We start from the raw sequence: 114296 nt of genomic DNA, 5'->3' as shown, positions 1-114296 counted from the left end.
CAATCGCCAACGCGCCGTTGTAAAGGCCCAGTGACAGGACCGCGCAGGTGAAGCCCGAAAAGATCGGGATGCTCTGGCCGGTTGCGGGATCGGTCAGCGTCAGCCCCATTTCCGACAGCATGAAATAAAGAAAGAACAGCTGAACGAGCGGCGGCGTGTTACGGAACATCTCCACGAAGAGGGTCGTCCATGTCGCGAGCACGGGCACGCGCAGATGTATGATGAGAGCACCCACGATGCCGATGACCATCATCAGCACAAGGCCGAGCACGCTCATGAGGATCGTGGTGCCCAGCCCCCGCAGCAGCCAGTACTGGTAGTACGGGTCGGCAAGCCAACTGAAATCGAGATTCATATTTGCAATCGTCGTGGTTGAAGCCGGAAACGTGCCGGATCAGGAGGCGAATGCCCTGATCCGGCATATCGACCTATGCTGTCAGTTCGCCTTGGCTTTCGCCCCTTCGGCGCGCTTGGCGACGTAGTCCGACTGACCCATCTTGAAGGTCTTCTCGGATTCGACGAGCACACCTTGGGCTTCCGCATCGGTGATTGCCTTGTTCACGGCTTCCAGGAAAGCGGGTTCGCCCTTGCGGACGCCGCCCGCGATCGGATTGAAGGCAAAGGCGCCGACGGCGATCTTGTATTTGTCCTTCCAGTCGTCTTCCGCCACTTTCATGGTGAGGATCGGTCCGTCGAAGGCAATAGCCTCGCAACGGTTGTCCTGGAACGCCTTGAACATTTCGGCCGTTCCGGCGAACAGGACAGTCTCGGCGCCGAACTTCTCCGTGAGGGTGCGATTGTAGAGATTGCCCTGTATGCCGCAGAGCTTCTTTCCCTTGACCTCTTCCCAGGTCTTCACGGGATTATCCTTGCCCGTCAGCAAAACCATGCCTTCCATCTGATAGTATTCGTGCGTGAAATCGATGATCTTGGCACGGTCAGGGTTGGTGCCGAGCGTTGCAAAGATGACATCGATACGTCCGGCATTCAGAAGCTCGATGCGGTTCGAAGCGACAACGGGCACAAGCTCGATGGCATCCGCCGAGCCGAGCAACTCCTTGGCGACCGACTTGGCGATATCGATTTCAAAGCCCTTCACCTGACCATCGGCATCGAGATAGCCGAAGGGTGGATAGTCCGTCTTGATGCCGACAACGAGCTTTCCACGCTCTTTCACCTTCTCCAACTGGTCGGCTCTGGCGGGCGTCGCCGTCACGCCGACCGCACAGGCGAGTGAGAGCAGAGAGGCAAGCTGCCATGTCCGCCACGAGGTGGAATGCGACGCCTTGATCTTGGTGACTGCGGTGGCCATTGGAACCCCTTAATTTGTTGATGTTCTATTCGGGCTCTCCCCGCCCGCTTGCCTTTGCGATGATCAGGATCGTCCCGATTGCCTACGTTTTCAAATAGATTATTGTGCCTCCAGCATAACTAAAACTTATGAAAACCATCGAGGGATCATGAACGCAAGACAGATCGAAGCCTTTCAGGCTGTGATGACGACCGGCAGTCTCACCCGGGCTGGCGAGCGCATGCTTATTTCCCAGCCGGCCGTGAGCCAGCTCGTCGCGCAGTTCGAGCGAAGCTGCGGGTTCAAGCTGTTCGAGCGCACGGGCAACAAGATCGCACCGACCCGCGAGGCAGAGGCGCTCTTCATCGAAGTGCAACGAATGTTTACAGGCGTCGGGCAGATCGCTCGCGTAGCCACCGCACTGCGTGATCGGACCTGGGGCTCCCTCAGTGTCGCCGCGTTTCCAGCGATTGCCCGGCGCGTTGTTCCGGAGATCATGTGGGCTTTCTGCAGCGACCGGCCGGAAACGCGCATACGGGTGGAGAGCATGCGCTCGCGCGGTATGATCGATGCGGCGGCGGCACAGCAAATCGATATCGGTTTAAGCGCGCTGCCAAGCGACCGGCCAGAGGTCGAATGCACTTTGCTGCACAGTCTGCGCGGGGTATGCGTCCTGCCGATGAATCATCCGCTTGCCGCACAGGGTACCGTGCGTGCAAGGGACATGGCCGACCAGGACTTTGTTTCCCTTGGCCCGCAAGATCAGACGCGGTTCATGGTGGACCGCGTCTTCGATCAGCAAGGCCTGTCGCGCCGCATTCGTGTCGAAGTCGGACAAGCGGAAACCGCGTTCACCTTTGTCGCCGCCGGCGCCGGTGTTGCGGTCATTGACCCCGTGAGCGCCTATAACAACCGCGGGGCCGGAATCGTTATTCGTCGTTTCGAACCCGCCGTCTATTTCGACATTTGGCTTTTAAGACCGAAGGTCGTCCGGCCGTTCAATCTCATCGACGCCGCACTCGATTTCATCGTCGGGCGCCTGAAGCAATTCGCAGCACTTTGCGAGGCGCTCCCAGACCTTCCCGTACCGGATCGCCCGCCGCTCTTGAGCGAAACCTTTCTTGACCTTCTCAGAAACCACAATCCGGGCCTGTGAGGGGATCCAGCTTCCCCCAATCGTCACCGGCGCTTCAAAATTCGGCCTCGCTCAGCCAGCATTTTTGACGAGACGGAATACGATCTTGGTCTGGGTGTAGTAGTCCAGCGCATCCGCGAAGTCGGGGGTCCAGCCGTCGGCGTAGAAGGGAATGAAGCCGTCATATTCCAGCTTCCGGGCGGAGACCTCAAAGCCAGCCTTGGCGAAACTCGCTGCGTAGTGGGTGATTGACCTGTCCTGAACGATAGTGTTGGTGCGCTTGGCGACAAGATCAAGCCACTTTGGCCACAGCGGATTATCGGTATGACATCCGGTTACGGCATAATAGACGCCGCCGGGCTTGAGCGCCTTGAAGATGTCGGCGGCATGCGCATCGATGTCTTCGACAAGGTAAATCACCTCATGACTGATCGCGAGATCGAACTCGTCGACCCAATTCTCCAGTGTTCCACCAACCGCGTGCTGCACCGGAATGTTGCCCTTAAACGCCTCGGCCTTGGCAACAGACTGCTCGGCAATGTCGATACCGAGCGCTTTGCGGAACGGGCGCAGCGCATAGAGATGTCGAAGCAGGCCACCCTGGTTGCAGCCGAAATCAAGCACGCTTTTCCGGGAAAGATCACGCTCGACGATCAGGTCGATCAGGTGCCGCCAGATCGGGGCATGGCCATCCGCCATGCGGTCCTCGGCGTCAGGATCGATGTACCAGGTGGTGATGGTGTTGGCGGTCCGGCTCATTGCGGTCTCCGATGCGATTCATGGATGGTGGCGACGTAAGTTCGGTGGTGAGATGAAGGGGCGCGTGCGACAACGGTTTAAATTTCCCTGCCGGGGATTTGTGCGCCCGTGTCCAGCAGCTTCAAAAGATCGACGTCGAAATGGGGCGGTTTGCCGGGGCCGACTTCAACGAAACTGCCTTTCACCCGGAAGGTCTTTTCGATAAGCCCGCTCTCGGCCAGTTCTCTGGGATCACCATCAAACCGCAGTTCACCTTTTTCCAGAAGCGATATGCGATCGCTGATGGCTATGGCCTGATTGATGTCGTGGATCGCCATGACGATCGTGACCCCACGCTCCCGGCTGAGGCGGTGTACAAGATCGAGGACTTCCACCTGGTAGCCGATGTCGAGAAACGAGGTCGGCTCATCGAGTAAAAGGATGCCGGCCTCTTGCGCCAGCGCCGCTGATATCCACGCGCGCTGTCGTTCGCCACCGGAGAGCTCTTGAAGCGTCCTGTCGGCAAGATGTTCCAGCCCGGTACTTTCGAGCGCCCACTCGATAGCTTGCTCGTCCCGGCTATTATAGGAGCGAAACAGCCCGACATGTGGAAAGCGGCCCTGCCGGACGAGCTGAGCAATGGTCATCTCATCCGGGGCGGCAGGCTGTTGCGGCAGTAGCGCGAGTTTCTTCGCGATGGCCTTTCTTGACATCGACGCGACCGCCACGCCTTCGATATCCGCCCTTCCTTCCGATGGCCTGATCAACCCCGCAAGGGCCTGGAGCGCAGTACTCTTCCCCGATCCGTTCGGGCCGATGAGTGCGCGGATCTCTCCTTTCGTCATGGCAAGGGAGAAGTTGTGCAATGCTTTTCTGCGACCGTAATTTACCGACAATTGCGAGCAAGATAGTGGCATTGGTAAATCTCAAGGAACTTTGCGCAAAAGCGCAAGCAGGACGGGTACGCCCATGAGGGCGGTGACAACGCCGATCGGGACCTCTTCGGCCCCTCCGGCAAGACGGCCGATCAAATCGCCGAGCGTAACAATAATCGCGCCGAGGACGACGGTGAGTGGAAGAACCAGGGGAAAATGCCGGCCCGCGAGAAAACGCGCCAGATGCGGCACGACAAGGCCGACGAACACGATCGGTCCGACCGCGCCAACCGCGCTTGCGGCGAGTGCGCAGGATACCAGCAGAACCAGAGAAAACTGCCATCGATAGGATAGCCCGAAGGACCGTGCCACTGTCGCATCAAACCGCAGGAGAACAAGTGGACGATAGATCAAGGGAAGCACAGCGAGACCAGCGACCGTGAACGGCAGCAGGAATAAAGCGTGATTCCATGTTCGGGCGTAAAGGCTACCCGACATCCACTCAAGGATGATCTCGATCCGCGCCGAGCCCCAGCCAGCGATAAGGCCAATGGCAACGGCATGCATGACGGCTCCCACAGCGATCCCGCAGAGCGTTATCCGCAGCGGGCTGAGTTCGAGGCGAAAGGCCAGAAGATAGATGATGCCGCCAGCGATCATGCCGCCCACCATCCCGGCCGCCGGCAGCCACGCGATCGGCAGTTCGTTCACGGAATAGGAGTCTGGATTTACGAGATAGACCGTGAACAGCAGAAACATCGTCACCGTCAGGGTGGCCCCTTGAGAGACGCCCATGAGCGAAGGGTCGGCGAGCGGGTTGCGCGTGATCGTCTGGAGAAGCAGGCCCGCCAGCGCGAATTGAACGCCCGCGAGAATGCCCGTTACGATTCTCGGCAACCTGATGTCGAGGATGATCGAACGCGCTTCTTGCGAGCCGTTCCCGGTCAAGGCGGACAGGACGTCGCGCGCCGGAATATCGACGATCCCCATAAATACAGCGCACAGGAACGAAATCAGCACGAGCATCACCGCGGCCGGAAGGACCCAGGGGCTTGGCTGGCCGATGGCGGAAGCTTTCGGGATCATGGCCTCTCGCTCCTGAAATCCAGCCGGCCGCGCTGGATGAGGTAGACGAAGATCGGTCCACCGAGAAGCACTGTGATGATGCCGACCGGGAGCTCCTTGGGAATGGCAATGGTGCGGGCGATCAAGTCGGCTGAGGTCACGATCAGCGATCCAATGGCGGCGGCCAGTCCGATTTCCCAGCCCGTGCCGCGTGGTCGTAGAAGACGGGCGATATGCGGCGCGGCCAATCCGACGAAGGCGACGGGCCCCGCGACCGGAGCGACACCCGCAACCGGGCAGATGGCAAGAACGAGCAGAACGGGCTTCCAAAATCCCAACTGCACGCCCATCCCGGCGGCAGACCGATCATCGAGAGAAAACATCCCGATCACACGATAAAGGATCAAGGCTCCTAGTACACCTGACAACACCCAAGGCAGCATCTGGAGCAGATTGGCCCAGGACCTGCCCGAGAAACCGCCGACCAGCCAGAACAACAGAGCCGTGGATTGCGGACCGGCAAACAGCAGGACATAGATCGTAATCGCGCCCAGGAAGAGCGAGACGCTCACACCTCCCAGTGCCAAATGCAGCGGATGACCTGTACCTCCGCGTGCGACCCAGAAGGTTACCGCTGCCGCTGCAAGTCCTCCAACAAGCCCGATAAACGGATAGAGGTGTCCGGAAACCGACGGAAAGAAAACGAAGGAGGTGACGATTGGGGCGACCGCGCCGGCGGTAACGCCCGTGATGCCGGGGTCGGCGAGCGGGTTTCGCGTCAGAGACTGGAGGATATAGCCAGAGACGGCAAGACCTGCGCCGGCAGTTGCGGCGGCGAGACTTCTCGGCAGACGGAGCGTCCAAACCAAGATCGATTCAATTTTCCCGTCGGGGGCTACGAGGGCTTGCAGAACGGCCCCGATCGACAGCATTTTCGCGCCGGGCAAAAGCCCGGCGACGATGATCAAGACTGTCGCGACGACGACGAGGCCGACGGTTATCGAGGATTTCCGGGCGTCCATCGTCGCGATCTACCCGTCAGTTCTGGACCTCGGCCGGAATGAGCTTTGCGGCTTCGGCGCGAACGTCCACTTTTGGGAAAACATCGGGATAAAGATAGTGAGCGGCTTCGCGCAACATGATTTCGCGGGCGATCGGACCATTGGTCTCGACCCAGTGGTCGCCGACATAGAACACCCTGTTGTTCTTGACCGCGGTGAGCTGGCTCCAGATCGGGTTATTCTCGTGCGGACGATCCGGGCCGTAATCGTAGATGAAGAGGACTTCCGGGTCCTTCTCGAGCATTGTCTCCAGGCTGAGATCGATGCCGAACTCGCCGCCCGGTGTCATGGCGCCTGCTATATTCTCGCCGCCAATGGCATTGGCTATGGACGCGGACGTGTTCTCGTCATGGAATGCGAACGGCACTTCGCCGCCCCACATGATCGCGTAGCGGGGATGAACATCCTTCGGAGCCTTGGCTGCGATCTCGGCCAGATGCGCACGGAACTCCTTGTTCAATTCGACACCGCGCTCGGGCTTGCCGAGGATTTTCGCCAGCGCTTCGATTTCCTTATCGCTGCCGTCGAGCAGTTCCATGTTCCAGGCGACATAGGGCGCAATCTTCTCAAGCTGCGGTGCATTACCCACCGTGTAGCGACGGATCGCGACGATCAGGTCGGGCTTCGCTTCGGAGAGCAGTTCAAGATTCGGCTTGGCGCGCTGGCCGATCTGGACCATGTCTTTGGTGAGACCAAGCAGGAACTCGGGCGGGCGGCCGTCTACCATGTAGGTGCTGGCGACCGGCTTGATGCCGAGCGCAAGCGCGACATCATCTGCGAAATACGAAATCGAGGCGATCCGCTTTGGCTGCGCCGGCACCTGGACCTCAACGCCGCGATCGTCGGTCACCTTGACCATGGCATCGTCGGCGAGCGCCGGAATGGTCATCAGCGTGGTGCAGGCGGCAAGCATTGCCGATAACACGATGCGGCGGCTCGACAGCGCAAAGTCAAATGACATGATTCTCTCCCTTTAATTGATCAGCAAGGACAGTGACGCGCGCCCAGCTCATGTCGTTGCGAGAAACGCACGCAGCATTCCCGCTCGACATGTTCAAGCCAGCTTCTGATTTCGTTCCTCAACCTGTCACTTCCTCGATCATTCTTGCCAGCCTGGAGGATTGTGGATAGATACAGTCAAGTTAATTGCAAGCGAAAGATTTTCACGCCGGCATGAGGAATTCTCAAACCGATCCCAGGCTGCCTCCGTTAGGCACATTGCCCGCGTTCTCGATTGCGGCACGCACGGGCAGCCTGACGCTCGCCGCACGGGAATTGAACCTCACGCCAGGGGCGATCAGCCGACAAATCAAATCCCTTGAGGACGCGCTCGGCATCCAGCTCTTCAATCGCAAGCATAACGCCATCGTGCTCACCGATGCCGGCCGGCAATATCTGACGCATATCAATGCCGCTCTCTCGACGATCGATACCGGCACCCGCGCACTTCTGCCCGACCGCGTGCGCATGGTGGTACAGGCCCCGATCACCATCGCCCGGCGATGGCTTATTCCCAGGCTTGGCTCATATATGATGGAGAACCGGAGTGTCGACCTTAGCATCCAGTCGCTCGCGCTTGGTGCAAGCGACGTTCCCGATATCACCATTGCCTATCGACGGGGCTGCGATGAAGCCCGGTTTCCGTCCGCTTTTCTCTTGGACAGGACGGTTGCCGTATGCTCTCCGCTCATGATCGGCCGGGCTGCGGCCTCGACGAATCCCGAGGCGTTGTTTGATCTTCCGATCCTGCTGGATACTGCGGACGCATGGTCGTGGCGGTGCTGGTGCGATACGGCAGGTATCGCGTTTCGGCCTCGTGGCGGAAGCGTCACTTTCGATACGGACGAGGCCTCCATCGACGCCTGTTTGACCGGCCTTGGAATCGGCCAGGCGAGCCCCTCACTCATTGAGCGCGAGTTGAGAGAGGGGCAACTTGTCGTGCTGTGCCCGCATCTCACCCCGATCGTCGGTGCGTACGAGATCGCTGGCCCAACGCCCAACGGGCCGGCAAGCGGGTTCACTCAATGGCTCCTGAAGTGGCGGGAAGCCTGATTCGCGTCAGTGGCATCCGTCTTGTCGAGGGTTTCGTTCAGACCTTTTGCGCATGACGATCTTCAATGCAAATCGCGGGAGGAGGCGTGTTGGCGGCCGCGGTGCGGGCGGCGATGACGATGGATGTCAAAGCCGTAATCTCCTCACGTTCAAGCCAAATGGATTTCGGCCTCGGTCTCTGTCCAGGCGTTCATTGCCAGCTCCATTTTCGCAAGCGCCTTATCAAGCCGGCGGAGGAGTTCCTGCACTTCATCTCTCGTAATGATGAGTGGAGGAGAGACAATAATCGCATTGTTCAACGGTGCGATACCGGCCGGATAAACGATAAGGCCCTCGTTAAAACATTCTTGAACGAACACCGCCGACGCGCTTCGTTGAGAAGGAGGCGCCTTCTTCGTTGATCGGTCGAGGACAAATTCAAAGCCCCAAAGCAGTCCGCGCCCACGGACATCGACCATATGACGATAGCGCTGGGAAAGTGCTTCCAAGCCCTGTCGCAGTTCTTCACCACGAACTCTGGTATTTTCGAGAAGATTTTCCCGCTCGACATAATCGAGGACAGCGAGGCAAACGGCAGCACTTAAGGGGTTTGCCGAGAATGTATGTCCAAGGGTCGCGTAGCCGCTTCCAGCGCGCATAGCATCAACGATTTTCTCACGTATGATTACGGCTGCCATCGGGGTGTAGCCCGCGCTCGTTCCTTTGCCGGTGAGGATAATGTCAGGAACAATACCTTCGTCACTCGCGGCAAACCAAGCGCCGGTTCGACCAAGGCCTGTGATTACTTCGTCAAGAATCAGGAGGATATCAAGCCGGTTACAAATTTCGCGAAGACGCTTGAAGTAACCCGGAGGTGGAACGAGAACGCCACCCGCAGCGCCCACGATTGGTTCGGCAATAACCGCAGCCACCGACTCTACGCCTTGTTCGATAATCGCGTCCTCGAATGCCTGGGCGGCGGCGGCGGCATAGGCTTCGGTGTTATTTCCATCAATCGAAAAACGGTAGGCATAAGCAGGTGGAGCGACTGGAAACGGGTGCAGTAGCGGCCCGTAGTCGACACGTCGTCCCGTATGTCCAGACAGCGATAGTGCGCCCATCGTCATACCATGATAGCTGATTTTGCGCCCCAGAACTTTTACTTTCTCCGGCCTACCCTGCTCTTTCCAGTACTGCAAAGCGACACGGATCGCGCATTCGGACGCCTCCGAACCACTATTGACAAAAAATACTGAATTGAGATCACCCGGAGCGAGGTTCGCGATACGAGCAGCGAGTTCTTCCGCTGGGCCATTGGTAAATTGCATCCTGAAAGCGAAGGCGACCCGTTCGGCCTGCTCTTTCATAACCGCCGCAATTTCGGTAACGCCGTGGCCGATGTTCGCTGTCATCGCACCGCTCGAACCATCGATATAGTCACGCCCCTGATCATCGTAGAGAAAGATCCCCTTGCCGTGCGTGACCATCGCCAACGGTTTGTCGATCGAATGCTTGAGAAGCGCACTTTTCATTCTGGGACCCCAATCCTGTGTCACGGCGTCGAAACATGATTACGTATTCATATTTTACTCTTTTGCCGTTTGTCAATGCGTTCGAAAGAGTGGCATGGGGAGTTGGTCGTGCGATTATGCGGCCCCCGTCGAATTTTGAAGATGCTTGGCGGTATCGTAGAGCGAACCCTCCCGGCTCTCGGCCTGGATCATGTTCATGATCCAGGTTCCGTCGTGCGCGGGGACCTGGCAGTCCGCTCGCAAACACGAGGTGTGCCGATCACTGGCGACGAGTGCTGTGGAGCATGAACCCAGTTGATTGCATATCCGGATCTGGGTCGTGACAGCGTTTTAGCGTGCAACGCACCACCTGGCAGCACATCGCTCGTCAGCCTAAGAGCAGTTTCTTCGTCCGACGAGGATCATGCGGGCATCCAGTTCACGACACCTGTTGAGCCTCCCGTTGGGCTGCGTGTTTTGGAACGAGCAGGCAGACCGGAACGATCAACACGGCGATCAGCAACATCACGACGAATGTGGAATGCAAGGCATGCTGAAGGGCAAGCCGGATTGCTTCTCCGCCAGCCATCATTTCGCCGGCTCCATTGAGGAGACCGCGCAGTTGCTCCGGCGTTATCGGCTGGCCGTTGGTAGAGTTTGCCAGGCCGTATGTCAGCACCGCGCCGAGCACTGCCGCGCCGAGCGTGCTGCCGAGGTTGCGCGAGAAAACGTTTGACGCAGTGGCGCTGCCGCGCTCGGCCCAGCTCACGCTATCCTGGGTGAGGATCAGCGCACTGATGTTGAGCAACCCCATGCCGAAACCCATGACAAGCGAACCGGCGCCAGCCAATACGGCCGAACTAGTGGATGTGAGCAGGACGAGCAAACAGGTGCCGGCCGGTATGCAAACGCTGCCGACGATCATGATGGGACGCAAGCCGAAACGCGCAAATGTGCGGGACGCGATCGTCGCGCCGCACGGCCAACCCAAGAGCAGCATGGTCAATGCGAAACCGGCCACGAGCGGCGAGCGGTTGAGAACCGTCTGCACGTACATCGGCAAGAAGGTCGTCAATCCCATGATCGACATGCTCGCGAAAAACACGGCCAGGTTCGCAAATGCTATCGGCCGCTTCAGCCACAGGTCGGGCGCGACCATGGGCGCTTCGGCGCGGCGCTCCTGCCAGATGAAGGTGGCAAGGGTGACAACAAAGACCGCGAGAGCGGCGATCGCATAACCGGATACTGTCGTCTCCATCTCGGTCAAGGCAATCATCAGGGCGGATATTGAGATGGCGAAGAGCGTGGCTCCGAGAATGTCGATGGACACGACCCGGGTCCGTTTCTCCTCATGCAGGAAGAGGAAGAATGCCAATGCCGCAAAAATCCCGACCGGTACGTTGATCCAGAAAATCCACGCCCATGGGAGATTGTGAATGATGATGCTTCCGAGAAGAGGTCCAACAACGGCGGACAGCGCCCAGACACTTGCCAGGTAGCCTTGGACCTTGCCGCGCTGATTGCCGGGAAAGAGATCGGCAACCACCGTCATTGCAACGGGTTGTATTGCCCCGGCACCGATACCCTGTAGCAAACGGAAAGCGATCATCGACGGCATGGACCACGCAAAACCCGCGAGCACGGAGGCAACCAGAAACAGCGCGATGCCGACAAGGATCATCGGCTTGCGGCCATAGACATCCGCGAGCTTGCCGAAGATCACGGTCGTCGCCGTTTGAGTGAGCAGGAATGACGAAAACACCCAGGAATAGAGATTGATCTGTCCGAGTTGGGCAGCGATCTGCGGCATCGCGGTCGAAACGATCGTCGCCTCGATGGCGATCATAGCCATGCTTGCCATGATCGCGACAACGACAAGCCCGCGATGGGAACTTTTTTCTGACATGGAGGATCTTTCAGATTTGGTGGAGCGCGCCTTGTGGGCGTTTGGCACCGATGGCGGGTGGCCGGACGGAGGAATACCTACTCCTCAGGCGCGGTGCGTCAAGCGACGGTTCGGTTTTTTTCGAACTGCTCGCCGACCGCGATTCCGCAGGTGCGCCGACCCACGCCATGCAGTTGACTCTCAGCACGTACATCGCCGGTCTTGCCAATCGCACTGGTATTCGCGGAGCTTGACAGCCCGGTCCATCTGACTGGCGCTTTCGACAGAGCTGCGGCACTGGTCGAGAACCAGCCGAAGGTGCAAGGCCTTCAAGACCGGGCGCGACGTTGCCTGGAGTGAACAGGCCGGCTCGGCGGTGGCGATCACAAGCGACGCGGACGCTCCGTAGTTTTGTCATTCACTCGAGCGGCGCTGCGCATATGCCGCACGCGCTGCATCCATGCGCGCAGAGTTTGCGACCACCCACTCGGCGAGACCTCGAACGGGATCCAAGAACTCCCGGCCGAGATCCGTGAGCGCATATTCCACTTGGGGCGGGTTGACGGGCGTCACAGTGCGGGAAACGAAGCCGTTCTCTTCAAGTTCCCTCAGCGTCGATGCAAGTACTTTCTGGCTGATTTCGCCGACTTCACGGCGCAGGGCGTTGAAGCGCAGCGGCCCGTGACCAAGCACGCGCACGACGAGCAAGGTCCACTTGTCGCTGATCCGCGCGAGCATGCGGCTGATGTGATCACAGGCAGTGGTATCCTCGTGGTTATCTGGTTTCAACAAAGTGCCTCCTTGTGCGGTTGCGCAAACCATTCGTAATCTGGTTACCCAAGGAAACCGAGCATACAGGAGATTGCTTTGACTTCTAACCCCCGGATCGCCGTTATCATCGGCTCCACTCGACCGACCAGATTTGCAGACACGCCGGCGCAATGGATACTAAAGCAGGCCCGGGCGCGCACGGATATGGACGTGGAACTGATCGACCTGCGCGATCATCCGCTCCCCTTCTTCGACGAGATGGCATCGAATATGTGGATGCCGAGCCGGAACCCCGAGGCGATCCGCTGGCAGGAAACCGTCGGTCGCTTCGACGGCTACATCTTCGTCGTGGCAGAATACAACCACTCCATAACAGGCGTTCTCAAGAACGCACTCGATCAGGCCTACAAGGAATGGAGCCGCAAGCCATTCACCGCGATCGGCTATGGTGGAACGGGCGCGACGCGTGCGGTCGAACATCTTCGGGGGATCGGGGTGGAACTGCAGATGGTATCCACCCATGCTGCCGTCCATATCGGCGGTGGTGATTTCATGGCCATACATCCGGCCTTCGGAAACAAGCCGATAACGGAGATCGAGGCGAACCTCATGCCGACGGCGAAAACTGCGCTGGACGAACTGGTCTGGTGGGCCAGAGCGACGATGGCGGCAAAGGCCGCCGAGGCCTGATCCGAGGCAAGCGGGCCTGCCGGATCCGACGGAGGCGGCAGGCTTGCATACCCTTGCGATTGACTGCACCTTTCGTTCAACAGATCAAGCTCAGCAGCCCGCACAGGGCTACTGGTCCGGTTCCCGTCAAAATCTTTAGGTGACCTCTCAGCAGAATCCGTTCAGTTTGAGGATCTTATGTGCTTCGATCGATGCGCGAAGCTCATCCTCGGAGAGGCGGTCTCCCTGGTTGGTGTCGGGATGGTGCATTTTGAGCCGCTCCTTATAGCGGCTCTTGATTTCCTGCGGCGTCGCATCGGGTGAAAGTCCCAGGGTCTCGAAAGCCTTTGCTTCGAGGACCTTGAGCTTGCGCTTCTGGAGATCGGCCTTTTGCGCCTGGCGTTGCGCAGCCGTCTTGCGGGCGTTCAACGCCTTTGCCGAACCGGAACGGGTGGTGGATGGGATCGGGATTTCGGTCGCCTCGTTGACGACGGTCCCCACGGTCGGGCGAGCGCCGGTCGTCGCTTCTCTCTGGTAGCGGGCGATGTCTGCGTGGGAAAGACCCGTGAAGTTGTATCCCTTGTTGTACTCCTTGACGTGCTCAAGGCAGAACAACAGATACAGGCCCTCGGCATCCCGCCCCACGGGCGCGCGGTGCGCGCCAATCTTCTGGCAACAGTCCCATTGGCATTTCGGGCCGACAGGATTGTTGTGCGGAGAGGTCTTTTTGCGAGTGGGTCGAAGGCCAACGAATATTTTCGAATCGAGCGTCATCGTACCCATATGGATGCAGGGCGCGATCTTGGCAAGAAATAGCGCGTTTGCCGTTAAGGCCGTTTCGGGTGCCGTGCCCTCTGCAAGGGAGGCTGGAGCATGCGGATGCCCCTCGCCAGCACTCGCCGTTCGGCGGGCGATGCCCGCCGACTGTGACCTCGGTGCGGCCTGTTACCAGGGCAAGGAGAACGTTTTGACGTTCGTAAAGGACTTCATGGCCTCGATGACGCCTTCCTTGTAGCCGTTGCCGGAATCCTTGATGCCGCCGAAGGGGCTCATCTCGATGCGGTAGCCGGGCACTTCCCAGATGTTGACGGTGCCCACTTCGAGGCCGGCGATGTATTTCTGCATGCGGCGGAAATCGTTGGTGCAGACACCGGAGGAAAGGCCGAAGGCGGTGGAATTGGAAAGCGCGATCAGCGCGTCGTCGTCGTCCGGCGCGCGGATGATCGGGATGATCGGGCCGAAGGTTTCCTCCATGACGAGTTCCGAGCCGTGCGGCACGCGGTCGACGACGATCGGCGGGAGCAGGGCGCCCCTGCGGCCGGGATCGTAGAGCACCTCGGCGCCCTGTTCTGCGGCCATGTAGACCCGCTTTTCGAAGAGGGCGGCGGCCTTTTCGTGCACGACGGTGCCGAGCTGCGTGGCTTGGTCCATCGGATCGCCGAAGGTGATCGCCTTCGCCCGCTCCAGCACCATCGGCACGAAGCGATCGGCGACGCGCTCCTGGCAGAGGATGCGCTTGACGGCCGTACAGCGCTGGCCGGAATTCTTCGTGGCGCCTGCCACCGCGAGGTCGGCGGCTCTGGCGAGATCGTCGTCCGACAGGTCGTAGAGGATGATCAGCGGGTCGTTGCCGCCGAGTTCCAGCACCTGGCGCTTGTAGCCGGCCTTCGAGGCGATCAGCTTGCCGACCGGCACGCCGCCGGTGAAGGTGATCAGGTCGATATTCGGGTTGGTGATCATCTCGTCGCCGATCGCCTGCGGCCAGCCGGTGACGACGGAGAGCATTTCGGGCGGCAGGCCGGCCTCGTAGAGGATATCGGCCAGCACCAGTGCGGTCATCGGCGTCAGTTCCGTCGGCTTGACGACGATGCAGTTGTTGGTGGCGATCGCCGGCGCGATCTTGTGCGACACCATGTTGAGCGGATGGTTGAACGGCGTGATCGCCGAGATCGCCTTCAGCGGTTCGCGCGTGGTGAAAATCTTGCGCTGCTTGCCGTGGGGCGTGAGATCGCAGGAGAAGATCTGGCCGTCGTCCTGGATGCACATCTGTCCCGACAGCGTAAAGACATCGAAGGCGCGGCCGACCTCGTAAAGCGAATCCTGCTTGGAAATGCCGAGCTCGAGCGTGACGAGGTCGGAAATCTCCTCCTTGCGGGCATTCAGCAATTCCGCGGTGCGCAAAAGAATCTTCTGCCGCTCGTAGCGCGTCAGCTTCGACTTGTAGTTGGCGGCAATCTCGAAGGCCTGGCGCGCGTGCTCAGCGGAGCCGGCGGGCACGGTGCCCACCACTGTGTCGGTATAGGGGTAGCGCACATCGACGACGCCGTCGGCATCGACCGTCTTGCCGGCAATGCGCATCGGTTCATGGCGGACTTTGATGGACGTCTCGGGGCGGGTCATGGCTGTCTTCCTCTCCATCGATTTCCGGCTCAGGCCTTCTTGCCGGCCTGGGCCGCCGCCATGACCGCGTAGTAGAAGGCGTCGAAATTGCGCAGCGCCGGGGCATCCGGCTGGTCAGACAGGACCCGGTTGGTGATGAAGGGCACGGCCTGTTCGGTCAGCCCGCCATGAGAGCGCAGCGGTTCGTTCAGTGCCGCCAGGTCGTGGCGGTGCTCGCTGGTGCCGATCGTCTTGTTTTCGGTGGAAAGCATGACGATGTCGCCGATGCGGTCCTCCGGCAGCTCGAAGCGGCGGCAGGCGTCTTCCCGGCCGAGCACGAGATCGATGCCCTCGACGTTGCGCAGCCGCTCCATGAGGGCTTCACGGTCGGCGCCTTTCGGCAGATAGGCGGTGGCGAAGGAGCCGAGCGCGCCGTGGTGCACAACATAGGGATCGGTGATCGGCAGGATGACGCGGGCAACGTCCTTGCCGAGCCATTCGTCGAAGAGGTCCTGGGCGTAGACGACATCCGGCGCGCCATCGGCCTTGTGCTTCGGCTTCATGCCGTGGTCGGCGGTGACCACGATCGCGGCGCCGAGCGCGTCGAGTTCGGCGAGGTATTTGTCGAACATCTCGTAGAAGTCGTTCGCCTGCTTCACGCCGGGGGCGTATTTGTGCTGCACATAGTCGGTCGTGGTGAGATACATCACGTCGGGGCGGAATTCCTTCAGCAGCTTGACGCCGGCAGCGAAGACGAACTCGGAAAGTTCCGCGGAATAGACTTCCGGCACGGGGCGGCCGAGCCAGGCGGATGCATTGTCGATGCCGTTCTGAGCCTTGGTCGTCGTGTCGGCCTTTTCCGAGGAGAAGCAGATCGCGCGGTCCTCGTCATAGGCGAGCCCATGGCCGAGCAGGGCGCGCAGCTTGTCCTTGGCGGTAACGACGGCGACGCGGGCCCCGGCGTCGTAGAAGGCCTTGAAGACGGTCGGCGCGCGCAGGAATTTCGGGTCGTTCATCATCACCTCTTCGCCCGTCGCGGGGTTGTAGAGGTAGTTGCCGCAGATGCCGTGCACGGCCGGCGGCCGGCCGGTGGCAATGGAAAGATTGTTCGGGTTGGTGAAGCTCGGGATGACGCTGTGGGCGGTGCGCATGGTGCCGGTCTTGCGCATCCGCTCCAGCGCCGGCATCAGCCCGGCCTCGATCGCGGCGTCGAGATAGGCGGGCTCGCAGCCGTCGAGGCAGATTGCGATGGCGGGAACCTTCGGCCACTGATAGTCGCGTCCGTTGGCGGTGACGGTGATGGGTGACATCTGGTTCATGACGGGCGTCCCTTCCTGAGAGTGGAGCCGGGGCAGCGCGCCGGTCCGCATTTGTTTCCTGATCTATCTGCCGCAAAAGCTTCCATCTGAAAAATTGCAATTCTGAATTCGATCGATAGATCCTAGCTATGATTTGTGTTGGCCAGGCGACTGGTCAGCAAATCGCCGCTGCGGGTGAGGATCGGATAGGCGACGGTAACGAGGAGCGAATTGATCTCCTTCAGGCCGCGGGCGATCTCGATATGCATGCCGCTGGTCTCGATGCTTTCGGGCGTGCCGGATTGCAGGCGGCGCAGATGCCGGTCATGCGTGTAGCGTGCCATGTCCCGCATCTTCTCCTTTTCCAGCACGAGCTGGCGCGCCGACGGCGGATCCTGCGAGATGAGGACGTTGAGGGAAAGATGCATGTTCTCGACGACCTGGGCATGAAGGTCGACGAGTTCGGCCCAGCCTTCGCTGGAAAAGCGCCAGTTCTTGTCCGCCCGCTCCTCGGCAAGGACCAGCAGGTTCTTCGCGATGATATCGCCGGCATGTTCGAGATTGATGGCGAAGTCGGTGAGCTCGATGCTGCGCGAGGCCTCTTCCGTGGTCATGGTGCCGCGGTTCACCTCGGCGAGATAGAGCTTGATGTCGGTGTGGGCCTGGTTGACCGCGTTGTCGATGTCGCGCACGCGGGTGATCTCGACGCGTTCTCCTGCGCGCAGCAGATCCATGACGGGGCGGACCATCACCTCGACGAGTTCACCCATGCGCAGAAGCTCGCGCGTCGCGCTGGCAAGCGCCAGCCGCGGCGTGGTGATCACCGAGCGGTCGAGGGCGGTGACGCGGTTTTGCAGCGGATCGTCGCTGGCGGCCTTGGCCTGCACATCGGGCAGCAGACGGTCGACGAGGCGTGTCATCAAGGCAACGAAGGGCAGGCCGGCCAGGACGAGGGCCGCGTTGAAGAGCACGTGAAAATTCACCAGCGCATCCGCCGGCCCGTAGCCGAGTGCCGCAATCGGCGGCGCCGTCGCTTCCACGAGGGCGAGGGCGGCGAGCGAGGCCGTCGCGCGGAAGAAGAGATTGCCGACGGGGATGCGCTGGGCGGCGGGCGGCATGCCGCGCGACAGCCAGAAGGCGATCAGGCCGCCGCCGAGATTGGCGCCGAGCACCAGCGGCACGGCGGCTTCCAGCGGCACCAGCCCCTGGCCGGCAAAGGTCGCGACCATGAGGATCGCCGCCACGCTGGAATGCACGAGCCAGGTGAAGAGCGCACCGACCAGGAAGGCCGTCAGGTAGTCCTCGGCGAGATAGCCGGACAGCGAGGGCAACATGGCGCCATCGCGCAGCGGCGCCGTCGCCGTGCCGATCAGGCGCAATGACAGGAGCACGAAGCCGACGCCGAGCACCATGCGGCCGATCTCGCGCGTGCGTCGCGCGGAAAATTTCAGATGCAGCACGCCGCCGGCAAAGAGACAGACCGGAACGAGCCAGCCGAGATCGAAGGACAGCACGCGCACGACAAGCGCCGAGCCGAGATCGGCGCCGAGCAGCAGGGCAAGCCCGGTCGCAACGGCGAGAATGCCGTTTGCGGCAAAACCGCAGGCGAGCATGGCGACGGCGGTCGAGCTTTGCAGCAGGATGGCCATGGCGGTTCCCCCGGCCGCCGCCTTGGCATGGCCCTGCCGCGCGGCGCCCAGCATCGTCCGCAGGCCGCCGCCAAAGGCATTCTCCATGCCGCTTCGCACCATATGCACGGCGAAGAGCAGCAGCATGGTGGCACCGGCAAGGTGCAGGAGGACGGCGGAGAGGTGCATCGGCTCATTCCCTGTCTGGTGAACACATCCCTATGTGTTGAACGCAGCAGAGTCGGTCGAATGCAGCCTATTAGTCAATTTTAAAGTTTCGATAGATGTATAGACTGAATCTATACGTGACGATCGACGATCACGGCGCCAGCACGGATTTCAGGAAGGCTTCGATCTTCGGCGAACCCCGCCGTTCCATCAGGCAGGAGAGCCGGTATTCGGTCTGGATCCGGACATCGGAAAAGCGGATCGTGCCGAGGCGGGGGTGCGCGACGAATTCGAAATCGGCGACGACGCCGATGCCGAGCCCGCGCTCGACAGCCTTCCACACGCCCTCGCGGCTGCCGATTTCGAGCAGCGGTTTGATCGGCACGTTCGCCTCCAGGGCCGCCTGTTCCAGCGCGTGCCGCGTCGTCGATCCGACTTCGCGCAGGATCAGCGGCTGGTCGGCTAGTTCGGTAATGGACACGTGCTCGCGCCCGTACCAGGGATGATCGACATTGACGAAGACGACCACGTCATGGGTGCTGAACGGCACCGACGAGATGCGTGGATCGTCCACGGCATGGGCGAGAATGGCAACGTCGGATTCGAGATCGAGCACGCGCTGCAAGGTCTGGTCGGAATTGCCCAGCAGCATGCTGACCTTGATCGCGGGGTATTTTGCGAGAAAGCGCGCCACCATCTCCGTTGCGTGGAACGGGCCGACGGCGGCAAGCCGTAATTGGCCGATTTCGAGCTTGCCACTGCTCAGCAGCAGTTCCTCGGCCTCCTCGTGCATGCTCATGATGCGCTTGGTGACGTCGAACAGGGCAACGCCCGTTTCCGACAGCTCGACGCGGCGCCCCCGGCGCACGAACAACTCGACGCCATAGCGATCTTCCAGCTCCTTCACCTGGGTGGTCACGGTGGGCTGGCTGATGTTCAGCGCATGGGCCGCGGACGTGAAACCGCGGTTTTCGGCGACGGCATGGAAGGAGCGGAGGTGGGTGAATACTATAGCCATAGTCTATGATAGACGGCGGAGATTTGTATTAGTCAATAGATCGGGAGTTTGCCAGAGTGTCCCTGCCTATCATTTTTCCAGAACAGGAATTTCCTCGTGTGGTCCTATCGCAACCCCGTTGACGTCCGTTTCGGCCCCGGCAGCTTTGCGCGATTGGCCGATGCCATCGCCGGTCGCAGCTACGCTCTCGTCACCTATGGCGACGCCTTTTTCCGTGGGCTCGCCGCCCGCCTCGAGACGGAGGCCGGCGCGCCGGTCCTCGTCATCGACGACATCGCCCCCAACCCGGACATCGCCCTTCTCGAAGTCCAGACCGCACGCTTTGCCGGGCTTTCCCGGCAGCCGGAGGTCATCGTGGCGCTTGGCGGCGGCTCGGTCATCGATTCGGCCAAGGTGTTTGCCGCCGCCCGCGGCGATTTTGCTGCCATGGACGCCTATCTCAAGAAGCGGGCCGGCGCCGACACTATTTCGCCCTGGCCGCTGATCGCGGTGCCGACCACAGCGGGTACCGGCAGCGAAGTCACCTGCTGGGGCACCGTCTGGGACAATGCGGGCGGCGTCAAATTCTCGCTCGCCCATCCCGGCCTCTATCCGGAATATTCGATCGTCGACCCGGAGTTGATGATCGGCAAGCCGAAGGACCTCACCGTCCAGACCGGCCTCGACGCCCTGTCGCATTCGCTGGAAAGCCTGTGGAACCGCAGCGCCAACCCCGTCTCCATGGCCCATGCGATCGCCGCCGCGCGCGGGGTGCTTTCGACCCTGCCGCTGCTGGTCAACGATCTGAAGAATGTCGAGCTTCGGGGCCGCATGGCGCGCGCCGCCACCCTGGCGGGTTTCGCCTTCTCGAATACCAAGACGGCCATCGCCCATTCGCTGTCCTATCCGATCACATTGCGCCACGGCGTGCCGCATGGCATTGCCTGCTCCTTCTCGCTTCCCATGATCATCCGCAGCGTCGCCGGGGAGGGCGGTATCTGCGCAGAGGGTCTGCAGGCGGTTTTCGGGACCGATGCGGCGAAGGCGGCCGAGCAACTGGAGGCGTTCCTGAACGGATTGGGTGTTGCCACCGACTATCGTCCCTATGGTATCGGCGATCAGGAATGGCGCGACCTCATCACCGACGCCTTCGAGGGCGAGCGGGGGCAGAACTTCATCGGCAAACGGGAGGCACTTCTGGCCGTCGCCGATGGTGCGGCAAGGAAACAAATGGCAGTGGCTTGATCGAAACAGGAGGCCGCCACGCCGGATGATCCGGTGCACCGGCCGCAATCACTTTTTGGGAGGAAAGAATGACTGTTCTGAAACGTACTGTGGCCGGCCTGGCAACCCTGGGTGCGGTAATCGCCTATACGGCATCGGGTGCCCTTGCAGAGGAGTGCAAGAACCCCGACACGCTGGTCTTCTCGATCATTCCGACGGAGGAGACGACGCAGGAGCTCGACATCTACAAGCCCCTGCTCGACAAGCTGAAGGAAAAGACCGGCAAGTCCGTCGAGTTCTTCATGCCGACATCCTATGCCTCTGTCATCGAGGGCATGGTCAACGGCTGGGTGCAGATCGGCGTGCACGGGCCGAACTCCTATGTGCTTGCCAGGGAGAAGGACCCGAACCTCGAGGTCTTCGCCACCTATACCAAGACCAAGGGGCACTTCCAGGAGGAGGGGCCGGGCTACCGCGCGGTGCTCGTCGTGCCGGCCGGCTCGAAGTTCGACAGCATCGAATCCCTCAAGGGCTCCGTCGTCGGCCTTGCCGATCCGGCCAGCACGTCCGGCAATCTCCTGCCGCGCATGGTGTTCGGCGAGAAGATCGGCACCGGGCCGGAACTGGAGAACTACTTCTCCAAGGTCGTCTATACCGGCGGTCATGACCAGTCGGCGCTGGCGGTCAAGGAAGGCCGCGTCGATGATGCCTTCGTCGCGACGCACCGCCTCGACAACGTCATCGACCGCGGGCTTGCCAAGAAGGAAGACTTCCGGGTGCTCTGGCAGTCGGAGATCATTCCGCAGGACCCGATGGTCTATCGCAGCGATCTCTGTGAGCCGCTGAAGGCCTCCATCCGTGAAGCCTTCCTGACGCTGCACGAGGACCCGGCGGCAAAACCGTTCTTCGACGGCATCGCCTCGACAAAATTCGTCGCCATGAAGGACAGCGACTACGATATCATCCGCAAGCTGGTCGCAGCCGAAAAGGCGGCGAGCCAGTGAGACACGAAAAGAACATCGTCGAGAGCCGCGCATCGCGCGGCTCCATGGCTGAAACGGTGGCGTCCATGTCGATCCTGCAAGTGCGCAACCTGAAAGTCAGCTATGCGGCCAATGGCCCGCAGATCCTCAAGGGGATCGATTTTGCTGTCGATGGCGACGATTTCTGCGCCGTCATCGGACCGAGCGGCGCCGGCAAGTCGACGCTGATCCGCTGTATCAACCGGCTCGTCGAGCCGACGGAAGGCGACATCTTCCTGTTCGGCCAGTCGGTGCGGCCGCTACGGGGGACCGAGCTGCGGCATCTGCGCCGGCGCATCGGCATGATCTTCCAGGAGTTCAACCTGGTGAACCGCATGTCTGTCATGGACAATGTTCTGTCCGGCCGGCTCGGCTACACCGGCGCCTTCCGCAGCTTCTTCAAGGCGTTTCCGCGCGAGGATATCGACCGGGCGCTGCACCTGCTCGAAAAGGTCGGTTTGCAGGATCATATCGACAAACGGGCGGATGCGCTGTCCGGCGGCCAGCGCCAGCGCGTCGGCATTGCCCGCGCGCTGATGCAGAAGCCGGAAATCCTGCTGCTCGACGAGCCGACCTCCGCACTCGACCCGAAGATTTCGCGGGACGTGATGCGGCTGATCCGTGAACTGGCGACGGAGTTCAAGGTGCCCGTCCTCTGCAACATCCACGATGTGCAGCTGGCACTCGAAAGCTGCAACCGCATCATCGGCATGCAGGACGGCTACAAGAAGTTCGACGGGCCGTCGAAGGGCATGCGCAAGCAGGACCTCGACGAGATCTACGCGATGGAGGTGCTGTGATGAGCCTGGCGGCAACTTCCGTCTCCGAGCACGGTTTTGACGCCTGGCTCGCCCACAAGCGCAGCCGCCGTACGACGAACTGGCTGATCGTCGCCGCAACTGGCGCCGTGCTCGCCTGGTGCTTCTGGGACACCATCATGTTCGACACGGACTGGGCGCGCATGGGCGGTGCGCTCGGCATCGCCGGCACGCTCGAACGCTTCTTCTGGGTCGATTGGTCGCTTGCGCCGAAACTCCTCGTGCCGGCGCTCGAAACGCTGATGATGGCGACGCTCGGCACCATCCTCGGCTGCGTGCTGTCGCTGCCCGTCGCCTGGTTCGGCGCGGCGAACGTCACGCCGAGCCGGTACATACTCTACCCGCTCGGCCGCTTCCTGATGGTGCTGTCCCGCTCGATCCACGAGATCATCTGGGCGCTGCTCTTCGTCGGCGCCGTCGGTCTCGGCGCCTTGCCCGGCATCCTCGCCGTCGCGATGCGCTCCATCGGCTTCATCTCGAAGATCACGGCGGAGGCGATCGAGAACATCGACCCGAAGCCCGTCGAGGCGATCCGCGCCGTCGGCGGCAACCAGTTCCAGGTGATGTATTACGGCATCGTGCCGCAGATCCTGCCGGTCATCATCGGCACCATCATCTTCGAATGGGACATCAACATCCGCCGCTCGGCGATCATGGGGCTGGTCGGCGCCGGCGGCCTCGGCCTCGTCTTTTTCCGCCAGATGGCAATGTTCAACTATGGCGGCGTGACGCTCGTGGTCCTTGCGGTCCTCGCCCTCATCGCGCTCGGTGAGGTGGTCTCCCATTTCGCCCGCAAGGCAGTCATCTAGGAGGCGGCAATGGCACTCGCATCTGCACAATCCATCCCCGCCGCACCGCGCCGCTGGTCGCGCTATCGCCACCCGCAATCGACGATCCGTTTCGCCGTGCTGCTGGCGGTCCTGACCTTCCTCGCCTGGTCCGTCGCCTTCCTCAATATCGACCTGGCGCGCATCCTCGGTGCCTTCCCGCGGCTGGCGGAAATTCTCGCCACTCGCTATTTCCCACCGGACATGGACTATATTTCCGACGCGGACTTCATCCGCTCGGTCATCCGCACGCTGGAAATGTCGCTGCTCGGCGGTTTCTTCGGCGTGGTCTTCGCCATACCGCTCGCCTGGCTTGCTGCGCGCAACATCACCGTCAGCCGGCGCATCGCCTATCCGTTCGGCCGCTTCGCCGTCATGGGCAGCCGCTCGATCCACGAGACGATCTGGACCATCCTCTTCGTCACCGTGTTCGGCTTCGGCATGCTTGCGGGCACGCTGGCGCTGACCGTCTTCTGCATCGGCTTTGCCGGAAAGCTCTTTTCCGACGAGATGGAGGCGATCGACATGGGACCGGTCGATGCCATGCGCTCGGTCGGCGCCGGGCCGCTCCAGGTCTTCCAATATGCGGTCGTGCCGCAGGTGCGCGTCGCCTTCACCGGCATCGCGATCTACACTTGGGACGTCGCCTTCCGCGCCGCGACCGTCGTCGGCTTCTTCGGCGGCGGCGGCATGGGCTGGTACCTGAAACGCACCACCCAGCAGCTCGAATCCACCCGCGTCGCGGCCATCCTCCTCACCGTCATCGGCCTTGTCCTCATCGCCGAAATCGGCTCCGGCTGGCTGCGGCGGCGGATTTCCAGAATGCGCTAGAGTGTGTCAGGGAAAAGTGGGAACCGGTTTTCCCGAAAAAACAAAAGAAACCAGACATACTCTAGGTGCCGGAGGTATGCTGCGCTCCGATGGAGACAGGGCGACGACCTTCGGCAGGCGATCAGCGCACCGCATCGGCAAGCGCCGCGCCAAGTTGCTCCGTGCGCCGATAGGGATCACCGCTGACCGGCGGCGAGCCGAGCACTCGGACGATTGCGCGCGCTGTTTCCGACGGTACTTCTGGCGGATGGGCCGGGCGGCTTGCGTCCTCAGCCATCCCGGGTTCCGAACTTCCGCAACAGCCCCGCCGTCGCCGAGAAGAGCACGATCAGCGCGCCATAGCCCAGCGTCGTTGATGTCAGCCCGAAGACGCCGACGGCCAAGCCGGCCAGGAGGGTAGGGAGGCCGAAGGCGAGGTAGCTCAGCGTGAACAGCGCGGCGAAGAGTTCGCCGCGCTCGTCCGGGCGCACGGTCGGGACGATGGAGCGCAACACGCCGTAGAAGCAGGTTCCAAAGCCCGTTCCGGCAATCACCAGTGCCGCGAGATAGGCTGGCAGCGACGGCCAGGCGATCGCAGCGAGTGTCAACGCCGTGCCGATCGAGAGCGCCGCGGTTCCGTAGAGCGTCACCTGTCGCGAGGAATGGCCGCGCGCGACATAGCAGGCGGCCGCGCCCGCAGCGCAGAGCAGCACGATCACGCTCGCCTGGGTCAGATGGTCCTCGGCGCCGAAGACGTGCCGGACGATCGGCGCGCCGAGCGAGAGGTAGAGACCGCCCGTCGCCCAACCCGCGATGACAGCGGGCGCGGCGCGCCAGAATGCCTTGGCAGCCGTGGCCGGTATGCCGATCCGCGGCCGGAGCGAGGCCCAAACACCCTCATGCCGCGGCGCTGTCTCGGGGATCAGCCAGATCATGACGGCAAACAGCGCATAGGCGGCAACGAGCGTGCCGAACACGTCGGCCTCGGCCATCTCGGTCGCGTCCATCAATATGCCTGCCACGAGCGCACCCACGGCAAGCCCACCGAGCGGAATGACCGAGTTCCACACCGAGGCGCTGCCCGGCCTGTTTTTCGGCTCGAGATCGACCACCGTCGCGGACAGCGCCGAGAGCAGCAGCCCCGCGGCGATTCCCTGCAACACGCGCGCCACGATCAATCCGGCCACGTCGTCCGCCTGCCAGAACAGCAGCAGGCTCAGAGCCATCAGCGCAAATCCGCCCGATATCACCGGTCGCCGGCCGACATGGTCCGACAGCGACCCCGTGACCAGCAAAGATGCCAGCAGCGCAACGGTATAGACGGCGAAGATGCCGGTCAGCGTCGCCGCCGAAAAGCCGATCTCCTGTTGCAGCGCGGGATAGAAGGGCGAGGGCGCACTGGCGCCCGCCATCATCACGGCCATCCCTGCAAGCGTGATGCGGAAGCCCGCGAGGCTGTGCTGCGGCATGGAAAGCGTCGTATCGGTCACGGAGCACCTGATGGTTCGAATAATTTCGAACTATTCTCTACTATCATTGCAACGAAGGTTCAACTAAATTCGAACCATGGCGACCGACATCACCGAACTTTCCCATCCCGCCCGCGACGACCTGCGGCTGACCAATGTGCTCTTCGCGTTGAGCGATCCCGAGCGCCTGGCCATCGTGAAACAACTCGCCGACGGTCCGCTCGAAATGGCACAATGCCATCTCTCGGACCCCTCGATGCCGAAGTCGACCAAGTCGCATCTGATGAAGGTCCTGCGCGAGGCGGGCGTCATCCGCAACGAACCCCTGGGCCGCGGCCGCCGCCTCTCCATCCGCCACGAAGACCTCGAGGCGCGCTTCCCGGGATTGATCGGCTCGGTCCTGAACGCCTCCGCCGATGTTTAGCGCGGTAGTCGATACCGGCGTTGAAGTTCCATAATGTCGATTACGCGATTCTGACCTTGCAAAAGGTACATTCTATTTCGATCGGGGCTGCCGCAGGCGCGGCAGTGACAAGGCTTGCAAGGCTCGCCGGAAAAGTTCGCCGATGCATGGTTGCTCAACGCTTCGGCGCGCTTGCCGCCGGATAGCCGGCATCTTCGAGAACCTGCTGAAGGGCCTCCAGGGGCGCGGTCGTCTCGACCTTGACCGTGCGTGCGGTGGGATCGGTCTCGACCCTGGCATCGGGATCGACGGATTGGATCGCTTTGGTCACGGATCTGGCGCAGCCGCCGCAGGTCATGTTTTCGATTCTGAGTTCCATGAGAATTCTCCTTCGTTCGTCTCTCATGCGCTCAAGGTGGGGCTTCCAACCATGGCAAGGTCAAGGGTCGCAAAAAAGGAAAATTTGCTATTGACCTTCCCATGGTTGGAAGCCCCATCCTGTCTTCGAATTGGAATTTCGGAATGACAAAGGAGGCGGCTATGAATGCCCCCGTTCGCAAATCAGACCTGTCTGGAACCATATCGCTGCCCATCGAGGGCATGACCTGCGCGTCCTGCGTGGGCCGTGTCGAACGCGCCCTGAAGGCCGTGCCGGGTGTCGAGACCGCATCGGTCAACCTGGCGACGGAACGCGCGAGCATCCGCACCAGCACGCCCATCGCCCGTGCAAAGCTCGTCGAGGCCGTCGAAAACGTCGGCTATTCCGTGCCGGCGCCATCGGCCGGATCGGCAGGTCCCACGGAACTATCGATCGAAGGGATGACGTGCGCATCCTGCGTCGGCCGCGTCGAACGCGCGCTGAAGGCGATCCCCGGCGTCACGGGTGCGGTCGTCAATCTGGCAACGGAACGCGCGACGATCCACGGCAACGCCGAGACGGCGACCCTGATTGCCGCCATCGAAGACGCCGGTTACGAGGCGACACTGATCGGCGCGGCCGCCGGCAATGGCGACAAAGACGAAGACGCCGGGCGGGCGGAGAAAAAGGAAGCCGAGCGACGCGAACTCGCCCGCGATTTCACCATGGCGGCGCTGCTCACCGCGCCGGTCTTTGTCATGGAGATGGGGTCGCACCTCATTCCTGGCGTGCACGGCATCATCGAATCCACCATCGGCATGCAATGGAGCTGGTACATCCAGTTCGCGCTGACAACGCTCGTGCTCTTCATTCCGGGCATTCGGTTTTATGACAAGGGGCTGCCGGCGCTCTGGCGTCTTGCCCCGGACATGAACTCGCTCGTGGCCGTCGGCACGCTTGCCGCCTATGGCTATTCGCTGGTCGCGACCTTCGCACCCAGCTTCCTGCCGCCTGGAACGATCAACGTCTATTATGAGGCAGCCGCGGTCATCGTGACGCTCATCCTGCTCGGCCGCCTGCTCGAGGCGCGCGCCAAGGGCCGGACATCCGAAGCGATCAAGCGCCTGGCCGGCCTTCAAGCCAAGACTGCGCGCGTGCGCAGGGACGGCAAGGCGGTCGACTTGCCGATCGGCTCGGTCGTTTCCGGCGATATCGTCGACGTTCGTCCCGGTGAGCGCTTGCCCGTCGATGGCGAGGTGGTCGAGGGCGAGAGCTATGTCGACGAGTCGATGATCACCGGCGAGCCGATCCCGGTGTCGAAATCGGCGGGCAGCGCGGTCGTCGGCGGCACGGTCAACCAGACGGGCGCATTCGCATTCCGCGCAACGGCCGTCGGCGGCGATACGGTGCTGTCCCGGATCATCAAAATGGTCGAAGAGGCGCAGGGCTCCAAGCTGCCGATCCAGGCGCTGGTCGACAAGGTCACCATGTGGTTCGTGCCGGCCGTTTTCGCCGTCGCGGCGCTGACCTTCGCGGCATGGCTCATCTTCGGCCCCTCGCCCGCGCTCACCTTCGCACTGGTCAATGCCGTCGCCGTGCTGATCATCGCCTGCCCCTGCGCGATGGGCCTGGCAACGCCGACCTCGATCATGGTGGGCACCGGCCGCGGCGCCGAACTCGGCGTGCTTTTCCGCAAGGGCGAAGCGCTCCAGTCGCTGAAGGACGCCCGGGTCGTGGCGGTCGACAAGACCGGCACGCTGACCGAGGGCAAGCCGTCCCTGACGGACCTCGAACTGGCCGTTGGCTTCGACCGGTCGACGGTCCTGGGTCTTGTCGCCGCCGTCGAGGCCAAGTCGGAACACCCGATTGCCCGCGCGATTGTGGATGCGGCCACAGCCGAAGGCATCCCGCTTCCAGCCGTCTCGGACTTCGCATCGGTAACGGGCTTCGGCGTCAAGGCGATCGTCGATGGCAAGCGTGTTGAAATCGGCGCAGACCGCTACATGGTGGAACTCGGCCATGACGTGGTCGCCTTCTCCAAGGTTGCCGAGAGACTGGGCAACGAAGGCAAGTCGCCGCTCTATGCCGCGATCGACGGCAGGCTGGCGGCGATCATCGCTGTGGCCGATCCGATCAAGGACACCACGCCCGCGGCCATCAAGGCCTTGCACGATCTCGGCTTGAAGATCGCGATGATCACCGGCGACAATGCCCGCACGGCCAAGGCCATAGCGGCCCGGCTGGGGATCGACGAGGTGGTGGCGGAAGTGCTGCCGGACGGCAAGGTCGATGCGGTCCGCCGTCTCAGGGCCAAGTACGGCAAGGTCGCCTTCGTCGGCGACGGCATCAACGACGCGCCCGCACTGGCGGAGGCGGATGTCGGTCTCGCCATCGGCACGGGCACGGACATCGCAATCGAGGCGGCGGACGTGGTCCTGATGTCGGGCAGCTTGCAGGGCGTGCCGAAGGCGATCGCCCTGTCGAAGGCGACGATCGGCAACATCCGGCAGAACCTGTTCTGGGCGTTTGCCTACAACACGGCGCTGATCCCGGTCGCAACCGGCCTTCTCTATCCGGCTTATGGCATCCTGCTGTCGCCGGTCTTTGCCGCGGGCGCGATGGCCTTGTCCAGCGTGTTCGTGCTCGGCAATGCGCTTCGGTTGCGCAGGATCAAGCTGGCGGCCTGACAAAACACGGCGACCGACCCCATATCCGGGGTGGGTTGCCGCATGATTTCATGGAGAATGCTGATGAATATCGGACAGGCATCAAAGGCGTCGGGCGTCTCGGCCAAGATGGTGCGCTACTACGAGCAGACCGGCCTCATCCCGGCGGCCGGCCGGACGTCTTCCGGCTATCGCGACTATTCCGACACCGACGTCCACATGCTGCGCTTCATCCGCCGCGCAAGGGACCTCGGTTTTTCAGTCGCCGAGATCGCCGATCTTCTCGGCCTGTGGCGTGACGAGGGCCGACAGAGCGTCGAGGTCAAGCGCCTGGCGCAGGGCCACATCGACCAGTTGGAAAAGAAGATCAAGGGTCTGCAGGACATGGCCCAGACGCTCACGACGCTGGTCAATGCCTGCCACGGCGACCATCGCCCCCATTGCCCGATCCTGCAAAGCCTCGAAACCGACCCTGAGGACGAGGACTTGGCCATCCAGCCGCGCGCCGGTGCGGTCGCACGCTGACTGTCACGCCGGTTGCAGGACGACATGGCCGTCCGAAACGGCAACGAAGGCATCTCCGTCGCCATGGTCCGGCAGTTCGACGGGCACGGGCTTCTGGCCGGTGCGCCGTCGGCCGAAGCGGGGAACCGCGTCGAGCAGGTTGCGCGTATAGGGGTGTTGCGGGTTTTCGATGACCGCCGCGACAGGCCCGAGTTCCACCACACGGCCGCGATGCATGACGGCGATGCGGTCGCAGAGACGGGCGACCACGGCCATGTCGTGCGAGATGAAGAGGTAGGACAGCGGGCTGTCCTTCTTGAGATCGGCCATCAGATCCAGGATCTGTGCCTGAATGGTGACATCGAGCGCGGAGACCGGCTCGTCCGCAACCACGATATGCGGGTTCGGGGCGAGCGCCCGTGCGATCGCGATGCGCTGGCGCTGCCCGCCGGAGAACTCGTGAGGGTAGCGCTCGGCATATTCGCGGCTCAGGCCGACACGCTCCAGGAGATCGGCAACGGTGCTCCTGATCTCGCGCCAGTCGGAGATGCCGGTCGCATAGATCCCCTCGCCGATCTGCCGGCCGACGGTCAGCCTTGGGTTCAGCGACGAATAGGGGTCCTGGAAAATCATCTGGCATCGCCGCAGCTTCTCCCGCCGCAGCGGCGGCGAAAGCGTGTCGACACGGTCTCCCTCGATGAACAGCTGCCCCTCCGTCGCGCTGTCGAGGCCCACGGCAATGCGCCCGAGGGTGGATTTGCCGGAGCCGCTTTCGCCGATGATGCCGAAGGTCTCGCCCGGCTCGAGGTCGAGCGAGACGCCGTTCAGCGCGTGTATGGTGCGACCGCCCGATGTGAAGGTCTTGCGGATGTTGCGCAGTTGCAGGATCGGCGCGGACTTCATGCGGACACCTCCGGTCTCGTCTCGCGCCGGCGCAATCCCTTCTCCACGGTGAGGTGCGAGGCAAGCAGGGCCTTGGTGTAGTCATGGCTCGGCGCACCGAGAACGTCGTCCACCGCTCCGGTTTCCAGAATCCGTCCGCCGCGCATGACCGCGACGCGATCGGCCGTCTCGGCGACGACGCCGATATCGTGGGTGATCAGCAGGATGCCGGAGCCGGTGCGCGCCTTGAGATCGACCAGCAGGTCCAGCACCTGCGCCTGCACGGTGACGTCGAGCGCGGTCGTCGGCTCGTCCGCGATCAGGATGCCGGGACGCAGCGCCAGCGCAGCTGCGATCATCACACGCTGCCGCATGCCGCCGGACAGCTGGTGGGGATATTGCGCGAGCACGCGATCCGGCTCGGGAAACCCGACGTCTTCCAGGCAGGTGCGCGCGGCTGCAAGTGCCGCCTGGCGCGTGACCCCGTCATGGCGGATGAGGCCTTCCGTCATCTGCCGGGCGATCGTCAGCACCGGGTTGAGCGACGTCATCGGCTCCTGGAAGATCATGCCGACCTTGGCGCCGCGCACATCCTCCATCCGCCGCCGGGGGAAGGAGGCGATATCGTCGCCGTCGATGTCGATGCGCCCGCTCATGCGGGCCACTTCGGGCAGAAGCCGCATGATCGACAGCGACGTCAGGCTCTTGCCGCTGCCGGACTCGCCGACCAGCGCGAGGATCTCGCCCTTGTTGAGGTCGAAGCTGACATTCTGGACGGCGTGGAACGCGCCGCCCCTGCCCTGGAACGAGACGGAAAGGTCGCGCACGCTGAGATAGGGTCTCGTCATGGCCGGCCCCTCCTGCGTGGATCGACGAGGTCGCGCATGCTGTCGCCGATCAGATTGAACGAGAGGACCGTGAGGCAGATCGCAAAGCCCGGGAAGATCAGGATCCACGGCGCCTTGGTGATGTAGTTGCGGCCCGACGCGAGGATCGCGCCCCATTCCGGCGACGGCGGCTGCACGCCAAGGCCGAGGAAGGAAAGGCCCGCCGCCGACAGGATCGCCGAGGAAAACCCCAGCGTTCCCATGACGATGAGGCTCTGGCCGATGTTCGGCATGACATGCACGCGCACCAGCCGCCCCGAGCGTATGCCGGCAAGCCGTGCGGCTTCGATATAGGGCTTGGCCCGTTCGGCGGCTGCAAGACCGTAGGTGACGCGGGCATAGAACGGCACGAGGCTGATGGCGATCGCCAGCGTCGCATTCTCGATGCCCGGCCCGAGGAAGGCGACAAGCGCCAGCGCGATCAGCGTGTCGGGAAACGAATAGAGCACATCGATCACGCGAAGCAGCACGGCCTCGACGATGCGGCCGGAAAAAGCCGCGACGAGGCCGAGCAGGCCGCCGATGACGATGCCGCTGACGACGGCGGCAATGCCGATGCCGAGCGAAAGCCGGCCGCCGAGCAGCACACGGCTGAACAGGTCGCGGCCGAATTCGTCGGTGCCGAAGAAATGCGCCGCCGACGGTGCGGCAAGCCGCGGGCCCGCCGCCATGCGCATCGGATCGAAAGGCGCCAGATAGGGCGCAAACAGCGCCGCGGCAACGATGAGGAGCGCCAGGCCGAGGCCGAGCAGCGCGGCGATGGACAGGGGCCGGCGCTGCGTTTTGGTTTCGGCGACGCCGGTCATTTCTGCCTCATGCGCGGATCGAGAAAGCCGTAGAGAATGTCGATCAGCATCGAGACGACGACCACGGAGGTGGCGAAGACGACGATGAAGCCCTGGATCATCGGATAGTCCCGCTCCAGCATGGCCTGCACCGCGAGACGGCCGATGCCGTTCCACGAGAAGACGTTTTCGATGATGACCTGCCCTCCGAGCAGATAGGCGAAGACGAGGCCGACGACGGTCACGATGCTGATCAGCGCCGGGCGGAGCGCATGCACGAGAAGCACCTGGTGTTCGCGAAGTCCCCTGGCGCGCGCGGTGCGGATATAGTCTTCCGCCAGGACTTCGATCAGCGCGGAGCGCGTCATGCGGGCGACGAGGGCGCAATAGGTGAGACCCAGCGTCAGCGCCGGCAGGATGATGTTGCGCCAGCTCGATCCCGCGACCGGCAGCCAGCCGAGCTTCAACGAAAAGACCTGGATCATGATGAGGCCCAGCCAGAAGGCGGGAATGGAGACGCCGAGCACGGCGATCACCATGACGGCGGTGTCGGCGAACCGGCCGCGGTTGATGGCGGCCAGGAAGCCGAGCGGGATGCCGATCGCCAGCGCCACCGCCAGGCCGGACACCGCGAGCGCGAACGTGTTGGGCAGCCGCTGCAGGAAAAGCGCCGCCACCGGCTCGTTGCCGCGGATGCTCATGCCCATGTCGCCTTGCAGCACATGCCAGAGGTAGAGCGCCACCTGTTGCCAGACGGGAAGATCGAGGCCGAGGCGCGAGCGCATCTCCGCCATCGCCTCCGGCGTCGCCGTCACCGATTGCGCCATCATGGCGGTCACCGGGTCGCCCGGCACGACATGGATGAGGATGCCCGAGAGCACGATCACCGCGATTACGGTCGCAAACGCGACCAACGCCCGTTTCAAGATCAAAAGCAGCATCAGGAACCGATTTCCCCAGAGGCCTGCTCCGCCGGGAAGACGGAGCAGGAATGACACATCATTCGGCGACTGTGACGTCGTTGAAGAGCAGGGATACCATGAAGCCCATCTTGAAACCGTCAACCTTCGCATGCGACGCCATCAGCCAACCCCAGCCGGGCGACAGCAGCGGAACCGCATAGGCATTTTCCATCAGATACTTCTCGATCTCGTGGATCTTTGCGGCGCGCGCGTCGCCGGAAAGCTTGCGCTGTTCCTCCAGCATCGCATCGACCTCCGCATTGAGGCCCATATTGACGAAGCCGGGGCGCTTCCAGAGGAAATAGAGGTAGTCGGGATCGACACCGGACATGCCCATCGTCCAGACCGCGGGCTCGCCGTCGGTGCGCGCGTTGACTTTCGTCATGTCGTCGAAGAAGGCGGCGACCTCGCGCGTTTCGATTTCCGCGTTCACATTGATGGCGGCGAGATCCTGCTGCATGATCTGGTGCATCTGGTCCCAGCCCGGCAGCTTGTGCACGAGCAGCTTCACCTTCAGCGGATTGTCCTGCGTGTAGCCGGCAGCCTCCATGATCGCCTTGGCGCCGGCCGGATCATAGGTCACGCCCCAGGTCTTGCAGAGTGCCTCGTCGGTCGAGAACAGGTTGGGTGCCACCGGGCAGTCCGCCGTTTCGACAAGCCCTTCGAAGGCGATCGACGCATAGGCATCGCGGTTGAGCGCCATGCCGATGGCCTTGCGGATTTCCGGCTTGTCGAGCGGCTTGATCTTCCAGGTGAAGGCGGCGAGCATCTGCTGGCCGGAGAGTTCGGCCGCATAGACCTTGAAATTGCTGTCGCTCTTCAGGTCGGTGGCTTCCTCCAGCGACGGCTCGACGAGGTCGGCTTCACCGGAGCGCAGGGCGGCCATGCGGGCAACCGCTTCGGGAATCACCCTGAAGGTCAGCTTGTCGATATGCGGCTTGCCGGGGTTTTCGATCAGCGGGTTGACGTTCTGGTAGTCGGCATTGGCCTCCAGCTGGATGCTGTCGTTTCGCGTCCATTCCACGAGCTTGAACGGTCCGGTGCCGATCGGCTTGAACGTCGCCTCGGCAAAGGAAGAAGGGCAGATGAAGGCTGCCTGGATGCTCGTCAGGAACGACGTGAACGGGCCATAGGGCTCGGAGAGCGAGACCTTGAGGACGTTGCCCTCGACGGTGCTGCCGGTGATCGGACCCCAGGCCGAGAGGTTCGGGTTGACGGTCGCCGGATCGAGCGCCCGATCGAGGCTCGCCTTCGCCGCCGCAGCATCGAAAGCGCTGCCATCGTGGCACTTGATGCCGTCGCGAATGGTGAAGGCGTAGGATTTTCCGTCGTCCGCCATCGACCATTCGCTTGCAAGACCCGGATGAACGGAGCCGTCCTTGTCCATGCTCAGCAGCGTGTCGAAGATCAGGTTGGTGATCTGGAGCGACTGGGTGGTGCTGGCCTTGTGGGCATCCAGGCTGTCGGCATCGACCGAACGCGCGACGGTCAGTTCCACGGCACCGGCGGACGAGACGCCCGCCAGCGTGGCCATTGCCGCTGCGGCCAGAAGCCGGAGCCGTTTATGTGAAGATTGGTAGCTCATGCGCTTTGTTCCCTCTTGTTTGGTTGATTCTCAAGCGATGGATACGGGTGGCCGCTTGGCCCCCCACGGCCTTGCGACCTCGAGCTGCGACGCCAATCTGAAAAGCAGGCCCTCGGCCGCCGGGGCGGCCGCGAACTGGACGCCGATCGGCAGCCCCTCCCCGTTCCAGACGAGCGGCACCGACATGGCCGGCGAACCGTTGACGTTGAAGATGTGCGTGAAGGGCATCCACGACAGGTAGAATTCATAGTGGCCGCGCATGGTGCTCGCCTGCGGGAAAGCCGTGTGCGGCAGTGGCGGCTGGGCAAGGGTCGGCGACAGGAACACGTCGTAGCGGCTGAAGGTGGAGGTGACGGTGGACGCCACCGCATGCAGGCGCGTGGTGGCGACATTGACATCCACCGCCGAGATCCGGTTGCCGGCCTCGATCATCTCCCACAGCATCGGTGGAAAGTCGGCCGTCGTGAGACGGCGGCCGAGCACGCCCTCCTCGAGGCGCATGTCGGTCGCGTATTCCGCCAGGATGAATGTCTCGAAGGCATCCCAGCCGTCCTCGGGAAGATCGATGTCATAGGGCTCGCAGATATGGCCGAGCTCTTCCAGCAGCTTCACCGTCTCGGCGACGGCGGCGACGCAGTCCGGATGGGTCGATGCTCCATACGGCGCCCGGGTCGACACGGCGATGCGCAGCTTGCCCGGATCGCGACCGACGTCGCTTGCGAAGTTGCCGCCGGCCGGACTGTTGAAGAACTGCCCGGCATAGGTGCCGGCCGTCGCATCCATCATCGCGGCACTGTCGCGAACCGAGCGGGAGAGCACATGTTCCACCAGCATGCCCTGCCACGTGCTGCCCGACGGTGCGACCGGGTTGCGGCCGCGGGTCGGCTTCATGCCGAAGCAGCCGCAGACCGACGCCGGCACGCGGATCGAGCCGCCGCCATCATTGCCATGCGCCATCGGCACCACGCCCGCCGCGATGGCGGCGGCCGTTCCGCCGCTCGACGTGCCGGCCGTCCGGCTGGTGTCCCACGGATTGTTCGTCACGCCATGGGCCCTTGAGCGCGTGGTCCAATCCATCGCAAGTTCCGGCACCGCGGTCTTGCCGAAGATCACGACACCCGACTGCTTGAAGCGGCGGACGAGTTCGGCGTCCTCTTTCGGCCTCACGGACGCGCGCGGCGGCCACCCGGCGCCGGTCGGCTGCCCGCCATAATGGGCGGTCAGGTCTTTCAGCAGGAAGGGAACGCCTTTGAACGGGCCGTCGGCCAGGTCCTCGGCGATGAAGCGCCGCGCCTCGTCCTCGAACGTGGCAACGACCGCATTGAGGTCGCCGTTGACGGTATCGACGGCCGTAAGCGCCGTATCGAGAAGCTCGCCCGGCGTGATCTCGTCTTTCGCCACCAGCTCGGCAAGCCCTGTCGCGTCGTAATTCCGGTATTCACTCAGCTGCACGCTCGTCGTCCCCGTTCAGAATATGCACAAAACTACGGCGCGCCTAGAATTTTGGCATGATCCCGAAGGGTGAGGTCGAGAAATAAGTTCGTCCCACCCGAAAGGGTGATATGAAGGCGGATAGACGCTAATCCACGCGGGTATCCGTTGTCGCAAAGAACGAGCCTGATCAATCGCCATATCTCGCCGCCGCGTGCCTCCCAGGGCGTGATCAACCGGCCACGGCTGACGACGTTGGCCGACACCGTGATGCAACACCGCCTTTGCCTCGTGCACGCGCCCGCCGGCTCCGGCAAGACGACGCTGCTTGCGCAATGGCACGAAGCGCTGATGGACGCCGGCGTGCTGACCGTGTGGTACTCCACCAACGATGCCGACCGGGATCCGCTCGGTTTTGCCGACGGGCTGATCCGGGCGATCGAAGTCAATCTGAGCCGTGCCGGCGCCTCCATCCCCTCCCTCGACACGCCGGATGCGCTGGCGCGTCTCGTCGCCCTCCTGTCGAAGCGCGCCGGCTCCGGACCCATCGCGCTCTTCATCGACGATTATCACCTCGCCGAAGGCGGAGACGGCGGAGACACCATCAACCGCATCCTTGCCGCCCGCATGCCACAGCTCACCATCGTGCTGGCGAGCCGCAGCCGCCCTTCCATTCCCATCGGCCGGCTGCGCGTCAATGGCGAGATGCTGGAAGTGCCGGTGGAGGACCTGTTCTTCGACGAAACGGAAACCGAGGATTTCTTCCGGGCAACCTCGTCCGTTCCGGTCAGTGCGGAAGAAAGCCGGCAGATGCACCAGTATACGGAGGGCTGGGCGGCGGGCCTTCGGCTTGCCTCCCTCGTGCTCGGCCGCATGCCCGGCGCCCTCAGCCTGTCGCCACCCACCGGCAGCCACCGCGCCTTTGCCGAATATTTCCTCGAAGAGGTCATCCTCGGCCTGCCCGACGACGTCTACCGTTTCCTGACCATGACCTCGATCCTCGATGCGCTGAACGGCGGGCTCTGCAACGCCGTCACGGGACAGGACAACGGCGACGCGATGCTCTCCTTCCTGGAAGAGGAACAGCTTTTCCTCGCCGCTCTGCCGGGTCCGCAGCGCTGGTACAAATACCATCATCTGTTTCAGGAATTCCTCCAGGCCCGGCTCCATGCCGAAACGCGCACCAGGGTGGCTGAACTGCATGCGCGCGCGGCGCAATGGTTCATCGAAAACGGCTCGCCGATGGATGCGGTCCGCCACGCCTTCCTCGCGCGCCGGCCGGCCTGGGCCGCCGAACTGATCGAGAGCTACTGCCTCTACGACTATCTCAGCCATGGCCGCTTCGAAATCTTCTCCCGCTGGATGCAGCAATTGCCGCGCGACGCCCGTGAGGAGCGCCCGCTCCTGCTCTTCCTGCAGGTCTGGCGGTCGATCAACCTGCGCCGCTTCCTGCAGGCCGAGCAGACCCTGCGCACGATAGAGGACGCCGCCGCCGACAAGCAGAGCCGCATGTCGATCATCGCCCGTGAGACCGGACTGGATATCGAGGGGCGGCTACATCTGATGCGGGCGCTGATCGGCGCCTATGGCGGCGATATTGCCGGCGGCCTCGGCCATATCGCGCATCTTGGCAGCCGCGAGCTGGATCAGCTCGCCTTCGGCCAGGTCGATCTCGATTCGATCCGCAGCTATCTCGTCCTGCACGAAGGCAATCTGGAGCTGGCGGAGAAGCTGACCTGGCGGGCAAACGGCGTCTATGACGCCATGTCGTGCCATTGGGGCGGCATCCATTCCCGCTGCATCGCTGCTATGTGCTACCTCACGCGCGGCTGGATCCGCGAAGCGGCCAATGTCGTCGAGGATGCGCTTCGCATCGCGCAGAGCCATTTCGGCGAGCAATCCTACATGGTCGCCCTGCCCTCGGCGCTTCTGGGCGTCATCGCCTTCAACGACGGCGATTTCGACCGGGCCGAGCGGTTTTGGACAAGGGCCATGCCTTCGGACGCCATGACCGACGTTTCCGGCCTCTGCGAGCGCCTGCTCATCGCGACGATCGGCCTGGCCCGCGTCTATGATGCGACAGGACGATCGGAAGACGGAACCACCGTGCTCGTGCGCGCCAGCCGACGCGCCTACGAAGGCGAGGACTTCCGCCTGGAGTTCCAGCTGGCGATCGAACGGGCGGACCGCGCATTCCGCCTCGGCAATCCCGCGGAGGGCCTGCGCGAATGGGAACGGCTCTGCCTGCATCTGCCGGAGGCGCGCAGGCGCTACCCTCCGTCCGCCTGGCATATCTGGGATCCGTTCCATGTGGTCGAAGCCCGCGCCTCGATCGAGGCTGGTCAAACCGGGTCTGCGCTCGCCAAGCTGAAGGAGGTCGCCGGCAGGGCACGTCGGGAGGGCCGCCTGCTGAACGCCCTTCAGATCGAGACTCTCATCGCGGCAATCGCCGGTGAACCGCGCCCGGCCGACACGCAGAACCATCCCGAGCTCGGACACCTGCTGAGCGTCCATCTCTCCCCTCGGCGCGACAATCCGCCTTCCACGAGCACCCGGCGCACCCCCGCCCCCGCCACGGCGCTTTCCGGCCTGCTGACCCAGCGGGAAATCGAGGTTCTCGAACTCATGCAGTGGGGCATGTCGAACGGCGACATCGCGCGCAAGCTCGACATCAACATCAACACCGTCAAATCCCACACCAAAAACCTGTTCGCCAAACTCGGCGTCAAAAGCCGCACGCAGGCCATCCTCGCGACGCTGAACGACATGTAGGCGACGATTCCATCCCGATGATCGAAGCGATCGCCGCTTCGGCTGGTGGGCAGAAATTCCTGATCCTGCAGATCGACGCCCATATCGACTGGCGCGAAACCCACGCGCGCTGACCTTCGCCCGCCTGATCACGACGGCGCTCGGCGTTCTGGTCCGTCAGGCGGCTTCATTTTCACATGCCGGCGCAGGAATTGGTTCGCTCTCAGACGTCGCGCCGAAAACCTTCGCTGGCGGCGAGCAGGCCGCGGGTATAATCCTGCGTCACCTTGCGCGCTGCGAGGTCCGCAGCCGAGAGCTGTTCCACCGTGCGGCCGTCCTGCATGACCATCAGCCGGTCGCACATGTGAGTGACGACGGCGAGGTCGTGGCTGACCATGACGAAGGTGAGATTGCGGGCGGCGCGCAGCTGTTCGAGCAGGTTCAGCACTTCGGCCTGCACCGAGGCATCGAGCGCCGACGTCGGTTCGTCCAGCAGCAGGATGGAGGGTTCGAGGATGAGCGCGCGGGCGATCGCCACGCGCTGGCGCTGGCCGCCGGAAAGCTGGTGCGAGTAGCGGAAGCGGAAACCCGAGCCGAGACCCACCTCGTCCAGCGCCCGCACGATGCGGATTTCGGTATCGTCGAAGCCATGGATTGCGAGCGGTTCGAGCAGCAGCCGGTCCACCGTCTGGCGCGGGTGCAGCGAGCCGTATGGGTCCTGGAAGACCATCTGGACCGTGCGATAAAAGGCCTTGTCGCGCTTGTTGCCGAGCACCTTGCCGTCGATCGCGATGGTGCCGGCGGAAACGGGCGCAAGGCCGGCGACCGCGCGCAGCAGCGTCGACTTGCCGGAGCCGGATTCACCCACAAGTCCGAAGGAGCCGCCCGGTGCTACGGAAAGGCTGACATCCTCCAGCGCCACGAAATCGTCGAAGGCGACGCCGAGACCATCGATGGCAAGAGCCGGCGTCATGTTCTCCACTCCGGCCTGCGGTCGAGCACCGGCAGTGGGTGACGGTCGGCGCCGATCTCGGGCATGCAGTTGAGCAAGCCACGGGTATAGGGGTGCTGGGCTTCGGAAAGCCTTGCCGCCGGCAACTCCTCCACGATGCGGCCGGCATACATGACGATGACGCGGTCGCAGAAGGAGGAGACGAGCCGCAGGTCATGCGAGATGAAGATCAGGCCCATGCCGCGATCGGCGACCAGCCGGTCGAGGATGGCGAGCACGTCGAGCTGCACCGTCACGTCGAGCGCCGAGGTCGGCTCGTCGGCGATGAGGAGTTCGGGGCCGGCGATCAGCATCATGGCGATCATCGCGCGCTGGCCCATGCCGCCGGAAACCTCGTGCGGATAGAGACCGAAGACGCGCTCGGGATCGCGGATCTGCACGGCCGCGAGCATGTCGAGTGCGCGCTTGCGCGCCTCCGCCCGCCCGACCCGCTCATGCGTGCGGAGCGTCTCGATGATCTGGCGGCCGATGGTCATGACCGGGTTCAGCGAATATTTCGGATCCTGCAAGATCATCGCGATGCGCTTGCCGCGCAGCGCCCGTCGCTCGGCTTTCGAGGCCTTGAGAAGGTCGATGCCATTGAATTCCAGCCTGTTCGCGTCGATCACGCCGTGCTCGGCGGTAAGCCCCATGATGGCGCGGCCGGTTTGCGACTTGCCGGAGCCGGACTCGCCGACGATGCCGAGCCGCTCGCGCCCGAGCGTGAAGGAGACGCCGCGCACCGCCTCGATGACGCCGGTGCGGGTCGGAAAGGAAACGCGCAGATCCTCGACCTCGAGCAGCGCGCTCATTGTCCGCTCCCGCGCGGATCGAGCGCATCGCGCAGGCCATCGCCGAGGAGATTGAAGCCGAGGCTGACGACGAGGATGGCGAAGCCCGGTGCTGCGGCGACCCACCATTGATCGAGGATGAAGCGGCGGCCGGACGCGATCATCGCGCCCCATTCCGGCAGCGGCGGCTGCGCGCCGAGACCGAGGAAGCCGAGGCCGGCGGCGGTGAGGATGATGCCCGCCATATCGAGCGTCACGCGCACGATAAGCGAGGAAATGCAGAGCGGCATGATATGGCGCAGCACGATGCGCCAGGGCGAAGCACCCATCAGCTGTACCGCCAGAATATAGTCCGAGTTGCGCACCGTCAGCGTCTCCGCCCGCGCGATGCGCGCATAGGGCGGCCAGGAGGTGATGGCGATGGCGATGATCGCGTTGCCGATGCCCGGCCCGAGTGCGGCGACGAAGGCGAGCGCCAGCACGAGCTTGGGAAAGGCGAGGAAGATATCGGTGATGCGCATCAGCACCGCATCCACCCAGCCGCCGGCATAGCCGGCGACCGTGCCGACCAGAAGGCCGATGGGCGCCGCGATGACCGCCACCAGCAGCACGACCTGCAAGGTGAGGCGCGAACCGTAGATGAGGCGTGAGAGGATGTCGCGGCCCTGGTCGTCCGTGCCGAGCCAATGCGCCTCCCCCGGCGTCATCAGGCGGGACTTGGCGAGATCGCCGACATAGGGCGAATGGGGGGCGAGCAGCGGCGCGAAGAGGGCGAGAAAGACCATGCCGAGGATGATCAGCAGGCCGAAAACGGCGAGCCGGTTGGCGGTGAACCGCCGCCAGGCGACATAGGCGCGGCCGAGCCGGGCTTGCAGGCGCGATTGCGGCCGGTCGGTCAGGAGCCATTCGCGGCGGGTCATTGCGGTCTCGCTCATCGTGTCCTCGTTCTCGGATCGAGCATGCGGTAGAGCACGTCGGACAAAAGGTTGATGGCGATGAAGACGGAGCCGATCACGATGGTACCGCCGAGCACCGCGTTCATGTCGGCATTCTGCAGCGAATTGGTGATGTAGAGGCCAAGCCCCGGCCAGGCGAAGACGGTTTCCGTCAACACCGACCCCTCCAGCAGGCCGGCATAGGAGAGCGCGATGACGGTGACGAGCGGCACCGCCGCATTGCGCAGCGCATGGCCCCAGATGATCCGGGTCTCCGACAGGCCCTTGGCGCGCGCGGCGACGATATATTCCTGGCCGAGCTCGTTCAGCATGAAGGAGCGCATCATGCGGCTGATATAGGCCATGGAGAAATAGCCGAGCAGTGAGGCCGGCAGGATGATGTGCGAGACGATGTCGCGGAATGCGGCCCAGTCGCCGGTAATGATCGCGTCGAGCAGAAAGAAGCCGGTGACGGGCGTGAACGTATATTCGAACACCACGTCCATGCGCCCGGGGCCTGAAGTCCAGCCGAGGCGGGCATAGAAGACGAGCAGCGCCAGCAGGCCCAGCCAGAAGATCGGCACGGAATAGCCGATGAGCCCGACGATGCGCACCACCTGGTCGACGATGCTGCCGCGCTTGACGGCGGCAAGCACGCCGAGCGGGATGCCGAAAAGCGCGCCGATGACCGTCCCGACCGTGGCAAGCTCCATGGTTGCCGGAAAGACGCGGCGGATGTCGGCCATGACGGGATTCGTGGTGAGCACCGAGGTGCCGAAATCGCCCCTGAGCACACCGGTCATGTAGAGCCAGAACTGCTGGTAATACGGCAGGTCGAGCCCCATTTCCTGCCGAACACGCTCGACCACATGGGCCGGCGCCCGGTCGCCGACGATCGCCAGCACCGGATCGATCGGCACGACGCGGCCGATGAAGAAGGTGACCGCGAGCAGGCCGAGATAGGTGGTGGCGACGACCACGAGGAAGCCTGCTACCGATTTCAGCCGTGCTGAGGCGCGTCGTTTGGCGCGCCCTGCCGGCCTTCGCATTTCAGCCATGCTCAAGGAAGGTCATTCCTTGGAGACCGGCGCGAGCGGGTTGGAATCGAAGCTCGGCCCCAGCCTGTAGCCCTTGACCTTGCCGCGCACGCCCGCGACCTCGATCTGCTGGAAGATCATCACGAAGGGGCTGCTTTCCAGCGCCTGCTGCTGGAGCTTCTCATACAGCGCCGCACGCTTGGCGTTGTCACGCTCCAGAAGGGCCGCCTTGGATTCGGCGGTCAGCTCAGGAATATCCCAGGCGTTGCGCCAGGCGAGCGTCTTGACCGATGCATCGTCGCCATTGTCCGGATTGGAGGTGAAGGCCTCGCCATTCGAGTTCGGATCCCAGTAGTCCATGCCCCACTGGCCGATATAGAGGTCGTGGTTGCGGGCGCGGTACTTGGTCAGCGTCTGCTTACCGTCGCCGGGAATGATCTCGATCTTCACGCCGGCCTGCCCGGCGGTCTGCTGGAAGGATTCGGCAATGCCCGTCACCGGCTGCGTGTTGCGCACGTCGAAGGTAACGGAGAAGCCGTCCTTCAAGCCCGCCTTCTCCAGAAGCTCCTTGGCCTTCGCGACGTCAAATTTGTAGGGGCTCGCATCGAGCGCGCCCAGCACGCCCTTGGCCTGGTAGGTCTGGCGGATTTCGCCGATGCCCTTGATGAGCGTCGCGCCGATCGCGTCGTAGTCGACGAGATACTTGAAGGCCTCGCGAACCTCGGGCTTGGCGAGATTCTCGTTCTTCTGGTTGAGGCTGATGTAATAGACCGTGCCCTTCGGCGCGCTGGTGGTCGTGAGGTCCGCATTCTTCGACACGGCCTCGAGATCACCCGGCTCCAGGTTGCGGGCGACATCGACGTCGCCGGCCTCCAGCATCAGGCGCTGGGTGGCGCTTTCCTTGACGTGGCGGTAGATGACGCGGGTCAGCGCGGGCTTTTCGCCATAATAATTGTCGTTGCGCTCCAGCACGACGATTTCGTTGGCGCGCCAGTCGCGGATCTTGAACGGTCCGGAACCGGCGTAGTTGGTCTTGAGCCAGCCATAGCCGAAATCGGTGTCATATTTGTAGTCGTCGCTCGGCGTCCTGGCCTCGGCGTGCTCCATCACCAGCTTCTTGTCGAGCACGGCGCCGACCGTGGCGGTCAGGCAGTTCAGCACGAAGCTCGGCGCATAGGATTTGTCGACGGTGAAGACGAAGGTGTTTTCATCGACGGCCTTGGCCTTTTCCGTCACGTTGTCGCCCGTCAGGCCGAACTGGGTGAGGATGAAGGCGGGGCTCTTGTCGAGCTTGACGACGCGCTCGAAGGACCAGGCGACGTCCTCGGCGGTGACCGGGTTGCCGGAGGCGAACTTGATGCCCGGCTTCAGCTTGAACGTATAGGTCAGGCCGTCGTCGGAGACGGTCCAGCTGTCGGCAATGCCGCCTTTGACCTTCGTCGTGTCGGCGATGTCGAGGCGCACCAGCATGTCATAGGCGTTGCCGATGAATTCCGCCGGCGACAATTCGAAGGATTCAGCCGGGTCGAGCGTGATCGTGTCGTCGATCGCCCAGGCCTGGACCAGCGTATCCGCCGGCGTTTCCGCGAAGGCCGGCGCCGTGCCGCCGCAGACGAGCAGCAGCGAGAAGGCCGCGCCGGCAAGCAGCGGACGAATGCGGTTCGTAGTCGTTTCCCTGTTCATTGGCGTTCCCCGTTTTCTGACGATAGGACCTCCGGCATCCGCCCGGGCGGATGTCATTATCGTAAGTCAATCATACTATTGACGGCAAAGACAAGGGCTAAACGGGTCGTCGAGGTTGCAGAACCGATCTCGAAACAAGCCTGGCGTGGAAACTGTCGCAGCGCGCCTATGTCATGGACAGGGCATCGACCGCCGCTGAACCCTACCTTGTGTGTCGGTGCAGGACCGCATTCATTGCTGCGATCTGGCAGTCGAGCTCGGCAATGATACCGTCAAGGCTATAGGGCTTCGAGAAGAACCGGGCACGAGGCGGCAGATCCCCGGCCTTCAGATCACTCCTGCCTGAGACGACGATCTGGGCGGCGGTCGGCCGGCATTGGTTGAACAATTCGAGCAGATCGAGGCCGCTCAAGCCACCCGGCAAATCCACATCCGTCACAAGGCCATCGATGCGGGGAAATTTTCCCAGGAGGCCGATCGCCTGCAAGACGCTGGAAGCAGCGAGTGCAAGGTAACCTTCATCTTGCAACGCCTCAATCAGAACGAGCCGGATGAGCGGCTCGTCCTCGACGACGAGGATGGTGTGCTGGTCGGTGGGCATGGCTGTCTCCAGTCCGCATGGTTTCGCACAACAACGTGCATCCCCCGATTTTTCACCTCTCCCCAGGAGGATTGTTTGCAAACAGATTTAATAAAATATGAACTTTCGAAATTGCGCCGCGGAAACGGGATTTGCGCTCCGCGCCCGATGGTAAGGACGACGGTCTCGATGGGGCTCGCTTTGGTGCAGGTTCGAGTTGCTACAGCGGTAGCGTCAAAACGCCCGGAGCCCCGACTGCGGATCGTCAAGCTCGCGCACATCCTCAACCACCTCGAAATCAGATAGCGTGTGACGAGGATGGCGGGGGTCGTCATGCGGCTTCAGCAGGAAGCGGCGTGCAACGTCGAGATAACCGTCATAGACCAGGCCGCCATTGATCTCGATCAGCGCATCCCTGTGCCGATGGTAGATCCGCGGTATTTTGTACCACGGAACGCCCGGCCGCTTGTGATGCAGCACATGCAGGTTGTTGTAGAGGAACAGCAGCCCGAACAGCGGGCTGTTTTCGACGATCGCCGTGCGTTCATCGTGGTGGTCGGCGAAGCGGTGTTCGGCGAACGACCGCAGCCTTGAAAGCGCCGCGCCGATATAGACGAAGCCGAGGAGATAGAGCCAGAACGGCATGTCGCAAACCACGACTACCCACGCCAGAACAGCGGCAACGCCGATCGCGTGGCGCATCCAGAGCGCCGCCCGCCGGCGGTCGCCGCTCATGACGGCCGCCGCTTCCTGCGCAAGAAAGTTCACGATCATCACGAGGGGGCCGAGCGTCAACCGTCCGAGCAGGGTGGTATTCCACGCGGCGAGGCGCCGGCCGATGCCACCCATTCGTTCCCAGGCCGTTTGGGTAAAGTAGGAGGATTCCGGGTCCTCGATCGGATCGGTCAGGTGCTCGTCGCGATGATGCGTCAGGTGGCCCTCGCGATAGATCGAATAGGGCAGCCAGAGGGAGAGCGGCGGCCAGCCGATGGCGTCGTTGATGACGCGGCTGCGGGTGGGATGGCCGTGAATAACCTCATGCTGGAGCGACCCCTGCCAGGCGACCAGCCAGCCGCCCAGAGCGATCACCAGCAGGACGGGAAGCGACTGCCAGAACCAGGTGACGGTGAAAAAGCCGCCGTAGATGACGATGGCCAGCGCCACCGTCTGCCATTCGATGCGGGCTATGCCGGAAAGGGTGGATTGCGCAGGAATTGTATCGGGTGACGTCGGACTGGGCATGGGTCTTTCCGGCAGGGATAAAATGCGAATGAATTCAAACGCCACTATAAAAGCCGGGCGCCGGATGCCGCGCCGCATGGCTTTGCAGCAGAGGCGGGAAAAAGAAAAACGCGTTGCGCAAACCGCCGCCTCGGTGAAATATTTATTCTATGTATTTTATAGATTATTCGCTCTAATCCGCCCACCGGATTGACGAGGCCCCAACCCCGGCGGCCCGGCGCGCAATCCTGGAGGACACACCATGACATTCAACCCCACGCGTCGGCAGGTGCTGGTCGGCGGCGCTTCCATCGCAACCCTCGTGGCGCTCGGCGGCATTCATCCGGCCTTTGCCGGTGCGGACCGCACGAAGATCGTCGTGCGCGTCGACAAGGACCTTTCCAACCTCGATCCGGCCAACCGCTCCGGACCGGTCGATCTCAACGTCATCTGGTCGGTGCAGCAGGGCCTGATTTCCTTCAAGCCGGGCTCGACCGAATGGCAGCTCGATGCCGCCGAAGAGCTGGAGCAGGTGTCGGATACGGAAATCCGCTTCAAGCTGCGCAGCGGCCTCGCCTTCACCGGCGGCTACGGCGACCTGACGGCCGAGGATGTGAAATTCTCCTTCGAACGCTTCATCAAGCTCGACGCCGAAGGCAAGCCTGTCACCTACGCCAAGGACTGGTCCGCGCTCGACCGCGTCGAGGTGACCGGCCCGCTCGAAGGCCGCATCATCCTGAAGAACCCCGCGCCGGCGCTCTATACGATCGCGCTCGCCGATGGCTCGGGCCGCATTCTTTCGAAGAAGGCTTTCGAAGCGCTCGGCGAAAAGGCGATCGCCACAAAGCTGATCGGCAGCGGCCCCTATGTGCTGAAGGAATGGACGCCGCGCGAGCAGTTCGTGCTCGAGATCAACCCCGACTACAAGGGCCCGATCCAGCCGCATTTCCAGCAGATCGTCGGCAAGCCGATCGGCGAGCAGAAGACCGCGGAAATCGCCTTCCAGTCCGGCGAGATCGACTTTACCGCCATCGACCCGGAAAGCGGCAAGGCGCTCGCCGCCCTGCCGGATGCGAGCGTGACGGAAATTCCCGCCATCGACTATGTCTGGTTCGGCCCGAACATCGAAAAGGCGCCGTTCGACGACATCCGCGTGCGCCAGGCCATCCGCCATGCCGTCGATATCGATGCGATCCTGCAGGGTGCCTATTCCGGCATCTATCCGCGCGCCAACGCGCTCCTGGCGCCAACGCTGCTCGGCTACTGGAAGGACGCGCCGGTCCATGCCCGCGACCTGGAAAAGGCGCAGGCCCTGCTTGCCGAGGCCGGCCATTCCGGCGGCTTCAAGACGAAGCTGACGATCGAGGCCAATGCGCGCTACGAGGCGATTGCCCAGATCATCCAGGCCAATCTGGCCGAAGTCGGCATCGAGGTGGAGATCGAGGCGCTCGAATCCGCCGCCTACTGGGCGCTCGGTGAAAACGACGCCAGCAAGGATCTCGAACTGTCGCTGATCAAGTACAACGGCAAGTTCGATCCCGGCTTCCAGACGCAATGGTTCACCTCCGCGCAGGTGGGCCAGTGGAACTGGCAGCGCTGGAAGAATGCCGATTTCGACGCCCTGCACGAAAAGGGCGGCGTGACGGTCGATCCGGCCGAGCGCGAGAAGATCTATATCGAGGCGCAGAAGCTGCTCGACGATTCCGCCGCCTTCATCTGGATCACCCACAACCTCAACGCCTTCGCCGCGCGCAAATGGCTGAAGCCCGGTGTCCTGCCGAATGGCAACAACTGGCTCTACACCGCCTTCACGGAAGCGACGGCCTGATCCGGTGGCTGCTTCCGGAATGACGCATCGGGATGCGCTTCGATGAGGAGCGCGTCCCTCCAGATTCACCTCGCCTTCAAGCTGGCGACGACAATGCTGGCCGTTGCCGGCTCCGTCGTGCTTTTGATGGCGCTGACGCGGCTGATCCCCGGCGATCCGGCCACCGTGATCCTCGGCTCGCGCGCCACGCCTGAGGCCGTTGCCGCGCTGAATGCCCGTATCGGTCTCGACAAGCCGCTGATCGAGCAGGTCTTTGCCTTCTTCGGCCGACTCTTCTCCGGCGACCTTGGCGAGGATGTCTTCAATGGCCGGCCGGTCCTCACCCTCGTTTCATCCGCGCTGCCGAACACCGCCGCGCTTGCGATCTCCGCCATGCTCTGCGCGATTGCCCTCGGCGTGCCGCTCGCCCTCCTCTCCGCCCGCTGGCCGGGCGGCAAGGCGGACAGGCTGATCGCCTTCCTGAGCGTCGGCTTCATCTCGACGCCGAGCTTCGTCGTCTCGGTCTTCCTGCTGATGACCTTCTCCGTCACGCTGCGCTGGTTCCCGGTGCTGGGGGCCGGTGAAAACGGCGATCTCGGCGACCAGCTGTGGCATCTGGTGCTTCCGACCGCGGCTCTTGCCGCCGGCTGGATCGGCTATATCGCGCGGCTGCTGCGCGCCTCGCTTCTGGAAGTGCTCGGCGAAAACCATATCCGCACGCTACGCGCCTATGGCGTCAGCGAAACGAAGATCCTCGTGAAATATGCGCTGAAGCCGGCGGTCCTGCCCACCCTTGCAGTGCTCGGCATGGGGTTTGGCGAGCTTCTGGGCGGCGCGGTCTTTGCCGAAGTGATCTTCAACCGCCCCGGGCTCGGCTCGCTGATCTACGACGCCATCCGCACGCGCAACTATCCCGTCGTGCAAGGCGGCGTCTTCGTCATCGTGCTTCTCTACGTTCTGACGAACCTCATTGCCGACCTCTCCCAGAGCCTGCTCGATCCGCGCGAGCGCGCCCGTCTCGTCTCCGGAGGGGCTCGATAGCGATGAACACGCTTCTCGATCTCTCCCGTCGTCCCGGCGGCACATTCGCGCTCTTTACGGTGACGCTGCTCTGTCTGGTGGCGATCGCGGCCCCGCTGATCGCGCCCTATGGCCCGAACGCCATCGCGCCGGCCAACCGGCTGATGGATCCGTCGCTCCAGCACCTGCTCGGAACCGACCATCTCGGCCGCGACATCCTGAGCCGCATCCTCTACGGCACGCGGGTGGCGCTCGGCATCTCGCTCTCGGTCATCGCCATTTCGCTGACGACCGGCGTGGCGCTCGGGATCGCGGCCGCGCTCTCGCCCCGCGCCATCGATCTCGTCGTCGTCGGCATTTTCGATATCGTCACCTCCTTCCCAAGCATCATCCTGGCCCTGGCGCTGGTCGCCGTCTTCGGCCCCGGCCTGGGCAATGTCGTGCTGCTCGTCAGCATCGTCTTCATTCCGCATTTCGGCCGGGTCGCCCGCGCCCAGACGATCGCGATCCGCAACAGCCCCTTCATCGAGGCGGAGCGCGTGCTCGGGGCGCAGGCCTGGCGGGTGGTGCTGCATCATGTCATGCCGAACATCATCGGCCCGATCTTCGTGCTGGCCTGCATGGATATCCCCGTCGTCATCACCATCGAGGCGGGCTTGAGCTTCCTCGGCCTCGGCGTGCGCCCGCCGCTGGCAAGCTGGGGCAACCTGCTCAACGACGGTTATACCTATCTCGACCGCTCGATCTGGCTCGCCACCTTTTCCGGCCTGGCGCTGATCCTCGCCACGCTCGGCTTCGCGCTGCTGGGCGAGTCCCTGCGCGATACGCTGGACCCGAAACTGAGGAGGGCCCTGTGACGGAACCCCTCGTCAGCATCCAGGGCCTGAACGTGTCGTACCGCGGTGCCGGGGGCACGGCGCATATCCTTGATGGCGTCGACATCACGATCGGCCGCGGGCAATCCGTCGGCCTCGTCGGCGAGAGCGGCAGCGGCAAGTCGACGGTGGCCTTCGCCATGCTCGGCCTGCTCGCCGACAATGCCGAGGTTTCCGCTCGTAGGGCAATCTTCGACGGACGAGCGACAACCTTCGCCGACAAGGAAACGACGGCACTGCGCGGCACCGACATCGCGATGATCTTCCAGGATCCGATGACCGCGCTGAACCCGATGTTCACCATCGGCACCCAGCTCGTCGATATCCAGCGCCGGCGTTTTCCAAGGGATAACCGGCGGACGCTCTGGGCGCGCGCCGAAGCGGTGCTTGCCGATGTCGGCGTGCAGGACGCGGCCCGGCGCATGCACCGCTACCCGCACGAATTTTCCGGCGGCATGCGCCAGCGCGTGGTGATCGCAATGGCGCTCCTGGTCGAACCGAAGCTGCTGATCGCCGACGAGCCGACGACGGCGCTCGATGCGACGATCGAAGCACAAGTGGTGGACGTGCTGCACCGGCTGAGACAGCGTACCGCCGCCTCCATGCTGGTCGTCAGCCATAGCATGAGGCTGATCGCCGAACTCTGCGACAGCGTCGTCGTGATGTATGCCGGAGCGGTGGTGGAAAGCGGCCCTGTGCGCGACGTGCTGCATCGTCCGCGCCATCCCTATACCCGCGCGCTGCTGGCCTGCGAGATAGACCCCTACGCCGCTTTCGACGCCGCGCAGGACCTTGCGACGATCCCCGGCAACGTGCCCGATCCCGCCCGCCGTCCAGAGGGCTGCATCTTCGCCAGCCGCTGCCCCGCAAGCCACCAGCGTTGCAGCAAAAAACCGCCGCACCGGCAGACGGGCAGCGGGCACGCGTTCTCCTGCTGGCTGGAGGCCGCGTGATGGCAACACCCGTTCTCACCCTGAAGGATGCGGTCGTCCGCTACGACAAGCTTGTTGCCGTCGATGGCGTGTCGCTGGAACTCAATCGCGGTGAAACGCTCGGCCTCGTCGGCGAAAGCGGCTGCGGGAAATCCTCCGTCGCGCGCGCCATCGTCGGGCTCCAGCCGCTTGCGGGTGGCACGCTGACGGTTGAAGGCGAGGCCCTGGCCGAGACCTCGGCCCAGCGCAGGATCCAATTGTTGTTTCAGGATCCGGCTGCCTCGCTCTCGCCCCGCATGACCGTGCGCGCGCTTTTGGCCGAGCCCTTGAAAATTCGTGGGGTATACACGCCGGAGAGCTGGGCGCGCGTCGCGGCCCTCGCGGACGGCATCGGCCTGGGCGACCAGCTTTTTACCCGCTATCCGCACCAGCTGAGCGGCGGGCAGGCACGGCGCGTGGCGCTGGTGCGGGCCCTTGCCGCAGAACCCTCGATCATCGTTGCCGACGAGCCGACGGCCGGCCTCGATATCTCCATCCAGGGCGAATTGCTCAATCTGCTGCGGGCGCTCCGCGATCGACTGGGGCTCAGTTACCTGCTCATCTCCCACAATCTCAACGTCGTCGGGCGCGTCACCGACCGGGTTGCGGTGATGTATCTCGGCCAGATCGTCGAAAGCGGGCCGACCGCCGCGCTGTTTCGCGAGCCCGCGCATCCCTATACGCAGGCGCTGCTTTCCGCCAACCTCACGCTCGATCCCGATCGCCGGCGCGAGCGCGTCGTGCTGTCCGGCGAATTGCCGAGCCCGGGCAATCCCCCGTCCGGCTGCCGCTTCCACAAGCGCTGTCCCCTCGCCCAGCCGAAATGCGCAAGCGATGCCCCTGCCCTTCAGGCCGCCACGGGTGGCCGCAGCGTCGCCTGCCACTTCCCGCTTGCTGCGGAACCGGCCGTCTTCTCTCAAGCGATGGCGGGGTAGCCATGGCGCGCAGCATCCCGACCAAGCTCCGCCAGCACCTCGTAATCGGCATCCGCGAGCAGGCTGATGCCGCGCAGCGAGAGCGTGTCGCAGATATCGGCAAGTGCCGGATCGGCAATGGTTTCCGCCAGCGCGCGCCGCAGGATCACCAGGTCCATTGCCGACGTCGAGGCGGCGGTGATAAACGGCAGGCCCGGCCCCTTCGTCGTTTCCGCCAGGATGCGCACGCCCGCGACGCGCTCGGGGTCGAAACGCAGAGTGTTGCCGAAGGTCACGCAATCGATCGCGGCGACATCGGCCGCCCCGCTCGAAACGGCATCGATGCTCGCCCGATGACCGCCGGTCTCCAGCACGGAGGCGAAGAAGCGCCCATCGACCGCATGCGGCGCCACGAAGGCGCGGAAGAGATTATAGCCGGAATTGCTGCCGGGCTCGTTGATGGCGGCCCGCCCGCCCCTCAGGTCGTCGATCGACTGTGCGGACGACGCTGCATTGACGATGATGAAGCTGCATTTGAGCGGACCGTCGCAGCCGGGAAGTCCGTAGACCGGGGAAGCGACCAGTTGCACCTTGCCGCGCAGGTGCTGGACATAGGGATAGCCGCAGGTCTGGCCGAACAGGAGGTCGGGGCGAAGCCACGCCTCGTCGTAGCGGACATCGTCGTCAAGCGCCTGCGGCGCTTCCAGCCCAAAGTCCCGAAGGCGCTTGCCCAGCGCGTCCCAGAACAACCGCGTCGCCTGCGCGACCGGCTCAGGGCTGACATACATGGCGAGGCTGGCGATGGGCATGGGCGAACTCCGGAAATGGCTCAAAAACCTATGCAATACATAGATTTAAACCGCAACGATATTTCTCGCCTGAAAGGATTTGTGCCATGAGCCAGCAAGACACGCACTCCGCCCCGTTGGCTGCAACCGAAATCACCTGCGACGTGCTCGTGATCGGCGGTGGTCCCGCCGGGTGCTGGGCGGCCCTCGAGGCCGCCGGCACTCAGGCAAAGGTCGTCCTGGTCGACAAGGGCTATTGCGGCAGTTCCGGCGCCACCGCCTCCGCCGGCACCCAGATCTGGTATGTCCCGCCCGACCCGGCGGAGCGCGAAACGGCGATGGCAAGCCGCGAGGCGATGGGCGGCTATCTTTCCGACCGCGCCTGGATGGTGCCCGTCCTCGACAAGACCTTCGAAAGCGTCAATCGCCTGGCGGACTGGGGCTATCCCTTCCCCCGCAACGAGGACGGCGAGCAGCAGCGCATCTCCGTGCAGGGACCGGAATATATGCGGCTGTTGCGGCGCCGGGTGAAGAATTCCGGCGTCACCATTCTCGATCACCACCCCGCCACGCACCTGTTGACGGACGACGGCGCCGTCGTGGGCGCAAGCGGCCTGCGCCGGCAGGCGGGCGGGCAATGGACGGTGCGCGCCGGTGCGGTTGTGCTGGCGGCCGGCGGCTGCGCCTTCATGAGCAAGGCACTCGGCTGCGACGTGCTGACCGGCGACGGTTACCTGATGGGTGCCGAGGCGGGCGCAGAACTCTCCGGCATGGAATTCTCCTCCGCCTACGCCATCTCGCCCGCCTTCGCCTCGATCACGAAGACGGCGCTTTATCGCTTTGCGCAATTCTACCGCAGGGACGAAAGCGTGATCGAAGGCGCGGGCTCCGCCCGTGGGCGCTCGATCATCGCCCGCATGCTGCTCTGCGAACCCGTCTATGCCCGGCTCGATCTCGCCGAGACCGAGGAGGTCAGGGCGATCCTGCGGCGTGCACAGCCGAACTTCTTCGTGCCGTTCGATCGCCGCGGCATCGACCCGTTCACCGAGTTCTTCGAGGTGAAGCTGCGCCTCGAAGGCACCGTTCGCGGCACCGGCGGCCTGCGATTGACCGGGCTCGATTGCGCCACCACCGTCACCGGCCTCTATGCCGCCGGCGACAACGCCACGCGTGAACCGATCTGCGGCGGTTTTACCGGCGGCGGCAGCCACAATGCTGCCTGGGCAATTGCCTCCGGCGCCTTTGCCGGTGCATCGGCGGCGGCCTTTGCCCGCGACAACACCAGCGCGGCGAACAAACCGCCGGTTGCCCCATTGCCAGTTGTCGACCAGCCGCGGACCCTGGACCCGCAGGCCATCATCAAGGCGGTGCAGGACGAGGTCTTTCCGCTCGACATCAACTATTTCCGGACTCACGCTGGGCTTTCGGCCTCGCTCAAGCGGCTTGACGACCTGTGGGAAGGCATTGCGACGGCGACAGCAGACGGAGCAACGGCCCTGCAATTACGCCAGGCCCAGGCGATGGTGGCGACGGCACGCTTCATGTATCGCGCGGCCCTGGCACGCACCGAGACGCGCGGCATGCACCGGCGTGACGATTTTCCCCGGCAGGATCCGGCGCAGCATCACCGGCTGGTGCTGCGCGGTCTTGAAGCGATCGTGGTTCGGCAGGAACCGGTCCGGCCCGCGGGATATGCGGAGGCGGCGGAATAATGATCGAGGTCCTCGATACCGACACCTGCACCGACTGCAATCTCTGCGTCCAGGTCTGCCCGACCAACGTGTTCGAAGCCGTGCCGGATGGCCCGCCCCTGATCCTGCGGCAGGCGTCCTGCCAGACCTGCTTCATGTGCGAACTCTATTGCCCGGTGGACGCGCTCTATGTCGATCCGGACGCCGAGGCCGTGCACGAACTGACCGTGGAGGGCGTGCGCGCCGACAATCTCTTCGGCAGCTATAGAAAGACCATCGGCTGGCACAAGGAAACCCGCGACCGCCGCTATATCGACGACCATTTCCGTCTGCCGCAATAGCGGCCGAGGCGATGGACCTACGGCTCAGCCGAATTGCGAACACTCCGCTGGTCAACGCAAGCGGCGGCGGTCGACCTGTCTTGCCATGACGCACATCAGTTCGAACAGGATGGTGGCGCCGGCGATGGCGGTCATGCCCGCGAGGTCGAATGGCGGGGCAACTTCCACGACATCGGCGCCGACCAGGTTCAGACCATCGAGGCGGCGCACCAGGTCCTGGGCTTCCCTCGTCGTGAAGCCGCCGATTTCCGGCGTGCCGGTGCCTGGCGCCATGGAGGGGTCGATCGAGTCGATATCGAAGGTCACATAGGCCGGCGCGTCGCCGACGATGTCGCGAACCTCGGCCATGACGGCCTCGGGACCCCGCGCGCTGAACTCTTCCATGTAGATGATGCGCACACCCTGCGCCTTGGCCCAGTCGTGTTCGTCCGGCGAATAGATCGAGCCGCGAATTCCGATCTGCACCACGCGGCGGGGATCGAGCAGGTTTTCCTCGATTGCGCGGCGGAATGGCGTGCCGTGCGTATACGGGTTGTCGCCGAAATAGGTGTCGTTGGTGTCCGAATGCGCATCGAAGTGGATGAGGCCGACCGGCGCTTTCCTGGCGACGGCCCGCAAGACCGGAAGCGTGGTGAGATGATCGCCGCCGACGCAAAGCGGCAGCGCACCGGCGGCGACGATGTCCGCGACGCCGCCTTCGATGAGCTTCAGGCCGTCGAGGAGATCGATCGGATTGACGGGAAGGTCGCCGACATCGGCGATATTGGCGATCTTGAACGGCTCCGTCTTGAAGACATGATGGGTGCTGCGCATGAGGCTGGACTGGTTGCGGACTTCGCGGGGTCCGTGGCGCGCACCGGCCCGGTTGGTCGTGCCGCCGTCCCAGGGAATGCCTGCAAGCGCGATGTCGAGCCCTTCGGCCGAGGCGACGGCGGGCAGCCGCATGAATGTCGCATGGCCTGCAAATCGCGGCACCTTGGCGGCATCGACCGGCTGGTGGAATTTTTCTCCCATGATCAAAGTCCTATTTGAATTCTTCGTTGATGATGTCGATCATCCGGCCGACGCTGTCGGCCAGGAGCCATTCGCCCTTTTCCGCCGTCGAGCCTTCCGTCATGGACAGGACCCCGGACGGCGGCACTTCGACGGGCGGTTTGGGAAAACGGTCGTAGGGCCGGAATTGTGCCGGCCCATCATGCAGGGCGCGGGTAAGATCGACGAGGTCCGGCCGGATCGCCAGCATAAGGGAGGTCTCGAGCACGCTCGCATGTTCGAGTTCGATGCCGGGATAACCGTCGGGGAAGATGCGCGCGATGGTCTCGGGCCGCGCGAATTCCCAATGATCCATCCGCAGGATCGTCAGGTCCTCCGTCTTGTCGCGGCCGATGACGTCCAGCGCCAGTTCGATACCCTCGATCGAGGGCCAGATGTTTTCGTAATGTCCGTTGAGGACGACGATCCGCCGGACCTTCTGCCGATAAAGATCGACGAGGATATCCCGCACGACGAGCGAGAACGTATGGGCCGACAGGTTTATGGTGCCGGGGAAGGCCGGGCCGCCGCCCGAGCGCGGCTGCGAGCGGTTGCCATAGGGAACCGTCGGCGCGACAAGGCCGCCCACCGCCGTGGCGACGCGCTCGCAGATCGCCGTGGGAATGACGACGTCAACGTTGAGTGCCATGTGATGGCCGTGCTGTTCGGTGGCGCCGAGCGGCAGGAACACCGGCGCTCCCGCGGCGATTTTCGCTTCGGCCTCGGGCCATGTGTGGTCCGCCAGGAATACGGATTCGTTCATCTTGTTTCTCCCTAAAACATCGCCGCGCCGCAATTGGCGCCAAGGCATTGACCCGTGAAGAGCGTAGCACCCGGCCCTGCCAGGAACACGACGCTCGCCGCCACCTCGTCCGGGCGGCCGATCCGGCCGAGCGGGTTTGCCGTCTCCGCGGCTTTCTGCTCGGGCGTGAGATTGCCGAAGTCGAGCAGCGGCGTATCGGTGGGACCGGGTGCGACGGCATTGACCAGGATGCGGGGCGCAAGCTCGCGCGCCCAGGAGCGGGTCAGGCCAAGAAGCGCCGCCTTCGTGGCGCAGTAGACCGAGGCATTGGCGCGGCCGAGATAGGCGAGTTCCGACACGATGTTGATGATCCGCCCGCCTTCCGGCATGTGCGGCAGGCATTCGCGCGCCACCAGGATCGCCCCTCGCACGTTGACGGAGAACATCCGGTCGATATGCGCGGCATCGATGTCCGCAAGCGCTTTTTCCTCGAGGATCCCGGCATTGTTGACGAGGATATCGACCTTGCCGAGGATCGCCACCGCGTCGGCGACGGCCTTCCGCACGCTCTCCTCGACCGTCAGGTCGCAGGCGATGATTGTCGTGCCGTTGTCGGGCACATCGCGGTCGAGCCCCACCACGGTCACGCCGGCCGATCGCAATGCCAGTGCGCTGGCGTGGCCGATGCCGCGCGCCGCCCCGGTAACAATCGCGGTCTTTCCCTTCAACACGTTCACCACGGCACTTCCCCCCTATCCACACCGAGCGACTGGCCCGTAATATTGGCGGCGCGGTCCGATGCCAGGAACAGGTAGGCCTCGCGCATGTCCTGCGGCTCCATCAGCCCATCGAGGGCCTGGCCGGCGACGATCTCCTTCAACAGGCCGTCCTCGTCCGTCTCGCGGGCGGCGGCCATCAGGGTGAGCGATCGCATCGAGGCTTCGGTGCGCACCCATCCGGGGCATACGGCGTTGACGCGGATGCCGAGCGGGCCCAGTTCCTTCGCCCAGGTCTTGGTCAGCCCGATGATCGCGTGTTTCGAGGCGACATAGGCGTCGAACTGCGCCTCCGCCACGCGGCCCCAAATCGACGCCGTGTTGACGATCGCGCTTCCCGGCCGCATGCGCGCGATCGCACGGCGGGTCACCATACCCGTGCCGATGACATTGATCTCGATGACGCGCCGGAACGTGTCTTCGACACGATCGCTCTCGGACACCAGGGGCGTCATGCGCTCGTAACCCGCATTGTTGACCAGGACGTCGATCCGGGAGATCGCGCCAAGAGCCTCCTCGATGGCCTGGGGCTCTGTGATGTCGGCCCGGTGGGCTTTGGCGCCGAGCTGGCGGGCAGCCTCGAACACGCCCTCGTCATCGGCGATGATATGGACGTCCGCGCCCTCACGGACAAAACCGCCCGCCACGCCGAAGCCGATCCCCCGGCTTGCTCCGGTTATCACGACGGTCCTGTTTTCGAACATGCCGGTCACATCATGTCTCCTGTTTCATTGCGGATGAGATGGAGCACATGGTTTCTGAGCTCGAAGAATGCGGGAGACTCGCGGATATCCAACGTCCTCTCCGTCCCGAGCCGCGCGACCACGTCGATATCGGCAACGACCCGCGCCGGCCGGCGGGAGAACAGCACGATGCGGTCCGCCAGGAACACGGCCTCTTCGACGTCATGGGTGACGAAGATCACGGTCTTCTGCTCGCGGTTCTGGATGAGCCGCAACTCCACCTGCAGGCGTTCGCGCGTCAGGGCGTCGAGCGCGCCGAAGGGTTCGTCCATGAGGAGCACGTCGGAGCCGGCGGCAAGCGTTCTGGCGATCGCCACGCGCTGGCGCATGCCGCCCGAAATGCGGTTCGGATAGGTGCTTGCAAAATCCTCGAGCCCGACGAGTTTGAGATAGTGCAGCCGGCGCCGGGCCTTCTCGCCGGCCGTAAGGTCTTTGCGATAGCGCATCCCGAAGCCGATGTTTTCCCCCACCGTGAGCCAGGGAAAGGAGGAATAGGACTGGAAGACCATACCGCGGCGGCGGTCCGGCTTGTCGACGACCTCGGATTCCAGGCGCACGCAGCCTGCCGACGGCGTGTCGAGGCCCCCGACCATGCGCATGAGCGTGGTCTTGCCGCAGCCCGAAGGGCCGAGGAAGACGATGAACTGGTTCCGGTCGATCGACAGGTTGGTCCGCGACACGACGTCCACCAGCCCGAATGCCTTGGAGACATTGTCGAAGTGAAGATAGTTCTGGGTCATCCTGGCCTCACAGATAACGGAAGACGCGGCGATGGATCATGCGCAGCAGCTGGTCCGTGACGAGACCGATCAACCCGATCACGACGACGCCCGCTATGACCTCGGGCGTTTTGACGAAGCGGCGGGCGGTCCAGATGATGTAGCCGATGCCGGAATCGGCCGCGACGATCTCGGCGATGATAACGTAGGTCCAGCACCAGCCGAGCGTGATGCGCATATTGTCGAGCAGCGACGGCGCCATGGAGCGCAGCGCGACATCCCGCATCACATGCCCGGAGTTCGCGCCGAGCGTGCGGGCCACCTCGACGAACTCGTTCGGCACGCGCCGCATGTCGTCTGCGACGAACAGCACGAGCTGGAAGAACGTGCCGAGCCAGAGCAGGAATATCTTGGTCGATTCCCCCACACCGAACCAGATGATCGACAGCGGCACGAGGGCGGGCACCGGGAGATAGCGAACGAAGTCGACGATGGGTTCGAGTGCTGCGCCGACGATGCGATAGCTGCTCATCAGGATGCCGATCGGGATCGCCATGACGGCCGCGATGAGAAACGCGCCCCAGACGCGCGCCGCCGATATTCCCGTATGGTACAGCAGGGACTGCTGGGTGATCAGGTTCCACAGGGCGACGAACACGCGGCTCGGCGCCGGCAGGAACTGCGGACTGATGAGACCGCCGCGCGCGGCGGCCTCCCAGACGAGAAGCAGGGCGGCCGCGGCCAGCGCACCGACGGTGGCCTCGACCAGCGGGCTCGACCTCGCCCGGAAGACGAACAGATTTGTGAACATTGAGGGACCGGAAAGGTTGGGCACCAGCGCCTGCCCTTGCAGCCGCTGGTGCTGGGTTATCCGAGGGTCGATTATTCGGCGCCGGTCACGGTGCTGATGATCGAATTGTCGATCTGTTCTTCGGCAACCAGCTTGTTGTCCGCCGCACCGTTTTCCAGGTTGAGCGCCATGACGGTGTCGAAGATCGCGCCGAGCGTGCCCAGCTTGCCGTCCGTGCCCATATAGGCCTTGGATTCCGCCAGGCTCGTATAGGAAAGGCTGCTTTCCACGACGCCGGTGACCTCGGCCGGGGTCAGCCCGAACTCCGGCGCCACCATTTCGGCGAATTTCGCGGGCTCGGCCTTGATGAAATCGACCGCCTCGTAGAGGCAGGCGAGGAACTCGGCATATTTCTTCGGGTTCGCCTTGAGGTCGTCGTTGCGGGCGATGATGGCATCGACGATGAGGCCACGCTTGTCCTTCGACGAGAGAAGCACCTTCGCGCCGGAACGCGTGGAGTTCAGGACGGCTTGGGACATGAAGGGCTCATAGGTCGCGATGGCGGCAATGCTCTCATCGGCGAAGACGGCAGCAGTGTCGGCCGTCGCAATGTCCTTGATCTGGAGGTCGGCAAGCGAAAGCCCGGCCTCCTTGAGGGCTGCCTGCAAAAGCAGGCGCGAGGGAATGTTCAACTCCGAGGCGACGGTCTTGCCCTTCAGGTCGGCGACAGAGGTTATCTTGTCGTCCGTGATGACGCCGTCACCGCCCACGGATTCGTCGATCGTGCCGATGATGATGCCGGGCGTGTCCTTGTCGCGCGGGCGGCCCTGGTATTCGCCGACGGAGCGCATCTGCACCTCGATATCGCCACGCGCCATCGCCGCCATGACATTGGCGAGATCGTCCTCGAACTTGATGCTGACGTCGAGGCCGCGGGCCGTAAAGCAGCCGTTCTGGATGCCCACATGGACGGGCGCAAAGCCGAGCCAGGTCGGCGCGAGGATACGGATCTGCTCGGCGCTCTGCGCGGCAGATGCGGTTGAAGACAACAGGATTGCAGCTGTGGCCAGTCTGGTGAAAGCGTTCATTTTGTTCCCCTTGAAATTTATGAGGACAGCCTGCCACGCGGTACATTGAAGTAAATCAAATTGTTTGCGACCATGCATCGAAGATTATCAATGTGAGGTGCCGATGCGCAGATTGGACAATATCGATATCCGCCTCCTGCGGGTGTTCGTGGCCCTGGCGGATGCACGCGGCTTCGCCGACGCGCAGATTGCGCTCAACCTCTCCCAGTCGACGCTGAGCACGCATCTAGCCGAACTGGAAAAGCGCATCGGCGCGCAGCTTTGTCTGCGGGGAAAACAGCAGTTTCGCCTGACGGAGGCCGGCCAGGCGACCTATGACGCGGCGCAGCAGCTCTTCCTCGATCTCGACGGTTTCACCCGGCGGGTCAGTGCCGCACGCGGCAGCCTCGCCGGCCGGCTGCGCATCGGCGCCTCCGACGGCATCTATACAAGCCCGCAACTGGGCCTCCAGCACACCATCCGCCGCTTTCTCAAGGACGACGCCGATGTCTTCCTGGAACTGACGCTCGCCATGCCGTCCGAGCTTGAGCAGAAGGTGGCCGACGGGGACCTCGATATCGTCATCGGCCCCCTGTCCCAGAAAGCCCCGAGTGTGACCTATCGCGATTTCGCGACGGAACCGCACTCCCTCTATTGCGGCGCTGCGCATCCGCTCTTTGCCCGGAACGACCGGGACCTCGACATGAAGGACATCGAGAACAGCCGGTTCTGCGTGCGGCGCTACCGGCATTTCGACGACCTCTATATCGTCGGCCATCCCCGCGCCAGCGCATCGGCGGTGGAGATGGAAGCACAAGCCATGATGATATTGTCAGGCCATTTCATCGGCTTCCTGCCCTGCCATTTTGCCGAGCCCTGGGTGAAGACCGGCAAACTCAGACCCTTGAAGAAGGGCACCTTCGATTTCTCCTCCACACATCGCATTGCTTACCGGACGGCAAACGCGGCCAACCCTTTGGTCGTCGCGTTCCTGCATGCCTTGGTCGACCCGGCGCGATGAGGTGGAGAGCGGCGTTCAAGCCTACGATTGCGGCAGCAGCACCGAAAGGCCCGTCGAGCGATCGAAGAGGTGCAGGGTCTCGCCGCTGGCTGAGAAAACAACCGGCGCTCCGGTCTTCGGCCGGCTGCTTGCAGGCACGAGGGCGCCGATTTCCTTGCCGCCGACGAGGAAGGAAACAAGGGCGCTATCCCCATGGAATTCCACGAGATCGGTGATGCCGGCGAGCGTGTTCTCCCTGTTGTCTTGCGAAGAGGCGGCTGACAGGGACGACGGCCTCACGCCGAGCGTATAGCCATGCCCCTCCTTCAGACCGAACCGGTTGCGATCGACCCGGAAGCGCAGGCCATCGCCTTCGAGCAGCCAGTCCTGGCCGTCGGAACGGGCTGTGACGTCAAGGAAATTCATGTTGGGCGTGCCGATGAAGCCGGCGACGAAGAGCGTGCGCGGGCGCTCGTAGATTTCCGCCGGCGTGCCGACCTGCTCGATCGCACCACCTTTCATCAGAACGATACGGTCGGCCAGCGTCATGGCTTCGAGCTGGTCGTGCGTGACGTAGATCGTGGTGGTCTTGAGATTCTGGTGCAGGCGGGCGATCTCGACACGCATGTGGTTGCGCAGCTTGGCATCGAGGTTGGAAAGCGGCTCGTCGAAGAGGAAGACGCGCGGCGTCTTGATCATGGCGCGGGCGATGGCCACGCGCTGCTGCTGGCCGCCGGACAACTCGGTCGGCTTGCGGGAAAGATATGGCTCCAGTCCAAGCGTCGCAGCGACCGTCTTTATGCGGCTGTCGATCTCCGCCTTGTTGACCTTCATGCGCTTCAGGCCGAAGGCGATGTTGTCGTAGATCGTCATATGCGGATAGAGCGCATAGTTCTGGAAAACCATCGCGACGCCGCGGTCGCGTGGCTCGAGATCGTTGACCGTGCGTCCCGCAATCGACACTTCGCCGCCGGAAATGTCTTCCAGTCCCGCGATCATGCGCAGGAGCGTGGACTTCCCGCAGCCGGAGGGACCGAGAAAGACGACGAATTCATGCTCGTCGATCTCCAGGTTGAAGTCCTTGATGACATTGACGGCCCCGTAGGCCTTGTCCACATGGGAGCAGACGATGTTGGCCATGGTCAGTTCTCCTCCTGCACACGGATCTGAAGTTTCACATCGGTCGGTCGTGCCTCGACGGCGCGCTCGAAGGCGGCGATGCTTTCTCCGAAGGCATAGGTGCCGGTGATCAGCGGCTTCAGGTCGACCTTGCCGGAGGCAATGAGTTCGAGCGCGCGGTCGAAGACATTGGCGTAGCGGAAGACCGTTTCGACGCGCACCTCCTTGGAAATGGCACCCGGCACGTCGAAGCGCACGGTATCGACCGGCAGGCCGACCAGCACGACTGCGCCGCCCGGCCGCACGAGATCGAAGAGGCCTTCAAAGGCTTTCGCGCTGCCGCTCGCCTCGAAAACGACGTCGGCGCCCCAGCCTCCCGTCGCCTTGGCGATGGCGGCGGCGAAGGTGGTCTCGGTGAGTTTCACCGGCTCGATGCCCGGATAGGCGGCGGCGATCGCCAGCTTCTCCGCGGAGAAATCCGAAATCAGCACACGGCTGCAGCCGCCGGCAAGGGCCGCAAGCGCCACCATGATGCCGATCGGGCCGGCGCCGATGACCGCGCCGACGTCGCCGGGCACGATGCGGGCACGGGTTGCGGCCTGCATGCCGATGGCGAAGGGTTCGACCATCGCGCCCTCCGCGAAGGAGACATTGTCCGGCAGGCGATAGGTGAAGGCGGCGGGATGCACCGCATAGGGCGCAAGAATACCATGCACCGGCGGCGTCGCCCAGAAGCGGACGGCCGGATCGACATTGTAGAGGCCGAGCTTGGAGGCGCGCGATGAGGGATCGGGAACGCCGGGCTCCATGCAGACCCGGTCGCCGACCGAAAGGGAGCGTACATTTTCGCCGACTTCGACAACGGTGCCCGCCGCCTCGTGGCCGAGCACCATGGGCGCGCGCACCACATATGGACCGATTGCGCCATGCGTATAGTAGTGCACGTCGCTGCCGCAGACGCCGACGGTGTGGATGGCGATCTTCACATCATCCGGCCCGACAGTCAGCGGCAGGTCGATGTCGCGCAGGGCAAGCACACCCTTTTCTTCAAGAACCAAGGCTTGCATGAAATTTTCCTGTCATCAATTGCTGTTGCGCCGGAACGCATTGTTGAGGAGGCCGCTCAGAATGCCGACGAGCAGGAGCGGTGGAATGGAGAGCAGCACGACCGAGGCATTGAGGATGCCCCAGGGCACGTCGCGGCCAAGCTGGGTGAGTTCCGAGGCGACGATCGGCAGTGTCTTGGCATCCGAGGTCGTCAGCATCAGCGCGATCAGGAATTCGTTCCAGACCAGCACGAAGGCGAAGGCGACGGCGCCGATGAGCGAGCGCGAGGCGATCGGAAGTGCCACACGCAGGAAGACGGCATAGGGGCCGTAGCCATCGACACGCGCCGCTTCCTCGACCTCCTTCGGCACCTGGGCAAAGGCGGGGACGCCGAGCCAGATGACGGTTGCGAGCGTCAACAGAGTATAGGTCAGGATCAGCGATAGCCGGGTATCGTAGAAGCCGAGATCGAGCCAGATGACCATGAGCGGGATCGCAACCGCGACCGGCGGCAGGAAGCGCAGGGACAGAACGAAGAACTGGATGTCCGCCGACCAGCGGTTCGGGTAGCGGGCGATGGCATAGGCTGCGGGCAGGCCAAGCAGGGCGCCGATCAGCACCGAGCCGCCGGCGGCGAGCAGCGAGTTGACGAGGCCGGTCGCCACGCTCTCCCGACCCAGAACATAGGCAAAGTTATCGAGCGTCGGCGTGAAGATGAAGAGCGGCGTGGGGGTGACGATATCCACCCGGTTCTTGAAGGCGTTGATGACGGTCCACACCATGGGGAAAACCGCGGAAAAGGCCGCGAGATAGAGCACGGACCTGCCGAGGAAACGGGAAACACTCATGGCTTCACCCTCTTCCAGATCACCGTGAAGATCACGGTCGTCGCCAGCATTATCAGCACCGCCATGCCGGACGCGTAGGAGATTCGACCCGACTCGATGAAGCCCTGCGAAAAGGCGTACATGTCGAGCGTTTCCGTCGCGATGCCGGGGCCGCCGCGGGTCATGACATAGATAAGATCGAAGGCGCGCAGGGACTCGATCATCTTGATGAAGGCAAGCGAGATGAGCGGCGCCTTGAGCATGGGCAGCGCGACGTAGGCATAGACTTCCCAAGGGCGCGCATAGTCGAGCCGCGCGGCCTCAAAGGGCTGCGGCGGCAGGGTTTCGAGCAGCTTCAGCACGATGACCGCGAAGAACAGGCCCCATTGCCAGACATCGACCAAAGCCACCGTCATCAGCGCCGTGGCGGGGCTGGAAAGCAGATCCAGCGGCTGGCCGGTGATCGCCTTGTAGGGATAGGTGATGATGCCATAGAGCGGATGGAAGGCGAACTTCCAGACGAAGGCGGCCGAGACGCGCGGCAGGATGACCGGCACCAGAAACAGCAGCGTCAGGACCGCGCGCATGCGTGACGACGCGAACTCGAAAAGCAGGATCCCGAGAGCGATCGCGACGAGGAGCGTCAGCGTGACGGTGACGACCTCCCAGGTCAGCGACACGCCGACCGCGTTGATGAAGCGGCGATCGGAAAACAGGTCGAAATAGTTCTGAAGCCCGACGAAGCTGCCATCGGGACGGCTGAGTTCGCGGTTGCGGAAGGAGATATAGATGGCATAGGCCGTCGGCACGAAGGCGAGTACCGCGAGGATGGCAAGCGGCGGCGCCAGGAAGACGGCGGGCAGACTGGTTCTGGATTTCATGGACATTTCCTCAAGATCGCGCGGCCGCCGTCTCGGGAGGCGAAGCGGCCGCGCGGCTCAAAGGCTCACTGGTTGCGGGCGACGAGGTCCTTGGCAAAGCCTTCGAGTTCGTTCAGGCCATCCTTGATGTCCGTGCGCGAACCGGCGATCAGCTCTTCCAGGATGATGCCCCAGCGGTCGCCGAGATCGGGCCAGAGCGGGCTCTGCCAGAAGTTGACGGCCGTGACCTTGCCCGTATCGGCCAGCGCCTGGCCGAGATCGGGGCCGTAGAGCTTGGCGAAGGTCTCGCTCGTCATGATGCTGGTGCGGTTGAGTTCGCTGAACTGGTTTGCTTCCAGACGGCGCTGTTCGTTCTCCTTGGACGTCGCCCAGGCGATGAAAAGGCCGGCACAGGCTTTCGACGCATCATCCGCGTTGGCCTTGGTGCCAATGGCTAGACCGTGACCGTAACCGCCGCCGGTAAGCGGCGTCGGCGGCGGCAGGTAGCCGACCTTGCCGGCAACCTGCGACGACTTCGGGTCTATCGCCATGCCGACCAGCGGTGTCGATTCCACCAGCATCGCGACCTGGCCGGAGGTGAATGCGCCGACCGACTCGTCCCAGCCGCCGGTTTGCGTGCCCGGAGCGGAATATTTGAACAGCTCGAGATAGGTCTCCGTGGCCTTGACGGCCGCCTCGCTGTTGAACTTGGGCGTGTCGCCATCGAACCATTCGCCGCCAAAGCCCTTGAAATACGGCATCCAGCGCCAGACATTCGCGCCGGAGCCGCGCTGGCCGCGCAGCGCAATGCCGTAGATGCCCTTGTCCGGCTGGTGCAGCTTCTGGACGGCTTCCTTCATCTCGTCGAGCGTCGTCGGCGGTTTGACGCCGGCAGCTTCCAGGAGATCCTTGCGGTAGACCAGAAGGTCGCCGCCGCCCGTCAGCGGCGCGAACCAGACCTTGCCGTCATAGGTCGCGACCTTCTGGCGGCCCGGGTCGAAATCGGCGTAGTCGTATTCTTCAGGATAGTAGTCCGCCAGCGGCGAGACCCAGCCCGCGGACGCAAAAAGCGCAACGTTCGCCTCGTCGATATAGTACACATTGTACTTGCCGATGGTGGACGCGTCCGCCTTGGTCTTGGCACGCCGGTCGTTCTCGTTGAGATAGTCGATCTCGAACGATGCGCCGCCGGAAAGCGTTGCGAATTCGTCCTTGTAGTTTTCCAGAAGCGTCAGGCCTTCGCGTGGCTGGGCAAGCACGCGGATCGTGCCGGAGCATTCGGCGGCCAGCGCAATGGACGAGACCGAGCTGGCAAGAAGGCATGCGTAGGCGATGCTCGAAACGAGCGTCTTCACGGATGTCATGGATGAACCTCCCCTAAGGATCCGATGGTCGGCGCGGCACGACCTCCTCGTGGCCGGCGCCAATCTGTCAGCGAATATCTTCGCTAACACGGATACTAGCGCAGGAAATTTCGGGAACTAGCGCGCCTGATGCAGATATTATGTACTTTAATGCGGGATATTATGCTGCATTGCGAAAAAAAGCTTCTATCTGCGCAAGGTTTCATTGGGCGGTGACAGGTCATCGCGCAGGGGGCGGCGCTGCGGCGTCAGCCGGCGATAGGCCGAGGGCGTCATGCGGTGCTGGCGCAGGAATGTCCGGTTGAAATTGGAGATATTCATGTAGCCGACCTCGAAGCAGATGTCGGTGATCGGCATGTCGCTTTCCGCCAGAAGCTTGCACGCCTGCCAGATGCGCAGCTTGTTGACGTGGTCGGTAAAGGTGTTGCCGGTATTCTTCTTGAAGAAGCGCGAAAAGGCGCTTTCGCTCATGCCGGCAAGATCGGCGACGTCGGACAGGCGAATGTCGGCCGCGAAATTGCGGTAGATGAAGACGAGCGCGCGCTGGAGGGCATCGAGCGTTTCGGCATCGAGCTTCGGCGAATATTCCGGCGAGGAGAGGATTTCGTATTCCGCAGAGCCGGCGAGCAGATCGAGCAATTGCAGGAAGAGCGCAAGCCGCGCCACACCTTTTTCCGTTCCCATGCGCTCGACGAGGTCCGCGCCCTTCACCAGCGTCTCGCCGTTGAACACGAGACCCCGCTGCGCACGGGCGAAAAAGTCCTCCAGCTGGGCAAATTCCGGCAACAGCCGCGTTGCCTCGCGGATGCGGTCCGGATGGAACTGCACGACAACCTCCCGCCCTTCGATCACCTCCCCCGGCGCGGTCATCGTCACCCAGTCGTGCGGCAGGTCACTGCCGATCACGGTGAGATAGGTGGCGGAGAAGGCACCGATATAGTCGCCGACAAAGGCAACGCCCTCCCCCTTGCGGATCAGATGGATTTCGAATTCCGGGTGGAAATTCCAGACATTGCGCTCCCAGGGATAATCGTCGAGCCGCCAGAGAAAGCTCTCGTCGATCCCTGTGATGATGTGCTCGAAGGTCGGCGGGCTTGAGGCGAACGGGCCGGACCTCAGGTCCATGCTGGTCTTCGGTTCACGTATCTTGGTGAGCGTGGCCACGTTCTGCTCCTGCGGTGGGTCCACTTGCATTGTGGCGTCAAATGCCGACCCGGGCAATCGACCGAGTCGATTCCCGGGAGGCACCGAGCAATGAAGGAGTCAGTTGTAGGTCTCCATCAAGACGCTATCGCGGAATCGTCGGCCGCGCCAAGAATTGTCCGACATTTGCCACATCTGCGACTAGGATGCGGCCCCGTCAGCTCAACGCGGATCGGAACATGATGGACGAGAAGAGTGTGGTTGCCGAAGATCGGTCGTCGCGGTTTGTCCGGTTGTTCCTGACATATCGGCTCTATGTCCTCGGGGCGGCGAGCCTCTTCGTCTTCGCCCTCGTCGCCTTCGCCATTTACCGGCTGACGGCGGAGGTGCGCTACGAGGAGGTGCTGGCGGCGCTTTCGGCGACCTCCTGGAGCGCCATTGCGCTGGCGGCGGTCTTTACCGGCCTCAGTTTTCTTGCGCTGGTTTTCTATGATGCCAACGCGCTCGACCATGTCGGCCGCCGCATCCCCTTCCCCTCGGTCGCCGTGACGGCCTTCATGGCCTATGCTGTCGGCAATACGGTGGGTTTTGGGCCGCTCAGCGGTGGGGCGATCCGTTTTCGTGCCTATTCCCGCCTCGGCCTTGCGCCGGGCGAGATCGCCCGCGTCATCGCCTTCGTCACCCTCGCCTTCGGCCTCGGCCTGCTCTCTGTCAGCGCGCTTGCGACGCTCGCCGTCGCCCCGCGTGTAGCCGGCATTCTCGGCATCGATGCCGTCTGGCTGCGCGCCATCGCCCTCCTCGTGCTGGCCGCCCTGATCGCTGTGTTCTACGCGGGCCGCAACGGCAGGCCGGTCGGCATCGGGAGCCTCAGCCTGCGCCTGCCCGACAGCCGCACCGCCTCCCGCCAGTTCCTCGTCTCGGCCTTCGACATCGCGGCGGCCGCCTCCGTGCTCTATGTGCTGCTGCCGGAAACCCATGTCGGCTGGCCGACCTTCCTCGCCATCTACGCGGTGGCAATCGGCTTCGGCGTGCTCAGCCACGTTCCGGCGGGCCTCGGCGTCTTCGAGGCGGTCATCATGGCGGGGCTCTCCAATGCCATCGGTATCGACCAGTTGCTCGGCAGCCTCGTGCTCTACCGGCTGATCTATTATGTGCTGCCGCTGCTCTTGGCGACCATCCTGCTGCTGATCACCGAAATGCGGCAGCTCGCGCTGAAACCCGGCGTGGCGGAGGCCGCACAGCTCGCCGGCAAGCTCGCCCCGGCACTGATCTCGACGCTCTCTCTGATACTCGGCGCGATGCTGATCTTTTCGAGCGTGGTGCCGACGCCCGGTTCCGACCTCGATTTCCTCTCGATCTACCTGCCCCTGCCCATCATCGAAGGTGCGCATTTCCTGTCGAGCCTGCTCGGCCTCCTGCTGATCGTCGCCGCCCGCGGCCTCGGCCAGCGGCTGGATGGCGCCTGGTGGGTGGCGCTCGCCGGCGCATCCGTCGCCTTCGCCTTCGCTTTCCTCAAGGCTGTCGCAGTGTTCGAGGCCGGGCTTCTCGCCCTGTTCATCGTTGCGCTGCTGGCCAATGCGCGTTCCTTCGACCGGCATTCGTCGCTGCTCCGCCAGGCGCTCGGGCCGTCCTGGCTTGCGGCCATCGCCGTCGTCCTCGTCACCGCCGCGCTTATCCTGCTCTTCGTCTATCGCGATACGGAATATGCGCATGAACTCTGGTGGCAGTTCGAATTCTCGCAGGAGGCGCCGCGCGGCCTTCGAGCTCTCCTCGGCCTTGCCATTGCCGCTTCGGCACTGGCGCTGTTCAGCCTGCTCAGACCGGCGCATTTCCGCACGCAGGGCCCGACGCCGGAGGAACTGGACAAGGCCGTCGCCATCACCCTCGGTCAGGACATGGCGGACGCCAATCTCGTTCGCATGGGCGACAAGCGGCTGCTTTTCTCCCCCTCCGGAAAATCCTACATCATGTACGGCATTCACGGCCGCTCCTGGATCGCGCTCGCCGACCCGATCGGCATGGAAGAGGAATTCGCGGAACTCGTCTGGCAGTTCGTCGCCGCGGCACGGGCGGGCGGGGGACGCGCGTCCTTCTACCAGATCTCGCCGAGCCTGCTTTCTGCCTGCGCCGATGTGGGGCTGCGCGCCTTCAAGCTCGGCGAACTCGCCATCATCGACCTGGCGCAATTCGAGATGAAGGGCAGCCGCTTCGCCAATCTGCGGCAATCCTACAATCGCGGCCAGCGCGACGGCCTCACCTTCGCCGTCGTCCCACCCGTCGAGGTCGCGGCGATCCTGCCCGATCTCAGGGCGGTATCCGATGGCTGGCTCGACCATCACAATGCCAAGGAAAAGACTTTCTCGCTCGGCGCCTTCGAGGACGCCTATGTGCTGGCGCAGCCCGTCGTCGTGGTGCGGCTGGAGGAGCGTATCGTCGCCTTCGCCACGCTGATGGTGACGGACACCAAGGCGGAGGCGACGGTGGACCTGATGCGCTTTGCCCCGGAGGCGCCGAAGGGCACGATGGATTTCCTCTTCGCCAGCATCCTGGAATATCTGCGCGCGGCGGGTTACCGCCGGTTCAACCTCGGCATGGCGCCGCTTTCCGGCATGGCGCGGCGCGAGGCGGCGCCGGTCTGGGACCGCGTCGGCGGCACGCTGTTCGAGCACGGCGAACGCTTCTACAATTTCAAGGGCCTGCGCGCCTTCAAGTCGAAATTCCATCCCCGCTGGGAGCCGCGTTATCTTGCGGTATCGAACGGCTCGGGCGCGGTGCTCGCCCTGATGGACGTGACCTTTCTCATCGGCGGTGGCGTCAAAGGAGTGATTTCCAAATGAAGATCGTTCACCGTCTCGCAGCCGCCGGCCTGCTTGCCTGCAGTCTGCCGCTCGCCACGGCCGCGCAGGACAAGCAGGCGTTCGTGACCGGCATGATCCCCGCCGACCATATTCTCATGCCGGAGGGTGCGCCGGGCGCGAGCGTCTTCCTGATCTCGGACGCCGCTGGGTGGGGCGCGGAAGAGGACAAGCAGGCCGCAGACCTCGTCGCCAACGGCGCCGCCGTCATCGGCATCGATTTCCCGACCTATCTCGAGACGTTGCAGGCCGACAAGGGCGACTGCGTCTATATGATCTCCGACATCGAGGCGCTCGCCCATCAGGTGCAGCGCGCCGGCGGCGCGACACGCTATAACCCGCCCATCGTCGCCGGCACCGGCGAAGGCGGCGCGCTGGCGCTCGCCATGATCGCGCAAAGCCCAGCGGCGACGATCGGCGAGGCGATCGCGGTCGATCCCGAAGCCGGCATCCCGCTCGACAAGGTTTTGTGCACGCCCGCCTCCAAGGCCAAGGCGGGAGACCGCACGGTCTACGGCCTTACCGACGGTGCGCTGCCCGCCCCCGTGACCGTGCTTTTGACCAGCAAGGCGCCGCAGGACGGCCGTGACCATGTCAATGCGCTGAAACAGGCTCATGCGGATATCGATGTGCGCGACGAGACCGCATCGGCGGCCGATGCGCTGTCGCAGGCGCTCGCCGACCGGGTGGATGCGGCTGGCGATACCGAGACGCCGCTCGGCCTGCCGCTCGCTATCCTCAAGGCGACGCCGGCCTTCGACACGATGGCCGTGGTCTATTCCGGCGACGGCGGCTGGCGCGATATCGACAAGCAGGTGGCCGGCGCCCTGCAACAGCGCGGCATTCCCGTCGTCGGCGTGGATTCGCTTCGTTACTTCTGGTCCGAGCGCAAGCCGCAGGAGACGGCCGACGACCTTGCCCGCATCGTCGACACCTACCGTAAGACCTGGAACGTCAAACATGTGCTGCTCGTCGGCTATTCCTTCGGCGCCGACATCCTGCCGGCCACCTACAACCTTCTCCCGCCCGAGGACCGGGCGCGCGTGTCGCAGGTGACGCTGATGGCGCTCTCCCGCCAGGTCGATTACGAGGTTTCCGTGTCGGGCTGGCTCGGGGTTGCCGGCGCCGGGGCGGGCGGCGATCCGGTCGACGACATCGCCCGGATCGACCCGAAACTGGTGCAGTGCATCTACGGCACGGAGGAAGAGGACGACCCCTGCCCGACCCTGAAGCCCTTCGGCGTGCAGTCGATCGCCATCGAAGGCGGGCATCATTTCGACAATGACTATGAAGGTCTTGCCGGGCGCATCATCGATGGGCTGAAGGCGCGGCTGGCTCAGCAGTAGTCACGGTCGAGGCCCCGGGGAAAGATTACAGATCGTTCATGCGCGCCATAGCGGCCAAGCGCGGCGCATGGGAAAACAAGCCTTTGAATTAGAAAGGAAATCTTGAAAACCCGAAGAAGCGATTTCCTCGATCCGGGCAATAGTTTGGCGAGAATCGCCTTCGAAACTTTATTTAATTGTAACATGACCCGGCCGGCCGGGCGGGCCTATAGATGATGTCAGGCTGGATGCCGCCGGCGGGAAGGAAACCGCGACGCGACGGCACCGGACAGCCTGCTGGGGGGCACCTATCCCCCTTCTTCGAGGATACGCATCATGCGCTCGACATTGAAAACCATCACCTTTACCGCCATCGCTCTCTCGCTTGCCGCAGGCGGCGCCTTCGCCGCCGACCGGCACGAGCCTCCCTCGGGGCGGGTTCAGACCCATGATCACGATACTACCGATCCCCAGGCATCATCGCAGTATATGCCAGCGCTCCTCTACAAGCCGCGCCTCAACCAGGTTCTCATCGGTCTGCGTTCAGCCGACGAAAAGATACAACAAGACGAGGCCATGCAACGGTTGTCGGCCAGCGCCGCGCGCAAACTCGAAAGCGAAACCGGTAGCATTCACAGCCAGGCAATGGCCGCCGCCAACTCCCATGACGGTATGATCCCGAACGCCACGTACCGACGCCTCAAGGGCGAAATCCGCAAGCTCGACCAGGATATCGCTCGGTTGAGCTGACCCTTCGGTGCCGGTTGGCGGCATTCGACCTGACTTCACCCTCCAGCCCTGAACACGAGAGCGGCCGCCCTGCACCTGCGGCCCGGTCTCGTACGCTCCGGCGCCTGTCTCGCAGGCACCGGAGCACCGAACAAGGAAGACGACCATGACTAGAATTCTTGAAAAACATCGCGTCGCAGCGCTCTTCGGCGTTGCCCTGCTGGTAGTGCCGGTGGCCGCCTCCGGCCTGCTCGGCACAAAGTCCGCACACGCCGCCGCGCCGCAAAACTTCGGCTCGGCGCTTGCCGAGGGCTCCTTTGCCTCGGTCGTATCGGCCGACAAGCCCGCCGTCGTCACCATCATGACGACCCTCAGCGCGGAAGACGCCAGTGCCGACGGCGCCTCCCCCTTCGGCGGCAACTCGCCCTTCGACCAGCAATTCCGCGATTTCTTCGGCCAGCGGCAGATGCCGCAGCCGCGGTCTGCCGAAAAGGCCCAGGCGCTCGGCTCCGGCTTCGTGCTGACGAGCGACGGCTACATCGTCACCAACAACCACGTCATCGACAAGGCGAACACCATCAAGGTGACGCTCGACGACGGCACGGAACTGCCGGCCAAACTCATCGGCGCGGACCCGAAATCGGACCTCGCCGTGCTGAAGATCGACAGCGACAAGCCGCTCGCGACGATCGGCTGGGGGGAATCGGACAGTTTGCGCGCCGGCGATCCGATCCTTGCCATCGGCAACCCCTTCGGCATCGGCACGACGGTGACGGCCGGCATCGTCTCGGCCCGCGGCCGCGACCTGCACAGCGGCCCCTATGACGATTTCATCCAGATCGATGCGCCGATCAACCACGGCAATTCCGGCGGCCCGCTCGTCGGCCCGGACGGCAAGGTCGTCGGCATCAACACGGCGATCTACTCGCCGAACGGCGGCAGCGTCGGCGTCGGCTTCGCCATCCCCTCCAACCAGGCGCAGGCGGTCGTCGCCAAGCTGATGAAGGACGGCTCGATCGAACACGGCTTCATCGGCGTGCAGATCCAGCCGGTGACCGCCGACATCGCCGATGCGATCGGGCTTGCCAAGCCTGCGGGCGCACTGGTGGCGAAGGTCGATGACGGCACGCCGGCCGGCAAGGCCGGTGTCCGTTCCGGCGACGTGATCACTGCGCTCGGCGGCAAGGCGGTGACCTCGCCGCGCGATCTCTCGCGCATGGTCGCCGATCTCAGCCCCGGCGCGAAGGAAAGCCTGACGGTCTGGCGCGATGGCGGCGATAAGGACCTGTCGATCACCATCGGCACCAATGACGACGGTGGCCGGCAGGTGCTGGCCGATGCCGGCGGCAAATCCGGCAAGGCGGCGCAACGCGTGCCGACCATCGGCGTGCAGCTCGGCGATCTGACGGCGGACATGCGCCAATCGCTCGGCCTGCCGAACGGTGAAAACGGCGCGGTCGTCGAGGGCGTCAACCCCGACAAGCCCGCCGCCGACGCCGGCCTCCAGCCGGGCGATGTCATCCTCTCGGTGAACCAGAAGCCGGTCGAGTCGGCCAGCGAAGCCAAGACGGCCGTCGCTGAGGCTGGCAAGGCGGGCCGCAAGGCTGTCCTGCTCCTCGTCCAGCGGCAGGATCAGCAGAGCTTCGTGACGGTTCCGTTTGCGGCCGGCTAGGCGGTCTCGGACTATCGATAGCCGTCCAGCCTTTGCTGGACGGCTATCCTACCGCCTTTGCTCTGCGCGACACCGCACAGGGCTTCCCGTAGGGCAATGGGTTTCAAAAAATCGTTGAAGGGGAGCGGCTCAGATCATGCCGCCATTGGCGCGCAGCACTTGGCCGTTGATCCAGGCACCGTCCGGGCCGGTGAGAAAGGCGACGGACGAGGCGATATCTTCGGGGGTTCCGAGGCGTTCGAGCGGGTTCATCTTCGACATGCGAGCGATCAGGTCGTCGCTCTTGCCGTTGAGGAAGAGATCGGTCGCTGTCGGGCCGGGGGCGACCGCGTTGACTGTGATCGAGCGGCCGCGCAGTTCCTTTGACAGGATGGCGGTCAACGTCTCGACCGCAGCCTTGGCGGCGGCATAGACGGCGTAGTTCTCCAGCTTCAGGCCGACGACGCTGGTCGAGAAATTCACGATCCGGCCACCGTTCCGCAGGCGCTTGGCGGCTTCTCTCAGGGTGTTGAAGGTGCCCTTGAGGTTGACGTTGATCTGGCGATCGAACAGGGCGTCGGTGCTTTCGGCGAGCGGCGAGAGCATCATGATACCGGCATTGTTGACGAGAACGTCGACACCACCAAAGGCCTCTTCTGCCGCATCGAACATGCGGCGCACCGCTTCTGCATCGCTGACATCGGCTTTCGCCGTCAGCGCCCGGCCACCTTTGTCTTCGATTTCCCGGGCCAGTGCCTCGGCCGGAGCGGCGTCGCCGGAATAGTTGATCACGACGGTAAAGCCGTCCTTGGCGAGGCGTTCCGCGATGGCTGCGCCGATGCCGCGGGAAGCGCCGGTGACGATGGCGACTTTGTTGCTGTTGTCGGTCATTTTCATTCTCCTGGGTGATTTGCGCCGCAGCGCGTTTTCGATAAGGAGAAGATGCCGCTTTTCATCCCGCGGGTAATCAGCCATTGTTCGGCATCACTATCCGAAAATGGCGAACAATCTCCAATGGACAGATTTGATGCAATGCGGGTGTTCTCGCGGGTGGTGGAGCGGCGCAGCTTTACACTGGCCGCCGCAGACACCGGCCTTCCGCGCTCGACCGTGACCGACGCCGTCAAGCAGCTCGAAGCGCGGCTCGGGGTGCGCCTACTGCAACGCACGACCCGGCATGTCAGTCCGACGCTCGACGGCGAGGCCTATTATCGCCGCTGCCTGACCATCCTCTCCGATATCGAAGATGCGGAAGGCGCCTTTGCCGGGGCCAAGCCGAAGGGTCTGCTGCGGGTCGATGTGCACGGCAAGCTCGCCCGGCACTTCGTCCTGCCCGGACTGCCGGCATTCCTGGCGCAATATCCGGATATCCAGATGTATATGAGCGAGGGCGACAGGCTGGTCGACCTCATCCGCGAAGGGATCGATTGCGTGCTGCGCGTCGGTGATTTGCAGGATAGCGATATGATCGCGCGGCGGGTCACGCTTCTGGAGGAGGTCACCTGTGTTTCGCCTGATTATATCGAGCGCTTCGGCCTGCCGCAGAGCATCGACGATCTGAGTGGTCACCAGATGATCGGTTTCTGGTCGACGGCGATCGGCGGATTGCTGCCGCTGGAGTTCACCGTGGACGGTGCAATCCGTAGCATTTCCCTGCCGGCGCTCGTATCGGTCAATGGTGCCGATACGCTTGCGGCTGCGGCGCGCCTCGGCCTCGGCATCATGCAGGCACCACGCTATTCGCTGGAGGAGGACCTGAGACAAGGTACGCTTGTCGCAATCCTGCCGGCCAATCCGCCGACCCGCACACCTGTATCGCTGCTCTATCCTCGCAGCCGCCAGTTGTCGCCGCGCGTGCGCGTCTTCATCGACTGGCTGACCCGCGAATTTGCCGCACGCCAAGGCGATACTGCAAAACACAGCAGCTGAAACTTCTTTTGCTGTGGTGATCGCAGACCGTCGGCCGTGTTTGCGAGAGGCGGTGTTCTAGCTCTTGCGACGGCTTGCAAGGAAGGCCTGCTTGCGTGCGCTTGCTTCCTCGCGGGTGGCGGTGAAGCCGGCCAAGGCGGCTTCCTGGGCTGCGATGAGCGCATCGGGGTTGCCGAACATCGCCTTGATGAAGCCCTGCGTCGTGGTATCGCAAGCGAGAAGGCTGTCGATCAGGGCATTCAGCCTCGCGTCCAGTTCTTCCGGTGTGCAGAGGCGCTGCACGATCCCGAGACGTTCGGCGCGTTCCCCATCGATCGGATCTCCGGTCAGGAGGACGTCGAACATCGTGCCGGCGCCGGCGAGTTTCGCAAGGCGCGGGACGCCTCCCCATGCCGGTGTGTTGCCGAGGCGGGCTTCGGGAAATCCGAACCGCGCCTGCGTCGTCGCGATACGGATATCGCCCGCCAGGGCAAGCTCGAAGCCGCCGCCGAGCGCAGCCCCCTCGACGACGACCACCACGGGAACCGGCAGGTCCGCCAGTTCCCGAAACGCTTTTGCGCCAAGGAGAGAGAGGCGCTGCGCGTTGAACGGCGTGACATCCGCCCAGTCGTTCAGGTCGGCGCCCGCGCAGAACATGCTCGACGTGGACCGCAGGACGACAAGCCGAAGATCGGGCGTCGTACGAGCCGCGATAGCCGCATTGAGCAGGTCCGAAAGCAGGGCCTCATCGAGCGCGTTCCTCTTTGCCGGCCGGTCGAGCCAAAGGGTTCGGCATCCGCGCTCGTCGGTTTCGATCTTCAGATGGGACATCGCATCAAGCCTTCTGAAGCCGGTTCGACAACAGGGCGAGAATGATGACCACACCGATCGCGACCTGCTGGTAGAAGGCCTGGACGTTGAGGAAGGTGAGCCCCGCCTGCAAGGTGGCGATCAGCAGAGCGCCGATGACCGCGCCCAGCATGCTTCCCTCGCCACCGTTCAGATCGGCGCCGCCCATGACAGCTGCGGCAATTGCCGGAAGGAGAAGGTCGGCACCGAGGGCGGGGTCGGCAGCACCCAGGCGCCCGACCGTGACCATGGCGGCGACGGCAGCAAGCGAACTGGAGATCACATAGGCGATCGCCGTGTAGAACCCGACCTTGATGCCGGCAAGGCGCGCGACTTCGCGCGCACCCCCGAGGGCAATCAGATATTCGCCGAGTTTCGTGGTCTTCATGACGATCGAAGCGACAGCAAGAACGACGAAGGCGATGACGATGGGCGTCGGGATCGGTCCGATCCGGCCGGCCAGCAAATCGCTGAACTCCGGCGGGATGCCATAGACGGTCTGGCCACCAGACACGATGAGGGCAAGACCCGAGAAGATGCTCATCGAACCGAGGGTCACGACGAATGGCGTGATGCCGCTAAGCGTAATGATCGTGCCGTTGAACAAACCAGCGAGAGCGCCCGCGGCGAGCGTGCCCAGCACGACGACGGGCAAGGGATAGCCTTGCGACATCAGCAGTCCGCAGACGACGGCCGACAGTGCGAGTGCCGTGCCGATCGAAAGATCGATCCCTCCGGTGATGATGACGAAGGTCACCGCCATCGCCAGGATGGCCGTGACCGATGCCTGAAGCACGATGTTGACCAGATTGTAGCCGCTCAGAAATTCAGGGTCGATCGCGGTAAACGCCAGCACCGTCGCGATGAGCGCGACGATGATTCCGAGCTCCCGCCATTCGCTGAAAAGGCGGCGGACCGACCACTTCTGAACCGTAGCATTTCCGGCTGCCACATTGGCTGTCTCTAGCTTTGCCATGCGTTTCCTCCACTCGCGAATGCGATGATCCGCTCTTCCGTTGCATCAGCACGAGCGACTTCGCCGGCGAGCGCGCCTTCGCGCATCACCAGCACCCGATCGCTCATTCGAAGGACCTCCGGGAGGTCCGATGAAATCATGAGAATGGCCGCACCCTTGTCGGCAAGGTCACGCATCAGCGCGTAGATTTCGGCCTTGGCGCCGACATCGATACCGCGCGTGGGCTCATCGAAAATGAAGATGTCGCATCCGCTGAGGAGCCATTTTGCAAGCACGACCTTCTGCTGGTTGCCGCCGCTGAGCTGGCCCGCGAGACGAGACGTGGGCATCTTCGCCCCAACCGAGGCCAAGGCTTCCTTTGCGTCGGCGTTCTGCTTGGACCGGTTGATGAAACCGAAGCGGGTCGGAACGCGGGTCAGTGTCGCGTTCTGGGCCAGCGACATGCGCAGCGCGAGCCCCTGGTGCTTGCGGTCCTCGGTGAGGAAGGCGATGCCCGCCCGCACCGCATCGCTCGGCGACTTCAGGGAAAGCACCTTGCCATTGACGGAAATCGATCCGGCATCGATGCGGTCGGCCCCGGAGATGCAGCGGGCAACTTCCGTCCGGCCAGCACCGACCATGCCGGCCATGCCGACGATCTCGCCTCTGCGGACTGCGAAGCCGATATCCTCGAAGACGCCGTTGCGCGTCAAACGATCGACCTTGAGGGCGACGTCGCCGAGTTTGGCTTGGTGCTCGATCGCGAAATCCTCGAGGGACCGGCCGACCATCATCTTGACCAGGGAGGTCTCGTTGAGATCCGGCCCGCGCAAAAGCGTGCCGACATACTGGCCGTCGCGCAGCACCGTCGCACGGTCGGCGAGGTCGAACACTTCGGCGAGGCGGTGCGAGACATAGACGAGCGCATGCCCGTCCGCGCGCAGTTCCCGCAGGATTGTGAAAAGCTTTTCCGATTCCTTCGTGCTCAAGCTCGCCGTCGGCTCGTCGAGGATGATGATCTTGGCATTGGCGGCGATGGCGCGGGCCAGTTCGACCGTCTGCTGCTGGCCGACGCTGAGACGCGCGATCGGTATGTGGGGATTGCCCTGGAAATCGAGCCGTGCAAGCGCGGCCAGGGCCTCGCGCCGCGCCGCCGCCCAGTCGATGAACCCCGCGACGGATTTCTCGCGTCCAAGCACGATGTTCTGGACGGCCGACAATTGCGGCACGAGGCTCAGTTCCTGGTGGACCATGGAGATGCCCTTGTGCAGGGCATCGACAGGACCTCGGATCGAGACCGGCGCACCGGAGAGTTCAAACGTGCCTTCATCCGCGGCGTGAGCACCGAACATGACCTTGAGGAGCGTCGATTTTCCAGCACCGTTCTCGCCCATCAGGGCGTGGATTTCGCCCGGATAGAGATCGAGATGGACGTTTTGAAGCGCCCTGACGCCGGGAAAACTCTTCGAGACACCCTTGAGGCTCAAGAGCGGCACTGCGTTGGATGCAGACATGATGCACTCCGGATCTGATTGGCGAGCTGGTGCGCCCTTACTTGTTGTAGAGGCCTTCCTTCACATCGTACTTCTCGTCGAAGAACTCAGCCATGTTGTCCTTGGTGATCAGTTGCGCCGGGGCGACCACCCAGTCCGGAATCTTCTGGCCATCGAGCAGGCGGACGAGCGCCTCCACCGACCAGTAGCCCTGGTAATAGGGGAGCGGCGTGATCGTTGCCGAGATCGTGCCGTTCTTGATGCCGTCGAGTGCGGCGGGAATGCCGTCCGTGCCGACCACGATGATCTTGCCGGTGAGGCCCATGTCGGAAACGGCCTTGGCGACGCCGACGGCCATCGTGTCGTTGTTGGCGTAGATCGCCTTGATCTCGGGGTTCTTGCGCAGGATCGTCTGTGTCGCATTATAGGCCTGCGTGCCGTCCCAGTTGCCGGGAACGCTGGCCACGAGCTTCAGGTTCGCGTGCTTTTCGATGCCCTCCTTGAAGCCCTTGATACGCAGGATTGCGGCGCTCGAGCCCGCTTGCCCTTCGATCTGCGCGACATCGCCGCCGTCCGGCAGGTGCTCTGCCATATAGTCCGCCGCGACCACGCCGTTCAGTTCGTGGTTCGGGCCGACATAGACGGTGGCAGCGATGCGGGCGTCATCGGCGTTTGCGATGGGAACGTTGCGGTCATGAAGCTCGCGGATGGCGGGCGTCAGGTTGGACACGGAAACCGGCGACAGAACATAGGCGTCGAAGTTGCGGCCGATCAGCGTCTGGGCAATCGTCAGCTGCTGGGTCGGATCGGCCTCGCTGTTTGCGGCCTGGATGGTGACTTCGACACCGAGGTCCCTGGCAGCGGCCTCGACACCCTTGGCGATGCCCTGCCAGTACTGGTTCGTCAGGCTCTTCAGAACGACGCCGATCTTCACGCCATCCTTCTTCTCGACCGGACCGAAGGTCTTGTTGAGTTCGGCGCCGATAACCTGCTTGGCGTCAGGCTTGTCGGAATTGTAAGTGAAGGCGTCGGCAGCAAATGAATGGGATGCGAAGAGGGCAACGCCGCAGGCGAGCGCGGCGATGGCAGGCAAGCGAAAACGGGATGTCGTATTTTTGCAGGTCATCGGTTGTTCTCCTCCTAAACGATGATCGACCGGAAACCGGTTTCCTATCTATAGTTCCGATGCATCAGCGAATCAATACCGACATATGTGACAATTTAAGAAACCGGTTTCCTTTCAAATTCCGATATGATACCAAACTCCCCAGGAGGCGAAGGTGCAATGGCAGCTACAATTACAGACGTCGCAAAGGCCGCGGGCGTGTCGAAAGCGACCGTCTCGAAATTCCTGAACGGAACACATTATGTGTCGCAGGAAACCAAGGAACGCATTGCGTCGGCCGTCTCGCAACTGGGTTATGCGCCCAACAGGGTCGCGCAGGGCTTGAGCCTTCGGCGCAGCCACACGATCGGGCTCGTCGTTGCCAATATCGGCAACCCCTTTTACGCCGAGCTCATCCGCGGCGCCGAAGAGGTGGCCGCCAGCCGGGGATATACCCTGCTCCTCGCCAGCACCGACGGCGAGCCGAAGCGAGAGGCAAGCATCGTCAATGCGATGCGCCAGCGCCAGGTCGACGGCATCGCCTTTGCGTCGGTCAGGCTTGCCGATCGCGAGGTTACGGCTCTCGCGAAAGACGGCGTCAAAGTGGTGCTTGCGAGCCGCCACCTGCCCGACGCGGAGGTCGACATGGTCCTTGTCGACAGCGTGAAGGGCGCGAAGCTCGCGGTGAACCACCTTATCCAGCACGGCCACAAGGCGATCGCCTATGTCGGCGGCGCGCTCAGCATCGCGCAGTTCCAGGATCGCCTGAAAGGCTGGAAGGAAGCGCTGCGCGAAGCGGGCATCGAACCCTCCACTGAACATGAACTGTCGCTCGATCGCATGGATGTCGAGGCCGGCTATCAGGCCGGGCTCCAGCTGCTGAAGCTGGAGAACCCGCCGACCGCGATCTTCGCGGCAACCGATAATCTCGCCTTCGGCATCATGAAAGCGTGCGACGAACTGAACCGCGCGATTCCCGACCAGTTGGCTCTCGTCGGGTTCGACGCCGTCCCCTTCGGCGAGGTCTCCCTCTCTCCGCTGACGAGCGTCGACGGCTCCGGCCTCATCATGGGACAGCGTGCGCTTCAACTCCTCATCGACCGAATTGAACGGGACCAGCGGGCTCCGTCGGAGAACCGGCAGGTGCGCATGGTCCTCCAACCGACGCTTTGCATCCGGCGCTCCTGCGGGTGTCGGCCAGGCATGGAGATTTAGAATGAAGATTGTGGACGCGGCCGGTCTGCGGCAAGTGATCGAGACCATCGATGACGGCGCGACCGTCGCCATTTCCGGCGCCGGCGGCGGCTTGCTCGAGCCGGAAACGATCCTGCGCTCGTTCGAGGAGGTCTTCCTCGCGACGGGCCGTCCTTCGCAGCTCACGCTGATCCACGCCCTCGGCATGGGCGATCGCGTCGAAAAAGGCACCAATCGCTTCGCATACGAGCGCATGGTCAAGCGCGTGATCGGGGGGCACTGGATCTGGTCGCCGCGCATGCTCCGCCTCGCCCAGGAGAACAAGATCGAAGCCTATTGCCTGCCGAGCGGCGCGATCACCAATCTGTTTCGCGAAATCGGCGCCAAGCGTCCGGGCCTCTTCACCCATGTCGGCCTCGGAACCTTCGTCGATCCGCGCCTTGGCGGCGGTCGCTGCAACGACCGGACGACGGAGGAGATCGTCGAGCTCCTGAAGATCGACGGGCAGGACGTGCTTCGCTACAAGCCCTTCCCGGTTCACGTCGCGGTGGTCCGCGGCACGTATAGCGATGGGCTCGGCAACATCAGCGCGTCCGAAGAACCGGCGGATCTCGATTCCTATTCGATCGCGCTTGCCGCGAAGAACAATGGCGGCATCGTCATTGCGCAGGTCCGCGAGGTCGTGCCGAACGGGACGCTGCGTCCGCGCGAAGTCTCCATTCCCGGCAATCTCATCGATTACGTCTTTGTGGATCCCGACCAGGCGCAAACCTATCACGGCCCCTACGATCTCGCGCTCGCCGGTCTCGGCCCGCATGAGACCCCGATCGAACTGCCCGGCACGTCGGATGTCGTTCGCCAGATCGTGGCGCGCCGCGGCGCCGTCGAACTGATCAAGGGCGCGACCATCAATTTCGGTTTCGGGATGTCGGCGGGTGTCGCCGAACATATCGTCCGCGCCGGGGAAAGCAGCGATTACTGGTTCACCATCGAACAGGGCATCCATGGCGGCGATCTTCTCACCGGCGACCTCTTCGGCATTGCCGCCAATCCGGTGGCGATCCTGTCGGCCAGCGAACAATTCGACCTCTATAGCGGCGGCGGCCTCGACCAGACCTTCCTCGGCCTTGCCGAGATGGACAAGTCCGGCAACGTCAATGTCTCGCATTTTGGCGGGCAGATCAGCGGCCCCGGCGGGTTCATCGACATTTCGCAAGGCGCAAAGAATGTCGTGTTCTGCGGCAGCTTCGACGCCAAGGGCGCGAAAGTCGCTCTTCACAATGGCGGGCTCAGGATCGAGCGGCATGGCCAGATCACCAAGCTCGTGGACGAGGTGATCGGCATCACCTTCAGCGGCAACGAGGCCGTCAAGCGCGGCCAAACGGTTCACTACATCACGGAGCGCGCGGTCTTCAAACTGACCGCCGGCGGCGTCGAGTTGATCGAATATGCGCCCGGCGTCGATGTTCGCACGGACATTTTGGATCGTATGGCGTTCGCGCCGACCGTTCGCAATCCGGTCGAGATGGACAAGGCGCATTTCGCATCCGCGTCGCTCAAAGATACCGGGGAAATTTCCGTCCCAGCGTGATCGGCGGGAGTATTTTCGGCGGCCCAAGCTTGGCCGCCGCGTGGGAAGAGGCATTTAAGATGAAATACGACTACATCATCGCGGGCGGCGGGGCCGCCGGTTGCGTGCTGGCGGCAAGACTGAGCGACGCGGGGGCGAGCGTTCTCCTTCTCGAGGCAGGCTACCCCGACAATCACCCTTTCATCCACGTGCCCGCCGGCTTCACCAAGCTGAGCGGACCGCGTGTCAACTGGGGCTTCCGCACGGTCCCCCAGAAACATCTGAACAACCGCGACATGTGGTATCCGCAGGGCAAGACGCTCGGTGGCGGCAGCTCCATCAATGCGATGATCTACACGCGTGGTCATCGCACCGATTACGACAAATGGGCTGCCGGCGGCGCTGACGGCTGGTCCTACGACGACGTCCTTCCCTATTTCCGCAAGGCGGAAGCGAATTCGCGCTTCTCGAACGAATACCATGGCGTCGACGGTCCGCTTGCGGTTTCGGACGCGATCAGCCCGTTGAAGATTTCCGCCGCTTTCATCAAGGCCGCGCAGGAAGCGGGAATCCCCTACAATCCCGACTTCAACGGCGCCGAACAGGAAGGCGTCGGCTACCACCAGACGACCACCCGTGACGGCCGGCGGGGCAGCGCTGCGGTTTCCTATCTCCGCCCGGCGCGCAAGAACAAGAACCTCACGGTCATCACACGGGCGCAGGTCGGCCGGCTGATCGTCGAGAACGGCCGCGCCGTCGCCGTCGAATATCGTGTCGACGGCTCGTCCGGAATCGAACGCGCGCATGCCGGTCGCGAGATCATCGTCACCAGCGGCGCCATCGGCTCGCCGAAGCTGTTGATGCTGTCGGGCATCGGCCCGGCCGAGCACCTGCGCAAGCACGGCATTGCGGTGGCCGCCGACATTGCGGGTGTCGGCGAGAACCTCCAGGACCATCTCGACTGCTACACCGTCTACGATTGCAGCGGTCCCCATAGCTACTACGGCGTTGATCAGCATGTCCGCCAGGCGTGGTGGGTCTTGCAGTACCTCCTGTTCCGCAACGGGCCCGTCACGACGAACATCGTGGAAGCCGGTGCCTTCGTGAAAGCCGATCCCGCCTCCGAGATTCCCGACACGCAGCTGCATTTCCTGCCCGCCTATGTCGTCGACCACGGCCTCATGCGCATTCCAGGCTACGGTGTCTGCCTCTATACGAACCTGCTGCGCCCGAAGAGCCGCGGCACGGTGCGCCTTGCCGATTCCAATCCGACCAACCCTCCCCTCATCGATCCCAACTACCTTTCGGATCCCGATGACATGCGCATGGCCGTTGCGGGCCTGAAGGTGGCGCGCGAGGTGATGTCGGCGCCGTCGATGCGCCACTACATCAGGAACGAACGCATGCCCGGCACGGACATGAAGACGGACCAGGATCTCGAAGCCTATGTGCGGCAGTGGGCGAAGACCGACTATCACCCGGTCGGCACCTGCAAGATGGGAACCGACGATCTCGCCGTCGTCGATCCCGCGCTTCGCGTCCGGGGCATCGAGGGGCTTCGCGTTTGCGACTCTTCGATCATGCCGCTCGAAATCAGCGCAAACACGAACGCACCAACCATCATGATCGCTGAAAAGGCCTCGGACCTCATCCTGGCCGCGGCGGGCCACAGCGTCAAAGGAGTTGCACAATGACGACCCACGAGACAACCGGGATCCACGCACGATCCTACCAGCAGTGGATCGACGGCAGCGCATGCGAGGCAGCCTCCGGCGCGCGCTTCCCGCGGTCGAGCCCTGCCCATGACGTGGTGGTCGGCGACTATCCGCTGGCCGATGTCGTCGACACGGACCGCGCCGTCGCGGCCGCGCGCAAGGCGTTCGATGCCGGCCCATGGCCGCGCATGAGCGGCGCCGAACGCTCGCGCATTCTCTTCCGCGTGGCGGACCTGATCGAAAAGCACAAGGATGAACTGGTCCTCGCCGACGTTCTCGAAGGCGGCAAGCCGATCACCCAGGTCCGCGCCGAGATCGCGGGCGCGATCGATCTCTGGCGCTACGCGGCCGGCGAGGCCCGCTCCCAGCACGGCGAAAGCAACACGAGCCTCGGCCAGCACATGCTTGGCCTGACGACGCGCGAGCCCGTCGGCGTCGTGGCCTTGATTACCCCGTGGAACTTCCCCTTCGTCATCGTCAGCCAGAAGTTGCCATTCGCACTGGCGGCCGGCTGCACGACCGTCGTCAAGCCAAGCGAGCTGACGCCCGGCTCGACTTTGCGCTTGGGCTCGATCCTCGATGAGGCCGGCGTTCCTGCCGGTGTCGTCAACATCATCGTCGGCTATGGCGCATCGGTCGGCCAGCGGCTCGCCGAACATCCGAACGTCGACATGATTTCCTTCACCGGCTCCACCGGCGTCGGCAAGGGCATCGTGCGCGCATCGGCCGGTAACCTCAAGCGTGTTGCGCTCGAACTCGGCGGCAAGAATCCGCAGATCGTCTGTGCGGATGCCGATCTCGACGCCGCGGCCGACGCGGTGGTGTTCGGCGTGCTCTTCAATGCCGGCCAGTGCTGCAATTCATCGAGCCGGCTTCTCGTCGAAACGTCGATCAGCGAGGACTTCCTGGCGCGCGTCGACGAATTGACCAAGCGCGTGACCGTCGGCGATCCACTTGACGAAACGACGAAGGTCGGCGCGATCGTCAACCAGAACCAGCTGGACCGGATCCTCGGTTTCGTCGGCGGCGCGCGTGACGATGGCGCGCGGATTCGCCTTGGCGGCACGCGCATGAAGAGCGACAAGGGCCTCTTCATGGCACCGACGGTGGTGAGCGACGTCACCCGCCAGATGACCATCGCCAATGAAGAAGTGTTCGGCCCGGTGCTGGCGGCGCTGACCTTCGACGATCTCGACGAGGCGATCTCGATTGCCAACGGCACGCATTACGGCCTGTCCGCCGGCATCTGGACCAGCAAGTACGAGAGCGCCCTCAAGGCAGGACGGGAGCTTTCCGCCGGCACGGTCTGGGTCAATTGCTGGATGGACGGCTTCCCGGAAATGCCCTTCGGCGGCATGCGCGAAAGCGGCATCGGACGCGAACAGGGCCGGCACGCGGTCGAAGACTTCATGGAGACGAAATCCGTGCTCTTCCACCAGGGACCGCGGACCAGCCGTTGGGTGCCGGCGCTGGAGGCAGGTCAGCAATGACCACCGTCTTCGGCATCGTCGGAGATCCGATCGCACAAGCGCGGTCGCCCGAAGTCTTCAACGCGCTCTTCCAGGCAAGGGGTATCGATGCGGTCATGGTTCCCATGCACGTCACGCCGGATGATTTCGAGGGCGCATTGGAGGGCTTTCGGCGGATGAAGAACCTCGGCGGGCTGGTCGTCACCGTCCCCCACAAGTTCGCCGCAGCGCAGCTTCTGTCCGGTTCCTCGCATCGCGTCTCGATTGCAGGCGCCGCCAACGCCATCCGGCCGACCGAGACCGGTTGGGTCGGCGACCTCTACGACGGGGAGGGCTTTGCCATCGGCATCGAGGCGCACCATGGGCCTGTAAGGGGCCGGCGGTGCGCCATCGTCGGAGCCGGAGGCGCCGGCACGGCCATCGCGCTCGCCCTCATCGATCGGGCCGCCGCCGAAATAAGCGTCTGGGATCTCGATCAGGCGCGCGCGGAGGCGCTGCGGGAGCGCCTGGCGGCCTATACGACGATCCCGATCGTCGTCGGTCCGCCGTCCTTGTCCGATGATCTCGCGATCAATGCCAGCTCCGCCGGCATGTCGCCTGCCGACAGGCTTCCCTTCGAACCGGCATGCCTGCGACAAGGCGCGTTGGTCTGCGAGGCGATCATGAAGCCCCCGAAAACCCGCCTGCTGGTCGAAGCCGAGAAACTGGGGCATCCCATCCAGGAGGGGCGCCATATGCTCGACTACCAGGTCGGCGCGATCTGGCAATTCTTCGGCCTTCAACCCTGATCCCTGCGAACCATGACATGGCCCGCACCCCTCCCGGGGATGGCGGATTTCCCGGACGGCAGCAACAGGTCCTCAAATCGTAAAGCATGTCAGGCACCCTTCAAGGCAAAGGCCTTGGCCGCAAGGCCGACGATGTGATCGGCAATCGGCATGGCGGAGGTGGCGGCCGGGGACGGCGCGTTGCAGATGTGGATGGTTCGCGACGTTTCGCGGATCAGGAAATCATGCACCAGCGTCCCGTCCCGCATCACCGCCTGCGCCCGTATTCCCGGTGGATGCGGTTGCAGGTCGGCGAGTTCGAGCGCAGGAAAATATCTTTGGCAGGCCTTGAGATAGCGGCTGCGGAAGGCCGAATTCGCCATTTCGTCCAGCCCCGATCGCAGGTTGGCATAGAGAGTTTTCCAGAAGCCGGGGAACCCCAGCATGTCCTTCACGTCGCCGGCATCGAAGCCGAGCTTGCCGTAGTTCTCGCGCGCCATCGACAGAACGGCGTTCGGCCCGACGGTCACGTACCCCCCGATCATTCGCGTCAGGTGAATGCCAAGGAAGGGCAGATCGGGATCGGGAACCGGATAGATCAGATGTTTGACGACGTGGTCGTGGCGCGCGGCAAGCCGATAATATTCACCCTTGAACGGCACGATGGCAAAATCCCCGCCGACACCGCACATCGCCGCCAGCCTGTCTGCCCGCAGACCCGCGCAGGCGATCAGATGGCGGGTCTTGAACTCCGGTCCCCCTGCCAATCTGATGGCGACATCATTGGCACCTTCGCGCAGATCGACAACCTCCTCGCCGTACCGGATTTCACCACCACCGGCGACAAATAGTTCCGACATCTTCTGTGTGACCGCCGTGTAGCCGACGATCCCGGTCCTGGGGCTGAGAAGCGCGCCAAGACCGGTGATGTTGGGTTCCGCCTCGCGCAATGCCGCACGGTCCATGCGCACGAGGCTCAGGCCGTTTTGTGTGGCACGCGTGTAGAGCGCGTCCATCCGGGTCATGTCCTGCCCTGTGGTTGCGACGAGAAGCTTGCCGCATTGTTCGTAAGGCAGGCCGTGCTCCCTGCAGAAGGCGATGGTCGCTTCCAGGCCCCTGCGGCAGAATTCCGCCTTCAGGCTGCCGGGAGCGTAATAGATCCCGGCATGAATGACGCCGCTGTTGCGTCCCGTCTGGTGGGCGGCCAGCCGGTCCTCCTTTTCGAGAACGAGGATATCGAGGCCCGGACAGGTCTGCTGCAACCGCAATGCGGTTGCGATGCCGACGATGCCGCCGCCTATGATCGTCATGTCGGTCACGTCGAGATCCTCGTTCGCCGATCTGCTCTTCCGGGGCGCAACCGCTGCGCCCCGATGCTTCATGCCGGTTCGATCAGGCAATCGGCCTGATCTTCTGCTTGCCGTGTCTGCGTTCCCAGTCGGCCCATTCGTCGTGTGCGTTGATGTCGCGCACGATGGTCGGCTCGTTGAAGGCGAAATCGGCGATCTCGTCCTTGCGCAGGCACACCACGCCCGGGTGTTTCAGGGCGTAATCGAGGAAACGGCTGAGCGAGCGCACGCGGAACGGTCGTCCCTGCACGCGGTCGTGGGTCGAAATCGACATCATCCGGCGGCGTGTTTCAGCTTCTTCGTAGAGTTGGTCGAACTCGTCCTTGAGCTGCTGTTCGTATTCGGTGTTGGTGAACTTGTAGCCTTCGAACTGGACGATATCGTTCAGGGTCAGCGAATAGGGCACCACGGCGAAATCCTTGCCCCGGACGGGAATGAGGAACGGCTCGTCGCGGCTGACATCGTCGATATGGTAATTGAAGCCTTCGTCCTGCAGGATCTTCAAGGTGTTGACCGTGCCGCGCATGGCCGCGCCGTTGTACCCGGTCGGGCTGACGCCGGTCGCGCGCCGGATGCTGTCGATATTGTCGCGAATGAATTTGCGCTCTTCCGCCTCCTGAAGGTCGACCTGCATGATCCAGTCACGCCCGTGCGCCGCCGCTTCATGGCCACGATCGACGATCTCCTTCGCCACGGCCGGGCTGCGGTCGACCGCGCTGCCGACCATGTGCGACGTCACCTTCACCTTGTGCTTGTCCCAAAGGTCGAGCATACGCTGGACGCCTTCGACATAGCCGTAGCGATACCAGCTCTTCGTCGGGAAATCGGGATAGGAAGGGTCCATGTCGATGAAGCCGGAAAAGGGGCCGCCCGGGCCATAGGGCGCTTCGCCACCCGCTTCGAACTGCATGGAAATCGAAATCACGAGGCGGACATCGTCCGGCCAGAACGTCTTGCTCATCGCTGTCTCCGTTATTTTGAGAACCGTTGAAGAAGCGGCGCACGGACCTGAAATCGCGTGCGCCGCCTGGGTTTACTTGACGCCCCAGATCGCCTTGTAGGCGTCGCGGTAGCCGTTCTCCGGGTCGTAGACGAAGTTGGCACCGCCATCGGCGGTCACGTTGTCGGGCGTGAAGAGATGGACGGGCGCCACAAAGCCCGAGTGCTTTTCGCCGGCGAAAGCGCGGTTCAGCTCGTCGACCGCCTGCCAGCCGTGCAGCGACAGGGGCTCCGCCACGGTGCCGTACTGGTAATAGTTCTGCTGGATGCGCTGGAAGGCCGCCTCCGAACCGTCGCCGGCGGAAATGTTGCGCGGATAGCCATCCGTGTCCTTGCCGGCCGATTGCAGCGCCGAGGCCATGAAGTCGATCGGCAGATCGTTGATGGTCAGCGAATAGGTCCACTCATCGCCATAGCGCTGCAACAGCGCGTTGGTCAGCGGCGGCATGCGGGTGCTGGCCTCCGAAAGCGGCGTGTCCTCGATCGTCAGGAGCTTGCAGGTCGTGCAGGCGCGGATGATATCGGCCATGGCATCGGATTTCGCGATGGCGATTTCGTAGACGCTGTCGGTGAAGATCACCACGCCCGCCTTGCCATCCGAATTGGCGACCGCGAAGTAGGCGGCGGCCTTGGATATTTCGAGCGGATCCGTCGTGATGTTGGTGAAGATCGAATGTTTCTCGGATGGCCCGGTGCCGGCGGTGGAATGCCAGCCGACGATCTTGATGCCGGCCTCGGCCGCCTGGCGGATCGCTTCCGCCTGCTCGTTGGCATCGACGGAGCCCAGGATGACGCCGTCCGGCTTCAGGGCGATCGCCTGCTGGAGGGCGGCCGACCGTCCCGAGACGGAGCCTTGCCCGTCGATCACGCGGACGGTCCAGCCAATGCTTTTTGCCGCATCCTCGACCCCCTTCGACACGCCGAGCACGCCGCCATTGCGCTGGTCTGCCGAGATATAGACGATCGTCTTGCCGGTCTGCGCCGCCGGGCCGGTTGCCGGGCCGGTCCAGGCGGGATTTTTCTTGCCGGCTTCGGCGACATAGGCCTTGGCATCGGCCAGCACGTCGGCATGCGCCGGAGCGGCCGGAGCCGTCATCAAGGTACAGCCGAGAAGGGCGACGGTGGTTCTGAGCATCGGTGTCATGGGATTTCCTCCTGTTCCCGTTGAACGTCAGTCTTTGGTGATGGCGGGTGTTTGTTCCGGCATCGCGGCCGGTTGCCGTGCATGGCGAACGGATGTGCGCTTGCGCTGCGCGTAGCCAGCAATGCCGATGGCGATGAGAAGCGTCGCGCCGTTGAAAAGCGGCTCGATGTAGAACGCGCCGCCGAGCTGCTGGATGCCGGAAATGCCGACCGCCAGGATGACGACGCCGCACAGCGTGCCCCAGACATTGACCCGTCCGGGCTTGATGGTGGTCGACCCCAGGAACGCCCCGACAAGCGCCGGCAGCAGGAATTCGAGGCCGACGCTCGCCTGGCCGATGCGCAGTTTGGCAGCCAGTACGATACCGGCGAACGCGCCGATGAAGCCGGACGCGACGAACGCTCCGATGACATAGCGGCGCGTGCTGATGCCGTTGAGCGCTGCCGCGCGCGGATTGGCGCCAATGGCATAGAAGTAGCGGCCGATCGGCAGGTAATCCGCGACGATCCACAGAACGACCGCCATGCCCAGCACGTAGAAGGCGGCGATCGGCAGACCCAAAAGCTTGATCGTGTAGATCGCGGTAAAGGCGTTCGGCAGCATGCCGATGATCTGGCGGCCTTCGGTGTGCCACAGCGCCAGGGCATAGATCACCGTGCCGGTGCCAAGCGTCGCGATGAAGCTGTCGATCTGCGCGACTTCGACGAGCAGGCCATTGATGAGGCCGAGCAGGCACCCCAGTAACAGCACGACGATCACCGTGGTGACCCAATCGAACCCGTAGAGCGTTTGCAGGCTGATCGCCAGGATGTGCCAGATGACGATGCCATAGCCGACCGTCAGGTCGATGCGGCCGGTCATCATCGGGATCATCGCGGCCAGCGACAGCATGGCGATCACCGATTTTTCGCCGAGGATCGCCCGCAGATTGAGCATCGTCGGAAAGGTCTGCGGCAGGATCAGCGAAAAGACGGCGATCAGGCCGAGGGTCAGCAGCGGCAGCCCGTAAACGGGAACCAGACGCGCCGCGCGGCGAGCGAAGGGCAGGCCCTCGAGATCGGATTTCGTGGGCTCCAACGCATTGGACTGGATGGATTGCATGGCCTTATTCCCCGGTAACGTGTGGTGCCGCGGCAAGCGAGGCGGCATTCAGAAGCGATGTGATGGTGATGTGGGGCTCAGCCTTCTCGGCAACGATCCGGCCGTCGCGAAACACATAGGCGCGGTGGCACAGCGCGGCGATTTCTTCGAAATCCGTGGAAATCAGCAGCACGCCCAGTCCGGTTTTCAGCGCGTCGGCGAGGAGCGCATAGATATCCGCCTTCGAGCCGACATCCACCCCCGCCGTCGGGTCCTCGAGAACCAGCACCTTGCCGCCGATGGTCAGCCAGCGTGCCATGACGACCTTCTGCTGGTTGCCACCCGAGAGCGTCTCGATCGGCGCCGAAGGGTTGTTCGGGCGAATATCGAACCGCCGGCCGAGCGCCTCGGCTTCGGCCCGCTCGTCGCCGGCGCTTCGGGCCGTCAGGGGGCCGCGGCCGAGCAGGCCGGGATTGAGAAAGAGGTTTTCCTGAACGCTCATGCCCTGGGCGACGGATTCGGCGTTGCGATCCCCGGCCACCATGCAGAGGCCCTGCGCCACGGAATCACGCGGATGTTTCGTCTGGAGAACCTTTCCGCCCGACAGCAGAACCTCGCCCGCATGAGTGGTGGAGAGGCCGAACAGCGCGCGCCCGACGGCATCCTGGCCGGCGCCGCGCAGGCCGACGAGCCCCACGATCTCACCGGCGCGCAGGTTGAGCGAGACCGGGCCCACTTCGTCTGTCACCAGCCGCTCGACCCGCAGCACGTCGGGCGCATCTAGCGGCTTCGGCGGTCGGGCAAAGACGTCCTTCAGCTCGCGGCCGATGATCATCTGCACGAGCCTGTCGCCGGAGAGGCCGGCAACAGGCTCGTCGGCGACCAGAAAACCGTCGCGCAGCACGATCACGCGATCGCCGATCGCAAACACCTCGTCCAGCCGGTGCGAGACGTAGATCATCGCCACGCCACGCGCCCGCAACCGGCGCAGCACGTCATGCAGCAGGTCGACTTCCGATTGCGGCAGGCTCGCCGTCGGTTCGTCAAGCACCAGCAAGGTGGCATCCCGCGCCAGCGCCCGGGCAATCGCCACCAGTGATTTTTCGGTGCGCGAGAGATGCTGCACCCGCTGGTTCGGGTCGATGCTGGCCGAAACGATGGCCAGCGCATCGCGCGCCTTCCGCTCGGCAGCCTTCCAGTCGATCAGCCCGAACCGGCGCGGAAAATCGCCGTGCATCAGGGAAATGTTTTCGGCAACCGTCATCCAGTCGACGAGGCCGAGGTCCTGATGGATGAAAGCGATGTTGCCGCGCGACACCTGCGGATTGAAAGCTTCGCCGCGAAACCGGAACGTGCCGCTATCCGGCCGGTAAACGCCGGCCAGCATTTTGATCAGCGTGGATTTCCCGGCACCGTTCTCCCCGAGAAGCGCAACGATCTCGCCGGCACGGACGTCGAAGCTCACGGAACTTACGGCCCGCGTGCCGCCGAACCGTTTGCTGATGTCTTCGACCGAAAGCACGACATTGCTTAAAATGGCAGCCGTTTGCGCTGCCTGCTGGTTCCCCATGGCCCTGATCTCCTCCCAGAGACGCCGCAAGCGGTTCGTGACCGTTTTTGGCATATAGGCAGCATAATGCTGATTTCCGGCTTGTCTTGCATTCTACATTCGGCCATAAATCGTCTAATTTCGGACAAAGTGGATATGCGCGATGTTTTTGAACGGACGCCAGAAACAGGAACCCTCGGTCCGGCTTGTCGAGAACTTGTTCGCGGTCGCACCGGGCACGACCAGCCATCTGGTGTCGACGGCGCCGATCCGCTTCGACGTCCGGTCCGATCGTGAGGCAGGCGGTCAGCTGGTCTGTTGCCAGAGCGGCGAGCTGGAGCTGTCAGGCCCGAGTGGGCAATGGTTGATCCCGGCTGATCATATGGTGTTCATCCCCAAGGACCGCCCCTTCCGCATCTGGTCGAAGGTGCCGACCAGCCTTGTGGTGGTCAAGTTCTGCCGCGACGAGGTGCCGTGGCAACACAGCGGCTGCTGGGTCGGGCGGATCAGCGACTTCACGGCGCGCATGCTGGAATACGGGCAGCGCTGGAATGCGGAAACGGACGGTGCGGATCACCTGGCCGCCAGCTTCTTCGTGACATTGGGGGCGATGCTGCCCGGCTGGTTCAACCACGAGCGCATCATGTGGACGCCCTATGCGAAGAGCACGGCGGTCCAGCGGATCGTCGATCTCGTGCTGGAACGCGGTCCGAATTTCTCGGTGACGGAGGCGGCCGAACATGTCGGCATGTCGGAACGCACGCTACGGCGTCATCTGCAGGCCGAGATCGGCCAGAACTGGCGGGAGTTCATCCGGGAAATCCGCATGAACAGGGCGATGGAGCTTTTGCGCAACAGCCGGGAAAGCGTCACCAGCACGGCCTTCACGCTGGGTTTTGCCTCCAGTTCCGCATTCACCCATGCGTTTTCCGAATATGTCGGCAAGACGCCGAGCGCCTATGCGAAGAGCTTCGAACGAAGCGGCACCTTGCTTGCCGCTCGTTAGAGCCATCGCAGTCCTGGCATAGCGGCATGGCGCTGTCGCCCGCTCCAGTGCGCATGTGAACGCTGCGTCTTAAAGGTCGTAACGACGCAGGATATCCGCGATTTGAGCGTCCTGCTCCTTGCTCGGCAGCAGTGCGGGCTGGCGGCTGGCGCCGACGGATGAGTCCTGAAGGAAAAGCGCGCGCTTGACCATCGCGGGCGCAAAACCGAGCGCATAAAGGTCCGTGCGGAAGGCGGTGAAGATGGCCTGCTGCCTTTCCGCCTCGGCGATGTCGCCCGCGTTGACGGCCTTCAGGATGCCGGCGAGGACCTGCGGCATGGCATTGCCGAGGCCGGAGATGCAGCCGGCGGCACCGTTCTGCAAGGCCCAGAGCACAAGATGGTCAGGGCCGGAATAGACCTCGAAGCCGGCGATGTCCTTTGCGACGGCGAGATAGGCTTCCAGCGTCTCCCTGGCGCCACCCGAATCCTTGATGCCGGCGATGTTGCCGTGGCGGGCGAGCGTCCGGGCGGTTTCGGGCTCGATATGGTTCTGCGTGCGGGCCGGGATGTCGTAGAGATAGACGGGTGTCTTCACCGCATCGGCAACGGTCGAGAAATGCCGGATCAGGCCGTCCTGCGTGCAGGCGATGAAGAAGGGCGTGATGACGGCGATGCCGTCGACGCCGATGCGGTCGAATTCGCGCGCCAGCTTCACCGTCTCGAAGGTTGCGGGCATGCCGGCATTGACGATCACCCGGACGCGACCGCCGACCTCATCAACCACCTCTTCCGTCAGGCGCACCTTCTCTTCGAAGGTGAGCGCGGAAAAATCGCCGTTGGTGCCGGCGCACATGATGTTGTTGCCGGCCTCGACCTGACGGCGGACCTGCGCACGCGTCGCCTGATAGTTGATGGTCTCGTCCTCGTTGAAGCAGGTCACGAGGGCCACGAAGGCTTGCTTGGTCATGGAATGTTCCTTTGATTTGGCGCGCTCAGGAGGCGCGTTGAAGACGGGCGGCGCGATGGGCGGCCTGGACGTCGGGATCGGGGTCAAGGCCGGCCGAAAGGAGGGCACGGGTGTAGTCTTCCCTCGGTGTGTCGAAGACCTCGCGCACCGTGCCGAGTTCGACGATGTTGCCCTTCTGCATGACCATGACGTGATCGGCGAAATCACGCACCACCGGCAGGTCGTGGGCAATGAAGATGAAGGCGATGCCCATGTCCTTGCGCAGCGTGTCGAGAAGCGCGATGACCTGCGCCTGCACCGAGACGTCGAGCGCCGACACGGCCTCGTCGCAGACGATGAGTTGCGGTTCGAGTGCCAGCGCCCGGGCGATGGCGATGCGCTGGCGCTGGCCACCGGAGAACTGGTGCGGATAGCGGCCCATATGCTCCGGACCGAGGCCTACCTGAAGCAGGAGTTCGGCGACGCGCTCGCGCCATTTCGCTTTCGGCTGTATATCGGGATGGATGATCCAGGCCTCGGAGATCAGCTGATAAACCGTCATGCGCGGATTGAGCGATTGGGTCGGATCCTGGAACACCATCTGCAGGTCGCGGCGCAGCTTGTAGAGTTCGGCCGGCGACATCGTGAAGAGGTCCCTGCCCTTCCACAGCGCACTGCCGCTATCCGGTTCGTCGAGGCGCAACAGGATGCGGGCGAGCGTGGATTTGCCCGAGCCGCTCTCGCCGACGACGGCCATCGTCTCGCCGGCCATGAGATCGAAGGAAACACCCTTGAGCGCTTCAAAGGATCCGTAGCGCTTGCGCACGTCGCGCACGCGCAGGACGGGCTCGCGCGCCGCGGCCGGCTCGTGCATGGCGCCTTTGCCGGGTGCTGCGGCGATCAGCTTCCTGGTATAGGGATGCTGCGGGTTCTTGTAGACCTCGCGCACCGTGCCGGCCTCGACCAGCACGCCCTTCTCCATCACCACGACGCGATCGGCAATCTCGGCGACGACGCCCAGATCGTGGGTGATGATGAGGACCGCCATGCCGGTCTCGTCCTGCAATTCCTCGAGCAGCGCCAGAACTTCGGCCTGAACCGTCACGTCGAGCGCCGTCGTCGGCTCGTCGGCGATCAGCAGGTCCGGCCGCAGCGCCAGCGCCATGGCGATCATGACGCGCTGGCGCTGGCCGCCGGAAAATTCGTGCGGGTATTTGTCGAGCGAGCGTTCGGGCTCTGGAATGCCGACGCGGGTCAGGAGCCGCAGCGCCTCGGCCTTCGCCTTGGCGGAATCGGTGCCATGGGTGGTGAGCGCTTCGCGGATCTGCCAGCCGACCGTATAGACCGGATTGAGATGGCTCAGCGGATCCTGGAAGATCATGGCGATGCGGCGGCCGTTCACCTCGCGCCGCTGGTGCGCCGGCATCGTCAGCAGGTCCACGCCGTCGAGCAGGATTTCGCCCGAACTGATGCGGCCGGGCGGCATGTCGATCAGGTTCATGATCGCCGACGAAGAGACCGACTTGCCGGATCCGCTTTCGCCGAGGATCGCCAGCGTCTCGCCGCGGTCGAGATGATAGGAGATATTGCGCACGGCCTTCACCACGCCCGTGGCGGTGTGGAACTCGACGGAGAGGTTGCGGACGTCCAGGAGATGGTCAGCCATTCTTGCGACCCTTCATTTCGAGGCGCCAGCGCTGCACCGGATCGAGCGCGATGCGCAGCCAGTTCGACAGGAGGTTCAGCGACATGGTGGTGAGGATGATGGCAAGGCCCGGCCAGAACGACAGCCACCAGGCATTGGTGAGATATTGCCGCCCCTGCGAGATCATCAGCCCCCAGGTGATTTCCGGCGGCTGGATGCCGATGCCGAGGAAGGACAGCGCGCTTTCGGCCAGCATCACATAGGCGAAATCCAGCGTGGCGAGGGTCGTCAGCGTCGGCAGCACGACCGGCAGGATATGCCGGAACAGGATACGCTTCGAGGACGCCCCCATCACGCGGGCCGCCTGCACGAACATGCGCTCGCGGATTTCCAGCACTTCCGCGCGCGTCGTGCGCAGATAGACCGGGATGCGGGTGATCGAGAGAACCAGCATCAGGTTCAGGATCGACGAGCCGAGGATGTAGAGCACGATCACCGCGATCAGCAGCGACGGGAAGGACATGATGACGTCGGCAAGCCGCATGATCACCTGGTTGACGCGCGCCGAGGAGAAGCCCGCAACAAGCCCGAGCACCGTGCCGACGACCGCCGAGAGCACGACGGCGCCGGCGGCGACCATCATCGTGTTCTGCGTCGCGACGATGATGCGCGCGAACAGCGGCCGGCCGAGCGCATCCGCGCCCATCCACCAAAGCCAGCCGCGCTCCCAGTCGAAGGGCGCGGCGTTGCGGCCGCGCAGGTTCTGCTTGGTCGCGAGATCCCCGAGCCAACTCGGCCCGACGATAGCCAACACGATGATCAACAGCAGGAAGATCGCGGCGCAGAGCGCGAACTTGTCGGCAAGCAGCATGCGGAACATGCGCTTTGCAAAATGGGGCTCTTCGGTGAGAAGGGTATCGGCGGTCGGCAAGGTCATGGCGGCGCTCCTCAGTGCCGGATCCGCGGATCGAGCAGCGCATAGGCAAGATCGATCAGCAGGTTCATGAGGAAAATCGCCAGCGCTGTGACGAGGATGGCGGCGAGCACGACGTTGAAGTCGCGCTGCAGGATGGAATCGATCATCAGCTTGCCGACACCCGGAAAGCCGAAAATGGTTTCGACGATGACGGCACCGTTGAGCAGGCTTGCCGCCTGGTCGCCGATCACGGTGATGACCGGCAGCATGGCGTTGCGCAACGCATGGACGAAGATGATCGGCCCGGATTTGACGCCCTTGGCCCGCGCCGTCTTCACATAGGCCGACGACAGCGCGCCGATCATGGAGCCGCGCACGACCTGCACGATGATGCCGAAGGGGCGGATGAACAGCACCGAGATCGGCATGATCCAATGCAGGAGGGAGCCCGTGCCCGAGGTCGGCAGCCAGGCGAGATTGACGGAGAAGACGACGATCGCGACCACAGCCAGCCAGAAATCGGGCACGGAGGCGCCGACGAGCGAGATGACCGAGGAGAGGCGATCGAAGAAGCCGCCGGCACGGAAGGCGGCGAGCGAACCGACGACGATGGCCGCGCCGGTGACGAGGCTCATGGTGATGAGGGCCAGCCAGAGCGTCCAGACGAAGGCTTCGAGCACGACATCGAGCGCCGGGCGGGCCTTGCGGAGCGATTCACCGAAGTCCCCGGTCACGACATCGCCGACGTAGCGACCGAACTGCACCAGCAGGGGATCGTTCAAGCCGTGCAGTTCACGGAACTGCTGCTTCATCTCCGCGGAGGCCTCGACCGGCAGGAACAAGGCGGCCGGATCCCCTGTCAAGCGCGAGAGGAAGAAGACCATGACGATCAGTCCAACAAGGGAGATCAGACTGGCCACGGCGCGTTTTCGAACGAATTTCAGCATGGCGCCCTCGGGGGAATCGGGCGGCGGGATCATCCCGCCGCCTTGATTGCTGTTGTGCCCGGCAAACGTGGCGTTCGCCAGAACAGTTTACTTGATCTTGATCTCCGAGAGCTGGAGCGTTCCGTTGGTCGCCATGGTGGGCTTGAAGTCCAGGCGTTCGGAGACGCGCGAGAAGCCGACCATATGGAACAGCAGGACGTCGGCGACGACGTCGTCATGCACATAGGCGATCACTTCCGACCAGAGCTTGGCACGCTCTTCGCCGACGGCGGCCGAGGCGCGCTTGATCAGGTCGTCGACCTTCGGGTCGGAGAAGCCGGATTGTGTGCCGTCCGTCGCATACTTGAAGAACATCGAGAACGACGGATCGCCCTTCGAGTTGTCATGCATGGCGGCGACGAGCTGCGGGCCGCGGCCTTCCTTGAACGGCTTGGAATAATACTGCTCGTGCTCGGCGACCTCGACGAACTTCAGCTCGATCTTGAAGCCGACATCCTGCAACTGGGCCTGGATCGCTTCCATGATCTCGGTGACGTTCGGGAAGTTCGCCGAACGGGCGATGATCGTGATCGGCGTATCGACCTTGACGCCGGCAGCCTTGGCTTCCTCGAGCAGCGTCTTCGCGCCTTCGGGATCGAAGGGGAAGACCTTGACGTCGGGGTTCCAGCCGAGCGTCGGCGGCGGCACGATGGCGGTGGCAAGGAGTGCCCCCTCCGGAACGAGCGTACCGATGAAAGCCTGGCGGTCGATTGCCATGTTGAGCGCGCGGCGCACGCGAACATCGTTCAGCGGCTCGATATTATGGTCGATACGCAGATAGACCGTTTCGCTGTCGAGATAGGAGAAGTCCGTCGCCGGATTGGTGGCGTCGAGCTGCGAGATCGACGGCGAAAGGTCCGCCTCGCCCGTCTGGACCATGGCGGCGCGCACCGACGGGTCTGCACGGAAGAGATAGGTCGCTTCGGTCACCTCGGGCTTGTCGCCCCAGTAGTCGTCGCGTGCGGTGAGCACGATCTGCTGGCCCGGCGTCCAGTTCGTCAGCTTGTACGGGCCGGTACCGACCGGTTCGCGCACGAATTCGAGCTGCGTTTCCTCGGGAACGATGGTGAGGAGCGACATCAGGAGCGGCAGGATCGGCTGCACCGGATCGGCCTTGAAATCGATCGTGTGGTCGTCGACGATGGTCGGCGTTACCGTCATGCCGCCGAAGTAACGACGGGATTCGCAGGCGTTCTTGTCGCTCATGATGCGATCGAAGCTGTGCTTCACATCCTTGGCGTCGAACGTCGTGCCGTCGGAAAATTTCACGCCCTGGCGCAGGTGGAAGCGCCAGCTGCCATCAGCGTTCTGCTCCCACTTTTCGGCGAGGCGCGGCAAGACGCCCTTGCCGCCGCGCACATCGAGTTCGGTCAGCGTTTCGCTGACATTCTGCAGGATGACGCGGCCGATGTTCGAGCGGGTCGCCATGCAGGGCTCGAGCAGGTCGGCCTCTTCGGCCAGCACGATCTTGATCGGGCCGGATCCGGCGTGCGCCGGGGACAGTGCGGAGCCCAGCATGAGGGCGCCCAGTACAAGTAATTTCTTCACGACAGTTCCTCCCTAGTGAAATCGTCTTCAGGCTGATGTTGCTTTTCCGGATCGCGCGGCGAGCAAAGCCGCGCAACAGATGAGCCCGCCACCCAGAAAGGTGGTAAGGGCGATATGTTCGCCAAACAGCGCAAGTCCGCCGAAGGCCACCAGCGGCAGGCGCAGGAAATCGATGACGGAGGGATGCACGGCGCCATCGGGAGCACGCACGATCACGGCGTCGGCGGCAGCGAGCACCGCCGCGCCGACCGCAAACATCACGGCCATCGTGGCCTTGTGGGGGTTGCCGGCTTCCGGCATGAACATCCTCCTCCCGGCATCCTCTTGCCAGGCTGGCCAGACCATCCACCTTTCACTCAAGTTTGTCAAATTATTTTGCCATGTAAATTAAATTCTGAATTTCTCCATAAAATTTATCTTTTAATATCAATTATATAACGAATTTTATGGGGTAGCCGTGAAAAACAGATAACATTCTTAAACTTGACAACTTTGTAAATTCAGCGATTTTCAACGGCATTCAGGAGGAGCCAATGGACCCCGAGGAAATAGCCCGCCACATGAATGGCCAGCTTCAGACCGCGTCTGCCGGACGCGATGAAGCGCTGCTGCGGTCGCCGATGATCCAGAACCACGCGGCGTTCCTGCACCTGCTGCCAGACGGAGCGCTTGCCTGTGCATGGTTCGGCGGCACGCTCGAAGGCAAATCGGACATTTCGATCTTCGCATCCGTGCTCCCGAAGGGCGCAGCCGGCTGGGGGCCGTCGCAGCGGCTGAGTTTCGATCCTGCGCATTCGGAGCAGAACCCGGTGTTCTTCTCCGCCCCGGATGGCAGGCTCTGGCTCTTCCACACCTCCCAGCCTTCGGGCAATCAGGACGAATGCCGGATTCGAATGGCCGAAATCCGCCGTGACGCCGCGGACCCGTTGGCGCTGACATCCGCGGAAGGGCGTTATCTCGACCTGCCGCGCGGCTGCTTCGTCCGCGCGCCGCTGGTGGTGCGTGCGGACGGCGCATGGCTGCTGCCGATCTTCCGCTGCATCCAGCGCCCCGGCCAGAAGTGGAACGGCAGCCACGACACCGCCGCCGTCGGCATCTCGCTCGACGAGGGCGCGACATGGCGGCTCGAAGACCTCGCGCAGTCCATCGGCTGCGTGCACATGTCGCCGGTCGTGCTGGAGGGCGAGTATCTTGCGGCCTTCTTCCGCCGGCGCCAGGCGGACTTCGTCTACAGGGCGCAAAGCCGCGATGGCGGGCGCTCCTGGTCGGCGCCTGCGGCAACCGACGTGCCGAACAACAATTCCTCCCTTGCCGCCATCCGCCTCGGCGACGGCCGCGTGGCGATGATCTGCAACCCGGTGAATGCGGCTCAGTCGGCCGATCGCCGCGCCTCGCTCTATGACGAACTCGGCGAGAACGACGATCGCCCGGACGCCGACCCCGCCGGCGGCTGCGTCCCGGTCTGGGGCGTGCCGCGTGCACCGGTCGCCCTCTGCTTGTCGGAGGACGGCGGCAACACCTTCCCGGTCCGCCTGCTGGTCGAGGATGGTCCCGGCTCCTGCCTTTCCAACGATTCGACCGACGGTCGGAACAAGGAAATGTCCTATCCCTGGCTGCTCGAAGAAGCGGACGGCACCCTGCACCTCGCCTACACCTATTATCGGCGCGCGATCAAACATGTCCGCCTGGCTCCCGGCTGGGACAGCGCCGATGCACGGAGACTTTCATGAGCAACATCATCGGCATCACCATGGGCGACCCGTGCGGCGTCGGCCCCGAGATCTCGGTTCGCGCACTGGCCGGCATGACGCCGGAAGAGCGCGCAACCATCCGCATCTACGGCAACCTTCCAACGCTCGAGGCCGCCCGTGAAGCGCTCGGCATCACGGTCGATCTTGCCTCTCATGTCGTGGACCTGCCGATCGAAGGCGCGCCGCTTGCCTGGGGGCAACTCAGCCCCATTGCCGGCGATGCGGCCTTCCGCTTCATCGAGAAGGCGGTGCGCGATGCGCAGGCCGGCACCATCGGCTGCATCGTCACCGCACCGATCAACAAGGAAGCGCTGAACCTTGCGGGCCACCACTATGATGGCCACACCGGCATGCTGCGCAGCCTGACCGGCGCCGAGGCGGCCTATATGCTGCTCGCGTCCGAACGCCTGAAGGTCATTCACGTCTCGACCCACGTCTCGCTGCAGGAAGCAATCCGCCGCTCGACCACCGAGCGCGTGCTGGCGACGATCCGCGCCGGTGATGCCCACCTGAAGCGCACCGGCTACGCCGCACCGAGAATTGCGGTCGCCGGCATCAATCCGCATTGCGGCGAAAACGGCCTTTTCGGCACGGAGGACGACGAACAGATCGCGCCCGCCGTTGAGGCCGCCCGCGCGGAAGGCATCGACGCGTATGGCCCGATCTCCGCCGACACCCTCTTCTACCGCGCCTATGCCGGCGCGTTCGATCTCGTCGTCGCGCAATATCACGACCAGGGGCACATCCCGGTCAAGCTCGTCGCCTTCGACACCGCCGTCAACGTTTCCGTCGACCTGCCGATCGACCGCACCTCGGTCGACCACGGCACGGCCTTCGACATTGCCGGCAAGGGGATTGCCGACCACGGCAACATGAATTCCGCCATCGCCTACGCCCGCAAGCTGGTGTCGGGCGCCGCCAAGCGAGGATGAGACCATGACGATCGCCCCCATCACGCTCCACCAACCCCGCCGGCTCGCCGTTGGCGCGGGCATGACCGGCGAGGTCGGCACCTGGGCCGCCGATGCCGCCTCGGTGCTGGTGATCGCCACGCCGATCACTGCCGGTTTTGTCGATCGCCTGAAGCTTGCCGGCCGCATCACCCTCTTCGACGCGATCCCCGGCGAACCCGATACGGCGACGCTGGATGCAGCGCTGGCAACCGCACGACAGTGCCGGCCGGACCTTGTCGTCGGCCTTGGCGGCGGCTCGGTTCTCGACGTCGCCAAGCTCGTCGCCGCGCTCTGGGATGGCGAACAGACGCTTGCCGACGTCGCCGGCCCGAACCGCGTTGCCGGCCGCCGCACGCGCCTCGCCCAGGTGGCCACCACCGCCGGCACCGGCTCCGAGGCCGGCATCCGCTCGCTGATCACCGATCCCGGCAAGGGCAACAAGATCGCGGTCGAAAGCCCGCACATGATCGCCGATTTCGCCGTGCTCGATCCGGAACTGACCTATTCCGTGCCGGCGGCCGTGACGGCCGCCACCGGGGTCGACGCCATGGCGCACTGCGTCGAGGCCTTCACCAACCGCCGGGCGCATCCGATGATCGACGGCTTTGCCCGCATGGGCTTCCGCCTCGTCGGCAAATATCTTGCACGCGCCGTGCGCGACGGCGCCGACACGGAAGCGCGCGAGGGCATGATGCTCGCCTCCTACTATGGCGGCATCTGCCTCGGCCCGGTCAACACCGCCGCCGGCCACGCCATCGCCTATCCGCTCGGCACCCGGCTTCGCCTGCCGCATGGCCTTGCGAACGCCATCATCTTCCCGCACGTCCTTGCCTTCAACCAGAAGGCGGCAACCGGAAAGACGGCGGAAGTGGCGGCAGCGCTTGGGCTGGGCGAAGGGCTTGCGACGGAAGACCTGCTCGACGCGGCCTGCGGCTTCTGCCGCGATCTCGGCATCGAGATGGCGCTGACGGCCCATGGCGCAACGGCAGGCGACCTGCCGCTTTATGCGGCCGAGGCACATGCCAATCGCCGCCTGATGGACAACAATCCCATCGACATGAGCGTGGAAGACGTGCTCGGCATCTACCGGGCCGCCCTCTAGAGTTTGTCAGGGAAAAGTGGGAACCGGTTTTCCCGAAAAGACAAACGAAAACAAAAGAATCTAGACCGCGCAAAAGGGTCGAAACCCCGGCTCTGCCGGGGTTTTCTCTGTCTTACTTGGTTGACTGGAACAGGCGCTCGCGCGACCCGGTAAGGTGGTCGAACATGAGCTGGCGCGCCCGCGCGCCGTCGCGCGCGGTAATGGCTTCGGCGATCGCCTCGTGTTCTGCGAAGACCCGCGTCAGGCCGGTGATTTCGCGCTTCACCGACGCGCCGTGGAACCGCATGCCAACGGCGATGTGGTCCTTCAGCGCTTCCATGGCGGTGAAGAAATAGCTGTTCTGCGCGGCGCGTGCGATGGCGAGATGGAACTGGAAATCCGCGTCCTCGCGGTGCGACTGCCGGTTGGTGGCATCCCGCATCAGCTCCAGCGCCTGACGGATGGCGGCAAGGGTACCGGCATCGTGCCGCTCCGCCGCCGCTGCTGCCGCCGCCGGCTCGACGGTCAGCCGGAATTCGTAACAGTTGAGAAGGTCGGCGACATTTTCCAGCTGTCCGAAGCCGAGCGGCTCCCGCATGCCGACGGCCCGCACGAAGCTGCCTGCGCCGCGCCGGGAATAGATGAACCCCTGCTCGCGCAGCCGCCGCAGGGCCTCCCGGATGATCGGCCGCGAAACCTCGAATTCGATCGCCAGGTCATGCTCGGTCGGCAGGCGCTCATCCGGCCGGTACGCACCGGATTTGATGGCACGGTGCATGCGCTCGAAAACGAGATCGCCAAGGCTCCTGCGTGCTGTTCCGTTCTCCAGTCCCATCTCTCATTCCGTCTTGCGGCGCAGCCGGCGCGCGATCTCTTGCAGCGTATCCGGCTGCCCAAACCCGCCTGATTTGGCGATAATGCAATGTCCTTGCGCATGCGCCAAGCCCAACCCGGGCAGGCATTCCCCCAGCAGACGAAACCGCACGATTCCCATCGTCTTCAAGAGCGCCTCCGCCGTGGCCCCGCCGGAGAAGAGCAGCGTCGATGCCGCATCGGTCAGTGCTGGGCACACGCTTTCTGCCAGCGCCTGCGACACTTCTGCAGAGGTCATGTCCGCGTCGCCCGCCACCGCCTGGACCAGCGTCAATGCGGAGCCATCCGCCCGCGCGTCGGCGAGACGGCCATTGGGCGCCGGCAGATAGCGCAGATCGCCATCGCTGCGAAGCGCCTCGATTTGCGCAAGGGTTATCGGATCGCGCGAGCCGATGACGAAGAGCCCCGGCCCAGCGGGTATTTCCGCGGCAACCGCCGCTGCGTGCCCGCTCATCCGCTCGGCCAGCGCCTCCGCAAGGCCGCGCGCGCCGACGAGAAGGTCGATGCCCGCCTCCCCTGCCCGCTCGAGCCAATCGTTCATTTCGCTCTGCCTCGCAATGTCCGGGATCGTGGCGCGGGCCGCGTGCGTGCCGAGCTTGCCGGCGACCGAAATCGGTGTATCCACCCCGAAGCCCGTCACGTGGCCGTCCTTTACGATTCGCCCGAATGCAGGGATCGCCGGCGCCACGAGGGCGGCCTTGAAAGACATCGCATCAAGCTCAGCCGCGATGTGCCCCTTGAGACGCGAGTCCACCTTCTTGAAGAGACGGGTTCCCGCCGGCACGGCCGCAAGTGCGACCTCCACCTGCCGGCGCGCAGCGTCGGCACTGATCTCACGCGAGGCGAGATTGATTGCAAGGACCTCCGGCCTCTCGCCGATAGCCTCCGCAATCGCCTCGACCTCTAACGCCACCTCCACATGCATGCCGCGCGCCGCAAACGGCGCGGCAGAATCCAACGTCCCCGTCAGATCGTCGGCAAGAATGGTCAGCATTACGACCCTCGGATATTGTTGTCATCTTAATAGCGCAATTCCATATTGATATGTCAACGATATTTGGTCGTTAATTACAACTATGGTGGATTTTATCCGGGCTGAAGCGATCGTTTTCGATCGTCTTGCTGCGCGCGCTTCTCCTCCCGCTCACTCCTCCTCGAACTTCACCATCGTGCCGCCACCGGTCGCCTGATCGGTGGGGAAAACCTCGACGCGGGCGACATCCACATAGACGGGAAGCGCGATGACGTCGTTGACGATGCGGGCGATGTGCTCCGGCTGGATCGGCCGGTAGCCGTCATAGAGAACGGCCTTCGCCTGGTTGTCAGCGATGGACGTACGATAGAGATCCGTCTGCACGCGACCGGGCACGATCTCGCTGACCCGAACGGAAGTGCCCAGCAGATCGCAGCGCAGGTTGTCGCAGAAGAGGCTGAGACCCGCCTTCGACGCGCCATAGGCGCCCATGTTGGGATAAGGCGCCTGGCCGCCGCTGGAGCCGATATAGATCAGATGGCCGCGCTTGCGCGCCACCATGCCGGGAAGCACGGCGCGTGTCAGGTGCAGCGGCGCCTTGAGGTTGACGTCGATCATCGCGTCGATTTCGGCAGGATCGATGTCCTGGAAGGCCGCGCGGGTCGACAGGATGCCGGCATTGTTGACGAGCACGTCCACCTCGACGCCGGCGAGCGCCTCAGTGATGCGCGCCGTATCGCGTACATCCGCCTGGATCGGGATCGCGCCGGTCGCCTCGGCAAGTGCGGCAAGCTGCGCCGCGTTGCGCCCCACCGCATGGACGGCAAAACCGCGGGCGCGCAGCATGGGCACGATGGCCTTGCCGATACCGCTGGTCGCGCCCGTGACGACAGCGACGCGATAGGCCTCAGACATAGATGTAGCCCCCACTGATGACGACATTCTCGCCCGTCGCATAGGTGTTGCGGCTGGACGCCATCATGACGATCCATTCGGCCATTTCGGCGGGCTCCGCCGCACGGCCGAGCGCGCTCGCCTTGGCAAGCTCCGGCAGGAATCCGAGCTCCTTGGCGCGGTCGGTGGCAAAACCGGCGGGCGCGACCGAGTTCACGAGGATCTGGTCCTTGGCGCATTCCTGGGCGAAGGATTTCGTCAGGCTCACCACCGCGGCCTTGGTGGCGGCGTAGTGCGCGTTCTGCGGATGCGCCTTGAAGGCATCGACCGAGGTGACGTTGACGATGCGGCCCGTCACCGCGGGTGCATTGACGAACTGGCGCATGTGGCGCACGGCCGCCACCATCATGTGGTAGGTGCCCTTGACGTTGATTGCATTTTCGAGGTCCCAGTCCTCGTCGGTGATTTCGAGGATCGGCTTTCGCGGATAGATCGCGGCACTGTTGACCAGCGCATCGATGCGGCCGAGCCTCGCGGCGACCGCGTCGAACCCGGCATGCGCCGTCTCGGCTCGGGAGATATCGGCGTTCGCCGTTGCGACCTCGGCGCCAAGAGCCTCCAGCGCCGCCGCAGACGAGGCAAGCAGCGCCTCGTTGCGATCGATGAGGCCGATTTTCGTCGCGCCCTGCGCGATCATCAGCTTGGCGGTCACAAGGCCGAGGCCCGATGCGCCGCCGGCGATGACAACAGACTGGTTCTTCACGTTTTCCGACCTCGCGATATTGGGTTGCGCCGCCATATTGGCCTGTCGGCGGCAGAGCGCAATGTCTTTGCCACGGACAATTCCATTTATCGGATCGAGCCGGCCGAGGTTCTTTTGCCAAGAACATCGCTCCGCCCGTCGGCGGAGCCGGTAGACTATATCACGGCTTTTTCGAGGAACGGGCGGTTCTCCACAACACGCTCGTAGCCGACCTCCGTCAGGTCCAATGTGCGATATTCGCCGTAGACGATCAACTCGGACACGCCCCGCCCTGTCGCGGGTCCCTGCTGCAGGCCATGACCGGAAAAACCGTTGGCGAACACGAAGTTGCGCACCACCGGATGACGGCCGACGACCAGATTGTGGTCCAGCGTGTTGAAATCGTAATGGCCCGCCCACTGATTCACCACCTTGATCGCCTCGAAATCGGGCGACCGTTCGGCAAGTGCCGGCCAGATGATCTCTTCGAACTCTTCGTAGCGCGGCTCGAAATCGTCCCAATCCGTGGCCGGATCCTCCACGGGCGGGCACCCCGTCAAGAAGAAGCGGCCTTCGGGCCGGCAGAATACGCCGGACGGATCGATCATCAGCGGCAGCCGCCCCTGATTGACGTTCGCGGTTCCCTCCGGCGTGCGGGCGCAATCGAACGCGAACAGGGTGCGCTTGCGTGGCTCGACCGGAATGTCGAGGCCGGCCATGCGGGCCGTCAGCGCCGCGCGGGGGCCGGAGGCATTGACGATCGTGCCGGCCTTGACGACCGCGCCCGATTTCAACGTCACCGACGTCACCTGATCCCCGTCACGCCCGATGGCCACGACCTCGTCGGCGATGTAATCGACGCCCAACGACCGGGCCTTGTTCCTGAAGCCGTACATCAGGCCCGTATTGTTGAACCAGCCTTCGCCCGAACGGCCGTAGGAGGCCAGTTCGATGTCCGCCACAGTGAGATGCGGGAAGGCGTTCGCCAGTTCGTCGCGGTTCCAGAGCACGACATCGGCCCCGCAGGAGACCTGTGCCTCATGGTTCTCCCTGAGAACCTGTGTCTGCTCCGGCGTATTGGCGAGGAACAGGTAGCCGCCCGCGTGGAAGGCAAGGTCCGGCTTGTCGTCGCCGACCTGCATCATCTCGCCGAAATTGCGAATGACCTCGGAGCCGTACTGGCTGATCTTCACGTTGATCGGATTGGAAAACTGCGTGCGGATCGAGGACGACGACAGGGAGGTCGCCGCCTTCAGATAGGTCGGATCGCGTTCGACGACGAGCACGGACCCGCCGAAATCGGGATTGGCCGCAAGATAGTAGGCGACGGCCGAACCGATCACCGCGCCGCCGACGATGACGACATCATACCGCTCTTTCATTTCGATGCCTCATCATCGGGATGGCCGATATCGACGAACCAGCCGCCAAGGTGAACGGTGGACGGCGCCTTCGGATCGACCGGCGGCTTTTCCGCCTCGACCTTGGCGCGGAAACGCTCCGTATTGTCCTGCGGCAGGTAGCCGAGGTGGCCGGCTCTGGCGTTATCGACCGGTTTGACGGCATTGTCGGACAGACCGAAGCTGATCGTGTGGCCCACCCGTGGCGCCGTGAGGCTGGCGGTGACGAGACGGATGCAGTCCTCGAAGGACAACCAGGACCAAAGCATGCGCCGGTCGGCCGGCTCCGGGAAGGAGGAGAAAATGCGCAGGCACACGCTCTCCAGTCCGAACTTGTCCCAGTAGAAGCGGCTGAGCGCTTCGACGAAGCATTTGGAAACGCCGTAAAGACTATCCGGCCGGACCGGTGCGTCGGTATCGATGTGGGCTTCCAGCGTGTGGTATCCGATCGCATGCACAGAGGAGGCATAGACCACGCGTTTGACGCCGTGTTTTCGGGCGGCCTCATAGATGTGGTAGCTGCCGCGGATATTGGCATCGAGGATATCCTGCCAGGGCCGCTCCAGCGGAACGCCGCCGAAATGCACGATGGCATCGACACCCTCGACCGCCTTCGTGACAGCGGGCTCGTCGGCGAGGTCGAAGACCATCGCCTCCTCGTTCGGCTGCAGATCCTTGATCTCGCCGATATCGGCCAGGCGCAATCTGTCGGCCAACGGCGCGAGGCCGCGGCGCAGCTCGGTGCCAAGCCGGCCGGCCGCACCTGTGATCAAAATGGTTTTGTAGGATCTGGACATTTTTCTTCCAATCAGAACACGAGTTTGGCGCGGGCCGCGCCGATGCGCTTCACCGCTTTTGCCAGGACCTCCCCGGAGGTCGCGGGGGAAATGCGAACGAAGGGCGACAGACCGTAGGCGGTGCTAGGAACGGCCGCCACATGCCCTTCGGCGAAAATCCGGCTCGCGATATGGCTCATCGTTTTTTCTCCGTCACATAACCCTTGGACAGGTCTTCGGCTTTGGCGTCGGCGGAACGTTCGGCCGGGTCTCCGAAACCGCCGCCGCCCGGCAGTTCCAGAACCAGCCGTCGGCCCGCCGGTACGTGCTGCCACCCCTTCGGCCGCAGCTTCGTGCCATCGTCGAGCCTTGCCGAACCAGGTGCTCCCCCTTCGCCGCCATCGCGCCCGCGCGCGGGCGTCGCGATACGGTCGAACATCGCCGAAAAGTCGAATTCATGCCCTTCCGCAGGCGCGATCTCGATGATCTGGCCGAGGCCGCCGCGATATTTGCCGGCACCGCCGGAATCGGGACGCAGCTCCTTGCGCCAGACGACGATGGGCCCGGTGTGCTCGGTCGCCTCGATCGGCATGGTATGGACGCCGGACGGAAAGGCCGTCGAAGACAGGCCGTCGATGCCCGGGCGCGCACCCATGCCGCCCGAGTTGAACATCAGCACCTCGGCACGGCGGCCGGACGCGCCCGCGACTGGGCGGGCCGAGATATGGATGTTCCACAGCGCTGCCGCCCCCTCGGCGAGAATCTTGCCGGGCAGCGCCTTGGCGAGCGCACCGAGAACGAGGTCCGGCACCATGTGGCCGATGACGTGGCGCACCGAAACCGGGGCCGGGCGCGGCGCATTGAGGATGTTGGTGGGCGAAGAAAAGTTGAAGACGGCGAGAGAGGCCGAATTGTTCGGAATGTCAGGTGCCACCACGCATTTCAGCGCATAGCAGGCATAGGCCTTCGTGTAGATCAGCGGAACGTTGATGCCCCAGCGGCTCACGCCGTCCGTGCCGGAGAAATCGACATTGACGCCGCTGTCGGCGATCGAGACCTCTGCGGCGAGCCTGATCGGCACGTCATAGCCGTCCGTCAGCATGTCGTTCGTCCAGGACCCCTTCGGCAAGCCGGCGATGCGTTCCATCGTCGCCCGGTGCGTGCGCGACAGGATGAAATCGCCGAGCGTGTCGAGATTGTCGTAGCCGACCTCCTCCAGCATCTCGATCAGCCGCTTGTGGCCGACGTCGTTGCAGGCGGCGAGCGAGTAGAAGTCGCCGATCACCTGGTTCGGCTCGCGCACGTTGAGGCGCAGGATCTTCAGCAGATCCTTGTTCACCGCGCCGCGCTCGGCGAATTTCATGATCGGGATCTGGATGCCTTCCTCATAGACCGACTTGCCGTCCGCCCCGAAGCCGCGCCCGCCGACATCGACCACATGGGCCGTGCAGGCGAAGAAGCCGATCAGCTCATCGCCCTTGAACGACGGCGAGACCATGGTGATGTCGTGCAGGTGGCCGGTGCCCTTCCACGGATCGTTGGTGACGTACGTATCGCCCGGATACATTTCCTCACGCGGGATCTCGGCGATGAAGTGCAGCACGGCTTCCGCCATGGTGTTGACATGGCCCGGCGTGCCGGTGACGGCCTGGGCGAGCATCTCGCCCCTGGCGTTGTAGACGCCGGCCGAAAGGTCGCCCGCCTCGCGGACGGAGGTGGAGAACGCCGTGCGCAGCAGCGTCAACGCCTGTTCCTCGACGACCGAGATCAGGCGGTTCCACATGACCTGCATGCGGATTTCATTGATATCGCTCATGATCAGTGACCCTTGCGCACGAGAAGAATGGTGCCGTCGAGCTGGATGACGGCATCGAACGGCGACGTGACGATGGTGGAGGTTTCCCGCTCGACGATGACGGCAGGGCCGATCACGCGCGCGCCGGGTGACAGCGTCTCGCGCGGCACGATGGCGGTTTCCAGCGTCCTGCCGGAGGCGGGATCGAAGACGGCTCTCGTGGTGGGTGCGGGTATCGCGGCACCGTCCGTTTCAAGCGTGAAGCGCTCGCCCTCGGGGCGCACGTCCTGCGCCTTGACGGACCAGGTGACGAATTCGATCTCCGGGCCTTCGACCGCGCGGCCGAAGAACTGGGCGTAGCGCTCCTTGAAGGCCGCTTCGATCATGGCAGCGTCCGCCGCCGTAAAGGCGCGGTCGGGCAGCGGCACGGGGATTTCCCAACCCTGGCCCCTGTACCGCATGAAGGCGGTGATCTCGCGCACGATCGCCCCGTCGGTTCCGGCGCGCACGAACCCTTCGGCGGTCGCCTTCAGGTCGTCGAGCATGGCGTTGATCGATCCGGCATCGAACTTGGACAGGCCCATGATCTTGGAGGCGAGCGCTTCATAGCCGAACGGTGCCTTCAGGAAGCCGATGGCCGAACCGACGCCCGCCCCTTGCGGGATGAGGCACTGGTCGACGCCGAGTTTTTCGCAGAGCCGGGCAGCGTGCAAGGGGGCAGCACCCCCGAAGGCGATCATGATGTTTTCGGAAATATTCTTGCCGTTCTCGACCGCATGCACGCGCGCCGCATTGGCCATGTTCTCGTCCACCACCTCGACGATGCCGAAGGCGGCGGCCTCGGTGGCGAGCTTCAGTCGGTCGCCGACGTCGCGCGCAATAGCGGCCCTTGCGTCATCAACCGAAAGCCTGATCTTGCCGCCGGCGAAGTTGTCGGGATCGAGCTTGCCGAGTACGAGATCCGCATCGGTGATCGCCGGCCGTTCCCCGCCACGCCGGTAACAGGCCGGCCCCGGCTCCGAAGCTGCCGATTCCGGACCGGCCTGGATGCGGCCCATGGCATCCACCCAGGCGATGGAGCCGCCGCCGGCGCCGATCTCGATCATCTCGATCACCGGAATGGAGATCGGCATGCCCGAGCCCTTGGAGAAACGGTAGGTGCGGGCGACTTCGAAGGTGCGCGCCGTGTGGGGCTGGTAGTCCTCGATGAGGCAGATCTTCGCCGTCGTACCGCCCATGTCATAGGAGACGACGCGGTCGAGGCTGAAACGGCGGGCGATATCGGCGGCGAAGATCGCCCCGCCCGCCGGGCCGGATTCGACGAGGCGAACCGGGAATTCGGAGGCCGTCTCGACCGAAATGAGGCCACCGCCGGAATGGATCATGAAGACCGGGCAGTCGGCGCCCATCTCCTTCAGGCGCACCTGCAGGCGCGACAGGTAGTCGGCCATCTGCGGACGCACATAGGCATTGGCGCAAACCGTGTTGAACCGTTCGAATTCGCGCATCTGCGGCGAGACTTCCGCCGAGATCGAGATCGGGATGGAGAGTTTCCTCGCGAGGATGTCGCGGGCGCGCTCCTCATGCGCCGGGTTCATGTAGGAATGGATGAAGCCGATGGCGACGGCCCCGAAGCCGCGCTCCGCGATGGTATCCGCCAGGGCTTCCAGCGCCGCCTCGTCGAGCGGCTGAAGCTCCCTGCCCTGCGCATCGATGCGGCCCTTGACCGGAAAGCGATCCTCGCGCGGGATCAAGGGCTTCGGCAGGACGAGGCTGAGGTCGTACTGTTCGAAACGGTTTTCCGTGCGCATCTCGATGACATCGCGAAAACCTTCGGTGGTGACCAGCGCGGTACGGGCGCCGCGGCGCTCGATGAGCGCGTTGGTGGCAAGCGTCGTGCCGTGGATGACGATGTCGATATCCCGAAGGGCGATGCCCGCATCCCGGACGACAATCTCGATGCCGTCGAGGATCGCCTGTTCGGGTGCCGAATAATTGGTCAGCACCTTCGTCGAGAACAGCTTGCCCCCGACCTCGAGTGCGATATCGGTAAAGGTCCCGCCGATATCGGCACCAAGGCGGATGTCGTGACGCTGTGTCATGCGGTTTCCTTTGCAGAATGAGCGGCCTTGCGCATCTGGCTCAACGTCCGGCGCGGGGTCAACGCCTCAGGCGAAATATCGAGGCGAGGAGGCACCGGTCTTCGATGCCCGATCGGCAGGAACACCTATTTCGCCCACGGCTACAGCGGTCACGGCGTCACCGGCTCCCACCTCTTCCGCCGCATCCTCTCGGAAGCCATCGACGGCGACCTCTCCCGCTTCAGCCAGTTCGAAAAGCTCCCCTGGATCCCCTTCCCAGGCGGCCGCATGTTCCGCGCGCAGTATTCCACGATCGGCTCGTGGTGGTACCAGTTCAAGGATGCTTTCGGGCTGTAGTCGGCGTAGCCACCCCCCTCTGGCCTGCCGGCCATCTCCCCCTCAAGGGGGGAGATCGGCAAGAGGCTTGAACAGCGCCCACACTCTACCCTCTGTGATGGGCGGGAGGTTGCTCCATCCAATCTC

103 protein-coding genes and 3 pseudogenes (1 of these 106 running past the window's edge) are annotated in these 114296 nt (G+C 63.7%); 37 read left to right on the top strand and 69 right to left on the bottom strand.

From position 1 onward, the window contains the following. Together VGN93_RS09615 and VGN93_RS09610 are read right to left on the bottom strand one after the other, a co-directional pair. Positions 1-355, bottom strand: the 5' end (the start) of a protein-coding gene (locus tag VGN93_RS09615; protein WP_327507314.1) for an amino acid ABC transporter permease. 359 nt of this gene lie to the left of the window's left edge; only the first 355 of its 714 coding nucleotides appear in the window; its start codon is at positions 353-355; the stop codon falls past the left edge of the window. Positions 356-436: 81 nt separating this feature from the next. Then, positions 437-1312, bottom strand: coding sequence for a transporter substrate-binding domain-containing protein (locus tag VGN93_RS09610; RefSeq protein ID WP_327507313.1), 876 nt, complete (start codon positions 1310-1312; stop codon positions 437-439). A 148-nt stretch (positions 1313-1460) separates the two neighbouring features. On the opposite strand from VGN93_RS09610, the gene VGN93_RS09605 reads away from it, so the two are divergent. After that, entirely contained in the window at positions 1461-2447 is a 987-nt protein-coding gene (locus VGN93_RS09605; protein WP_327507312.1) for a LysR substrate-binding domain-containing protein, read from the top strand. A 51-nt stretch (positions 2448-2498) separates the two neighbouring features. Here VGN93_RS09605 and VGN93_RS09600 read toward each other — a convergent pair whose 3' ends face one another. From VGN93_RS09600 to VGN93_RS09580, 5 genes are all read right to left on the bottom strand, one after another. Beyond that, on the bottom strand, positions 2499-3185 hold the full coding sequence (locus tag VGN93_RS09600; protein ID WP_327507311.1) for a class I SAM-dependent methyltransferase: 687 nt from the start codon (positions 3183-3185) through the stop codon (positions 2499-2501). A 77-nt stretch (positions 3186-3262) separates the two neighbouring features. Beyond that, positions 3263-4081, bottom strand: coding sequence for an ABC transporter ATP-binding protein (locus VGN93_RS09595; protein ID WP_327507310.1), 819 nt, complete (start codon positions 4079-4081; stop codon positions 3263-3265). Positions 4082-4090: 9 nt separating this feature from the next. Then, entirely contained in the window at positions 4091-5125 is a 1035-nt protein-coding gene (locus tag VGN93_RS09590) for an iron ABC transporter permease (protein WP_327507309.1), read from the bottom strand. Beyond that, the gene (locus VGN93_RS09585; RefSeq protein WP_327507308.1) at positions 5122-6126 is read right to left on the bottom strand and encodes an iron ABC transporter permease; all 1005 of its coding nucleotides are present in this window, start codon (positions 6124-6126) and stop codon (positions 5122-5124) included. Before VGN93_RS09585 ends, VGN93_RS09590 begins: the two co-directional genes overlap by 4 nt. Positions 6127-6142: 16 nt before the next feature. Next, positions 6143-7054 carry an ABC transporter substrate-binding protein gene (locus VGN93_RS09580; protein WP_327507357.1) on the bottom strand — a complete coding sequence of 304 codons (912 nt, stop codon included), beginning with the start codon at positions 7052-7054 and terminating at the stop codon, positions 6143-6145. 257 nt (positions 7055-7311) lie between these two features. Between VGN93_RS09580 and VGN93_RS09575 the strand changes: the two genes are divergently transcribed. Next, positions 7312-8217, top strand: a complete 906-nt coding sequence (locus VGN93_RS09575; RefSeq protein ID WP_327507307.1) for a LysR family transcriptional regulator — start codon at positions 7312-7314, stop codon at positions 8215-8217. 149 nt (positions 8218-8366) lie between these two features. Here the strand turns inward: VGN93_RS09575 and VGN93_RS09570 are convergent, their stop codons facing one another. Further along, positions 8367-9728 carry an aminotransferase class III-fold pyridoxal phosphate-dependent enzyme gene (locus VGN93_RS09570; RefSeq protein ID WP_327507306.1) on the bottom strand — a complete coding sequence of 454 codons (1362 nt, stop codon included), beginning with the start codon at positions 9726-9728 and terminating at the stop codon, positions 8367-8369. A 418-nt stretch (positions 9729-10146) separates the two neighbouring features. After that, positions 10147-11613, bottom strand: coding sequence for an MDR family MFS transporter (locus VGN93_RS09565; protein WP_327507305.1), 1467 nt, complete (start codon positions 11611-11613; stop codon positions 10147-10149). A 210-nt stretch (positions 11614-11823) separates the two neighbouring features. Between VGN93_RS09565 and VGN93_RS09560 the strand changes: the two are divergent. Beyond that, positions 11824-11962, top strand: a pseudogene (locus tag VGN93_RS09560) (SAM-dependent methyltransferase); the annotation flags it as partial. 44 nt (positions 11963-12006) lie between these two features. Here the strand turns inward: VGN93_RS09560 and VGN93_RS09555 are convergent. After that, the gene (locus VGN93_RS09555) at positions 12007-12381 is read right to left on the bottom strand and encodes a winged helix-turn-helix transcriptional regulator (RefSeq protein WP_413818632.1); all 375 of its coding nucleotides are present in this window, start codon (positions 12379-12381) and stop codon (positions 12007-12009) included. 78 nt (positions 12382-12459) lie between these two features. Here VGN93_RS09555 and VGN93_RS09550 point away from each other — a divergent pair, with 78 nt between their 5' ends. Further along, positions 12460-13053 carry an NAD(P)H-dependent oxidoreductase gene (locus VGN93_RS09550; protein ID WP_327507304.1) on the top strand — a complete coding sequence of 198 codons (594 nt, stop codon included), beginning with the start codon at positions 12460-12462 and terminating at the stop codon, positions 13051-13053. A 147-nt stretch (positions 13054-13200) separates the two neighbouring features. On the opposite strand, the gene VGN93_RS09545 is transcribed toward VGN93_RS09550, so the two are convergent. The 5 genes from VGN93_RS09545 to VGN93_RS09525 form a co-directional block, all read right to left on the bottom strand. Further along, entirely contained in the window at positions 13201-13806 is a 606-nt protein-coding gene (locus tag VGN93_RS09545) for a J domain-containing protein (RefSeq protein ID WP_319315585.1), read from the bottom strand. 171 nt (positions 13807-13977) lie between these two features. After that, positions 13978-15432: a phosphonoacetaldehyde dehydrogenase gene (gene phnY, locus VGN93_RS09540; RefSeq protein WP_327507303.1), complete on the bottom strand. Its 1455-nt coding sequence runs from the start codon at positions 15430-15432 to the stop codon at positions 13978-13980. 29 nt (positions 15433-15461) lie between these two features. After that, positions 15462-16730 carry a phosphonoacetate hydrolase gene (phnA, locus tag VGN93_RS09535; protein ID WP_327507302.1) on the bottom strand — a complete coding sequence of 423 codons (1269 nt, stop codon included), beginning with the start codon at positions 16728-16730 and terminating at the stop codon, positions 15462-15464. Between the two features lie 122 nt (positions 16731-16852). Beyond that, a complete protein-coding gene (locus VGN93_RS09530; protein ID WP_327507301.1) occupies positions 16853-18526 on the bottom strand; it encodes a Na/Pi cotransporter family protein in 1674 nt (557 codons plus the stop codon). 130 nt (positions 18527-18656) lie between these two features. Then, entirely contained in the window at positions 18657-19523 is an 867-nt protein-coding gene (locus VGN93_RS09525) for a LysR substrate-binding domain-containing protein (protein WP_327507300.1), read from the bottom strand. A gap of 96 nt (positions 19524-19619) precedes the next feature. Between VGN93_RS09525 and psrA the strand changes: the two genes are divergently transcribed. The 5 genes from psrA to phnE (VGN93_RS09500) all read left to right on the top strand — a co-directional run bounded on the left by psrA (position 19620) and on the right by phnE (VGN93_RS09500) (position 24224). After that, positions 19620-20747, top strand: coding sequence for an iron-containing alcohol dehydrogenase PsrA (gene psrA / locus VGN93_RS09520; protein WP_327507299.1), 1128 nt, complete (start codon positions 19620-19622; stop codon positions 20745-20747). A gap of 68 nt (positions 20748-20815) precedes the next feature. Next, positions 20816-21730: a phosphate/phosphite/phosphonate ABC transporter substrate-binding protein gene (locus VGN93_RS09515; RefSeq protein ID WP_319315569.1), complete on the top strand. Its 915-nt coding sequence runs from the start codon at positions 20816-20818 to the stop codon at positions 21728-21730. Beyond that, a complete protein-coding gene (gene phnC / locus VGN93_RS09510; protein WP_327507298.1) occupies positions 21727-22548 on the top strand; it encodes a phosphonate ABC transporter ATP-binding protein in 822 nt (273 codons plus the stop codon). Before VGN93_RS09515 ends, phnC begins: the two co-directional genes overlap by 4 nt. Continuing rightward, complete coding sequence (gene phnE, locus VGN93_RS09505; protein WP_327507297.1) at positions 22548-23375, top strand: phosphonate ABC transporter, permease protein PhnE; 828 nt, start codon at positions 22548-22550, stop codon at positions 23373-23375. The genes phnC and phnE (VGN93_RS09505) overlap by 1 nt, the downstream gene beginning before the upstream one ends. A gap of 9 nt (positions 23376-23384) precedes the next feature. Then, on the top strand, positions 23385-24224 hold the full coding sequence (gene phnE / locus VGN93_RS09500; protein ID WP_327507296.1) for a phosphonate ABC transporter, permease protein PhnE: 840 nt from the start codon (positions 23385-23387) through the stop codon (positions 24222-24224). Positions 24225-24345: 121 nt separating this feature from the next. Here phnE (VGN93_RS09500) and VGN93_RS09495 read toward each other — a convergent pair whose 3' ends face one another. Together VGN93_RS09495 and VGN93_RS09490 are read right to left on the bottom strand one after the other, a co-directional pair. After that, positions 24346-24501 (bottom strand): hypothetical protein, encoded by a 156-nt coding sequence (locus VGN93_RS09495; protein WP_327507294.1) that lies wholly within the window; start codon positions 24499-24501, stop codon positions 24346-24348. Beyond that, on the bottom strand, positions 24494-25693 hold the full coding sequence (locus VGN93_RS09490) for an MFS transporter (protein WP_327507293.1): 1200 nt from the start codon (positions 25691-25693) through the stop codon (positions 24494-24496). The genes VGN93_RS09495 and VGN93_RS09490 overlap by 8 nt, the downstream gene beginning before the upstream one ends. A gap of 76 nt (positions 25694-25769) precedes the next feature. Here VGN93_RS09490 and VGN93_RS09485 point away from each other — a divergent pair, with 76 nt between their 5' ends. Continuing rightward, a complete protein-coding gene (locus VGN93_RS09485; protein WP_327507292.1) occupies positions 25770-26096 on the top strand; it encodes a transcriptional regulator in 327 nt (108 codons plus the stop codon). A 154-nt stretch (positions 26097-26250) separates the two neighbouring features. Here VGN93_RS09485 and VGN93_RS09480 read toward each other — a convergent pair whose 3' ends face one another. Beyond that, the gene (locus VGN93_RS09480) at positions 26251-26454 is read right to left on the bottom strand and encodes a heavy-metal-associated domain-containing protein (RefSeq protein ID WP_327507291.1); all 204 of its coding nucleotides are present in this window, start codon (positions 26452-26454) and stop codon (positions 26251-26253) included. Between the two features lie 161 nt (positions 26455-26615). On the opposite strand from VGN93_RS09480, the gene VGN93_RS09475 reads away from it, so the two are divergent. After that, positions 26616-29120: a heavy metal translocating P-type ATPase gene (locus tag VGN93_RS09475; protein ID WP_327507290.1), complete on the top strand. Its 2505-nt coding sequence runs from the start codon at positions 26616-26618 to the stop codon at positions 29118-29120. A 63-nt stretch (positions 29121-29183) separates the two neighbouring features. Further along, positions 29184-29624: a Cu(I)-responsive transcriptional regulator gene (gene cueR, locus VGN93_RS09470; protein ID WP_327507289.1), complete on the top strand. Its 441-nt coding sequence runs from the start codon at positions 29184-29186 to the stop codon at positions 29622-29624. Between the two features lie 3 nt (positions 29625-29627). On the opposite strand, the pseudogene VGN93_RS31280 reads toward cueR, so the two are convergent. The 5 genes and pseudogenes from VGN93_RS31280 to VGN93_RS09440 form a co-directional block, all read right to left on the bottom strand. After that, positions 29628-31333, bottom strand: a pseudogene (locus VGN93_RS31280) (ABC transporter ATP-binding protein). Beyond that, positions 31330-32178, bottom strand: coding sequence for an ABC transporter permease (locus VGN93_RS09455; RefSeq protein WP_327507286.1), 849 nt, complete (start codon positions 32176-32178; stop codon positions 31330-31332). Before VGN93_RS09455 ends, VGN93_RS31280 begins: the two are co-directional and overlap by 4 nt. Continuing rightward, the gene (locus tag VGN93_RS09450) at positions 32175-33098 is read right to left on the bottom strand and encodes an ABC transporter permease (RefSeq protein WP_327507285.1); all 924 of its coding nucleotides are present in this window, start codon (positions 33096-33098) and stop codon (positions 32175-32177) included. The genes VGN93_RS09455 and VGN93_RS09450 overlap by 4 nt, the downstream gene beginning before the upstream one ends. 58 nt (positions 33099-33156) lie before the next feature. Beyond that, a complete protein-coding gene (locus VGN93_RS09445; protein ID WP_327507284.1) occupies positions 33157-34704 on the bottom strand; it encodes an ABC transporter substrate-binding protein in 1548 nt (515 codons plus the stop codon). Between the two features lie 30 nt (positions 34705-34734). Then, the gene (locus VGN93_RS09440; RefSeq protein WP_327507283.1) at positions 34735-36156 is read right to left on the bottom strand and encodes an amidase; all 1422 of its coding nucleotides are present in this window, start codon (positions 36154-36156) and stop codon (positions 34735-34737) included. Between the two features lie 147 nt (positions 36157-36303). Between VGN93_RS09440 and VGN93_RS09435 the strand changes: the two genes are divergently transcribed. Beyond that, positions 36304-38907: a LuxR C-terminal-related transcriptional regulator gene (locus VGN93_RS09435; RefSeq protein WP_327507282.1), complete on the top strand. Its 2604-nt coding sequence runs from the start codon at positions 36304-36306 to the stop codon at positions 38905-38907. Between the two features lie 202 nt (positions 38908-39109). Here VGN93_RS09435 and VGN93_RS09430 read toward each other — a convergent pair whose 3' ends face one another. The 7 genes from VGN93_RS09430 to VGN93_RS09400 all read right to left on the bottom strand — a co-directional run bounded on the left by VGN93_RS09430 (position 39110) and on the right by VGN93_RS09400 (position 46145). Further along, complete coding sequence (locus VGN93_RS09430; RefSeq protein WP_327507281.1) at positions 39110-39859, bottom strand: ABC transporter ATP-binding protein; 750 nt, start codon at positions 39857-39859, stop codon at positions 39110-39112. Continuing rightward, a complete protein-coding gene (locus VGN93_RS09425) occupies positions 39856-40689 on the bottom strand; it encodes an ABC transporter ATP-binding protein (protein ID WP_327507280.1) in 834 nt (277 codons plus the stop codon). Before VGN93_RS09425 ends, VGN93_RS09430 begins: the two co-directional genes overlap by 4 nt. Continuing rightward, positions 40686-41603: a nickel transporter permease gene (gene nikC / locus VGN93_RS09420; RefSeq protein WP_327507279.1), complete on the bottom strand. Its 918-nt coding sequence runs from the start codon at positions 41601-41603 to the stop codon at positions 40686-40688. Before nikC ends, VGN93_RS09425 begins: the two co-directional genes overlap by 4 nt. Next, positions 41600-42661: an ABC transporter permease gene (locus VGN93_RS09415; RefSeq protein ID WP_327507278.1), complete on the bottom strand. Its 1062-nt coding sequence runs from the start codon at positions 42659-42661 to the stop codon at positions 41600-41602. Before VGN93_RS09415 ends, nikC begins: the two co-directional genes overlap by 4 nt. Before the next feature lie 12 nt (positions 42662-42673). After that, positions 42674-44323 carry an ABC transporter substrate-binding protein gene (locus tag VGN93_RS09410; protein ID WP_327507277.1) on the bottom strand — a complete coding sequence of 550 codons (1650 nt, stop codon included), beginning with the start codon at positions 44321-44323 and terminating at the stop codon, positions 42674-42676. 202 nt (positions 44324-44525) lie between these two features. Beyond that, entirely contained in the window at positions 44526-44924 is a 399-nt protein-coding gene (locus tag VGN93_RS09405) for a response regulator (RefSeq protein WP_327507276.1), read from the bottom strand. Between the two features lie 213 nt (positions 44925-45137). Then, the gene (locus VGN93_RS09400; RefSeq protein WP_327507275.1) at positions 45138-46145 is read right to left on the bottom strand and encodes a fatty acid desaturase; all 1008 of its coding nucleotides are present in this window, start codon (positions 46143-46145) and stop codon (positions 45138-45140) included. Here VGN93_RS09400 and VGN93_RS09395 point away from each other — a divergent pair. From VGN93_RS09395 to VGN93_RS09370, 6 genes are read left to right on the top strand one after another with little or no spacing between them, the layout of a single operon-like run. Continuing rightward, entirely contained in the window at positions 46144-46338 is a 195-nt protein-coding gene (locus VGN93_RS09395; protein ID WP_327507274.1) for a hypothetical protein, read from the top strand. The two genes, VGN93_RS09400 and VGN93_RS09395, sit on opposite strands and share 2 nt — an antisense overlap. A 48-nt stretch (positions 46339-46386) precedes the next feature. After that, positions 46387-47952, top strand: coding sequence for an ABC transporter substrate-binding protein (locus VGN93_RS09390; RefSeq protein WP_327507273.1), 1566 nt, complete (start codon positions 46387-46389; stop codon positions 47950-47952). 42 nt (positions 47953-47994) lie between these two features. Next, a complete protein-coding gene (locus VGN93_RS09385) occupies positions 47995-48972 on the top strand; it encodes an ABC transporter permease (protein ID WP_327507272.1) in 978 nt (325 codons plus the stop codon). A 2-nt stretch (positions 48973-48974) separates the two neighbouring features. Further along, positions 48975-49808, top strand: a complete 834-nt coding sequence (locus tag VGN93_RS09380; protein WP_319315499.1) for an ABC transporter permease — start codon at positions 48975-48977, stop codon at positions 49806-49808. Next, entirely contained in the window at positions 49805-50779 is a 975-nt protein-coding gene (locus tag VGN93_RS09375; RefSeq protein WP_327507271.1) for an ABC transporter ATP-binding protein, read from the top strand. The genes VGN93_RS09380 and VGN93_RS09375 overlap by 4 nt, the downstream gene beginning before the upstream one ends. Next, positions 50779-51732, top strand: a complete 954-nt coding sequence (locus VGN93_RS09370; protein WP_327507270.1) for an oligopeptide/dipeptide ABC transporter ATP-binding protein — start codon at positions 50779-50781, stop codon at positions 51730-51732. The genes VGN93_RS09375 and VGN93_RS09370 overlap by 1 nt, the downstream gene beginning before the upstream one ends. Here VGN93_RS09370 and VGN93_RS09365 read toward each other — a convergent pair. Then, entirely contained in the window at positions 51714-52520 is an 807-nt protein-coding gene (locus VGN93_RS09365) for a phosphate/phosphite/phosphonate ABC transporter substrate-binding protein (protein ID WP_327507269.1), read from the bottom strand. The genes VGN93_RS09370 and VGN93_RS09365 overlap by 19 nt on opposite strands. Positions 52521-52606: 86 nt before the next feature. On the opposite strand from VGN93_RS09365, the gene VGN93_RS09360 reads away from it, so the two are divergent. Both VGN93_RS09360 and VGN93_RS09355 read left to right on the top strand, forming a co-directional pair. Further along, positions 52607-54211: an FAD-binding protein gene (locus VGN93_RS09360; protein ID WP_327507268.1), complete on the top strand. Its 1605-nt coding sequence runs from the start codon at positions 52607-52609 to the stop codon at positions 54209-54211. Beyond that, a complete protein-coding gene (locus tag VGN93_RS09355) occupies positions 54211-54531 on the top strand; it encodes a ferredoxin family protein (protein WP_327507267.1) in 321 nt (106 codons plus the stop codon). Before VGN93_RS09360 ends, VGN93_RS09355 begins: the two co-directional genes overlap by 1 nt. Before the next feature lie 51 nt (positions 54532-54582). Here VGN93_RS09355 and speB read toward each other — a convergent pair whose 3' ends face one another. The 7 genes from speB to VGN93_RS09320 form a co-directional block, all read right to left on the bottom strand. Next, the gene (gene speB / locus VGN93_RS09350) at positions 54583-55545 is read right to left on the bottom strand and encodes an agmatinase (protein ID WP_327507266.1); all 963 of its coding nucleotides are present in this window, start codon (positions 55543-55545) and stop codon (positions 54583-54585) included. A 10-nt stretch (positions 55546-55555) separates the two neighbouring features. Then, positions 55556-56326, bottom strand: a complete 771-nt coding sequence (locus VGN93_RS09345; protein WP_327507265.1) for a creatininase — start codon at positions 56324-56326, stop codon at positions 55556-55558. A gap of 11 nt (positions 56327-56337) precedes the next feature. Then, entirely contained in the window at positions 56338-57042 is a 705-nt protein-coding gene (locus VGN93_RS09340; RefSeq protein ID WP_327507264.1) for an SDR family oxidoreductase, read from the bottom strand. After that, positions 57039-57785 carry an SDR family oxidoreductase gene (locus VGN93_RS09335; RefSeq protein ID WP_327507356.1) on the bottom strand — a complete coding sequence of 249 codons (747 nt, stop codon included), beginning with the start codon at positions 57783-57785 and terminating at the stop codon, positions 57039-57041. Before VGN93_RS09335 ends, VGN93_RS09340 begins: the two co-directional genes overlap by 4 nt. Before the next feature lie 5 nt (positions 57786-57790). Next, complete coding sequence (locus VGN93_RS09330; protein WP_327507263.1) at positions 57791-58564, bottom strand: ABC transporter ATP-binding protein; 774 nt, start codon at positions 58562-58564, stop codon at positions 57791-57793. Positions 58565-58571: 7 nt separating this feature from the next. Beyond that, positions 58572-59354, bottom strand: coding sequence for an ABC transporter permease (locus VGN93_RS09325; RefSeq protein ID WP_319315473.1), 783 nt, complete (start codon positions 59352-59354; stop codon positions 58572-58574). Between the two features lie 71 nt (positions 59355-59425). Next, positions 59426-60421, bottom strand: a complete 996-nt coding sequence (locus VGN93_RS09320) for an ABC transporter substrate-binding protein (RefSeq protein WP_327507262.1) — start codon at positions 60419-60421, stop codon at positions 59426-59428. 103 nt (positions 60422-60524) lie between these two features. Between VGN93_RS09320 and VGN93_RS09315 the strand changes: the two genes are divergently transcribed. Continuing rightward, a complete protein-coding gene (locus tag VGN93_RS09315) occupies positions 60525-61421 on the top strand; it encodes a LysR family transcriptional regulator (RefSeq protein WP_327507261.1) in 897 nt (298 codons plus the stop codon). A gap of 21 nt (positions 61422-61442) precedes the next feature. Here the strand turns inward: VGN93_RS09315 and VGN93_RS09310 are convergent, their stop codons facing one another. The 6 genes from VGN93_RS09310 to VGN93_RS09285 all read right to left on the bottom strand — a co-directional run bounded on the left by VGN93_RS09310 (position 61443) and on the right by VGN93_RS09285 (position 67781). Next, entirely contained in the window at positions 61443-62540 is a 1098-nt protein-coding gene (locus VGN93_RS09310; RefSeq protein ID WP_327507260.1) for a sn-glycerol-3-phosphate ABC transporter ATP-binding protein UgpC, read from the bottom strand. A 2-nt stretch (positions 62541-62542) separates the two neighbouring features. Then, entirely contained in the window at positions 62543-63586 is a 1044-nt protein-coding gene (locus VGN93_RS09305; protein ID WP_327507259.1) for an NAD(P)-dependent alcohol dehydrogenase, read from the bottom strand. Between the two features lie 15 nt (positions 63587-63601). Beyond that, entirely contained in the window at positions 63602-64414 is an 813-nt protein-coding gene (locus VGN93_RS09300; RefSeq protein ID WP_327507258.1) for a carbohydrate ABC transporter permease, read from the bottom strand. Beyond that, entirely contained in the window at positions 64411-65274 is an 864-nt protein-coding gene (locus tag VGN93_RS09295; protein ID WP_327507257.1) for a sugar ABC transporter permease, read from the bottom strand. The genes VGN93_RS09300 and VGN93_RS09295 overlap by 4 nt, the downstream gene beginning before the upstream one ends. Before the next feature lie 65 nt (positions 65275-65339). After that, on the bottom strand, positions 65340-66617 hold the full coding sequence (locus tag VGN93_RS09290; protein WP_327507256.1) for a sugar ABC transporter substrate-binding protein: 1278 nt from the start codon (positions 66615-66617) through the stop codon (positions 65340-65342). Between the two features lie 186 nt (positions 66618-66803). After that, on the bottom strand, positions 66804-67781 hold the full coding sequence (locus tag VGN93_RS09285) for an AraC family transcriptional regulator (RefSeq protein WP_327507255.1): 978 nt from the start codon (positions 67779-67781) through the stop codon (positions 66804-66806). Positions 67782-67999: 218 nt separating this feature from the next. Between VGN93_RS09285 and mprF the strand changes: the two genes are divergently transcribed. The 4 genes from mprF (at position 68000) to VGN93_RS09265 (ending at position 74341) form a co-directional block, all read left to right on the top strand. After that, entirely contained in the window at positions 68000-70597 is a 2598-nt protein-coding gene (mprF, locus tag VGN93_RS09280) for a bifunctional lysylphosphatidylglycerol flippase/synthetase MprF (RefSeq protein WP_327507254.1), read from the top strand. After that, a complete protein-coding gene (locus VGN93_RS09275) occupies positions 70594-71961 on the top strand; it encodes a virulence factor family protein (RefSeq protein ID WP_327507253.1) in 1368 nt (455 codons plus the stop codon). The genes mprF and VGN93_RS09275 overlap by 4 nt, the downstream gene beginning before the upstream one ends. A gap of 315 nt (positions 71962-72276) precedes the next feature. After that, positions 72277-72690 (top strand): hypothetical protein, encoded by a 414-nt coding sequence (locus VGN93_RS09270; protein ID WP_327507252.1) that lies wholly within the window; start codon positions 72277-72279, stop codon positions 72688-72690. A 145-nt stretch (positions 72691-72835) separates the two neighbouring features. Next, positions 72836-74341 (top strand): DegQ family serine endoprotease, encoded by a 1506-nt coding sequence (locus tag VGN93_RS09265; protein ID WP_327507251.1) that lies wholly within the window; start codon positions 72836-72838, stop codon positions 74339-74341. Positions 74342-74470: 129 nt separating this feature from the next. On the opposite strand, the gene VGN93_RS09260 is transcribed toward VGN93_RS09265, so the two are convergent. Continuing rightward, positions 74471-75211, bottom strand: coding sequence for an SDR family oxidoreductase (locus tag VGN93_RS09260; RefSeq protein ID WP_327507250.1), 741 nt, complete (start codon positions 75209-75211; stop codon positions 74471-74473). A 123-nt stretch (positions 75212-75334) separates the two neighbouring features. On the opposite strand from VGN93_RS09260, the gene VGN93_RS09255 reads away from it, so the two are divergent. Next, on the top strand, positions 75335-76249 hold the full coding sequence (locus tag VGN93_RS09255; protein ID WP_327507249.1) for a LysR family transcriptional regulator: 915 nt from the start codon (positions 75335-75337) through the stop codon (positions 76247-76249). A 57-nt stretch (positions 76250-76306) separates the two neighbouring features. Here the strand turns inward: VGN93_RS09255 and VGN93_RS09250 are convergent, their stop codons facing one another. Genes VGN93_RS09250 through VGN93_RS09235 form a run of 4 tightly spaced genes read right to left on the bottom strand, consistent with a single transcriptional unit; the run spans position 76307 to position 80651 of the window. Continuing rightward, complete coding sequence (locus tag VGN93_RS09250; RefSeq protein ID WP_327507248.1) at positions 76307-77059, bottom strand: enoyl-CoA hydratase/isomerase family protein; 753 nt, start codon at positions 77057-77059, stop codon at positions 76307-76309. A gap of 4 nt (positions 77060-77063) precedes the next feature. Further along, positions 77064-78053 (bottom strand): ABC transporter permease, encoded by a 990-nt coding sequence (locus tag VGN93_RS09245; protein ID WP_327507247.1) that lies wholly within the window; start codon positions 78051-78053, stop codon positions 77064-77066. Beyond that, the gene (locus VGN93_RS09240) at positions 78041-79546 is read right to left on the bottom strand and encodes a sugar ABC transporter ATP-binding protein (protein ID WP_327507246.1); all 1506 of its coding nucleotides are present in this window, start codon (positions 79544-79546) and stop codon (positions 78041-78043) included. The genes VGN93_RS09245 and VGN93_RS09240 overlap by 13 nt, the downstream gene beginning before the upstream one ends. Before the next feature lie 37 nt (positions 79547-79583). Further along, positions 79584-80651, bottom strand: a complete 1068-nt coding sequence (locus VGN93_RS09235) for a substrate-binding domain-containing protein (protein WP_327507245.1) — start codon at positions 80649-80651, stop codon at positions 79584-79586. A gap of 126 nt (positions 80652-80777) precedes the next feature. On the opposite strand from VGN93_RS09235, the gene VGN93_RS09230 reads away from it, so the two are divergent. Genes VGN93_RS09230 through VGN93_RS09210 form a run of 5 tightly spaced genes read left to right on the top strand, consistent with a single transcriptional unit; the run spans position 80778 to position 87366 of the window. Next, positions 80778-81845 carry a LacI family DNA-binding transcriptional regulator gene (locus VGN93_RS09230; protein WP_327507244.1) on the top strand — a complete coding sequence of 356 codons (1068 nt, stop codon included), beginning with the start codon at positions 80778-80780 and terminating at the stop codon, positions 81843-81845. A 1-nt stretch (position 81846) separates the two neighbouring features. Then, positions 81847-83415, top strand: a complete 1569-nt coding sequence (locus VGN93_RS09225; RefSeq protein ID WP_327507243.1) for an acyl CoA:acetate/3-ketoacid CoA transferase — start codon at positions 81847-81849, stop codon at positions 83413-83415. Positions 83416-83474: 59 nt separating this feature from the next. Next, the gene (locus VGN93_RS09220; RefSeq protein WP_327507242.1) at positions 83475-85088 is read left to right on the top strand and encodes a choline dehydrogenase; all 1614 of its coding nucleotides are present in this window, start codon (positions 83475-83477) and stop codon (positions 85086-85088) included. Next, complete coding sequence (locus VGN93_RS09215; protein WP_327507241.1) at positions 85085-86599, top strand: aldehyde dehydrogenase family protein; 1515 nt, start codon at positions 85085-85087, stop codon at positions 86597-86599. The genes VGN93_RS09220 and VGN93_RS09215 overlap by 4 nt, the downstream gene beginning before the upstream one ends. Further along, positions 86596-87366 carry a shikimate dehydrogenase gene (locus VGN93_RS09210; RefSeq protein ID WP_327507240.1) on the top strand — a complete coding sequence of 257 codons (771 nt, stop codon included), beginning with the start codon at positions 86596-86598 and terminating at the stop codon, positions 87364-87366. Before VGN93_RS09215 ends, VGN93_RS09210 begins: the two co-directional genes overlap by 4 nt. An 89-nt stretch (positions 87367-87455) precedes the next feature. Here VGN93_RS09210 and lhgO read toward each other — a convergent pair whose 3' ends face one another. From lhgO to VGN93_RS09185, 5 genes are all read right to left on the bottom strand, one after another. Continuing rightward, positions 87456-88655: an L-2-hydroxyglutarate oxidase gene (gene lhgO / locus VGN93_RS09205; RefSeq protein WP_327507355.1), complete on the bottom strand. Its 1200-nt coding sequence runs from the start codon at positions 88653-88655 to the stop codon at positions 87456-87458. An 82-nt stretch (positions 88656-88737) separates the two neighbouring features. Beyond that, positions 88738-89655 carry a polysaccharide deacetylase family protein gene (locus VGN93_RS09200; protein WP_327507239.1) on the bottom strand — a complete coding sequence of 306 codons (918 nt, stop codon included), beginning with the start codon at positions 89653-89655 and terminating at the stop codon, positions 88738-88740. A gap of 72 nt (positions 89656-89727) precedes the next feature. Beyond that, the gene (locus tag VGN93_RS09195; protein WP_414714068.1) at positions 89728-90837 is read right to left on the bottom strand and encodes a substrate-binding domain-containing protein; all 1110 of its coding nucleotides are present in this window, start codon (positions 90835-90837) and stop codon (positions 89728-89730) included. A gap of 27 nt (positions 90838-90864) precedes the next feature. After that, on the bottom strand, positions 90865-91938 hold the full coding sequence (locus tag VGN93_RS09190; protein WP_319315399.1) for an ABC transporter permease: 1074 nt from the start codon (positions 91936-91938) through the stop codon (positions 90865-90867). 4 nt (positions 91939-91942) lie between these two features. Continuing rightward, positions 91943-93487, bottom strand: coding sequence for a sugar ABC transporter ATP-binding protein (locus VGN93_RS09185; RefSeq protein ID WP_327507237.1), 1545 nt, complete (start codon positions 93485-93487; stop codon positions 91943-91945). Between the two features lie 142 nt (positions 93488-93629). Between VGN93_RS09185 and VGN93_RS09180 the strand changes: the two genes are divergently transcribed. Then, positions 93630-94472, top strand: a complete 843-nt coding sequence (locus VGN93_RS09180; RefSeq protein ID WP_327507236.1) for an AraC family transcriptional regulator — start codon at positions 93630-93632, stop codon at positions 94470-94472. 69 nt (positions 94473-94541) lie between these two features. On the opposite strand, the gene VGN93_RS09175 is transcribed toward VGN93_RS09180, so the two are convergent. The 6 genes from VGN93_RS09175 to VGN93_RS09150 all read right to left on the bottom strand — a co-directional run bounded on the left by VGN93_RS09175 (position 94542) and on the right by VGN93_RS09150 (position 100794). After that, positions 94542-95420 carry a dihydrodipicolinate synthase family protein gene (locus VGN93_RS09175; protein WP_327507235.1) on the bottom strand — a complete coding sequence of 293 codons (879 nt, stop codon included), beginning with the start codon at positions 95418-95420 and terminating at the stop codon, positions 94542-94544. Positions 95421-95445: 25 nt separating this feature from the next. Beyond that, the gene (locus VGN93_RS09170; RefSeq protein ID WP_327507234.1) at positions 95446-97065 is read right to left on the bottom strand and encodes an ABC transporter ATP-binding protein; all 1620 of its coding nucleotides are present in this window, start codon (positions 97063-97065) and stop codon (positions 95446-95448) included. Beyond that, complete coding sequence (locus tag VGN93_RS09165) at positions 97058-97981, bottom strand: ABC transporter permease (protein WP_327507233.1); 924 nt, start codon at positions 97979-97981, stop codon at positions 97058-97060. The genes VGN93_RS09170 and VGN93_RS09165 overlap by 8 nt, the downstream gene beginning before the upstream one ends. A gap of 11 nt (positions 97982-97992) precedes the next feature. Further along, the gene (locus VGN93_RS09160) at positions 97993-98907 is read right to left on the bottom strand and encodes an ABC transporter permease (protein ID WP_327507232.1); all 915 of its coding nucleotides are present in this window, start codon (positions 98905-98907) and stop codon (positions 97993-97995) included. An 87-nt stretch (positions 98908-98994) separates the two neighbouring features. Then, on the bottom strand, positions 98995-100464 hold the full coding sequence (locus tag VGN93_RS09155) for an ABC transporter substrate-binding protein (protein WP_414714070.1): 1470 nt from the start codon (positions 100462-100464) through the stop codon (positions 98995-98997). A 57-nt stretch (positions 100465-100521) separates the two neighbouring features. Next, complete coding sequence (locus VGN93_RS09150) at positions 100522-100794, bottom strand: hypothetical protein (protein ID WP_319315376.1); 273 nt, start codon at positions 100792-100794, stop codon at positions 100522-100524. Positions 100795-101027: 233 nt separating this feature from the next. On the opposite strand from VGN93_RS09150, the gene VGN93_RS09145 reads away from it, so the two are divergent. From VGN93_RS09145 to VGN93_RS09135, 3 genes are read left to right on the top strand one after another with little or no spacing between them, the layout of a single operon-like run. Beyond that, positions 101028-102224 (top strand): sialidase family protein, encoded by a 1197-nt coding sequence (locus VGN93_RS09145; protein WP_327507230.1) that lies wholly within the window; start codon positions 101028-101030, stop codon positions 102222-102224. Next, positions 102221-103177: a 4-hydroxythreonine-4-phosphate dehydrogenase PdxA gene (gene pdxA / locus VGN93_RS09140; protein ID WP_319315370.1), complete on the top strand. Its 957-nt coding sequence runs from the start codon at positions 102221-102223 to the stop codon at positions 103175-103177. Before VGN93_RS09145 ends, pdxA begins: the two co-directional genes overlap by 4 nt. A 4-nt stretch (positions 103178-103181) precedes the next feature. After that, on the top strand, positions 103182-104300 hold the full coding sequence (locus tag VGN93_RS09135; RefSeq protein WP_327507229.1) for an iron-containing alcohol dehydrogenase: 1119 nt from the start codon (positions 103182-103184) through the stop codon (positions 104298-104300). 112 nt (positions 104301-104412) lie between these two features. On the opposite strand, the gene VGN93_RS09130 is transcribed toward VGN93_RS09135, so the two are convergent. The 9 genes from VGN93_RS09130 to VGN93_RS09090 form a co-directional block, all read right to left on the bottom strand. Next, positions 104413-105114 carry a FadR/GntR family transcriptional regulator gene (locus VGN93_RS09130; protein ID WP_319315365.1) on the bottom strand — a complete coding sequence of 234 codons (702 nt, stop codon included), beginning with the start codon at positions 105112-105114 and terminating at the stop codon, positions 104413-104415. 3 nt (positions 105115-105117) lie between these two features. Beyond that, positions 105118-106146, bottom strand: a complete 1029-nt coding sequence (locus tag VGN93_RS09125; RefSeq protein WP_327507228.1) for a four-carbon acid sugar kinase family protein — start codon at positions 106144-106146, stop codon at positions 105118-105120. 150 nt (positions 106147-106296) lie between these two features. Continuing rightward, the gene (locus tag VGN93_RS09120; protein WP_319315361.1) at positions 106297-107040 is read right to left on the bottom strand and encodes an SDR family oxidoreductase; all 744 of its coding nucleotides are present in this window, start codon (positions 107038-107040) and stop codon (positions 106297-106299) included. Continuing rightward, a complete protein-coding gene (locus VGN93_RS09115; RefSeq protein ID WP_327507227.1) occupies positions 107033-107782 on the bottom strand; it encodes an SDR family oxidoreductase in 750 nt (249 codons plus the stop codon). Before VGN93_RS09115 ends, VGN93_RS09120 begins: the two co-directional genes overlap by 8 nt. Positions 107783-107937: 155 nt before the next feature. Next, positions 107938-109143, bottom strand: a complete 1206-nt coding sequence (locus VGN93_RS09110) for an FAD-binding oxidoreductase (RefSeq protein ID WP_327507226.1) — start codon at positions 109141-109143, stop codon at positions 107938-107940. Next, a complete protein-coding gene (locus VGN93_RS09105) occupies positions 109140-109958 on the bottom strand; it encodes an NAD(P)-dependent oxidoreductase (RefSeq protein ID WP_327507225.1) in 819 nt (272 codons plus the stop codon). The genes VGN93_RS09110 and VGN93_RS09105 overlap by 4 nt, the downstream gene beginning before the upstream one ends. Before the next feature lie 11 nt (positions 109959-109969). Next, entirely contained in the window at positions 109970-110137 is a 168-nt protein-coding gene (locus tag VGN93_RS09100; protein ID WP_327507224.1) for a hypothetical protein, read from the bottom strand. Further along, on the bottom strand, positions 110134-111753 hold the full coding sequence (locus VGN93_RS09095; RefSeq protein WP_327507223.1) for a hydantoinase B/oxoprolinase family protein: 1620 nt from the start codon (positions 111751-111753) through the stop codon (positions 110134-110136). The genes VGN93_RS09100 and VGN93_RS09095 overlap by 4 nt, the downstream gene beginning before the upstream one ends. Before the next feature lie 2 nt (positions 111754-111755). After that, positions 111756-113834, bottom strand: a complete 2079-nt coding sequence (locus VGN93_RS09090; protein ID WP_327507222.1) for a hydantoinase/oxoprolinase family protein — start codon at positions 113832-113834, stop codon at positions 111756-111758. Between the two features lie 111 nt (positions 113835-113945). On the opposite strand from VGN93_RS09090, the pseudogene VGN93_RS09085 reads away from it, so the two are divergent. Beyond that, positions 113946-114170: pseudogene (locus VGN93_RS09085) on the top strand (gamma-glutamylputrescine oxidoreductase); the annotation flags it as partial. Positions 114171-114296 lie beyond the last annotated feature (126 nt).

It is taken from the genome of Shinella sp. (assembly GCF_035998705.1).
Classification (GTDB): Bacteria; Pseudomonadota; Alphaproteobacteria; order Rhizobiales; family Rhizobiaceae; genus Shinella.
Note: the sequence above shows the minus strand (reverse complement) of the source record. Positions and strands in the feature narration are given on the sequence as shown.

Bases quoted from the DNA above. Each gene is read 5' to 3' on its own strand.
- VGN93_RS09415 (WP_327507278.1), bottom strand. From the start codon at position 42,661: ATGGCTGAAATGCGAAGGCCGGCAGGGCGCGCCAAACGACGCGCCTCA.
- VGN93_RS09325 (WP_319315473.1), bottom strand. From the start codon at position 59,354: ATGTTCACAAATCTGTTCGTCTTCCGGGCGAGGTCGAGCCCGCTGGTC.
- VGN93_RS09230 (WP_327507244.1), top strand. From the start codon at position 80,778: ATGATACCAAACTCCCCAGGAGGCGAAGGTGCAATGGCAGCTACAATT.
- phnA (WP_327507302.1), bottom strand. From the start codon at position 16,730: ATGAACCAGATGTCACCCATCACCGTCACCGCCAACGGACGCGACTAT.
- VGN93_RS09110 (WP_327507226.1), bottom strand. From the start codon at position 109,143: ATGAAAGAGCGGTATGATGTCGTCATCGTCGGCGGCGCGGTGATCGGT.
- VGN93_RS09215 (WP_327507241.1), top strand. From the start codon at position 85,085: ATGACGACCCACGAGACAACCGGGATCCACGCACGATCCTACCAGCAG.
- phnE (WP_327507297.1), top strand. From the start codon at position 22,548: ATGAGCCTGGCGGCAACTTCCGTCTCCGAGCACGGTTTTGACGCCTGG.
- VGN93_RS09180 (WP_327507236.1), top strand. From the start codon at position 93,630: ATGTTTTTGAACGGACGCCAGAAACAGGAACCCTCGGTCCGGCTTGTC.
- VGN93_RS09295 (WP_327507257.1), bottom strand. From the start codon at position 65,274: ATGAAATCCAGAACCAGTCTGCCCGCCGTCTTCCTGGCGCCGCCGCTT.
- VGN93_RS09130 (WP_319315365.1), bottom strand. From the start codon at position 105,114: ATGGGACTGGAGAACGGAACAGCACGCAGGAGCCTTGGCGATCTCGTT.
- VGN93_RS09410 (WP_327507277.1), bottom strand. From the start codon at position 44,323: ATGAACAGGGAAACGACTACGAACCGCATTCGTCCGCTGCTTGCCGGC.
- VGN93_RS09565 (WP_327507305.1), bottom strand. From the start codon at position 11,613: ATGTCAGAAAAAAGTTCCCATCGCGGGCTTGTCGTTGTCGCGATCATG.
- VGN93_RS09570 (WP_327507306.1), bottom strand. From the start codon at position 9,728: ATGAAAAGTGCGCTTCTCAAGCATTCGATCGACAAACCGTTGGCGATG.
- VGN93_RS09135 (WP_327507229.1), top strand. From the start codon at position 103,182: ATGACGATCGCCCCCATCACGCTCCACCAACCCCGCCGGCTCGCCGTT.
- VGN93_RS09190 (WP_319315399.1), bottom strand. From the start codon at position 91,938: ATGCAATCCATCCAGTCCAATGCGTTGGAGCCCACGAAATCCGATCTC.
- VGN93_RS09145 (WP_327507230.1), top strand. From the start codon at position 101,028: ATGGACCCCGAGGAAATAGCCCGCCACATGAATGGCCAGCTTCAGACC.
- VGN93_RS09525 (WP_327507300.1), bottom strand. From the start codon at position 19,523: ATGGCTATAGTATTCACCCACCTCCGCTCCTTCCATGCCGTCGCCGAA.
- VGN93_RS09445 (WP_327507284.1), bottom strand. From the start codon at position 34,704: ATGAGCTACCAATCTTCACATAAACGGCTCCGGCTTCTGGCCGCAGCG.
- VGN93_RS09185 (WP_327507237.1), bottom strand. From the start codon at position 93,487: ATGGGGAACCAGCAGGCAGCGCAAACGGCTGCCATTTTAAGCAATGTC.
- VGN93_RS09165 (WP_327507233.1), bottom strand. From the start codon at position 97,981: ATGACCTTGCCGACCGCCGATACCCTTCTCACCGAAGAGCCCCATTTT.
- VGN93_RS09265 (WP_327507251.1), top strand. From the start codon at position 72,836: ATGACTAGAATTCTTGAAAAACATCGCGTCGCAGCGCTCTTCGGCGTT.
- VGN93_RS09600 (WP_327507311.1), bottom strand. From the start codon at position 3,185: ATGAGCCGGACCGCCAACACCATCACCACCTGGTACATCGATCCTGAC.
- pdxA (WP_319315370.1), top strand. From the start codon at position 102,221: ATGAGCAACATCATCGGCATCACCATGGGCGACCCGTGCGGCGTCGGC.
- VGN93_RS09155 (WP_414714070.1), bottom strand. From the start codon at position 100,464: ATGCTGGGCTCCGCACTGTCCCCGGCGCACGCCGGATCCGGCCCGATC.
- speB (WP_327507266.1), bottom strand. From the start codon at position 55,545: ATGGGAGAAAAATTCCACCAGCCGGTCGATGCCGCCAAGGTGCCGCGA.
- VGN93_RS09580 (WP_327507357.1), bottom strand. From the start codon at position 7,054: ATGACCATTCCGGCGCTCGCCGACGATGCCATGGTCAAGGTGACCGAC.
- VGN93_RS09305 (WP_327507259.1), bottom strand. From the start codon at position 63,586: ATGCAAGCCTTGGTTCTTGAAGAAAAGGGTGTGCTTGCCCTGCGCGAC.
- VGN93_RS09330 (WP_327507263.1), bottom strand. From the start codon at position 58,564: ATGACCCAGAACTATCTTCACTTCGACAATGTCTCCAAGGCATTCGGG.
- VGN93_RS09315 (WP_327507261.1), top strand. From the start codon at position 60,525: ATGCGCAGATTGGACAATATCGATATCCGCCTCCTGCGGGTGTTCGTG.
- VGN93_RS09090 (WP_327507222.1), bottom strand. From the start codon at position 113,834: ATGACACAGCGTCACGACATCCGCCTTGGTGCCGATATCGGCGGGACC.
- VGN93_RS09495 (WP_327507294.1), bottom strand. From the start codon at position 24,501: ATGGCTGAGGACGCAAGCCGCCCGGCCCATCCGCCAGAAGTACCGTCG.
- VGN93_RS09585 (WP_327507308.1), bottom strand. From the start codon at position 6,126: ATGGACGCCCGGAAATCCTCGATAACCGTCGGCCTCGTCGTCGTCGCG.
- VGN93_RS09250 (WP_327507248.1), bottom strand. From the start codon at position 77,059: ATGTCCCATCTGAAGATCGAAACCGACGAGCGCGGATGCCGAACCCTT.
- VGN93_RS09235 (WP_327507245.1), bottom strand. From the start codon at position 80,651: ATGACCTGCAAAAATACGACATCCCGTTTTCGCTTGCCTGCCATCGCC.
- VGN93_RS09345 (WP_327507265.1), bottom strand. From the start codon at position 56,326: ATGAACGAATCCGTATTCCTGGCGGACCACACATGGCCCGAGGCCGAA.
- VGN93_RS09240 (WP_327507246.1), bottom strand. From the start codon at position 79,546: ATGTCTGCATCCAACGCAGTGCCGCTCTTGAGCCTCAAGGGTGTCTCG.
- VGN93_RS09300 (WP_327507258.1), bottom strand. From the start codon at position 64,414: ATGAGTGTTTCCCGTTTCCTCGGCAGGTCCGTGCTCTATCTCGCGGCC.
- VGN93_RS09335 (WP_327507356.1), bottom strand. From the start codon at position 57,785: ATGTTCGAAAACAGGACCGTCGTGATAACCGGAGCAAGCCGGGGGATC.
- VGN93_RS09425 (WP_327507280.1), bottom strand. From the start codon at position 40,689: ATGAGCGCGCTGCTCGAGGTCGAGGATCTGCGCGTTTCCTTTCCGACC.
- mprF (WP_327507254.1), top strand. From the start codon at position 68,000: ATGATGGACGAGAAGAGTGTGGTTGCCGAAGATCGGTCGTCGCGGTTT.
- VGN93_RS09390 (WP_327507273.1), top strand. From the start codon at position 46,387: ATGACATTCAACCCCACGCGTCGGCAGGTGCTGGTCGGCGGCGCTTCC.
- VGN93_RS09530 (WP_327507301.1), bottom strand. From the start codon at position 18,526: ATGCACCTCTCCGCCGTCCTCCTGCACCTTGCCGGTGCCACCATGCTG.
- VGN93_RS09245 (WP_327507247.1), bottom strand. From the start codon at position 78,053: ATGGCAAAGCTAGAGACAGCCAATGTGGCAGCCGGAAATGCTACGGTT.
- VGN93_RS09255 (WP_327507249.1), top strand. From the start codon at position 75,335: ATGGACAGATTTGATGCAATGCGGGTGTTCTCGCGGGTGGTGGAGCGG.
- VGN93_RS09200 (WP_327507239.1), bottom strand. From the start codon at position 89,655: ATGAGCAAGACGTTCTGGCCGGACGATGTCCGCCTCGTGATTTCGATT.
- VGN93_RS09360 (WP_327507268.1), top strand. From the start codon at position 52,607: ATGAGCCAGCAAGACACGCACTCCGCCCCGTTGGCTGCAACCGAAATC.
- VGN93_RS09120 (WP_319315361.1), bottom strand. From the start codon at position 107,040: ATGTCTGAGGCCTATCGCGTCGCTGTCGTCACGGGCGCGACCAGCGGT.
- lhgO (WP_327507355.1), bottom strand. From the start codon at position 88,655: ATGACGATCATAGGCGGCGGCATCGTCGGCATCGCAACCGCATTGCGG.
- VGN93_RS09480 (WP_327507291.1), bottom strand. From the start codon at position 26,454: ATGGAACTCAGAATCGAAAACATGACCTGCGGCGGCTGCGCCAGATCC.
- VGN93_RS09100 (WP_327507224.1), bottom strand. From the start codon at position 110,137: ATGAGCCATATCGCGAGCCGGATTTTCGCCGAAGGGCATGTGGCGGCC.
- VGN93_RS09310 (WP_327507260.1), bottom strand. From the start codon at position 62,540: ATGGCCAACATCGTCTGCTCCCATGTGGACAAGGCCTACGGGGCCGTC.
- phnE (WP_327507296.1), top strand. From the start codon at position 23,385: ATGGCACTCGCATCTGCACAATCCATCCCCGCCGCACCGCGCCGCTGG.
- phnY (WP_327507303.1), bottom strand. From the start codon at position 15,432: ATGACCCGCCCCGAGACGTCCATCAAAGTCCGCCATGAACCGATGCGC.
- VGN93_RS09400 (WP_327507275.1), bottom strand. From the start codon at position 46,145: ATGCCCAGTCCGACGTCACCCGATACAATTCCTGCGCAATCCACCCTT.
- VGN93_RS09365 (WP_327507269.1), bottom strand. From the start codon at position 52,520: ATGCCCATCGCCAGCCTCGCCATGTATGTCAGCCCTGAGCCGGTCGCG.
- VGN93_RS09195 (WP_414714068.1), bottom strand. From the start codon at position 90,837: ATGACACCGATGCTCAGAACCACCGTCGCCCTTCTCGGCTGTACCTTG.
- VGN93_RS09485 (WP_327507292.1), top strand. From the start codon at position 25,770: ATGGCGACCGACATCACCGAACTTTCCCATCCCGCCCGCGACGACCTG.
- VGN93_RS09275 (WP_327507253.1), top strand. From the start codon at position 70,594: ATGAAGATCGTTCACCGTCTCGCAGCCGCCGGCCTGCTTGCCTGCAGT.
- VGN93_RS09545 (WP_319315585.1), bottom strand. From the start codon at position 13,806: ATGACGCTCGATTCGAAAATATTCGTTGGCCTTCGACCCACTCGCAAA.
- VGN93_RS09605 (WP_327507312.1), top strand. From the start codon at position 1,461: ATGAACGCAAGACAGATCGAAGCCTTTCAGGCTGTGATGACGACCGGC.
- VGN93_RS09225 (WP_327507243.1), top strand. From the start codon at position 81,847: ATGAAGATTGTGGACGCGGCCGGTCTGCGGCAAGTGATCGAGACCATC.
- VGN93_RS09610 (WP_327507313.1), bottom strand. From the start codon at position 1,312: ATGGCCACCGCAGTCACCAAGATCAAGGCGTCGCATTCCACCTCGTGG.
- VGN93_RS09475 (WP_327507290.1), top strand. From the start codon at position 26,616: ATGAATGCCCCCGTTCGCAAATCAGACCTGTCTGGAACCATATCGCTG.
- VGN93_RS09220 (WP_327507242.1), top strand. From the start codon at position 83,475: ATGAAATACGACTACATCATCGCGGGCGGCGGGGCCGCCGGTTGCGTG.
- VGN93_RS09380 (WP_319315499.1), top strand. From the start codon at position 48,975: ATGAACACGCTTCTCGATCTCTCCCGTCGTCCCGGCGGCACATTCGCG.
- VGN93_RS09395 (WP_327507274.1), top strand. From the start codon at position 46,144: ATGGGTCTTTCCGGCAGGGATAAAATGCGAATGAATTCAAACGCCACT.
- VGN93_RS09515 (WP_319315569.1), top strand. From the start codon at position 20,816: ATGACTGTTCTGAAACGTACTGTGGCCGGCCTGGCAACCCTGGGTGCG.
- VGN93_RS09355 (WP_327507267.1), top strand. From the start codon at position 54,211: ATGATCGAGGTCCTCGATACCGACACCTGCACCGACTGCAATCTCTGC.
- VGN93_RS09590 (WP_327507309.1), bottom strand. From the start codon at position 5,125: ATGATCCCGAAAGCTTCCGCCATCGGCCAGCCAAGCCCCTGGGTCCTT.
- VGN93_RS09210 (WP_327507240.1), top strand. From the start codon at position 86,596: ATGACCACCGTCTTCGGCATCGTCGGAGATCCGATCGCACAAGCGCGG.
- VGN93_RS09430 (WP_327507281.1), bottom strand. From the start codon at position 39,859: ATGACGCCGGCTCTTGCCATCGATGGTCTCGGCGTCGCCTTCGACGAT.
- VGN93_RS09160 (WP_327507232.1), bottom strand. From the start codon at position 98,907: ATGCTGAAATTCGTTCGAAAACGCGCCGTGGCCAGTCTGATCTCCCTT.
- VGN93_RS09595 (WP_327507310.1), bottom strand. From the start codon at position 4,081: ATGCCACTATCTTGCTCGCAATTGTCGGTAAATTACGGTCGCAGAAAA.
- VGN93_RS09175 (WP_327507235.1), bottom strand. From the start codon at position 95,420: ATGACCAAGCAAGCCTTCGTGGCCCTCGTGACCTGCTTCAACGAGGAC.
- VGN93_RS09385 (WP_327507272.1), top strand. From the start codon at position 47,995: ATGAGGAGCGCGTCCCTCCAGATTCACCTCGCCTTCAAGCTGGCGACG.
- VGN93_RS09095 (WP_327507223.1), bottom strand. From the start codon at position 111,753: ATGAGCGATATCAATGAAATCCGCATGCAGGTCATGTGGAACCGCCTG.
- VGN93_RS09170 (WP_327507234.1), bottom strand. From the start codon at position 97,065: ATGGCTGACCATCTCCTGGACGTCCGCAACCTCTCCGTCGAGTTCCAC.
- VGN93_RS09270 (WP_327507252.1), top strand. From the start codon at position 72,277: ATGCGCTCGACATTGAAAACCATCACCTTTACCGCCATCGCTCTCTCG.
- VGN93_RS09450 (WP_327507285.1), bottom strand. From the start codon at position 33,098: ATGCTGCTTTTGATCTTGAAACGGGCGTTGGTCGCGTTTGCGACCGTA.
- VGN93_RS09290 (WP_327507256.1), bottom strand. From the start codon at position 66,617: ATGACATCCGTGAAGACGCTCGTTTCGAGCATCGCCTACGCATGCCTT.
- VGN93_RS09370 (WP_327507270.1), top strand. From the start codon at position 50,779: ATGGCAACACCCGTTCTCACCCTGAAGGATGCGGTCGTCCGCTACGAC.
- VGN93_RS09125 (WP_327507228.1), bottom strand. From the start codon at position 106,146: ATGCTGACCATTCTTGCCGACGATCTGACGGGGACGTTGGATTCTGCC.
- VGN93_RS09260 (WP_327507250.1), bottom strand. From the start codon at position 75,211: ATGACCGACAACAGCAACAAAGTCGCCATCGTCACCGGCGCTTCCCGC.
- cueR (WP_327507289.1), top strand. From the start codon at position 29,184: ATGAATATCGGACAGGCATCAAAGGCGTCGGGCGTCTCGGCCAAGATG.
- VGN93_RS09150 (WP_319315376.1), bottom strand. From the start codon at position 100,794: ATGCCGGAAGCCGGCAACCCCCACAAGGCCACGATGGCCGTGATGTTT.
- VGN93_RS09455 (WP_327507286.1), bottom strand. From the start codon at position 32,178: ATGACCGGCGTCGCCGAAACCAAAACGCAGCGCCGGCCCCTGTCCATC.
- nikC (WP_327507279.1), bottom strand. From the start codon at position 41,603: ATGAGCGAGACCGCAATGACCCGCCGCGAATGGCTCCTGACCGACCGG.
- VGN93_RS09105 (WP_327507225.1), bottom strand. From the start codon at position 109,958: ATGTCCAGATCCTACAAAACCATTTTGATCACAGGTGCGGCCGGCCGG.
- VGN93_RS09405 (WP_327507276.1), bottom strand. From the start codon at position 44,924: ATGCCCACCGACCAGCACACCATCCTCGTCGTCGAGGACGAGCCGCTC.
- VGN93_RS09320 (WP_327507262.1), bottom strand. From the start codon at position 60,421: ATGAACGCTTTCACCAGACTGGCCACAGCTGCAATCCTGTTGTCTTCA.